Here is a 115,343-nt window from a genome sequence, read left to right as displayed (position 1 = left end):
TGACGACCGCGTCGATGGCGGCCTGTGCCTCGTCCCTGACCCCGGCGAGGCTCAGCCCGGCCTCGGCGGCGGCGCCGGCCACCTTGTGCACGAGGACGGTGCCGGCGATACCCCGGCGACCGACGGCATGGCCGTCATCGAGAGCGACGTCGTCAGCGACGACCACCACCTCCACCGCGATGCCCGCCGCGCGTGCGAGCTCCGCGGCGAGGCCGAAGTTGAGCCGGTCGCCGGTGTAATTCTTGACGATGAGCAGGACGCCGGCGGGACCGGCTACGGCGTGAATCGCCGCAAGGACGGCATCCACGCTGGGCGAGGTGAACACCTCGCCGACCACTGCGGCGGTGAGCATGCCGGCGCCGACGTAACCGGCATGCGCGGGCTCGTGACCCGCACCACCGCCGGAGATGAGCGCGACCTTTCCGGCAGCGGCGTGCGCGGCGTGGTCGGCGCGCAGGACCACATTCTCGCCCTCGATGCGGGCCAGTCGCTCGTCGCCGAGGACGAGTCCTTCGATCATCTCGTCGACGACCTTCAACGGATCATTGATCAGCTTCTTCACGCAGCGCTCCTCGTGGATTCGATGGTGGGCGAATGCAGGCATAGTCTCACCATACGTCCGGTTACAAAAATGCGTGTAGGCTTGTCGGCTACTTTGCCCGCGAAGCTATCTCATGGCTCTCAAATCCACGGTCTTCAAGGCTGACCTGCAGGTCAGCGACATGGACCGGCATTATTACCAGGGCCATGCCCTGACCATCGCCCAGCATCCGTCGGAAACCGACGAGCGCATGATGGTCCGCGTCCTGGCCTTCGCGCTCAATGCGGACGATGCTCTCGTTTTCGGGAAGGGCATCAGCTCGGAAGACGAGCCGGATCTCTGGCGCAAGGAGCTGACCGGCGAGGTCGATCTGTGGATCGAGATCGGCCAGCCGGACGAGCAGCGCATCCGCCGTGCCGCCGGCCGGGCCAATCGCGTCGTCATCTATAGCTACAGCGGACGCAGCGCCGAAGTGTGGTGGAAGAAGACCGCCGCCGCCGTGGCGCGCACCCGGAACGTTTCCGTCATCGACGTGGCCCCCGCCACGGTGGAGGCGCTCGCCGCGCTGACCCAGCGCACGATGCAGATCCAGTTCATGGTGCAGGACGGTCAGGCCCAGGTGATCAGCGGCGAGTCGGTCGTGCCGGTCGAGCTGACGACGCTGGCCTGAGCCTCCGCGCGAGATCAGGGCACGCACTTGTCCGTGCTATTCAGCTTGGTCGATGCGATGCCGCCAAACGGGCTGATGCCGATACGCGATCCGGGCAGGCGTGTGGTGTTCACGCCAAGCCCCGTCGTCGTGGCGACACCGGCACACAGAACGAAGGCCATCGGCTGGCTTGGACTGGTGCGCGTCGACACGGGCGCGAGCTGACCCTGCTGTCCGAAGGTCACGACCGATCCGTCCACGGCGCGTGCCGAGACGTCATTCAAGGCGCCACCGACGCGAAGGATCTGCATCCCCGCCGATACACTTGCCGAGTAGACATCGCTCGCCTTCGTCGTCGCCACGGGATGCACGTACACGAGCCATCCCGTTTCATAGGTGCTCGCGCCGGAGCAGGTCGCGCCGTCGGTACTCGCGCATATCGACACATAGGTCGCGCGCAGCACGGCTTCCGTCCGCGCGTATTGGACCGCCGCCTGCAGGTTGTCGACCGAGGTCCGGAGCCGGTGGCGCTGCAAGGTCGTGCGGAATGACGGCACGGCGACGGCCGCGAGGATGCCGGCCACGATGATGGCGATCATCAGCTCCAGCAGGCTGAACCCACGAGCGCCGCCCGCGGACGGACGCGCACGCATTACCAGCAGGTTCCGTTGCTGGTCGGGCCGGTCGGGGACTTCACGCCCGTGTCGGTCACGGACAGCGTCGTGCAGACGTCGCGCGCCTGAGCCGCACCGGGTACCGGCGTCGCGGTCGCGTTATACGCTTGCGCATCGAGCGAGTTCACCGCGCTTACGGTGACGACCGCCGTGTAGTACCCGCTCTCCGACGTCGCCGTCGTCGTGGCCGCGTAGCCGATGGTGGCGAGGTCGGCATAGACGTTGTGCAGGGCGTAATACCGTTCCTCGGCATTGGCGATGGCCATGAGTAACTTCTGCCCGTCGGCGCGACGCGCCCGGAAGCCGTACTTGGTGTACGCCGGAAAAGCGATGGCGGCCAGTATCGCCATCACGACCAGCACGATCATCAGTTCGACAAGGGTGAAGCCGCGGCGTCGGTCGGGTGCGTGCATATCAGTTCTCACTGTTCAGGACGCGCCACGAGCGACGCCGCGCGGTCGGAATGCTGTTGGCGGCCGTCGCGCCCGAGGCGAGGACCTGGCCAGGCAGGTAGGACATGCCGCCGCTCAGGCTGGCCGCGGAGTAAAGCGCGCCCGAGCTGGCGGCGCCGCTGACACGTGCACCGGCCAGTGAGTAGCCCGCACTGAAGGTCGTCGCGGCGCCGATGGAAACGCCGAAGGCGGCGCCGCCGGTCGTGCCGTCGAGCGCGATGACCGAGCCGGAGCCGGAGGTCGTGCATGGGTCGCTCGCTGCCGGAATGAGCGTGCTGAAGGACACCGTGTTATTGCTGGAATCGAGGGCCGGCGTGACCACCACGCGCTCCCCGGCGGTCGCATCCAGCGGCAGATACCAGCCGGACCGGGTCGCCGCCACGGCGTTGTTCGTGACGCCGATCGCATTGGCCGAATTGACCGTCATGGATTGCCTGACGAGGTTGCCGCCAGCGACCGTGACCGGCGACGTCACGGCGGTGCCCGGATCGCGTATGCCGTAGAGCGCCTGCGTGGTGGTGTCCGCGGTATCCGCCGTGCTCAGGTAGCGCCCGGTACCGAATATCACCAGAAAGGCGGCGGACGTCGGATCGGCCAGGAGGCGCGGCGATGTCGTGATCGACTGGGCGTTGGCGGTCGCGGGCTTGAACAGCAGGCTCACGCCCTGTGAGGGGGCCGTTGCCGACAGGGTGGTCGCTGACAGGTCGATGCGCCAGACGTTTCCGTCGAGGTCGCCGGCGAACGCGACATCGGCAACCTGGTCGCCGTCGTAGTCACCCACCGCGGGTGTGCTGAGGCCGTGACTCGACGTGGCCCCGGTACCGGAAGGGGTACGGATCTCCTTGAGCAGCGTGCCGGTCTGGGCGTCGAGAACGAACAGCGAACTGTAGGTGTTGCTTGCGGCCGCGGCGGTGCTGCCGTCCGGGAAGTAGCCGCCGGGTACCAGCACGACCCAGCGCCCGACGGTGCTGTTGCTGTCGCCGTTGTTGAAAGCGACGCGTGTGATGACCGGCGTGCCGAAGGTATAGCCGAGGTTCGCAGGGGTTCCGACCGTCGATACGCTGTCGCTGTTGAATTCCCAGAGGATCTTCGACGCTACGGCGGTACTCGTGTTGAGCGTGGCCGCCGACGGATCGGTCACGTCGATGCCATAGACGCCACGTCCACCCAGTCTCAGCGCGCCGACCAGCAGCGTGTGCCATCCCGCGGTGGTCTTGTTCGCGGCGTTGGCGGCGTTGAAGAAGACGTCGCCCGTCACGAGGCTTCCGTCGACGGTGGGAGTGAAGCTGAAGTTGGTCAGACGCGTCTGGGCGGGGAGGTTGGCATAGACGCTGGCCGGGATGTACCCCCAGATCTCGCGACCCGGAATGGCGTTCGCATCGGTGCTGAGCCGGGCATCGAAGGCATGCAGCATGCCGTCATTGGCACCGACATACACGGTTGCCGGGCGCGCCGCCCACTTCGCCAGGAAGGCGGAATAACTGGTGGTCTGGTCCGTCTTGAGCGCCAGCGCCTCCGGCGAATTGGCGGGGAACGCATCGCCGTACGCGCCGTTGGGTGCGCCGACATACGTCGGCTGGGAACCGAACACCGCCCCGAGCAGGGAGGTGCGCGAACGGAAGGTGGTGCCCTGGAGCGTCCGGACACCGGACAGCCAGTCGACACGTTTGGCGCCCAGCCCATCGGTCGTGGCCGCGGACCCCGTCCCGTCGGAGGAGTCGAGGATCGCCTTTTGAGCGGCACTCAACGTCGTGTAGGCGAAGGTGATGCCGGTGCCCGTGCCAGGCCCGGTCGCGGTAGCGATGAAGCGCGGGTCCTTGCTGAGATCGCGGGCGTTGAGAATGTCGCCCGCCGACCAGAGCGCGTCGCCGACACTGCCGTTGGCGTTCAGCAGACTCGCGGTGAGCGATCCGCTCCAGTCGGTCGTGTTGTAGCCGGCGGCGTAGGCGACCGCGCCCGTGGTCAGCACGTTGCTGCTGAGGCTGAGCGTGAGTGAGCTGGAGCTGCTGGCGATCACCGAGGACAGGATGGTGGTCAGGCTGCTGACGAGCGACGTGGGATCCGCGGCGCTGAAATAGCCGCCGCGACTGTTCACCGCGGCATGCCAGGTGTCGTCGATATTGCTCGCTCCGCCGCCCGTCGTTGGTGTCGGCCACTGTTTGCCGCCCGCGCGCAACGCCGCGTAGTCGCCCGGATAGGCCAGCGTGCCGGAGATGCCCATGGTGACCATGTATTGCGACATGTGCTGCCAGCTTGCCGGGTCGTTGGACGGATTGAAGTACACCTCGCTGTTGCTGCCGGGGTTGGTGGAGCTGACGGTCGACGTGGCGCCGGTGACGCCGGTCGTCAGGTCCGAGTAATAGGGCGGCACGATGTTCCTGAGGTCGGTTCGCAGATCCGTCGCCCAGTAATAAAAGGCGATATCCGCGAGGGATGGACTGGTCGTCCCCGCCTCGTTCCAGAAGATCCTGGACGTCTTGTCCGATGTCGAATAAGCGACTTTGTCAGGCAGCGTGGTCGAGACGGCGTCGGACCCGGCCGCCGCCGGGCTGTCGCCGTTCCAGTAGCCGTCGGTGACCAGCATGTTGAAGTTCTTCCGGCAGGCAAGCTCGCCGGGATTGCTCGTGCTGCCGTTCCAGTACGGGTCCAGCGCTCCGGCCGATGTGGCGAGGCTGCGCTTGTAGAAGTCGCCGGCGACCTGCGTCGCGACGCGGGTCGGGGTTCCGCCGCTGGCCGGCACGCCGTAGATCCAGTTCATGAACTGGCTGCGCCAGCACGGGTCGCTGGTACTGGACGTCAGGCAGCTCGAACCGGTCGAGTTGGCCAGTTCGAGAATCTTGCTGGTCGACATCAGCGGCCCGTAAGACTGACCGCTGTACGAGCCGGACGCGTTATAGGTGCTCGAACCCGACTGACTCTGCAGTGTCTGCCATGCGACGCGCACCGAACCATCGGCCATGCTGCCGAACACGCGTCCGATCGCCGCACGGGCGTTGAGGTTGCGCGACCGGTAGTAGCTGTACCAGATGGCGAAATTCTGCTGGATGGTCGCCGACTCGTTCGCCACCAGGTGGTAGACGCAGGTGCTTTCATCCGTGGGCGATGTGCAGACGTAGTAGAAACCGCCCGTATCGGTCGTCGTGGTCGTCGTCGTGGTCGTTGTGGTGGTGGTTACCGTCGTGACGATGGTGCAGGTAGTGATACTGAGCCGGATCCCGCCCACGCCGATGCTGATCACGGTGTTGCAGGTCCACACGCTGACGCTCGTGGGGCTGTTCACCACCGTTTTGACGCCGGTGAAACCGCTGAACGTGCCGCAGTTTCCGAGGATCAAGGTGGTGCAGGTCGTCGTCGTGACGCTGGTCGAGGTATCGCTCGTCGTCGTGCTGGTCGTCGTCTTCCCACGCACAACCTCCGGAATATCCATCTGCTGGCAGGCGTTGACGGGATTTCCGCGCGGGTTGGTGGTGGTGTAGAACCACGTCGTCAGCTCATTGGCGTTGCGCGCGCAGGGGGCGTTGCCGGCCAGGGTATTCGAGAGAAACCCGGCATAGAAATTCTTCGAAAGGTCGACCACGATCGGGTCGAGGTAACCGCTGTTGTTGGGCGACCAGCACTTTTTCGTCAACGTGTTCGCGCAATAGCCGTCGCGCCAGGCCGCCTTGTACGTCGGCGTGCCCAGAGGAACACCATTGGCATCGGGCGGTACCACATAGGTCACCGTCGGATCGAAGTAAATCGGATTGCCCTTGGCCGAGTAGTAGTACTTCTTGTCGTAGTAACCGTCCATCGCATCGGGGATCGACGTGGCGTTCATCGAGCCGGAATCGTCGAAGGTCACGACGATGTTGGGTGCGACCCTCGAGGTGACGCTGGGCGGCGTCTTGCTCACCGTCACCGTACCCGCGATCACGCTCGGCATCCACGCCACCCACACCAGCGCGACCAGCAGGAGAGCGGCCCATGCGGTGGATGGCTTCTCTTTCATCATCGGCTGGGGCCTCACGTCAGGGTGCATGTGACGAGGTTCGGCGTGACAAAGGTGGTCTCGACGACGCGGATCGTATTGGGACTGCTCCCGGTGGCGCGTGCGGTAATCCGGTACAGATAGAACTTCGCCGTCGCCGATCCGCTCGATCCGGCCTCTTTAGCGGCGCTGGTTCCGTTACCCGGGGCGAGGTCCTGACCGAGGAATTCGACGACATACCAGGGGTTGCGCGCCATGACGGCGGTCGACAGCGCGGCGTCACTGCTCTTCTTCGTGTAATCGATGGTCACGCCGGCGCCATTGTATTCGGTGGCGCCGTCGACCATCCAGACCGATGACTGCCGGAATGCCGTGACCTTCGCGCTGATCGTGGAAGGGTTGCTGGAGTTGTAGCAGGCGACGGCGGCGTTACCGCTGAAGAGGTTCCATTCGACGCCGCGCAAGGCGTTCTCGGCGGACCACTCCGCCTGTTGCGCGTTGCGCATCGCTCCGGCCATGCGCTCCTGCAGCAATGAGCGACTGGATGTGCTGATCGCCACGATGGTCAGGATGAGCAGAAAGATCATCGCCAGGACGAGCACGGCACCGCGCTGCCGGTTCATGGGTTGTAGTTCCGGATCGACACCACGGCGGTGAACTCCCGCCGCAGCATGTGATTGTCGAAACCCTGCTGGCTGGGCATCACCGCTCGCTTCGTATCGTCGGGCGACGAGAGTCCGGTAACCGCGCTGTCTCCGTAGTACTGGTACTGGAGGTCGGTCGGGGTCAGCGTATACAGCGGGAGCTGTCCGTCCATCAGAATGTGAACCTCGATACTCTGTACGGACCGCCACATGCAGCCGGGATCGGTCCCGGAAACGGTCACCGTCGATGACGCGCACGCCGTCGAGCTGTCGATCTCCGCCGCGGTGCGATAGCTGGTGTTGCCTGAGCCGTCCATCACGCCGTAGAGGAAATCGAGCCGTTCCACGCCGCGTACCACTTCAGCGCTCACGCCATTGACCCGCTTCATCAGCGCACCGGTCTTGTGCCCGTTGTTGTCGTCGACGACCTGTAGAAAGTACGAAACGGTCTGGAAGTCCCGGTTGAAATCGAACAGCCTCGGTGTGACGCCGGACGGCCGGGCCGGAGCGCTGTAGTTGGTCGATGGCGTAAACGTCGCGGACGAAAGGGTGGCGGCGAAAACCTGGGCCGAATTGCAGTCGGCGAGCATGAGCAGGTCGCCGGTGGCATAGGCCGATAGCGGCGGCTCGCCTGTCTGCGGGACGACGGTGATACCGGCGACCGAGCTTCCGCTCAGCGTCAGCTTGCTCGTGGTGCCATCGAGCGCCCAGCCTCGTGCGCCGTCCAGGTAACGCAAGGTGATGACGCCGGTGCCAGGCACGCGATTACCGACGGTCGTGCCCTGCTGAGGAATACCTTTGCCTGCCGGGTCTGCCGGATCTTGTGGCGTACACGCGGAGACGGTGCAGTCGTACCCTCGCAAGGCGAGGAAGGATGGCATCGCGAATGACGCGACAGGCGCGACGGGATACGTGTTGGTCCCGCTCGTCGAGCCCCACGTCGTCGTGTTGTCGCTGATGGCGGCCTGGAAGACGGCGCCGGACACGAGTACCTGAGGCGCTCGCAGGTAACGGTCCAGTGACACGACTCCGTTCGACAAGGGAGCGGACTGACCGCCGACGTTCGAGCAGTACTGCGCGTTCGTCATGCGCAGGTCGGTCGTCAGCGCGGTCATCGCGAAGCGTCCTTCCTCCTGCAGTTTTGCCAGCTGGGTCTGCGTGACCGTGCTGCCGGTGGTAGTGAGAACGACGCTGACGATGCCGCCCGCCACGACGAGGCCGAGCACCATGGCGACCATGAGTTCGACGAGGGAGAAACCGTAGGGGCGGTTCATGGCTGGAAATTCCAGACATAGACCCTCGGAGCGGCATCCTGATGCTTACTGTCACCGGCACCGCGCTCCGTCCAGCTGATCCGCATGACGCAGTTACCGGCGTACGGCGGGCGTACCTGGAGCTGCGTCGCATTCGCCGTGGTGCCATTGCTGCAGGCGATCGATGCACTGGCGTTGGGCAGGAACGTCCGGAGCTGCGAACTCCAGATGTACTGGTCGCGCAGCGCGAGTTTGGCCGGCGTGCAGGCAAGGTCGGCCGTGCATGCCTGCGATCCGCTCAGCGGATATACCGCGGAGTTGTAACCGCCGGCCCAGACCCCGAGCGGATTGGCGCGCATGCGGTCGGCCATGCTCATCGCGATGAATTCAGCCTGAGTGCGCTGGTACCCGACCTGATTCGAGCGAAACGAGGCGATGAGGAGACTGGAAAGTCCGAGAAGGCCGACCGTGAAAACCAGGACCGCCATCAAGACCTCAATCAGAGACACACCTCTGACATGTCTTGCCGAAGCCATATGAAACCTTGAAAAGCGGAAGTGCGATTCAGGTATAGGCTGTGCACGCGCGTCGCTTTACGTCTATTCGGTAGAAGCTAGGCCTTTACGGCAAAACATCCCACGGCATCGCTTCACCTCGAGTGGTGGCCATGCGCTTTTGCTGTCACGTTCACGAATGTGGACAGCGTGCGAACGCTCCGTTTCAACCTCAGGGCAGACAACTGTCGGTGCTCGCAAGCTTCGTGGAGGCGATGCCGCCGTAAGGACTGACGCCGATGCGCGTGCCCGGCAGGCGGGTCGTATTTTGCCCCAGGCCGCTGCCCGGCTGACCGGAGGGCATCGCGCAGAGGACGAAGGCCACGGGTTGGCCGGCGTTGGTGCGCGACGCGACCGCTTCGAGCTGGCCCTGCTGGCCGAAGGTTACGACGCCGGTATCGACGCCGCGTGCTGACACGAGGGCCAGGGCTGCCGCCGCACGGAGGACCTGCATACCGCTGGCAGGAGTGGCCGAGTAGGCATCTGATGCTTTGCTTGTCGCCACCGGGTGGCTGTAGACGAGCCAGCCCGTGTCCCAGGTGGTCGACGATGCGCAGCTGGTGCCATCCGTGCTCGGACACAGCGAAACATAGGTGGCGCGCAGCACCGCTTCCGTGCGGGCGTATTGCACGGCAGCCTGCAGCTCGTCGGCCGCGGCGAGCAACCGGTGGCGCTGGATGCTCGCCCGGAACGACGGCACGGCGATCGCCGCGAGGATGGCGGCGACGACGATCGCCACCATCAGTTCGAGCAGGCTGAAGCCACTCATGGAACGCGGTCGCGACGGCATGGACATCACCAGCAATTGCCGTTGCCGGTGGTGCCGGTCTGGCTCCTGACGCCGGTATCGGTCAGCGTCAGCGATCCGCAGACATCTCTGGCCTGGTTGCCGACGGGCACGGCTGTCGCCGTATAGCCCTGGCCGGCAAGCGCGTTGACGGTACCGACGGTGACGGACGCCGTGTAGAAACCGCTGTCCGAGGTGGCGGTTGTCGTGGATGCGTAACCGATGGTCGCAAGGTCCGCGTAGATGTTGTGCAGGGCGTAGTAGCGCTCTTCGGCATTGCCGATCGCCATCAGGAGCTTCTGTCCGTCGGGGCGCCGGGCACGGAAGCCGTAACGCGCGTACGAAGTGAACGCGAGGGCTGCAAGGATCGCCATCACGACGAGGACGACCATGAGTTCGAGCAGGGTGAAGCCGGCCGCGCGGCGTGGCGTCTTCATATCAGTTCTCGCTGTTCAGGACGCGCCAGGCACGTCGGCGGGCCGTGGGGATGCTGGTACCGAAGGTGCTGCCCGCCGAGGTCAGCTGGCCGGCCGCGTAGGCGGTGCCGCCGGAAAGGCTGGCCGCCGTATAGAGCGAGCCCGAACTGGCCGCACCCGTGACGTGCGCGCCGGCGAGGGAGTAGCCGGTCCCGAACGACACCGCGCTGCCGATCGAGACACCGATGGCGGCGGCGCCGGTCGTCCCGTCAAGGGCGATGACCGAGCCGGAGCTTGAGGTCGTGCAGGGGTCGTTGGCGGTCGGGATCAACGTGCTGAACGTCACGGTGTTGTTCGACGAGTCGAGCGCGGGCGTCACGACCACGCGTTCACCCGACGGGTTGTTCAGCGGCAGGTACCAGCCCGCACTGGTGGACGCGACGGCTTTGCTGGTGACACCTATCGCCCCGGTCGCGCTGTCCACGGTCATGGTCTGCTGGATCAGCGTGCCCCCGGCGACCGTGGTCGGCGTGGTCACCGCCTTGCCCGGATCGCGGATTCCGTAGAAGGCCTGCGTGGTGGTGTCGGAGGTATCCGCCGTGCTGAGGAAACGACCGGTCCCGAAGATCACCATGAAATACGCGGAGGTGGGATCGGCGAGGAGTCGCGGGGGGGTCGTGATCGATTGCGCATTGGCGGTGTCCGGCTGGAACAGGAGGCTCACACCTTGCGACTGGGTGGTCGAGGCCAGCGAGGCGGCGGACAGGTCGATCCGCCACACGTTGCCATCCAGATCGCCGGCGAAAGCCACGTCGGCCACCTGATCGCCGTCGTAGTCACCGACGGCCGGCGTGGTGAGGCCGTGACTGGCGACCGCGCCGGTGCCGGTCGGCGTACGAATTTCCTTGAGCAGGGTTCCGGTCTGCGCATCGAGCACGAAGAGCGAACTGTAGGTATTGGATGCGGCGCTGATCGTGCTGCCATCGGGGAAGTAACCGCCGGGGACGAGCACCACCCAGCGCCCGACCGAATTGTCGGTGTTGGTGTATGCCACGCGGGCGATGACCGGCGTGCCGAAGGTGTAACCGAGATTGGCCGGCGTGCCCGCTGTGGAGACGCTGCCGCTGTTGAATTCCCAGAGCACCTTTTTCGCGACCGCGGCGCTGGAACTCAGCGTCGCCGCCGACGGATCGGTGATGTCGATACCGAACACGCCGCGTCCACCCATGCGCAGCGAGCCGACCAGCAACGTATGCCATCCGGCGGACGAGTTGTTCTGCGCGTTATCGCCGTTGAAGAAAACGTCACCGGTGACCGGGCTTCCATCGACCGTCGGCGTGAAGGCGAATTTATTCAGTCGTGACTGCGCCGGCAGGTTGGCGTAGACGCTGGCCGGTACGTATCCCCAGATTTCCCGTCCGGGCGATGCACCGCTCACCGACGCGAGGCGGGCGTCGAAGGCGTGCAGCATGCCGTCGTTGGCGCCCACGTAAACGGTGGACGGCCGGTTCGCCCAGGTCGCCAGAAAACGGGAGTAGCTGTTGGCGGAACTGTTCTTCAGCGCCACCGCCTCGGGCGAACCGCTGGGGAACGTATCGCTGTAGCCACCCGTGGGCGCGCCGACGAAGGCCGGCTGCGAACCGAACACCGCACCGAGCAGCGACGTACGGGTGCGCAGGGAGGTGCCTTCCAGCGTGCGCACGCCACTGAGCCAGTCGACGCGCGATGCGCCCAGGCCATCGGTGGTCGCGGTGGAGCCGCTGCCATCGGACGAGTTGATGGCGGCTTGCTCGGTCGCGCTGAGGTTGGCGTAAGCAAAGGCGACGCCGGTCCCTGTGCCCGGTCCGGTACCCGTCGTGAGGATGCGGGGATCGCTGGCGGCGCGCTCGGTCAGCAAGGTGCCGGCCGACCAGAGCGTGGTGCCGATGGAACCATCGGTGCCCACGGCCTTGGCCAGCAGCGATCCGCTCCAGTCCGTGGTGTCGTAACCCGCGTAGTAGGCGACGGCATTGGTCGTCAGTACATTGGTGCTGAGGCTCAGCGTCAGTGCGGTGGAACTGCTCGCGATGACGGAGGACAGGATCGTGCTGAGACTGTTCACCAGCGACGTGGGATCCGCCGCGCTGAAGTAGCCACCCCGGCTGTTGAGCGCCGCATGCCAGGTATCGTCGATGTTGGTCGCGCCACCCGACGTATTGGGTGTCGGCCATTTCTTGCCGTTGCTCCCCGTGCGCAGCGCCGCGTAGTCATCCGGATAGGTGAGGCTGCCCGAGATACCCATCGTCACCATGTACTGCGACATGTGCTGCCACGTGGCGGGATCGTTCGACGGGTTGAAATACACCTCCGGGGTGGCGCCCGGGGACGCGGTATTCACCGTGGCGGCGCTGCCGGTGATGCCTGTCGTCAGGTCGGGGTAGTAAGCCGGAACGTTGTCCTTGAGGTCGCTGCGCAGGTCATTGGCCCAATAGGCAAACGCGATGTCCGCGAGCGAGGGATTGGTCGTGCCGGTCTGATTCCAGAAGATTCTCGACGTACCGTCGCTGATCGAATAGGACGTGCCGTCGGGAAGTGTCACCGCCTTGTTGTCGTTCGGGCTGACCGTCGACGGGTTGTCGCCGTTCCAGTAACCGTCGGTGACCAGCATGTTGAAGTTCTTGCGGCAGGACAGCTCGCCGGGCGTGCTGGTGCTGCCGTTCCAGTAAGGGTCCTGCGACGTCGGCGAGGTCTTCAGTGTACGTTTGAAGAACTCGCCGGCGGCCACCGTCGCGACGCGCGTCGGCGTGCCGCCGCTGGCGGGAGCGCCGTACAGCCAGTTCATGAACTGGCTTCGCCAGCAGCTGTCGCTCGTGCTGGTCGCCGTACATCCCGTGGTGGCATTCGCCAGTTCGAGAATCTTGCTCGTGGACGCCAGTGGGCCGTACGAGGGGCCGCTATAGGAACCCGTGGTGTTGTAGCTGCCGCTGGCCGACTGGCTTTGCAGCGTCTGCCAGGCGACGCGCACCGCGCCGTCGCCGATGCTGCCGAAGACGCGGCCCACGGCGGCACGCGCGTTGAGATTGCGCGTGCGATAGAAGCTGTACCAGTTGGCGAAGTTCTGCTGGGTCGCAGCCGATTCGTTGGCGACCAGATGGTACGTACAGGTGCTGTCGCTGGTCGCCGAGGTGCAGACGTAATAGAAACCACCCTGGTCGTACGTGGTGGACGTCTTCGTCGTCGTGGTGGCGACGTTGCAACTGGTCGTCGTCGTCTTGTTGTTGCCTCTTCCCGAGGTTGTTGCCGTGCACGTATAGGTTGAGCTGCTGCCGTCGCTGCCCGTGTATGTGTGGGTGCCGGTGGTTCCGTTGGCGCTGCCGCAACCGGTGTTCGTGCAGGTCGAATTGGCGGTCGACGTCGTCGTCGTCGTGGTCGCGCCACGTACGGACGTCGGGATATCCATCTGGCTGCACGAGCCATTGTCGTACCAGGTGGTCAGTTCGTTGGCGTCCCTGGCGCAGGGCGAGTTGCCCGCCAGCGTATTGGCCAGGAAGCCGGCGTAGAAGGCCGTGCTCAGATCGACGACGTTCGGCGCGATATATTTGCCACTCGAGGGAGCCCAGCACTTCTTCGTCAGTGTGTTGGCGCAGTAGCCGTCACGCCACGCCGCCGTGAACGCGGGCGTTCCCAGCGGGGCACCCGTCGCGTCCGGCGGTACGACGTAGGTCACCGTGGGATCGAAATAGATCGGGTTGCCCTTTGCCGAGTAGTACACCTTCGTGGCGTAACTCGCGTCCATCGCGTCGGGGATGGCGGTGGAATTCATTGAGCCCGAGTCGTCGAAGGTCACGACGATATTGGGCGCCACCTTCGAGGTGACGCCGGGAGGCGTCGTGCTCAGTGTCACCGTCGTGGCCGCGGCCGGCATGGCGACGAGAAGGCATGCAAGCGCGCTGAGAGCCATGCGCCGGATGAAGGAGGGCAGGGACATGATCGAATCCTTCAGCTCAGCGTGCAGGCGACGAGGTTGGGTGTGACGAAAATACTTTCGACGACACGGATCGTGTTCGGGCTGCCGCCGGTGGCACGCGCCGTGATCCGGTACAGGTAAAACCTGGCGGTCGCGGTTCCGCTGGAGCCCGCTTCCTTCGCCGCACTGGTGGCGTTGTTGGGCGAGAGATCTTGACCGAGGTATTCGACGATGTACCAGGGATTGCGGGCCATGACGGCCGTCGACAACGCCGCGTCGGAGGACGCGGTCGTGTAATCGATGCTGACGCCCGCTCCCTTGTATTCGGTCGCGCCGTCGGTAAGCCAGATCGAGGACTGGCGGAAGTCCGAGACCTTCGGACTGATCGTCGCGGGGTTGCTGGAGTTGTAGCAGGCGATCCCGCCTGCGCCACTGAACAGATTCCATTCGACACCGCGCAGAGCGTTCTCCGCGGACCATTCGGCCTGTTGCGCGTTGCGCAGCGCGCCCGCCATGCGCTCCTGCAGGAGCGAGCGTCCGGACGTGCTGATGGCGACGATCGTCAGCAGCAGGAGGAAGATCATGGCCAGGACCAGTACCGCACCGCGTTGCCGCTTCATGGGTTGTAGTTCCTGACCGCGACGAGCGCCGAGAACTCGCGTCGAAGCATGTGATTGTCGAAACCCTGCTGGCTGGGCATCACGGCGCGGGCGCTGTTGTCCGGCGCCGCGAGTCCGGTGACCGCACTGTCGCCGTAGTACTGGTACTGGAGGTCGGTGGAGGCCAGCCCGTACTGGGCGACCTGGCCGTCCATCAGTATGTGCACCTCGATGTCCTGGACGGAACGCCACAGGCAGCCGGGATCCGTGCCGGTGACCGTGACCGTCGACGACGCGCACGACGTGGCGCTGTCGATCTGGGCGGCCGTCTGATAGCTGGTGTTTCCCGAGGCGTCCATGACGCCATACAGGAAATCGAGACGTTCGACGCCCCGCACGACCTCTGCGCTGACACCGTTCACCCGCTTCATCAGCGCGCCCGTCGTATGCCCGTTGTTGTCGTCGACAACCTGCAGGTAGTAGGTGACCGTGACGAAGTCACGGTTGAAATCGAAGAGCCTGGGCATCACGCCCGAGGGTTGTGTCACGGATGCGTAGTTACTGGCAGCTGGTGTGAAAGTCGCGCCGGAGGACGTTACCGCGAAGATCTGCGACGCGTTGCAATCGGACAGCATCGCCAGATCGCCCGCCGTGTAATCGGTCAGCGGTGGCTCGCCGGTCTGCGGCGCGATGGTGAAACTCGTGACGGTCCTGCCGCTGAGGTTCATCGTGCTGTGGTTGCCGTCGAGCGCCCACCCGCGTGAGCCATCGAGGTAGCGCAGCGTAATCACGCTGCTTCCCAGCACCCGCTTGCCCACCTCCGTGCCCTGAGCGGGGAGAGGCGAGGTGTCGCCCGAGGTCGACGGGTCTCCCGGCGTACATGTGCTCACCGTGCAGTCGTAGCCGCGCAGGGAAAGGAACGGAGGCATCGCGAAGGCGGCGGTCGGCGAGGCGGGGTAGGTGTTGCTGCCGCTGGTCGACGCCCAGGTGGTCGTGTCGTCATGCAGCGCGGATTGCAGGGTGGCGCCGGACACCAGCACCTGAGGTGCCCTGAGGTAGCGGTCGAGGGACATCACGCCGTTCGACAGGGTGGATGACTGCCCGCCCATGTTGTTGCAGTACTGGGCGTTGGTCATGCGCAGGTCCGTCGTCAGGGCGGTCATCGCGAAACGACCTTCTTCCTGCAGTTTCGCGAGCTGGGTCTGGACCAGGCTGCTCTGCGACGTAACGAGGAAGACATTGACGATACCGACCGCGACCAGCAGCCCGAGCGCGAGCGCGACCATCAGTTCGATAAGGGAGAGTCCTCGCGACGTGCGTGCGCGCAGGGGCGAGATCCCGGTCATGGCTGAAAATTCCACACGTAAGTCCGTGTACCGGCGTCCTGATGGGAGCTGTCGCCGGCCGCGCGCTCAGTCCAGTTGATACGCATCACACAGTTGCCCGCATAGGGTGGGCGGACCAGCAGCTGCGTGGCATTCGCCGTCGCGCCGTTCGTACACCCGATGGATGCCGTGGCGTTGGGAAGGAAAGTAGTGAGCTGCGTGCTCCACATCGACTGGTCGCGCAGCGCGATTTTAGCCGGCGGACATGCGCTGGCCTTATTGCATGTCTGTGTGATCGAGAGGGGATAGGACGCGGAGTTGTAGCTGCCGGACCAGACGCCAAGCGGATTCGCACGCATGCGATCGGCCATGCTCATCGCTAGAAATTCGGCCTGAGTGCGCTGGTAACCGACCTGATTAGACCGGAACGATGTGATCAGAAGGCTCGATAGTCCGATGAGTCCGACACTGAAAACCAGCACCGCCATCAGCACCTCGATCAAAGACACGCCCCTGACATGTCCTGGCGAAGCCATACTTCCCCTTGCATTTAAATCGAAATAAATCGGGGAAATGCTAGCTTCGCAATGATGGAGTGGCAACGAGGTGTGACCTTTTGCCGCCAGTACATATGCGTAGTCCGCATTCCGTGATGGTGCGATGCGCGCAATCTAGTGAATGAGGCCATGCATGAGACAGCTAAAAACACGGTGCGAATATGCAAATGCTATAGCGCTTTTTTTTTTCGTCCGCGAGATGATTCGATATTCGCTAGGTTTCGGTCGTCACGTCTGAAATCCGTCGCGCTCTCACGAAAAATCTCATCAGAATCGTGAAATGCCACGACAGGTTGCGATTTCCTGCCGGAAGGGCGGCTTCCTGCGGCAACGACCTGGATTTCACCGCGGCTGCACCGGTGCGGGCAAAAGATCGAGCCCGGACAACACCTCGGCCACGGAGCCGAAGGAGGGGCTCGTGCGTATATTCCTGTGGATGGGCATCGCTGCGGCCGTGCCAGCCGTCGGCTGGGCACAGTCGTCATTCACCGAGGCCCGCGAGCACCGCGCGACGGACGATGTCGCCATCAGCGCCTGCGGGGATGCCGTGAATCGCGAGGTGCGGTCGCGCAACGCCATGGCCAGTCAGGTCGAGGTCGACGAGGCGCACGCATCGCCCGCTACGGAAAGCAGGACCGACATCGCAGGCGGAGGGCATCTTCGCGACGGATCGGGCGGCACGCGTAAGTTTACGTTCCGCTGCTCATACGATATTCGTGCGGGCAATACCTCGAACGTATCGGTGTGGCTCTGACCCGCGGGACATTCAGCGACCTCAGGGCGCCCTGGCCATGTCCGCCGTCGACCAGCCACCACCGAGGGCGCGGATCAGGCTCGCCGTCGCCACAAGGCGCTGCTCGGTGATCTGAAGGCTGCTCTGTTCGGCTGAGAGCGCGGTGGCCTGGGCCGTCACGACCGTGGTGTAGTCGACGGTGCCCGCCTGGTATTCGTTTGTCGCGATCGTTTCGGCCTGCCGTGCGAGGCGCAGTGCCTCATCCTGCGCGACCGACTGCTGCGCGAGCACGCGCAGGTTGGACAACTCGTCCTCGACGTCCTGAAAGGCGGCGAGCACGGTCTGCCGGTAACTGGCGACACTCTGGTCGTAGGCCGCGCGCGCGGCTTCGACCGTGGATCTGCGCTGGCCACCGTCGAAGAGGGTCTCCGTCGCCGTTCCCGCCAGCGACCAGAGCTCATTCGGGGCGGACAGGAGCTTGCCCAGACCCGAGTATCCGGCTTCCGCCGACAGGTCGATGGTCGGGTAATACGCCGCCTGCGCCACACCGATCTGGGCGCTCTGCTGCTGCATCCTGCGCTCCGCTTCCGCGATATCCGGCCGGCGCTCGAGCAGTGCGGAAGGCAGCACACCGGCCACCTCCGGCAACGGCGTGTCCAGCGCGGCCGCCGGAATGGTCAGCTCGGCCGGCGCTTTGCTGACCAGCAGCGCGATCGCATGTTCGTACTGGTCACGCAGGCGCTCCGCGCCGACGAGGGACGCGCGGGCCGTGGCGAGAGTGGTCTGTGCGGTGATCACATCCGAACGTGCCACGGTGCCCGCGTCGTACTGGTTCCGCGCGATGCGCTGGCTGCGCTCATAGGCATTCACCGTGCGCTGGTAGAGCACGATGAGCGAGTCCTGATAGCGCAGTTCGAAATAATCGGTGACCAGCTCCGCCTGCGCGGAGAGGGTGAGGTCGGCCAGTTCAGCCGCGCTTGCCTGCGCGGAGGCCGTGTCGCTCTCGATCTGCCGACGGGCCTTGCCCCACAGATCGGGCTCCCACGTGCCCGACGCGGTCGCCGCGCGGCTGGTGCTGTTGCTGCGCGCACTGTGCTGGCGGCTGGCGGTCGGCGCTAGGTCCACCGTGGGCGACAGTCCGGCGCGCGCTTCGCCCACGACGGCTACGGCCTCGCGATACGCGGCTTCGTAGGCTTTCAGGTTCTGATTGTCGATGGCGACACGGGACACGAGCCGATCGAGCAAGGGATCGCCATAGACGCTCCACCAGGGACCGCGCTGCGCCGCGTCCTTCGGTTGCGCCGCCTGCCATCCGGCCGGCGCCTCCCTGAACGCGGCCGGGGCCGGTGCCGACGGGCGTTCGTAATTCGGCCCGACGGCGCAGGCACCGAGGGCGGTGCTGATCGCTGCAACGAGGAAGATGGGGGTCAGTCGGTTCATGGACGGGTATCCGGCAGGGCCGCGCCGGGGAACGCCCGGTGCCAGAAGCCCAGCGAGCGATGGCGGAAGCGGTCGAGGTAGAGGTAGACGACGGGCGTCGTATACAGCGTGAGCAGCTGGCTGACGACGAGACCGCCGATGATGGAGATGCCGAGCGGACGGCGCAGCTCCGCGCCCATACCGTGATCGAGCACCAGAGGTAAGGCACCGAGCAGGGCGGCGCAGGTCGTCATCAGGATGGGGCGGAAGCGCAGCAGACAGGCACGCTCGATCGCCTGGAGCGGTTCGAGCCCTTCGTTGCGTTCGGCTTCAAGCGCGAAGTCGACCATCATGATCGCGTTCTTCTTGACGATGCCGATGAGCAGGAACACACCGATCAGCGCGATGACACTGAATTCGGTACCGGTCAGCAAGAGGGCCAGTACGGCACCGGCACCGGCGGACGGCAACGTCGACAGGATCGTCAGCGGATGGACGTAGCTCTCGTAGAGGATGCCCAGAACCGCATAGACGGCAAGCAGCGCGGCACCGATCAGCAGCGGCATCGTGGCGATGATCGACTGCGACTTGCCTGCCGTGCCGCCGAACGACCCACGCACGGACACCGGCATGCGAATGGCCTGCGTGGCTTGCTCGATGGCCCTGGTCGCATCCGCCAGTCCATAACCCGGCGCCAGGTTGAACGACAGCGTGGTCGCGACGGCCTGGCCCTGGTGGCTCACCTGCACGGGCGTATTGCCGGTGGCCAGCGTGGCGAACGAGGAGAGCGGAATCATGGTGCCGGCCGTCGTGCTGACCGCGGAGCCGCTGGAGGCGCGTCCGCCGCTGGTCGCGATCGAGTTGGTCGCGGCGTTCGTCGCTGCGGAGGACGTGGACGTTGCGGATGTACTCGCCGCACTGGTGGTGTTCGACGTGGCATTGGTCGACGACGTGCCGGTGGCGGCTTCGCCCGACGTGCCGACGTAGATGCCCTTGATCGTCTCGGGATCCTGCAGGTACCGCGGCGCGAGTTCCATGACGACGTGGTACTGGTTCTGAGCCTTGTAGATCGTCGACACCGTACGCTCGCCGTAAGCGTCGTAAAGCGTCGCGTCGATGATGTCGGGTGTCAGGCCGAGCCGCGCGATGGTCGGGCGGTCCAGCACGACCCGGGTCTCGAGGCCGCCGGTCTGCTGGTCGGAGTTCACATCGGCGAGCATCTTGTTGGACTTCAGTGCGTCGAGCAGCTTGTTCGACCAGACACTCAGCAGCGCACTGTCATCGGACTGCAGCGTGTACTGGAACTGCGCGAAGCTCTGTCGGCCACCGGCGGACAGGTCCTGCATCGGGAACATCATCAGCCGGGCACCGGGAATGTTCGCCAGCTTCGGGCGCAGCCGGGCGATGACCTGTGCCGCCGATGCCGTCCGCTCCTCGAGCGGCTTCAGCGCGACAATGACGTTGGCCGTGCTGGTACCGCGGCCGCCGGTGAACCCGACCACCGTCTGCACGGCCGGATCCGCCTGCACGATGGCCTGCGCTTCGGTGAGCTTGGTGCGCATCGACTGGAACGACGTACTTTCGTCGGCGTTGATGCCGCCCATCATCAGTCCGGTGTCCTGCTGAGGGAACAGGGTTTTCGGAATGATCGTGAAAAGCACGACGGTGACGCCGATGGTCAGAAAGAAGGTAAGTATCACCGCCAGCGGGTGCCTCAGCGCAATGCCGAGCGTTCGCGCATACAGGTCGTGAACCGCCTGAATGCGTCGTTCGATGAAGCGACTGACGCGGCCTGGCCGCTTCGGCTTTGCTTCGTCCTTCAGCAACAGCGCGCACATCATGGGAGTGGTCGACAAGGCCAGCACGAGCGATATACCGATGGCGACGGACAGCACCAGCGCGAACTCACGGAACAGACGTCCCACGATATCGCCCAGCAGCACGATAGGCAGGAATACCGCGATCAGCGATACGCTCATCGACAGCACGGTAAAGCCGACCTCTCTGGCACCGGTCAGGGCCGCCTCGACGCGAGGCATACCCGCCTCGCGGTGACGCGTGATGTTTTCCAGGACGACGATGGCATCGTCGACCACGAAACCCGTGGCGATCGTCAGGGCCATCAGCGACAGATTGTCCAGCGTGAATCCGCAGAGACGCATGATCGCGAACGTACCGAGGATCGACACGGGCACGGCCACGGCGGGAATCAACGTGGCTCGCCACTCGCGCAGGAAGACCAGCACGACCAGGACCACCAGGACCACGGCGACGATAAGCGTTTCTTCGGTATGCGACAGCGAGGCGCGGATGGTGCTGCTGCGATCCGCGGCGATCGTCATATGCGTGCCGGCGGGGAGGGCGGCCTCCAGCTGCGGCAGCACCTTGCGGATGCCGTCCACCGTGTTGACGATATTGCCGCCGGGCTGCTTGAAGATAAACAGCATGATGCCCTGCTTGCCATTGACCATGCCGACGTTGCGCAGGCTTTCCACCGAATCGTCGATCTCGGCGATGTCCTTGAGGTAGACAGGTCGCTGGTTGCGCCAGGCGACGATCAGATCGCGATAGTCGCTGGCCTCGGAGACCTGGTCGTTGGCGTAGAGCTGGTAACGAAGGTTGCCCTCGTTGACCACGCCCTTGGCGCTGTCGGCATTGGCGGCGGACAACGCGGCACGCACGTCTTCCAGACCGATGCCGTACTTGAACACCTTGCCGGGATTGATCTCGACGCGTACGGCGGGCAACGAACCGCCGTTGAGGTCGACATTGCCGACGCCCTGCACCTGAAGCAGACGCTGCTCGAGAATGTTCGACGCCTGATCGTAGAGCTGGCCGGTGGTCAGCTTGTCCGAGGTCATCGACAGAATCATGATCGGCGCATCCGCCGGATTGAACTTCCGGTAGGTCGGGTTGGCCTTGAGACTGGCGGGCAGATCCGCGCGGGCCCCGTTGATCGCCGCCTCCACGTCGCGTGCCGCGCCTTCGATATCGCGGTCCAGACCGAACTGCAGCGTGATGTTCGACGAGCCCAGGCTGCTCTGCGACGTCATCTCCGTCACGTCCGCGATCTGGCCCAGCCGGCGCTCCAACGGTGCCGCCACCGTCGACGCCATGGTGTCCGAACTGGCTCCGGCCATCTGCGCCTGCACGCGGATGGTCGGGAAGTCGACGTTGGGCAGCGGTGCCACCGGCAGCAGACGGAAAGCCAGGACACCGGCCACGGCGATGGCCGCGGTCAGCAGGATGGTCGCGACCGGGCGCCGGATGAAGATCGCGCTGAGGTTCACGATTGGCTTGCCTCGTGACCGGGCAGGCCGGCGCGATGGTGACGGAACCGCTGCGCGGCAAGGTCCAGCACCAGATACACCGCCGGTGTGGTGAACAGCGTCAGCAGCTGGCTGACCAGCAGGCCCCCGATCATCGCCACGCCGAGCGGATGGCGCAGCTCGGAACCGCTGCCATGGCCCAGAGCGAGCGGCACGGCCGAGATGAGCGCGGCCATCGTCGTCATCAGGATCGGGCGCAGGCGCAGCAGGCAGGCTTTGTGGATGGCCTCGCGAGGGCTGAGGCCTTCCTCGCGTTCGGCGGCCAGCGCGAAGTCGATCATCATGATCGCGTTCTTCTTCACGATACCGATCAGCAGGACGATACCGATGATGCCGATGATATCGAGCCCGGACCCACTGATCTCCATGGCTAGCAGCGCTCCGATACCCGCCGACGGCAGCGTCGACAGAATGGTGAGCGGATGGATGAAGCTCTCGTACAACACGCCCAGCACCACGTACATGACCAGGACCGCGGCCAGCACCAGATACAGTTCGTTGGACAGCGACGACTGAAACGCATCGGTCGCGCCCTGGAAGTTCACACCGAAGCTTTCGGGCAGGCCGACGGTCTTACGCGCCTGATTCACGGCGTCGACCGCCGCGCCCAGCGACGCGCCGGGCGCCAGGTTGAACGATACGGTGGTGGCAGGGAACTGTGCGAGGTGGCCGATCTGGTTCGGCTTATGTGTCACCACGACTTTTGCGATCGAGCTCAGCGGGACCTGGCCCGTCGTGGCGGTGGCCGAAGGCAGATAGATGGAATCGAGCGTCTTCAGGCCGCGCCCGAGCGTCGGATCCATTTCGAGGATCACCCGCATCTGACTCGACTGGGTGAACACGGTGCTGACGATGCGCTGGCCGAAGTTGTCGTAGAGGGCGTTGTCGATGGTCGCCAGCGTGATGCCGAAACGCGCGGCGGTGGCGCGGTCGACCACGACCGTGGCCGCGAGGGCGTTGTCCTGCAAGTCGCTCGTCACGTCCGCCAGTTCGGAGGACTTGCGCAGCTCGGCGAGCAGCTTCGGCGTCCAGGTGGACAGTTCATCCAGCGACGGGTTGTCCAGGATGAACTGGTACTGGGTGGCGCTGACCTCGGTATCGACGGTCAGATCCTGTACCGGCTGCATGTAGAGCGTGATGCCGGCGATTTTTGCGGCGTCCTTCTGGATGCGGCGGATGATTTCGTCGATGGAATCGTCGCGCTGATCCTTGGGCAGGACGTTGATCTGGAAACGGCCCGAACTCAGTGTCGTGTTGGTACCGTCCACGCCGATGAACGAGGACAGGCTGACGACGTCGCGATCCTTCAGCAGCACCTCGGCCAGCGCCAGCTGACGCTTGCGCATGTCGTCATAGGAGATCGACTGGGATGCCTGCGTAATGCCCTGGATCACCGAGGTGTCCTGGCTCGGGAAGAAGCCCTTGGGGACCACGATGTAGAGCAGGACCGTCAGCACGATCGAGCCTGCGGCGACGCCGAGCGTGATCCACTTGTGGTCGAGCGCCACGGTGAGAATGCGGTCGTAGCCGCCGATCACGCGATCGAACCATCCCGGCCGCTTTCCGGCGTCGGGCTGTTTCGGCTCCGCCGGATGCTGACGAAGCAGTCGTGCGCACATCATGGGCACGAGCGTCAGCGACACCACGGCGGACAGGACGATCGTCACCGCCAGGGTCACGGCGAACTCATAGAACAGTCGGCCGATGACATCGCTCATGAAGAACAGCGGAATCAGCACCGCCAGCAGCGACACGGTCAGCGAGATGATCGTGAAGCCGATCTCTTCCGAACCCTTCAGCGCGGCATCCAGCGGACGCATGCCTTGTTCGATATAGCGGCTGATGTTCTCGATCACCACGATCGCGTCATCCACGACGAATCCGGTGGCGATGGTCAGCGCCATCAGCGAAAGGTTATCGAGGCTGAAGCCCCACAGGTACATGGCACCGAACGTGCCGACCAGCGACAGCGGCACGGACAGGCTCGGGATGATGGTGGCGCGGACATTGCGCAGGAACAGGAAGATGACCATGACGACGAGCGCCACCGCCAGCACCAGCTCGAACTCCACGTCCTGGACCGACGCGCGAATGGTGGTCGTGCGGTCCGTCAGGACGGCCACATGGACGGACGAGGGCAGTCCGGCGGTCCACCGGGTCAGCGACGACTTGATGTTGTCGACCACCTGGATCACGTTCGCGCCGGACTGACGCTGCACGTTGAGGATGATGGCGGGCGTCGTATTCATCCACGCCCCGAGTTCCGCATTTTCCGAGCCGGCCACGACCGTGGCGACGTCCTTCAGCTTGACCGGGCGGCCGTTCTTGTACGCGATGATCGTCTCGAGGTAGTCAGCCGGATCCTGGATCTGGTCGTTGGCATCGATCGTGTACGCGCGTCTGGGGCCGTCGATGCTGCCTTTGGGCGTGTTGACATTGATGTTGTCCAGCGTGGTGCGCAGATCGTCGATATTGAGACCGTAAGCGGACATGGCGCGGATGTTCGCCTGCACGCGGATCGCCGGCTTGTTGCCGCCACTCAGCGTTACCAGGCCCACGCCGGGAAGCTGGGAGATTTTCTGGGCGATACGCGTATCCGCCAGCGTCTGCACCTGGGTCAGGGGCAGGGTGGGTGAGGTGATCGCCAGCGTCATGATCGGCGCGTCGGCGGGATTCACCTTCGCATACACCGGCGGTGCGGGCAGGTCGCTGGGCAGCAGACTGTTGGCCGCGTTGATCGACGCCTGCACTTCCTGCTCGGCGACGTCCAGGGTCACGGCCATGTCGAACTGCAGCGTGATCACCGACGCACCCGCCGACGAGCGCGACGACATCTGCTTCAGGCCCGACATCGTGCCCAGTTGCTGCTCGAGCGGCGCGGTGACCGCCGAGGTCATGACGTCTGGACTGGCACCGGGATAGAACGTCTGTACCTGGATCGTCGCGTATTCGACGGCCGGCAGGGCCGAGAGCGGCAACGAGCGCCATGCGACGAGGCCGACGATGAGCAGGGCGGCCATCAGCAGCGTGGTCGCCACCGGCCGCAGGATGAAGATGCGCGACGGATTCATGGGGCGGCCGTGGCGGCTGCCTTACCGGAGACCGACGCCTTCTTCTCGTCCGGCACGACGACCCTAGCACCGTCACTGAGGTGATCCGCACCGTCCACGACCACGACGTCGCCCACGTTCAGTCCGGAGGTCACGGCGACGTTGCCGTCGGCGGAAGGACCGGTCGTGATCTTGCGCAGCGATACCGTGCGGTCGCTCTTGAGCACGTAGACATAGGTGCCCGGTGTACCGGTCTGCACGGCCGTCGTCGGCACCGTCACGGCATCGCGCAGAGTGTCGACCAGCAGCGACGCGTTGACGAATTCGTTGGGGAACAGACGCCCGTCGGGATTGGCGAACAAGGCGCGCAGCTTGACCGTGCCGGTGCTCGTATCGACCGCGTTGTCGATCGTATCCAGGGTGCCATCGGCCAGCTTCGTGCTGAACGTACGGTCCCAGACCGATACCGGCCGCGGCTTACCGTCGGCCGCCGGCTTCAGCACCGCGGCCAGCGAATCTTCCGGCAGCGTGAACACGACCGAGATCGGATCCATCTGGGTCACCACCACGACGCCATCGGTGTCCGACGAGGTCACGTAGTTGCCGACGTCCACCTGGCGAAAGCCGGTCCTGCCGTCGATCGGCGAGGTGATGCGCGCATAGGTCAGGTTGAGCTTCTGCGTGTCGACCTGGGCCTGATCCGTCCGCACCGTGCCTTCGTACTCGTGCACCGAAGCGATGGCCGTGTCCACCGTCTGCTTCGATGTCGAGTCCTGTTTCATCAGCTGCTGGTAGCGCCGCAGATCGAGGCGCGCGTTTTCCAGCGTGGCCTGATCCTTCTGCAGCTGGCCCTGATACTGCGCCAGGGCGATCTGGTAAGGACGCGGGTCCACCTGCGCGAGTACGTCGCCCGCCTTCACCGTCTGGCCTTCGCGAAAGGCGATGGAGGTGAGGTAGCCGCTGATCTGCGCCTTCACGGTGGCGGTAGCCAGCGATGTGACCGTGGCGATCGATTCCAGCGTGACCGGGACGTCGGCCCTGGTGGCCGTCGCCACGCCGACCGAGGTCGCCGTCTGCTGTGCACCCGGACCTCCCTGATGGCCGCTACCGCCCGTACCCGACACCACCCGCCACGCGATGAACGCGGCGATCAGGAGTACGACCGCGACGACGGATACCCAAAGGCCGACGCGACGGCGTGACGGGGTGGAGGACGATTGCGGTTCGGTGCGCGGGTGCATGGCGGGCCATCAGGGAGATTCGGATGGTCGACACGGTGACACCGGACCCTTGTCGAGACAATGCATCTTGTTGATATCAAAACACATTTACACAGTGTGTCAGTATTTAAACAAACACCGCATTCGCTGGTTATCCGCCTCGGTGATGCCGCAGAATATCGACGAACCGCAAAAAGGCAGGGCGCGTTGGCCACTCCGCACATTCTCCTGGTCGAGGACGACCCCGGTATTCGCCAGCCGCTGGCGGACTTCCTGCGAGGGAAGGGGTTCGTCGTCTCCGAAGCCGACAGCGCGGAAGCGGCGGAGCCCCTGCTGGCACGCGGCGATGTCGAGGTGATGCTGCTCGACGTGATGCTGCCCGGGGAGGACGGGCTGTCGTTCTGCCGCCGCATGCAGGCCAGGGGTTCGCCGCGGATCATCATGCTTACCGCGCTGGGTGAGTCCACCGACAAAGTGGTCGGGCTCGAGCTGGGCGCGGACGATTACATGACCAAGCCGGTGGATCTGCGTGAACTGGTGGCGCGAATCCGTGCCGTGCTGCGTCGACCCATGACGGCCGATGCTCCCACGGTCGCCGCAAGCGGCGCGGATGGCCTGGTGCTGCGCTTCCAGGGCTTTACCTTTTTTCCGGCAAAACGCTTTCTGCGCAGTGACGCGGGCGTGCGCATTCCCTTGACAGGTACGGAGACGGATCTGTTGCTCGCGCTGTGTCAGCATCCGCGCGAGGTGCTCTCGCGTGACGAGCTCATCGGCCTGACCCGTGGCCAGGGCTTTCCGATCTCCGCGCGCTCGGTGGATCTGCTCATCAGTCGGCTGCGTCGCAAGCTGGCCGGAACCGATCCGCTCGACGATCCCATTCGCACCATGCGGTCGGATGGTTATGCATTTCAGCGCGATGTGACCGCCGGATGATCGGCCGCTTCTTCCGCAGTACCGTCGGCCAGATTCTGATGATCACGGCCAGTTCGTCGACGGTCACCTTCCTGTTTTCCCTCGCGCTGTTTTCGTGGCTTTACCCCAACGCGCCACCGCGTCCACCGTGGCCGTGGTCGGTCGCCTTTCGTATCGAAAGTCTGGTGGACGGTTTGCGTGGCGTCCCGGAGCGCGATCGCGCCGCGTTGCTGGCCGGCGTGCGCTGGCCGCTTACCGAGGCCAGACTGGCGACGGCGGCATCGGTGTGCGACGTGCTATCCAAAGACACGCGTGAGCTCGAAGCGGTGCTCCAGGACGACCTTGCCACGACGAGCGGCAAGGTCACCGTGCGCGAATGCAGCGATGCGCCGCTCGAGACCCGTGTGCAGATCCTTGTCGGCCTGGGCGAGCAGACGCTTGCGGTGCGTACGCATGCCGTCAACGGCACCCGTCGACGGCTGACCTTCCCGTTGGTCGGGGCACTTGTCTTTCTGGGTGTCGCGGTCGTTCTCATGTCCGCATGGGCGGTATGGCTGGTCATACGTCCGCTGCGGCGGCTGTCCGACCAGGTCACGACGTTCGGTGAACAGATGTCGTTCGTGCCACTGGCGGAAGAAGGTCCGCTCGAGATCCGGCGTGCCGCGCACGCGTTCAACCTGATGCAGGAGCGCGTAACGCGCTCGATCCAGGACCGCACCCGCATGTTGGCCGCGATAAGTCACGACATGCGATCGCCGTTGACCCGCATGCGTCTCCAGCTGGACACGGCGGAACCGACACAGATGGTGCAGAAGCTGTCGCGCGAGACCATCCTGATGCAGGACATGGTGACCTCCGCACTCGGCTATCTAGGCAACCGGAGTTCGTCGGAAGCCTTCGAGCCGCTCGATCTTGCGGCACTGTTGCAGACGATTTGCGACGAGTACGCGGATGCCGGTGTCGAGATCCACTACACCGGGCCGGATGCCCTGACGGTCGTGTGCAAACCGAATGCGATCCAGCGGGCGGTCGGCAACCTGCTCGAGAACGCGATCGCGTTCGGCTCGCGCATCGATGTGATCGCCACATCCGCCGGCGACCGGGTGGCGGTGACGATTGGGGACGACGGCCCCGGCATCCCGGCTCATCAGCTGGCCGAAGCGATCGAGCCCTTCGTCCGGCTGGACCCGTCCCGTAACGCGCGACCGGGCAGTCTGGGCCTTGGCCTGTCGATCGTCAGCGACATCGTGCAGGAGCACGGCGGCCGCCTGACGCTGTCGAATCGCGTGGAAGGGGGGCTGCTCGCGCTGATCGAACTGCCCCTCGTCGCATCCGCCCAGTGATCAGTCCAGGCCGATCCAGCGGTGCGTCTCGGCCATGTTGAGGGCGAGCCTGGGGCTACGGCGGGCGACGCGCTCACGCTTCTCGCGGTCGGCGCGGACCGTCGGCCACGCGGCGAGATACGCTTCGAGTACCGCCGGATCGCCTTCGTATTTCGCGATCGTCGCCGGTGTCGCGGAGCGCAGGGCCACCGCGCCGTTGTAGCCGCCGAAACCCTGCGTGGCGCAGATGGCGCCACCGTCCGCGTTGCCGTCGGACGGGTCGGCCTGCAGATGGAAGTGCGCCGCGACATCGGCCAGGTCGGGGTCCAGCCGGCGCAGTGTCGGGACGCCGGGCGCCTTGCGGCCGAGTACGAACTGCAATGCCTGAGACAGCGCCTTCAGGCCGGTCTCGCCCATCGTGTGACCGTCGCCGACGGCCTTCGGCGTGCCCACGAAGAGCTTGGGCAGATCACCCTCGACACCCTGCCGCTGCGCCGCGCCGCGTAAGCCAGCCAGTGCGGTGCCGAGGTCGGTCTTGGAGTTGGTACGCGTGCCCGTCGCGTGCGCCGCGAGGTACTGGAAGTCGTGCACGCCGTAACCATGGCCGGCATGGGCCATGTCGAGCGCCTGTACCAGCGCGTTCTCACCGCCGAAGCCGACACCGGCGAAATGCGCCTTGCCACCGGCTTCCGCACTCTGGCCCCAGCCGACGATGATGGACGTAATATCCAGCTGGTTGGTGAGGGCGAACTCCAGGGTCGTCACCAGCAGGCCCGAGCCCCCGTGGCCGACCACGGTGCCGTCGGCATCGATGTCGAAAGGCGCGAGCGAATCGTGCACGCTGCGTACATTGCCGTCGTCGTGCGCGGCGTTCTTGGCGGCCAGCTTGTCGCCGGTCATCAGCGCACCGCCACCGAACGCTTCGAGGATGCCGAAGCGTGGCTGCAGCGCGGCGTCGGCCGCGGTAAGGAGCACCATCTGCGGCTTCTGAAAACCGGGGTAGTCGAACAGCAGCTGCGGCGCGATGTCCGCCAGCGCGACCAGACTCGACGCGCAGGCGCCCACGGCGGTCATCGGCGCCTGCGGGACGCGCATGAAGCCGACATCGTCGGAGCGCAGCGACTCGCGCAGTTCCGGGTTCTTCAGAACGCGGCTGATGCTGTACGACGGCGACAGCATGGTCGAGACGAGGGCAGGGCCGTGCGAACCCAGCGAGTGCGCCAGCCGGACCGCGAAGGTGTCCTTCGGAAAGCCGCCTTCGGGCAGCGGCGCATCCGGCCGCAGCCATTGGCCCAGCGCTTCGTTACCGCCGAATGCCGTCGCTGACGCCACACGGAAGCCGAACGGGTTGGGGACCAGTTCGGACAGCGGGCGCGGCAGCCCGGCCAGCGCGCCGAGCGCGCCATAGGCGAACAGCTGGGCCTGCAACGACGGGCTGAGCAACGGATCATCCTGGAAAAGACCGTGCATGTCCTTGAGCTTCGACGCGCGGATATCCTCATATCGCAGACCGGCGAGGCGACGCAGTCCGACGGTCTCCAGGTCGTGCGGCAACGGTGCGGCGATGTCGGTTACCACGCGCGGCGCCAGTTCGCGCACGTTGGGCACATGGCGTATGCCGCTGTTGGCGCGGAGACTGTCGCCGTGCAGGCGCTTCAGTTCGTCCAGCGTGACAGGCTCACCTGCGTGTTCGCCCCCGGCCCAGCGCATGCCGTCCGCTGCGCTGGCGGATTCCGGATCGATCTCCACCAGACCCGCGTCGAACGCGGCCAGCGGAAGGAATTCTTCCGACCGGGCGACGAGGGCCTGATAGGTTTCCGTCGAACCGACGGCCGACAAGGTGCAGGCCGTGCCGACGGTGACGAGGACTTGATTCGTTTTCAGGATAGCCATGCCCGGACGGGTACCGATACAGATGAATTCCCCATTATAGATCCGAAGACGCCACCCGTATCGACACATCCCTGTGATAGGGAGCCGCAATGACGGCGGGCTCCCACCACAGCCTGGTTCAGAAGAGACCCGGGTCTTCCGTCCGTGACGTATCCGGCGATCCATCCGGGTGTGTGAACCACAGCACCTGGTTACGCCCCTTCGCGCAATCGCCGCCATCCGTCGCCGCGGTCAGTACGCCTGTCGCGGTCGCGATATCCCTTCCGTAGCAACTGCCAAGGTTGTCCTTGAAGCGGAACACCTGCGTGCTGCGCTGGCCGGTGTGGCTGGTCACCGCACCGTCCGTGAAGACCAGCGTGTCCGCGGTATCGATGCTGTTGTCCACGTCGCTGCGATAGAGAACGAGGCTGCCCAGCTTCTTCGTGAACTGCCTCGAATAGCCCTGCGTGACAGCGCTCGGCGCCGTCGCGACGTTGCCGGCCGCGTCGAACGTGTAACGGAAACTGGCGACCAGTGGATAATCGAAATGCGCCTCGCTGGTGACGGTAACGCCGAACGGACCCTGCCGTGTCTTCGTCGTGCTGTCGACCGTGGACAGCTGATCGATGCGCTGGTCATACCGCGATGGGTCGATGGCGAAGGTCTGGGTGTTGCGGAAGGCCACCGTCTGCGTCACGTCGGTGGTGACCCTGCCGTGAGACGTATCGACATAGCCCGCGGTGCGGAAGCGACGCGACGCCTGGGTGGCCACCGAGCCCCCGACGACTCCGGCGTTGTCGGTCAGCCGGTTGTCGACCGCGGCGACGGCTGCCTGACCCTGCAACGTATTGGCCGTGACGCTGCCCGTGAGAACCTTGCGGCCGCGATCGAGATAGACGAAGAGGTTGCCGGTGACCGCGAAATAGCCATTGGCTCCCGTAACGCCGATCGCCACCGCATGCGCCTTGCCGTCATTGAGCAACGCGGCGAACGGCGTGAGGTCCACGCGATAGGGCAGGAAATTCAGCGTCTGCACGCCCGGCGTGGGCCGCCACATGTACGGATCGATGCCACCGGTGAAGATCCACGGATACACCGGCGCGACGCCTGCCGCGGTTCCGTCGATCGATACCTGCACCTCGCGGTACGAACCGCCGCCGCAGCTCTGAGCCTCCTCAGCCAGCGCATCGGGCACACAGGAGTACCAGAACTCGTCACCACCCTGGCCCTGGGCGAAGACATCCAGGTAGGCGCGCTCGACGTTCGTCGGCAAGGTCAGCGTGCGTGAGAGGACGTCCGCGCCGGTGTTCAGGGTGACCGGACCGCCCGCCGTGCCGTCCGATAGCGGGAATACCGCATCCGGGGCATCGACCTTCGGTGCCAGTACGTTCGCGGGATAGAAGACCAGCCGAGCCGAGCCACTGATCACACCGGTATAGGTTCCGTCGACGACGTTGCCCAGGATGGCCTGACCCGTCTGCGCATTGCCGAGCAGACTCGCGAAGTCGCTGACATCGCGTTCGATGTGCCAGCTCGGCGAGACGGCGGCTGAAGGTTCCTGCGTGGTACCGAAATAGATGTTCGCACCGCCGAGCCACAAGGACGCGGTGCGGTCGAACTGCCTTCCGGCGGTGACGGAGAAATCCGCTTCCAGCACGACCTTCGACCACGACTTGCCGCAGCCCACCGGTGGCGCATACGTATATGGGTGGTTGGAGAAGTCGGTAAAGCTGAAACCCTCGAACAGCTCGACCGTGCACGCCTTGCCCGGCGGCCTCGGTACCGCTGGGTCGGCTACCGCGACGTTAGCGGAACCGACATTGAAACCCGGCGCCGCCGCTGCGAATGCAGCGGGCGCCGTGTTTACCATCATGCAACCGAACAACCCCACCCACAGGCCTTTGCGGCCCGCCCCGACGATGACAGCCATGCGCCCGTTCTCCCGCGACAAACTGCCCCCTGCGCGGGAAACGTAGCATAGGTTTTACCACTGGTTATCGTCGAAGCTCCCGCTGTCGCCCGAATCGCCCTGATCCCACGAGCTGTCGTTGTTGCCCATGTCGATCGGATCGTCGCGCAGGTCGTCATACGCCTGACCGGACGGAGAGGCGTCCTGCTGCGGCGGTGGATTGGCGAAGCCCGCCTCGCGCGAGGTCTCACCCGAGCCGTGGCTACGAAACGCCTCGTGGAGCAGGGCGCCCGCGGCCAGACCACCCAGACCCGCGGCCACCGCGGCACCGGCGCCCGACGAGGGAGCCTGCGGCGGGTAACCGTAGTTCGGCCCATAACCCGGGCCCGGGCCACCGTTCATGGGCGAACCATAAGGCGCGCCGGCGAAAGGCGGCGCAACATCACGGCGGCGGCGAGACCACAGGAAGGCGATGAGCGCGATAACTCCTGCGCCGATCAGAAGTCCAGACCATGGAAAGGACGCCTCCTTCGGAGGTGCCACCGCCGGGGCACCGCCGTAAGCCGCCTGGCGGGCAGCCGGGCGACTGGCCGACGGCGGCGCCATGGCCTGGTTGAGTTTGCTCTGGAACTGCTGGAACCGGGCGGGATCGGTGAAACGGGTCGCCGGATCCAGCGTGGCGGCCTTGTTGGCTTCCGCCCGGGCCTCACCGATGTTGCCTTCGTGCGCCAGGACTTCCGCCAGCACGTAGTGCGCCTTGGCGCTCTGCGGGTGTTCCGAAACGGCCTCACGCAACGCCGTCTCGGCGGCGGGGAAGTCGCCACGGCCGATCATCGCCTGGACGTCCTTCGGCGAATCGCCTGCGCTGGCGGCCGCGGCGACAAACATCAGGCTAAGGGCAAGCAACGTCTTTTTCATGTGTGTGTCCGAAGCGCGGGATGGCGGTTTGAGTCGCCGCACGACGGAAAGTTCGTGCGAGGCGTCCTGTTCCGGATGTGCGGACGCCACGCCTGAAGATCAATCGCGGCGACGTGCGGCGAAGTGTAGCCACGCCCCGAAGCAACTTCTTGCGAACGACATCCCTCCGTTCATGTCGACGATCGCTCCCGGTCCGCCCCGGCCCGACGGACACTCAGTGCATCGCGCCCATGCCGCCCGGCGCTGTGGGCATCGGCATCATGTTGACGTCCAGGTGATACATCACCCAGATCGAACCGACGATCGTCAGAACGACGATGATGGCCGTGAAGAGGGTCGCCATCAGCGTCCATCCGCCCTCGCTCTTCGTGTCCACATGCAGGAAGTAAACGACATGGACGACGATCTGGACCATGGCGAAGGCGAAGATCGTCAGGGCCGTGGCGCTGCCGCTGTGCAGTCCGCCGCTCATCACCAGCCAGAAAGGAATCGCGGTGAGCAGAACGGCAAGGGCGGAGCCGGTGATGAAACGTTGCTTGTTGCCGTGGCTGTGGCCGTGGTCGGCGGGATGGGAGGCGGCGGAAGTGGTCACCGGATGACTCCATACAGATAGACGAAGGTGAAGACGCCGATCCAGACGATGTCGAGGAAGTGCCAGAACATCGAAAGGCAGACGATGCGGCGGCGGTTCTCGACGTGGAGGCCTCGCTGACCGATCTGGATCAGCATGGTCACCAGCCAGATCAGACCGAATGCGACATGGGCGCCGTGGGTCCCGACCAGCGTGAAGAAAATCGAGAGGAAGGCACTGCGCTGGGGTGTGGCGCCCTGGGCGACGAGTTCGGCGAACTCGTGCATCTCGACGCACAGGAAGCCGAGGCCCAGCAAGCCGGTGATGACGAGCCAGAACATCGTCCGCTTCACGCGATCCGACTCCATCGCCATCATCGCGATGCCGAAGGTGATGGACGACGCCAGCAGCAAGCCGGTATTGAGGGCGACCAGCGACAGGTCGAACAGCTGCTTCGGGCCGGGGCCGCCGGCATAGTTGCGGCCGAGCACGCCGAACACCGCGAACAGCGAGGCGAAGATGAGCGCATCGCTCATCAGATAGATCCAGAACCCGATCAGGGTGGCTCCGCCACCGTGTGCGTGATCTTCCGTGGCGACGAACCAGGTGCGGGTGGCTACGGAACCGTCGTGGCGGCTCGGCATGGCTACGTTGCTGCTCATATCAGGCTCCCGTGGCCAGTGAACGCGTGCGCGCGTCTTCCGTCACGGCGATCTCGTGCCCGGGAATGAAGTAGTCGCGGCGATAGTTGAAAGTGTGCAGGATCGAGACCAGCGCGATGCCGACGAAGCTGATCGCGGCAAGCCACCAGATGTACCAGACCATGCCGAAGCCGAGGGTCAGGCTCAATGCGGCCACATAGATGCCGACACCCGTGTTGCGCGGCATATGCACCGGATTGAAGCCTGTGGTCGGGCGGACATAACCGTTTTCCTTCATGTCGTGCCAGGCGTCGAGGTCGTGCACGACCGGCTGGAAGGCGAAGTTATAGGCCGGCGGCGGCGACGAGGTCGACCACTCGAGCGTGCGGGCGTTCCATGGATCGCCGGTAACGTCGGCCAGTGCCTTGCGCTTCACGATACCCATGACGATGCTCATGACGAAGCCGAGGATGCCGATCAGGATGATGACCGCACCGATGGCCGCGACGACGAAGTAGGGGCGCAGCGAGGCATCGTCCAGGTGGTGCACGCGACGCGGCACACCCATCAGGCCGACGATGTAGATCGGCGTCCAGGCCACCCAGTAACCGACCACCCAGCCCCAGAAGGCGACCTTGCCCCAGAACTCGTCCATCCGGAAACCGAAGGCCTTGGGGAACCAGTAGGTCATGCCAGCGAAGAGGCCGAACACCACACCGCCGATGATCGTGTTGTGGAAGTGGGCGACGAGGAACAGCGAGTTGTGCAGCACGAAGTCCGCCGGCGGCACCGCCAGCAGCACGCCGGTCATGCCACCGACCACGAAGGTCAGCATGAACGCGACCACCCACATCATCGGCAGCTCGAAGCGGATCTCGCCGCGATACATGGTGAACAGCCAGTTGAATACCTTGGCGCCGGTCGGGATGGCGATGATCATCGTCGCGATACCGAAGAACGAGTTCACCGACGCGCCGGAGCCCATGGTGAAGAAGTGATGCAGCCAGACAAGGTACGAAAGCAGCGTGATGACCACGGTGGCGTAGACCATCGAGGAGTAGCCGAACAGCCGCTTGCCGGTGAACGTGGAGGTGATCTCGGAGTAGATGCCGAAAGCGGGCAGGATCAGGACGTACACCTCCGGGTGACCCCAGATCCAGACCATGTTCCAGTACATCATCGGGCTGCCGCCCAGCTCGTTCGTGAAGAACTGCGTGCCGGCATAGCGATCCAGGATCAGCAGGAAGAACGCCGCGGTGAGTGCCGGGAAGATCGCGATCGCCAGGATGTTGCTGCACAGCGCGGTCCAGGTGAACACCGGCATCTTCATCAGGGTCATGCCGGGGGCACGCATCTTGATGATGGTCGCCACCATGTTGATCGCGGACAGCGTCGTACCGACACCCGCTATCTCCAGTGACCACAGGTAGTAGTCGACACCGGAGTCGGGGCTGTACTGCAGCTCGGCCAGCGGGGCATACGACAACCAGCCGGTGCGCGCGAACTCGCCCACGAAGAGCGAGATCATCGTCAGCACCGCTCCGGAAGCAGTCAGCCAGAAGCTGAGGTTGTTGAGATACGGAAAAGCCACATCGCGCGCGCCGATCTGCAGAGGCATCACGAAGTTGATGATGCCTACCACCAGCGGGATCGCCACGAAGAAGATCATGATCGTGCCGTGCGCGGTGAAGATCTGGTCGTAGTGACTGGCGGGCAGGTAGCCCTGGTTGGCGCCAAAGGCGACCGCCTGCTGGGCGCGCATCATCAGCGCGTCGGAAAACCCGCGCAACAGCATGATGATGCCGAGGATGACGTACATGATGCCGATCTTCTTGTGATCGACGCTGGTGAGCCACTCACGCCAGAGCCAGCCCCATCGGCCGAGCCAGGTGAGCGCGGCGACGACGACGAGGCCCAGCACCGCGACGCCGATGAAGGTACCGATCAGGATGGGCTCGTGGAGTGGAAGGGAATCGAGCGATAACCGCCCGAGTGGTGCCTTGAGAAAGCCTTGGTCTAGCATGGTCGGCCCGGGGTTCAGGCCCGCGGCCCACACGAGGCGGCCGGGGCGGAGAGGAAGAAGAGGGTGTCGGCGCGAGGGTTCGCTCAGGGGCTGCCGTGTGGCATGGCGTCGTGGGACATGTCGTCATGCATCGACGCATCGCTGGCGGCGGCCCTGGGTGCCTGGTAGCGACCCTGATCGGCGGCGCGGTCCAGCGCCATGACATCGGCGATGCAGGGCGTGCCCGGCTTGACGCAGCGGTTGACCGCCCGGTTGAAGATGTCGGCCTCGACGGCGGCGAAGTGCATCACCGGCACCTTTTCGCTGGGCTCGTCGAGCGTTAGGTAACGTTCGGTCGACAGAGACTCGCCGGAGGACCTGACCTTGCTCACCCAGGCGTCGAAGCCCGCCTGATCCACCCCGTGCAGCATGAAACGCATGTCCGAGTAGCCTGCGCCGGTGTAATTGCCGGAGTAGCCCCAGGTGTCGCCCGGTTCATTGAGCACCGCGTGCAGCATCGACTTCATGCCCGGCATGGCGTAGATCATGCCGGCCATCGTGGGCGCGTAGAACGTGTTCATCTGGCTGGTCGCGGTGATCGAGAAGCGCACCGGCACATCCACGGGCAGCTCGAGTTCGTTCACCGTGGCGATGCCCTGCTCGGGGTAGATGAACAGCCACTTCCAGTCCATGGCCACGACCTGGATATCCAGCGGCTTCATGTCTTTGGGAAGCGGCTTGGTCGCCGAGATCCGGTCCAGCGGACGGAAGGGATCGAGCAGGTGCGTGCTCGTCCAGGTGATGACGCCAAGGCAGGCGATGATGAGGAGAGGGATGGTCCAGACGACCAGTTCGATCCGGGTGGAGTGCGTGAAATGGGGGTCGTATGCCTTGGGATTGCGACCTTTGCGGTAGCGCAGCGCGAAGATGACCGTGAGTGCCATGACCGGCAGGATCACCAGAAGCATCATGCCCGTGGCGACAAGGATGAGGTTGCGTTCCTGTATGGCTATGTCGCCGGTGGGATCCATCACCACCATTTTGCAGCCGCTCAGAAGGATGAGCGGCACCGCGACTAGTGCACTACGGGCCCAGTGGGCTAAGGGGGTTCTCGGGGTCATGGCGGAACGATAGGGCGGCAATTGCCGATCGATCCTGACCTGGGTCAATTTTGGCTGCGATGCCCGGTTGCGTGTCGACAGCGACCGCGTTGTCTACGGACAGCGAGCACGACGCCGTGCTGCGTCGCTGGCCCGATGGCCATTTCGATACCGTTGGCCGGGACCCGAGGCTGGTCTGGGCGGACGGCATTTTCGCAACGGAACATTCGGTCTACGTCAAGCATCGTTCGTCAGGGCTAGTTCGGTGTAAGCACCGTGCAGCACCACGACGATCGACCGATGTGTCGCGTCAGTGCCATATGCGGTGTATTCCGCGATCAGATCGCTGAGACCACGCAGGCCGGGGTTCAGACCGAGCGTCGCGTCTTGCGGCGTATTCATGTCGAACACGAGCTTATAGACCGTCCCTGGAACCGGGCGGCCGGGGGCATCGTGAGCTTCGCGGATAGCGCCATCGATCACAGGTGTCGCCGCCATTGTCGAAGTCACGATCAGGGTCAGCACAGCAAGCAAAGCACGCATCGTCAGAGTGAGACGTTGCCGACGCCCGACACCTTCGTAAGTAAGTTCCTGAGACATCCGATGTTCCCGCAGAGATTCGTGGCCGCATTATGCGCCGCCACGAAGCGACGAAACGTCCGAAAGCGACTGATCCGCCAGTCGTGAAAGCAGGCCCGCGAATCCATGTCCGGCACGCACCGCCAGTCATCGCTACGCGTCAGTGGCGCGGCGGCTCGCTGGACGCCTTCAACGCTGCCACCGTGTCCTCAACCTGACGGCTTGTCGCGCACGGGGTCGGACGAGCTTCGGGTTTGTTCGACTTCGGCCATCCATTGGCTGATCAAGTCCCGCCGCCCACGTCGAACAGAGCACGTATCGAAAGCCGACGGATGTCACGCGCTGGACCAGCCCGCCACCGATGACGACGCTGAGCACGGTCAGCATGATCCTGCGAGTCGCCGCGCCGGTATCATGGCTCAGGAGCGCGAACCAGGTGATCGCAGTGGACCAGCAGAGCATGACGACGAAGACGCCAATGAACCAGGCAAGCGGCATCTCGCGACGCGGGCGGGACGGCGACTCGCTCGCGGGCTTCGGCGTCTGTACCCATGCGGGTGGCGAATACACCGGCGTCGCGTGTGCGCCTCCCTTAGTGAGTGAAGCTGGGTCGACCCCGCGCTCGACCAGTTCGTCATACAGGGCACGCTCAGCCCAGTCGACGCGCTGGTCGCGGACCCATGCGCGCGCGAGTTCCGCTGTGTCCAGTCGGGACAGCCGCTCCCGGGCCCCGAGATATGCCTTTCCGTCGTCCATGAGGTGTGCTCCCCCGAGTCACGTCATCGGCCCCTGTGCCGTGGGGCGATTATGCCTCGCGGAAACCCGGGAGCGAAACTCGTGACAGACACACTCTTGAGCCTCTCTGCTCTCGGCCCGCGCATCTGCATCCTCGGCCCGTCGAACAGCGGTAAGTCGACGCTGGCTGACGCGATCGGGCGTAAGGCCGGCCTGCAGGTGGTGCATCTCGATCAGCTTCACCACATGCCGGGCACACACTGGATGCCAAGGCCGACAGAGGAGTTTCATGCGCTGCATGACGGGGCAATCATGCAGGATCACTGGGTGATCGAGGGTAACTACTCCTCGTGCATGCCGTCGCGCTTTGCCCGTGCCTCCGGGGTGATTCTTCTCGATGTGTCGACGGTCAGGAGTCTCGGGCGTTACCTCCGTCGTACGTGGTTCGAACGGGGTCGTATCGGTGGCCTGGAGAATGCGGGCGAACGGGTCACCTGGGAGATGATTCGGTATATCGCGTTTTCGAGTTCCGGAAAGCGGAGAAACTATGCCGCTCTTGTTGAGAGACTGATGCTCCCATGTGTCTTCGCCTCGTCGAGTGCTGCCATCCATAGGCTCTACACTGCATGGTCTTTGGAACGCCGCTAGTGTCGTGCGTCCACGTCCAAAGGAAGCCTGTACATGCCGCCCGCATTCACCGTCTCCGTTCCGCGCCTGCAAACCGACCGCCTGATGCTCCGGGAATATCGCCCCGGTGATTTCGACGCGTTCGCGGCCCACCTTGCCGACCCCGAAAGCATGAGCCACCTGACCGTGCGGGACCGTGCGTCGTCGTGGCGGATATTCGGCTCGCATGCAGGCCTGTGGCTGCTGGCAGGAGCCGGCTGGTGGGCTATCGAGTCACGAGAGACCGGCGAACTGGTCGGAAACGTCGGCGCCTTCTTCCGCGACGGATCGAAGGTCATGGAGGTTGGTTGGAACACGTACCGTGAGGCATGGGGCAAGGGCTTCGCTAGCGAAGCCGCCGCGTGTGCACTGGCTTATGCGTTCGACGTTCGTCGTGAGCCCAAAGTACACGCCATTATTTCGCCGTCCAACGTCTCTTCCATCAAGGTCGCCCAACGTATCGGTCTAGTCGATGAGGGAGAGGTCGCGTTCGAGGGCAAGCTGGAAAGGAGCTACGCGCGCTACCGCGAGTCGGCATGACGCGCAGGGCGGAGCAGGGGTTCTTCACGGCAGAAATCCCACATCCGGCCTGGAAACCGTCAAAATAGGCGGCCCGTCGCCTGCGATGCCATCTTCCGGCACGCCCCTCTGCGCGGATTTATTCGTTACGGAACAAGATCTTGACCACTATGACACCCCCGGCCGGTGAGGCCGACAGCGCGCTGCTGGAGCGTTTGCGCGCCGCCGCGCAACTGCTTGAGTCGATTGCCGCCGACCGTCTGCTGCTGGAAGGACTCCCCGCCGACGATCGTCAGCGCCTGTTGCAGGCTGTGGCGCAGGTCTATCATCCCGACCCCGCCGAGCGCCGGGTCCGGCTGAAGGCGGCCCAGAAAGCCCGGCACGCGTCGAAGATCCAGGCCGAGGATGCGGTGCTCAACAATACGGGCATCCGCGCGCTGCGCCGGAAGCCGGTGTTCACGACGCCGAACGTCTTCGCGCCCGAGGGCTTCGAGGCCAATGACATCCCACCCGATGTCGATGCCGCGCAGCCGCGCGAGTCGATCGAGCCGAAACATTGCTACGTCTGCAAGAAGAAGTACTCGTCGATCCATTTCTTCTACGATCAGCTTTGCCCGGATTGCGCCGCCTTCAATTACACCAAGCGCACCGAGCTGGTCGACCTGCGCGGTCGCGTCGCGTTGCTGACCGGTGGCCGTGTGAAAATCGGCTATCAGGCGGGCCTCAAGCTGCTGCGCGCCGGTGCGGAGCTGATCGTGACTACGCGTTTCCCACGCGATTCGGCGGCTCGCTATGCCGAAGAGCCGGACTTTGCCGAGTGGGGTCATCGCCTGCAGGTATATGGCCTCGACCTGCGCCACACGCCCAGCGTGGAAGCTTTCTGCCAGGAACTCGTCGCGACGCGCCCACGGCTCGACTTCATCATCAATAACGCGTGCCAGACCGTGCGTCGCCCGCCGGACTTCTATGCGCACATGATGGACGGCGAGCGCGCCGCCCTGCACGACACGCCCGAGCACGTACGCAAGCTGGTCGGTCATTACGAAGGCCTGCGCGGCACCCACATCCTGCCTGAGGCCGGTGTGGCGGCGAATGCGCTGGCGGATCGGAACGGCGGCCTCTCCGGGCTGACCCGCGCCGCCGAGCTATCCCAGCTTCCGCTGCTGCCCGAAGAGCTGCTGGCCCAGAGCCATCTGTTCCCGGAAGGCAGACTCGACCAGGACCTCCAGCAGATCGATCTGCGTGAGCGCAATTCGTGGCGGTTGCTGATGGCGGAAGTGTCGTCGGTGGAGTTGCTGGAGGTGCAGCTGGTCAACGCCATCGCGCCCTTCATCATCAACGCTCGCCTCAAGCCGCTGATGATGCGCACGCCGGAACGCGATAAGCACATCGTCAACGTGTCGGCGATGGAGGGGCAGTTCTACCGGAACTTCAAGACCACCCGCCATCCGCATACGAATATGGCGAAGGCCGCGCTCAACATGATGACGCGCACCTCGGCGACCGATTACCACAACGACGGTATTCACATGAATAGCGTGGATACCGGCTGGGTGACGGATGAGGATCCGGCGGGTCTCGCGGCGAAGAAGGTACTGGAAGAGCGGTTCCATCCGCCGCTGGATATCGTCGATGGTGCCGCGCGGATCGTCGATCCGATCATCAGCGGGATCAACACGGGCGAGCATGTGTGGGGGCAGTTCCTGAAGGACTACCGCCCGACCGACTGGTGACCTGCGGCCAGCCGGGTTCAATTCAGCTCAAAAACGAATCGTAATTCATTGATAATAAGCACGATTCAACCCTGCGATTCAGACTCCAGAAGCTTGCTACGTCTGGGGTTATCGTCTAGACTTAACATGTGCAAGGTCCTGTACAAGTCTTTGTTGGGGCCGAGGACACATAGAAAGGTTTAGAAGGACAGGAGAACCCAATGCGCGTGGTCAGTTTTTCGGATGCCCGTAACAACCTCAAGGACGTATTGGACACCGTAGCAAGCGACTGCTCTATTACGGTCATTCATCGTCGTGACCATGAGGACGCCGTAGTCATGTCTCTCGCTGACTACAACTCGATGGCAGACACCATTCACTTGCTTAGTAACAAAGCAAACCGCGATCACCTTGCCAAATCAATCGCCCAGTTCAAGGCGGGCAGGTCGAAAAAACGAGAGCTGATTGAAGAGGATCACCAGGAGACCGCCTGATGGCGCGAAGTGTCAAGTTCACGGATGAAGCCTGGAAGGATTACCAGGACTGGGCTGAAGACAAGAAGACTCTGAAAAAGATTAATTCGCTTATCAAGGATGCGCAGAGAACGCCCAATGAAGGACTGGGTAACCCACATGAGTTGAGCGGCGACCTTGCAGGCTTCTGGTCCAGGTCAATCAACAAGAAGGATCGTCTCGTATACGCCTTCGACGACCTTTGCATCGATGTCGTCAGCTGTAAGTTCCATTACGGCGACCACTGACTCGGCGAATCAGATCGCGTCGTCTAACGACGGCGTCTCCACGGTGCCCTTAACCGGCAAGGGCACCAGTGCCCACGGCAACATTGCCTGCGTCAGCGGACCGATGCACAGCGCGAACAGCACGGTCCCGATTCCGAACAGGCCGACGCCGCCCAGCAGCAGGCCGGCGAACAGTACGGTGACCTCGAGTCCGGTACGGACCAGTCGAAGCGACAGCCCGGTCACACGATGCAGACCCGTCATCAGGCCATCGCGCGGGCCACGCCCCAGCTGGGCGCCGATGTACAACGCGGAACCCAGCCCGCACAGGAAAATTCCGCCGACCGTGAGGGCGAAGCGCGCCCACAATGCGTCTGGCGACCTGAGCAGATCCAGCGCGATGCCCGCCACCGTTCCAATCGTCACCGAATTGGCGAGCGTGCCCAGGCCAGGTATTTCGCGTAGCGGGATCCAGAACAGCAACACGACGAATGACACACCCACGACGACCCAGCCGAAGCTCACCGGAAGATGCTGGATAATGCCGATGTGGAGTGCATCCCACGGGGCCTGGCCGAGGTTGCCGCGAATCATCATGGCCGTCGACAGGCCGTACAGCGACAGCCCGACCATCAGCTGCACGAGGCGTCGAACGAGTTTCCCGGCGCGTAGCTGTTCCACGGGGCCTTGCTGGTTGAGCGGGGCGATGGTCTTCATGCGTTCATCGTGCCCGTGATTGGCATCGCTGGAAATAGCCGCTTCCGCGCACCGGCGATGCGGCCGTCGCAGACAATGGGTTATGATCGCGACCTTGACGACCGGAGGATCGCGTGTCGCCGTTCAACTTATTCCAAAGGGTTTCGCGGGCACCGACCAACCCCCGCGCGGAGCAGGCGCCACGGGCGTTCGACGTGGCCGAGTTGTACGAGGGACCGGTGCAACTCACGACGGATACTGCGGAGTCGGCGGTCCGCCTCGATGAAAAGCTGCGCCAGGCATATTTCTGGATCGTCAACAACGCGATCATCAGCCCGCACTACGATATCGAATACCACGACGGCCCCTCGGCATCGTTTCCGGTGGGCGACACCCGGCGCCCCTTGGTCCTTCCATCGGCTCAGAGCTATTCGAGCTATGTACTGCTGCCGCTGCTGACGTTCGCCACCCGGCGAAAATGCCTCTTCATCGGAGGGCCGGGACGCGGAAAGACCGCCAGCGCCATCCTCATGGGCGTTCTGGCGGGCTACCCGGTGCGCGAGGTCCGCCGGGCCATGCAGCACGGGCATCCGCAGATGACCATCGCCGACCTGCTGGGCAATCCGCTGCCGGCCGACCTGGTTGCCGCGCAGGACATGGGCGACATCCGCATCGCATGGCGAAAGTGGCTCTCGATGCGCGTGAAGATCATCGATGAGTACAACCGCATTCCCACCCGCACCCAGAGTGCCCTGCTCACGGTCATGGGGGACAACTACGCGGAGGTGCTCAACCACGTCTACGAGTGCCCGGACTCGGCCTGGTACCTCACGGCCAATGACGATCGCGGCGGCGGTACGTACCAGGTCATCGAGGCGCTGCGCGATCGTATCGACGTGGTCGTCCAGGCACTGGCGTTCAATCCGCGCTTTCTCGACGAGATGCTCTTGCGCATCGAGGAGAACATCCACCCCGAGGAAGTGATGCCGCGCGACATCATCTTCACCGAGGCGGAAGCGGACCGCATGGTGGAAGAGATTCGCGGGATCGACGTTCCGCACGACGTGCGTCGGCGCATCGAATTCTTCTGCAGCCAGTTCGAGCTGATGGAAGGCGCGGGCGCGCAGTTCGAGTACCTGACCAAGGACACGGTTCGCCTGGCCGGCATCGACTGGGCCCAGGTGGTGGCCGCGGACAGTGGACGCGACCGGCTGAAGGATCTCGGCTGCCAGACGCTCAACGGTCTGTCCGTGCGGAACCTCATGACGATCCTGGTGTTCGCCAAGGCACTGGCCTATTTCAGGGGGCAGACGGTTGTGGCCCTGGACGACGTGCGACAGGTGCTGCCGTTCGTGCTCAACGACAAACTGCAGCCCGATCCGGATGCGCCATTCTTCGCGCTGCCCGAGAACGCGGCCTACCGGACCGACCGTGTGAGCTGGCTGCGCTGGCTGCTGGACGCCTCCAACGCCGAGTACGATCGCCTCGATCTCGATCGCAACGATCCGGTGGGGGATCTGTCCGCGGAGTTTGCCAGGGGACTCGACGGCCTGAGCGAGCGCGATACGCGCTCACGCATCGTGCGTATCGAACGGCTCGTGGAAGAGCGCGTCAAGGGGCGCAAACTCTACGGCCACCTCTATGACGACTTGTTGAAGCTGAAGTACCTGCATCAGCGATACACCAATTACCTGCACTGGCAGCAGGCGCGCTAAGGTGGTCTCGGCTCTTCTGGCCAACGTGCTGGCCGCGCGCCGCCCGTTGCTCAATCAACGGGTCGCCGAGGCCCGGCACCGGACGCCGGGGATGGACCTTCCGGCCTTCCGCGCGTTCGTTTCGGACACGCTCGATCCCATGTGCGTCGACCTGGGCAGCGTCGATGAGCAGGCGACGGTAGCGATCATCGAGGCTGCCTTCGGCATCGGCCTGGATCTGGTGGCACAGGGTCTGGCCGGACCCGGCGCAAGGCAGCCGTGGATCGACCGCGCCTGGCGGGAGCTCGCCTTGCCGATGCGACACCTGCTGACGACGGCACCGGCGGACACACTCGGTACGGTGAGCAATGCGGTGGTGCGACTCGGCGGCGTGCCGGGTATCGACGTCGGCCGATGGATTTCGGACCTGGCCACGCTCGCGCCGCGCTGCGCGACGCTGGAGGCACTGCGCACGGTCGGTGCCCTTTGCGCCTGGCGAGCCGGCATGGCACACCTGCGGGTTGCGGCGCTGGATCAGGCCGGCCGCATCGATCCGTCGCTCGCGGCGGCAGCCGTGGGCGCGCCCGATCAGGCCTGGACCGACCTCGAACCGCGTTTGCGCGCCGATCGATGGTGGCACCCGGAACACGGCGTGGCCTCTCAGGGACGAACGGTGGGCGGGTTTACGGGTTTTGGCGGACCGTTCGCCGAGCCGCCGGTCGCACGCGCCACCGCTGACGGCTTCGTCGTGCAAAGTGATGAGCGCTGGTTTCTCGTGGTATGCGACGCCTTCGGTGCTGTGGTCCTTCCGGCGACCGCGGCGGAATTCACACAGGCGGACGTTGGGTCCGTGAAAACGCTTCCGATCACGCCACGCGGGGTCAACGTCACGGGGCGCGACGTAGCGGTGCGGATACCTGGCGACAGCGCCTCGGCGGCGCTGGGCCGGCACAGCGCCGCCTTGTTCTCGCCGTTGACGCATTATCTCCACGTGCTGCCGGTGTCCGCGTGAGCGCCCCCTTGCCGGCCGACGATCCGCTGGCCGTCTGGCGAGCGGCGTGGCCCCGGGCGCTGGCTGTCTGGAGTCGCTTCACCCGGCTGCAGGACCCACGTCTCTGTGGCACGCGTGCCGAGGCGTCGAAGGAAGGCCTGCAAGGCAGCTTCGCCATGATCCGGCTGGTCGATCAGCGCGTGGTGATCGATCTGGAAGAAGTCTCCCGGCTGAGCCTTCACGACTACGCTCTCGAAATTCTCGCCCATGAAATTGGGCACCATGTGTTGTCTCCGGCCACGGCGACCGACCACGCGCGCCTCCTGGCCCGCATCCGGCGCGCACTGCCGACGCTCGAAGCGCAGGCGCCGATGGTGGCCAATCTCTATGCCGACCTGCTCATCAACGACCGCTTGCAGCGGCAGGAAGGGCTGCGCATGGCGGATATCTACCGACGCCTCGCGGCGAGCGACACGGGAGGAGGGCGGTCGTCCGTATGGATGCTGTACATGGGCATCTATGAACAGCTCTGGCAGCTGAGCGCGGGCTCGCTCGGCGGTCGGGTCGACGACGATGCCATGAAAGGCGACGCGTGGCTCGGCGCGCGCGTGGTACGTAACTACGCCGGTGACTGGCTCGACGGGTCCACGCGATTCGCCGCCCTGCTGCTGCCGTACCTCGTCGAATCCACGAGCGATACACGGATCGAAGCACTGATGGACACACGGCATGCCGGCCTCGGCAGCCACCCGTCCGGCCTGGATCGCCTGGACAGCGACGAACTCGCGCCCGTCATGCATCCGGCACTGGATCCGCGCGTGACGGGAGACGCGCCTCCGGCACTGGGGCCTCCGCACGAAGGCCAGGCCGCTACGGTGTCGACCGCGGCCGAACATGCCGGTGACGGTGCGCAAGCACGCGAGCCGTTCGAGTATGGTGAGATATTGCGTGCGGCGGGCCTCCAGCTCACCGACCACGACATCGCGGTGCGATATTACCGGGAACGTGCGTTGCCTCACCTGATCTGCTTCCCGGTGCGGCCACAGCCCGAGTCGATGGAGCCGCAGCCCGAGGGTCTCGAGCCCTGGGATCTCGGCGATCCGTTCGACACGATCGACTGGATGCAGACCGTGATGCAATCGCCCCGGGTCATTCCGGGACTCACCACGGTACAGCGGACCTACGGACTCGCACCAGGACGCGAACAGGGCAGTGAGCCTGTCGACCTGGACCTGTACGTCGACAGTTCCGGTTCCATGCCCAATCCTCAGACGCATACCTCATACCTTGCGCTCGCCGGTGCCGTCATCGCGCTATCCGCGCTGCGAGCGGGGTCGCGCGTGCAGGTTACCCTGTGGAGCGGCACGCAACAGGAGATGCATACCGAGGGATTCGTCCGCTCGGAGGACGCGATCCTTCGCGTGCTCACCGGTTTTTTCGGCGGCGCCACCGCCTTTCCGATCCACCGGCTTCGTGGCACCTACGAAACGCGTACCCCACGCGATCGCGCCGTGCACATACTTCATTTGTCCGACGATGGCATCACCACGATGTTCGCCAACGACGAGCGGGGCAACAGCGGTTGGCACATCGCGGCCCACGCGCTCAGCGCAGCCCGCGCTGGGGGAACCATGGCACTGAATCTCTACAGTCCGCTACCCGACCATGTCGCCGACAAGGCCGCCACGGGCTGGACGGCCGACCTGCTGCGGGCGCGATCGGAAGGCTGGAGGATTCACGTGGTACGCGACATGGCGCAGTTGCTGACCTTCGCGCGCGACTTCAGCCAGCGCCACTACGGACGGATGGGCGCATGATCGTGCTCTGGCGGGTGACCACCCTTTGCAACCTTGCCTGCGGCTTCTGCGCCTACGACAGGCGCGTTTCCGTCCCCCGGATCCACGTCGATGCCGCCGAGGTGGAACGTCTGGCTTCGCTTCTTGGCCAGTGGGGAGCGATCAGCGGGGAGGATGTCTTGCTGAGCTGGCTCGGCGGTGAGCCCTTACTCTGGCCGGGTGTCCTGGATCTATCGCGACGCCTGCGCGAAGCACACGGCATTCGTGTGAGCGTCACCACCAACGGTACGACACTGGGGCGCGAGGACGCTGCGCGGGCGCTGGCGGCGGCATTCGACGAAATCACGGTCAGCGTGGACGCCCTCGAGGGTGATCACGAACGCTTACGTGGATGGCCCGGCGGCTGGCTGAAGCTGGCGGACGGTATTCGCCGCTTGCGGGACGCGAACGGCTCACCGCGGCTCCGCGCGAACGTCGTGTTGATGCGTGACAACCTGGCTTCGTTCCCGACGCTCTGTGAGCGACTGGCGGACTGGGGTATCGATGAAATCACCTTCAATCAGCTTGGCGGACGCGACCGGCCGGACTTCTTTCCTCAGCATTCGCTCGGCGTCGACGATGTCACGACCCTGCGGCATCGGCTGCCGGAGCTGGTTCAGCGCATGAGCGAGCGTGGTGTGCGGCTGTGCGCGAGCGACGCTTACCTCGATCGCTTCGCGGCGACGGCGTCGGGGCGCGCGGTGCCGGTGACGGATTGCGAGTCACTTCGCCCCACGTTGTTCATCGACGAGCACGGCCGCATCGCTCCCTGCAGTTTCACGCTCGACACGTACGGTATTCCCACACGCGATGTGCTCACCGTGGACGACGTGAGCCACCTCCGCGAGCGCCTCGCCGCGGGACGGCGGGCTCGCGCCGCCTCGGTCTGCGCGGATTGTCCGTCCACCCAGGTGTTCGCCAAGTTCGGTACATGAGTATGAGCAACGGTCTCCCCCTCGAATGGCTTCTGCGGCGCCTGATCGACGTGCCGTCTGACTTTCTCGATCCGCCGCGGCGAGGCAGGGAAGGGCGCGTGCATGTGGCTGCCGTCGTCAATGACATGCTGACGCGCCACGGTGAGACGACGCCACCCGCCTTGCTTGCGACCCTCTCGGGGGATCTGGTGGGGGTGAGTGCGGCGCAGCTCACGCTTTCCGCGGTACTGGCCTGGCTTCTGGCCGACGAGCGCTGGCTGGCGGCCGGCGCCGTGCCTTCTGCCATGCCGGCCCTGTTCACCGACGCCATTCCCGCGTTGGCGGCCGAGGCGGACGCGGCGCGCTACGTCTTCGAGGCCGACCGTCGCGAAGAGCTTGTGCGCACCGTATTGGCACGGCTGGCATTGCTGCCCGAGGGCGAGACGGCCCATCAGGCGGCGGACCGGCTCGCCAGCGTCAGTGGCGTCGAACGCCGCCGCCTGCTGGAGGCAAGCCGTGCCGCCGAAGAGCGGGCACGAGCCATCCGTGAGGCACTGGCCGCGAAAGCGGCCGCCGAATCCGCGGACAAGTGGACACGCGAGTGAGTCGTGAGCCCACCGATGCGGACCGGTATCCGACATTGTCCGACGCGGGGCGCGCCGTGCTGATGTATATGACCGAGCATCCGCATGCACCGGTGTTCCGCAACCGGAGTGGCAATCGCCTCTTGCACGAAGAAGTCGAGGGGCTGCGCGACTATGAGCGCAATGAAGGTCAGGCGCCGTTCGCGTGGTCGCCGGGTGTGACGCCACCCTGGCTGGGCGCTTTCGTCGCCCATGTCCACGCCGAGGTACCGTATTACCGCAGCCGGGGCCTGCCGCCTTCGTTCGACCGCATCGCCACCGTGGACCGCGGCGATCTCGCTGCCGACGTCGCCCGTTTCGTGCCCGATTCCGTTTCGCTGGACCGACTCATCAACTTTCGAACGACGGGGACGACGGGACACCCCCTGGTCCTGCCATCGCATCCGGTGGTGGCCGGGCGCTACCTGGCCTATCACAAGCGAGCGCTGCGACGGGCCGGAATCACCCTGCGGCAAGGTCGCGGCGACGTCGGGGTGATGCTGCTCGGCATGCAACGCACGTGCTTCACCTATGTGTCCGTCACACCGTCGATGGACGAGTCCGGGCTGGCCAAGATCAATCTTCACCCGGATGACTGGCGTGACGCGGGCGATCGTGCGCGGTACATCGACGCCATGCGGCCCGAAGTCATCGCCGGCGATCCCATTTCTTTCGCCGAGCTGCTTCGACTGCCTGTGCGGCACCGGCCGACAGCGTTGCTGTCGGTCTCGATGGCCTTGTCGCCGTCGCTGGCTGCCGCACTTCAGGAGCGTTTTGCGTGCCCCGTGCTGGATATCTACTCGATGAACGAGGCCGGGCCACTCGCGGTCTACGACGAGGCGCTTGGCGGGCATCTTCTTCTGCAGCCCGGGATGTTCGTCGAGGTCGTCGACGCGTCCGGTCGACCTGTGGCGCCCGGTGAGACCGGTGAAATCACGCTTACCGGCGGCTTCAATTTCTGCCTCCCGCTCCTGCGTTACCGCACCGGCGATCACGGCGCACTCGTGGCGAGCGACGAGGGTCCGGTGATCGCCCGGCTGCACGGACGTCAGCCCGTGCGTTACCAGACCGCCAGCGGGTCATGGGTGAACAACATCGACCTGACCCATGCGCTGCTGGCGTATCCGCTGTCGCGTTATACGGTGCATCAGTACGCCGATCGACGCGTTCTGCTGCGACTGGCACCCGGTGACGTCGTGCATGCAGATGAAGCTTCCGCGAGCCTCGCCAGCGCATTGCACGGTGCCGAGGTGACGGTCGTCCCGCTCGCCGGCGACGACAAAGTGCTGCAATACACCACCGATGTGCCGGAAGGACTGACGCGATGACGTTACTGGAAGGGGCGGCCAACACACTGGCTACCTTGTCGATTCTTCTTGCCGGCAGGAACAGCGTACATACGTGGTGGACCGGCATGGCGGGCTGTTCGTTGTTCGCCGTGTTGTTCTGGCAGACGAGGCTTTACGCCGACGTCCTGCTGCAGGTGTTTTTCGTCGTCGCCAGCATCGTGGGGTGGTGGCACTGGAGCCGGCGGGGTGCCGAGGGTGACGGTAACGTGCATCGGACCGGAGCGATCGCTCTGGCGTGGATGACGCTTGCGGCGGCGATCGCTACGGTGGGTTACGGCACGTTGCTGCATCGGTTCACCGACGCATACGCGCCGTTTGCCGACTCCTTCGTGCTGGCTGCGTCGGTGCTCGCCCAGCTGCTGCTCATGCGCCGGCGTATCGAGACCTGGCCGGTCTGGCTACTGGTGAACACCGTCGCGGTGCCGCTTTACGCCTCGCGTGGTCTGACCGTCACCGCGGTGCTTTACGCCGCGTACTGGGTCAATGCCCTGGTCGCGTGGCGACACTGGGTGCGCCTTTCCCGGACGGAGGCCTCGCCCGCGTGACCCGGTATGCGCGGGGACTGATCGTGGGCAAGTTCTGCCCACTGCATCGCGGCCATCAATATCTGATCGAGCGGGCGCGCTCCCTGTGCGAGCAGCTGGTGATTCTGAGCTACACCCGGCCCGAATTTCCAGGCTGCGAGCCCGCCCGGCGTGAGCGCTGGCTGGCCGACCTGTACCCGGATGCGATCCGCTGTGTGCTGGACGACGTCCGGCTTGCGGTAGCGTGCCGCCAGCGCGGGCTACCTGCGGTCTCGCTTCCCGACAACGATGCGGCGGATGCCGTGCAGCGCCGGTTCGTTGCCTGGGTCCTGCGGCACCTGATGGACACGGTGGTCGATGCCGTTTTCACCAGCGAGGACTATGGCGATGGGTTCGCCTCGGCGCTTTCGGCGGAGCAGCGTACGCACGGCGGACCTGCCGTCGCTCATGTCATGGTCGACCCGCAGCGCGTGGCTGTGCCCGTGTCCGGTACGATGATCCGTGACGATGTGCATGCGGCACGCCACTATCTGTCCCCCGTGGTCTACAGGGACTTCGTGCGTCGCGTGGCGATCATCGGCGGCGAGTCCACCGGAAAGTCGACGCTCGCGGCACAGCTGGCGGCAGCCATGGGCACCGTCCACGCCGCGGAATACGGGCGAGAGTTATGGGAAGCGAAGCAGGGTGCGCTGGTGCACGACGACATGCTGCACATCGCGCGCACCCAGATCGCCCGTGAGGAAACGCTGGTGGCCCAGGCAAACCGCTATCTGATCTGCGATACGACGCCGCTGACGACGGCGCTATACGCGGAGGTCATGTTCGACGCGGTAGCTGACGAACTCGACGCGTTGTCGCGACGCGCGTATGACCTCGTCTTCCTTTGCTCGCCGGATGTGCCGTTCGTACAGGACGGCACGCGGCGGGATGAAGCTTTCCGACAATGGCAGCACGAGTGGTACGTGCGCGAACTCGAGGCTCGTAACATGGCTTACCGGCTTCTGACCGGATCGTGGGAAGCGCGCCTGTCCATGGCGCGAGCCCTGCTCTAACGGGCGTCATCCGGGGTTCCGTGCGCCTCGGCACCGCCCACACGCGTCAGCAGGGCCTCGCACGCGTCATTCATCCGCGTGACCCGCAGTTGCTTGCCCTGCTGCGCATACCGGCGCCGTAGCGCTTCGATGGCCTCGACGGCCGAGTGATCGTCCAGATGCGCCCCGGAGCAATCCAGCTCGACATATGCCGGATCGTTTTCCACGTCGAACATGGTCTGCAGTCGTGCCGTGGCCGCAAAATACAACGTGCCATGAAGCCGGTAACGACGACCTCCATGGGGCAAGGCCTCGCGCGTCACGCTGAGATGGTCCGCGTGTTTCCAAGCGAAGGCGATCGCGGCGATCAGCACGCCGCAGAGAACGGCCGTGGCGAGGTTTGCCAGCACCGTGATGACGGTCACCGCGACGATCGTCAGCGCATCGGCCACCGGCAGCCGGCGCAGCAGGGGCAGGCTGCCCCAGGCGAAGGTCTTCTGCGCCACCACCAGCATGACACCCAGCAGAGCGGCCAGCGGAATGCGCTCGATCAGCGGCGACAGAAACAGGACGAAGCACATCACCAGCACGCCCGCGGTGATGCCGGACAAGCGGGTGCGCCCGCCCGAGGTCAGGTTGATCATGGTCTGGCCGATCATGGCGCAGCCGCCCATGCCACCGAACAGGCCGGAGACGACGTTTGCGGCGCCGAGCGCGATGCATTCGCGATTGGGCTGGCCTTCGGTCGCCGTGATCTCATCGACCAGATTCAGCGTCAGCAGCGTTTCGAGCAGGCCGACCATGGCCATCACGAGCGCATAGGGAAAGACGATTCTGAGGGTGTCCAGCGTCAGCGGTACCTGCGGCCAGTGAAGGACAGGCAGCCCACCCTTGATGGAGGCGATGTCGCCCACGTCGCGCGTGTGCAGACCGAACACCTGCACGAGCAGGCTGACGATCACGATCGATGCCAGCGCCGAGGGCAGGACCCGCGTGAGCTTCGGCAGGACATAAACGACAAGCATGGCGACCACCGCCAGTCCCAGCATCAGATAGAGCGCGCTGCCGCTGAGCCAGCCGCCGCCGGGCGCATGCAGGTGCTCCAGCTGCGAGCTGGCGATCACGATGGCCAGTCCGTTAACGAAGCCCAGCATGACCGGATGCGGGATCATGCGTACCAGCTTGCCCAGGCGGAGCAGGCCGAACAGAAGCTGGATCAGGCCACCGAGAAGCACCGTGAGCAGGAAGTACTCACTGCCGTGCTGAACGACGAGGGCGATGATCACGACCGCCATCGAGCCGGCCGCGCCGGAGATCATGCCGGGACGGCCACCGAAGGCCGCCGTCAGCGCCGCGATGATCGCCGCGCCGTACAGACCCATGAGGGGATTGAGGTGTGCCACCAGCGCGAACGCCATGGCTTCGGGCACGAGCGCGAACGCGGTGGTGAGTCCGGCCAGAACGTTCTGGCGGACGGAAGGCAAAGAGCGGGTCATGCGGTTTTCCTGTGTGGCACACGCCTGAGGCGGCGCGAATCATCCCGGCCATGCCTGCGGCACGGCACATCGCTGAAGCGTGGGCGTCAGGTCAGGGTGGCGTAAGCGACACGAGGGAATACACGGCTGGCGGACTCGAAAAGACGGCTCAACCCGCAACCTTGCCATGTTGCGTTGCATCAATCAAGGCGCGATTCCTGCCGATACCGCGTAGTCGTGACCGGTGGCGACTACGAATGGCTGTGCTAGCTTCGTTCGGGCCGCATCAGGCGGCCCCTCAACTTCGGAGCGTTATCATGGATAAGCGCGACCAGCCGACGCAAAACGTCAATCCCTTCGGTGTCCAGATGGATGCCCCAATGCCTGCCGGCATCACGTCTAAGAAGTGGGCACCGAAGATCGACGATGTCGGCGATATCGGCCGGATCGGCTCCACGCACAGCGGTGGCGATTGGGGCTGAGTGTCCGGGCGTTATTTCGATCCGCCGTATATAACCGAAGCCGTCTCGTCACCGAGGCGGCTTTTTTCGTGAAGGAGCTTGCCAGTGATCAAGGCTGAGATGGCGCTGGCCGACCTGTCGTTCGCCCCTGTCATGCATGAGGCACGCCTTACTCTGGGCTCGAGCTACCTCGTTCCTCATAGCCATCCCATGCTGGAGACACGCCTGGTGCGGATGCCGGGTCGATGGTTTCTGGTTGTCAGAGAGCGCATGGCCATATCCAGCGGCGACTCGGACGCCCGCGCTACCGTCGTCGACGCAAAGGATGACGCGACGTATGACGCCCTGCATCGGGACTGTCTGCTCTGGCCGCTCGACTACGTGCTGATCGAGGCGGCACAGGCGGGACACCGTCTGCGTATTCGTGCGGGCGTGCTCGGCACGGCCCCCGTGTATTGCAGGGTGACCGACGACCGTGTCAGCGTCTCGTGGGACTCGGCGGATTTCGCCCGCGGGCCCGCGGTGATCGATACGGAGGTGGCGGTTCATCAGCTGGTCCTTCGTACGACCTATGCGGCACGGCAGCTGTACACGGGCGTGGTTCTGCTGACCGAGCGCGCGTCGCTGTTTGTCGAGCCGGGCGGCGCGCGGTATCGCTATCCGGAGGCTGTAGAGGATACGGTGCCCGTCGATGACGACGGGAAGGACACGCTGCCGACATTCGCCGCCGCCCTGGAGCGAGCCGTCTCACTGCGTCCGTGGCTCGAAGGGAGCGTGTCCCTCGAGCTCAGTGGCGGAATGGACTCGGCGACGGTCGCGGCAGCACTCGCGAGCCTGCACCGGAACATCGACAGCAAGGGCATCCTGCTCGACGGCGAGGTACGTGCTCCGCAGGTAAGGCGACGCCGGCAGATCGCGGATCGCCTCGGTCTGGCCGATCACACCGTCGACATCAGCGCTTATCCGCCCAGTCTCGATCTGGACACGCCGCGGGAGACTTACGGCTTCTGCCGTGAGTTCTATCTGGAAGCGTGTTCGGCGCTCTGGTCCTCGGCCCGCGACAAAGGACGCCACACCCTGTTTACCGGTGTCGGCGGCGACGAGCTGTTTCCCGCCTACCTCGACGAGATCTCCGCCGAAGCGGCGAAGGGCCCCCTCTGGGGGCGCGACGCCCGCAGCTATGCGGAAGGACTGCTGACGACGCGTGCGCAGGCGGTCGCACGTAGCCGGCCGCTCTTCGACGCGCCCGCCAGTCCGGTACCCGTGACATCGCTGCTGGCCAATGCGTGCCGCTCTCCGGATCTGTTGAAGCACGGGCAGTGGCCGGTTCATCCGCTGAGCGATCCTCAGCTTGCCTATCTGTGTCACCGGCTGCCACGGAGCAGCCGCGAGGGGAGGGAAGTCATGCGGCGCTACCTCGAGAGCCGGCTGGGGGGCGATGTCTTTCCGAAGGGTTATCTCAAGGAAACCTTCGCCCATGTGTTGCCGGCCCTCGTCGCGCGGCATGCCGACCGCCTTCTTGCGCAGCTGCGGGAGTGCGCACTGGCGGACCTCGGGCTGGTCGACCGGGACGCTGTCGCGCGCCTGGTCCGGCATGTCGCTGCGACGCTGTCTCACCCGGCAACGTCCGCGCTCGCCTCGTTCCTCTGGCTGGAACGATGCGCGCGAGCGCTGCCGGTTTCCATAGCGGGGCGGGTCCGGGAGCCGCTACCTACGGTACATAACGGTCGGCCGCGTGGCGCGATCGGATTTGTCAGTGCCCGTTGGCCTGCCTAAGCTCGGTCCATGGCTCCTCCCGACACATTCCCTGTCTCGCCGCGTGCACTTGCGGCCGCTGGCATTTCGCTCGATCGACTATGCGAGCGCGCAGGTGTCGCGCCCGCGACGCACTGGGTCACGGCTGACTTCTTCAAACTCTGGGCGGCGGCGGATCGCGACATCGACGATCGCGCCGCCGGGCTGCGCTTCGGCGTCGACGGCGTCACCAGGGGGTACAGCGTGGCCGCCGTCGTGGGACTTCATGCGCCCGACTTTCGCCATGCGCTTTCTGCGATCGCGCGGTACAAACGCCTGACGTGCCCCGAACTCGTGGAGATCGACGTGCGGTCCGACGAGGTCGCCGTGTGCTACCGGTGGCTTCAGGCGACGGGCGAGGTGCCGCGGTTGCTGGTCGACATGACCATGGCATCGCTGCGCGAGCTGGCCCGACGCGGAACGGCGGGGCAGGTAGCGCCCATCCGACTCGAGCTGACGCGACGTCCCGCGGACCGCGAGCTCCTCCGCGCGCACTTTGGATGCGACGTCCGCTTCGGTGCGCCGTGCGACGCGATGGTGTTCCGGCGATCCGCGCTGGATGTGCCGCTCACCACAGCCAATGGCGAAGCCTTTTCTCGTCTTGTGGATGGACTCGAAAAGCAGATGGCCCAGAGTGATGACGCCCCGGCTCTCGTCGGAGAGCTGCGCATTGCGATCGCTCGCCAGCTCAGTGAGGGCCGTCGCGTGAGCGTCGCCGAGATATCGCGCCGGCTCGGCCTTACCAGCCGTACGCTGCAGCGTCGACTGGCTGAGCAAGCCACCCGTTTCCAGTACGAGCTTTCCGCGGTGAGACGAACGACCGCATCGCGGCTTCTGGCCAACACCGACCTCGATGCGGTGGCGATCTCCATGCTGATCGGCTTCGCCGAACCCAATTCGTTTTCCCGCGCATTTCATGCGTGGGAAAAAACCACGCCCGCCCACTGGCGCGAGCGCTACCTCAAGGATCAATCCATGATCGACGCAGCGGTTTCTTCATGACCGGTAAACGTGTGCTCGTCACCGGTGGATCCGGTTTCATTGCCGGGCACTGCATACTCCAGCTCCTCGCCCAGGGCTACGCCGTGCGAACGACCGTGCGTTCCCTCGCGAAGGAAGCGTCAGCGCGCAAGACTCTCGAAGATGCGGGAATGATCCACGGCGAGCATCTGAGTTTCGCCGCTGCCGACCTGCTCGAAGATACCGGCTGGGCGGACGCCGTCGCCGGGATGGATTTCATCCTGCATGTGGCCTCACCCGTGATGCCGGGACACGTCGACAACGAGAACGACGTGATCGTGCCAGCGCGTGAGGGGACCTTGCGGGTGCTGCGTGCGGCACGCGATGCGGGTATTCGTCGCGTCGTGCTTACGTCGGCTTTTCATGCTGTGAGCTGGGGCCATCCTCATGAGGACCACGTGTTCACCGAAAAAGACTGGACGGTGCCAGACGGACCGGGCGTCGATGCCTACGGAAAGAGCAAAACGCTGGCGGAGCGAGCCGCCTGGGACTTCGTGTCCTCTCACGGCGGTGCGCCGGAGCTGACGACCATGCTGCCGGTCGCCGTCATGGGGCCTGTGATGGGGCGAGAAGTCACCGGTGCCAACCACGTGGTGCAACGACTGCTGACGGGGACGCTGCGCGCCTTCCCGGACCTGTACATTCCGATCGTCGATGTGCGCGACGTGGCGGCGGCGCACATCCTCGCGATGACGCATCCTGAAGCCGCAGGCGAGCGCTTTCTGTTGTCGAACGGTCCGGCCGTCGCGATGAAGGACATCGGGGCCATCATCAAGGCGGAACTGGGTGAGGCCGCCCGTCGTGTGCCGACTCGTTCCATGCCAAGCGTGGTGGTACGCGTCGTGGCACGCTTCCGGAAGGAGCTGCGCCCCTTCGTGCGCGATCTCGGCTACGCGAAACAGACCAGTAACGAAAAGGCGCGGCGGATGCTTGGATGGAATCCGAAGGCGCCACGCGTGGCTATCGTGGATGCTGCCAGGAGCATGCTCAGGAGTGGCCTTTTGGGCTAGCCCCGCCGCCGCGCTCGCGAAGCGCTCTCGCGAAGCGCAGAATGCGTACGATATCCAGCCCGTCGGTTTATTCTGACCGTGCGCGGCGAGCCGGATGGGCCGGCGATCCTATGCCGCAGCGCACATGGCGCCCCGTCGATTCTTGTTGCAAGATATTGCGCAACAAGGGGGATACATGGAAGCATCGCAAGGGGTGAGCGCCCACGGCAACCTGCCGTCCGGCGTGGGGATGAAGCTGGGCGCCATGGCGCTGGCTGTGGCATTGGCACTGGGGCTTTCAGCGTGCGGCGGCGGCGGCGGCGGTGGGGGCGGCGGCAACGTCCGACCCACACAGCCCACACAGCCCACACAGCCCACGCAGCCGGTCCAGCCCACGTCGCCGCCCTCGAGCGGAAGCGGCACGACGCCCTCGGGCGAAATCGACGTCGCTGCGAACGACGTCGTCGTGCGAGCTGACAACCTGACCGGGTCGACCGATCTGGTAAAAGGCGGCGCGGGCACGCTCACGCTCACCGGCACCAATAGCTACACCGGGACGACGCTCGTGCAGGCGGGCAGTCTCTATGTCGATGGCGATCAGTCGGCCGCCACAGGCGCAGCGACCGTGGCCAGCGGCGCGACGCTCGGTGGCAAGGGCATCATCGGCGGAAGTGTCACGGTATCCGATGGCGCCACCCTGGCGCCGGGCAGCAGCGGCGCGATCGGTACGCTCACCGTCAACGGCAACCTCAGTCTGTCGTCGGGTTCCCGGCTGGACTACGGTCTGGGCGATTTTGTCGACGTCAAAGGCAACCTGACGCTGGATGGCACGCTCGGTGGAAGCCCGGCGTCCGGTTCCGCGACGGGGCCCGGCGTCTACCGGCTCATGAGTTACGGCGGCAGCCTGGTGAACAACGGGCTGGACGCACCGGCCGGCTGGCTCGTGCAGACCGGCGTGGCGCACCAGGTGAATCTGGTGAATGCCCAGGCTACGCGTCTCAGCTTCTGGGATGGCGATGCCGGCCCGGCGAGTGACAACGTGGTCAATGGCGGCAATGGCACGTGGCAAACCGGCAACGCCGCGTCCAGAGCGAACTGGACGGACGCCAACGGCGTGACCAACACCGGGTTCGCCGATGGATCGTTCGCCGTGTTCCAGAGCACACCCGGCACGGTCACTGTCGACGCCAGCCAGGGCGACGTCAGCGTTGCCGGTATGCAGTTTGCGAGCAACGGCTATATCGTTAGGGGTGATGCGATTCATCTGACCGGTAGCGCGACCGATCCGGGGCAGTCGATCATCCGCGTGGGCGACGGCAGCACAGCTGGATCGGGCTATATGGCAACGATCGACAGCGTCCTGACCGGAGCGTCGGGCCTGGTCAAGACGGATGCGGGCACCCTGGTGCTCAGCGGCAGCAATACCTACACAGGCGGTACGACGATCAGTGGCGGCGTGCTTCAGCTGGGCAACGGTGGCACCACCGGCAGCCTTGCGGGCGACGTGACCGACAACGCCGTGCTCGCCTTCAACCGTAGCGACACCAGCAGCTTCAACGGCATCGTCAGCGGCGCCGGCTCCCTGCGGCAGATCGGCAGCGGCACGCTCGTGCTCACTGGCAACAACACCTATGCCGGCGGCACCACGGTCGACAATGGCATCCTGCAGATCGGCAACGGGGGTGCCACCGGCTGGCTGGTCGGTGACATCGTCAATAACAAGTACGTCAGGTTCAACCGAAGCGACGATGTCGTCTTCGGCGGAAACATAAGCGGTACCGGTTCGCTGTTGAAGGATGGTGCCGGCAAGTTGATCGTCACGGGTTCCATCACCGAGGACAGCGCCACCACCTCGACACGCCCGACCGTGATCACCGCCGGCACGCTGCAAATTGGCAACGGCGGAACCACCGGCTCGATCGCCGGTGACATCACGAACAACAGCGCGCTGGTCTTCGACCGGAGCGACACGGTGACCGTTGGCGGCATCGTCAGCGGCACGGGCTCACTGACCCAGGCGGGCACGGGCACGTTGATCCTGGCCAACACCGCCATCTTCAGCGATATCACCATCAGCAGAGGTACCCTGCAGATCGGTAACGGCGGCGGCAATTCGTGGCGCACCGGAAGCATCGCGAACAACGGCACCCTGATCTTCAACTTCGGTTATCCGAGTGGCGTCGGTGGCGGCACCGATGCGGTGATAAGTGGCAGCGGGAACCTGATCAAGCAGGGATCCGACCTGTTCGTCTTCAGCAACGACAACACCTACACCGGCGGCACGCTGATCAGCGGCGGTACGCTGCGACTTGGTTCGGGCGGCACCACCGGGTCGGTGACCGGCGCCATTACCAATAATGGCGTCCTGGGGTTCGACCGGTCGGACAATGTGACCTTTGCCAATCGGGTCACGGGTACCGGCGCGCTGCGGAAGGACGGCTTCAACACGCTCACCCTGACCGGCGATGTGGCAAGCACGGGCGGAACGAACGTCGCGCTCGGCACGCTCCAGATCGGCAATGGTGGAACGTCGGGCACGCTGGCGGGCGATGTCTTTGTCAGCGGCACGCTGGCGTTCAACCGCAGTGACGACCAGACCTTCAGCGGGAACATCAGCGGGGATGGCCAGGTAGTGAAGCTCGGCGGTAACACGCTCACGCTCACCCGCGGCAACGCGTCCAGCGGTGGTGGCGGTCCATGGTTCGGCACCGATGTGGTCGATGGCACCCTCAGGATCGCGAGCGGAGCGGCGCTGAAGTACTCGACCACCGTGGGCGGCAACCTCGCCCATGCGGTCCTGCAAGTGGACCACGGCGCGACCATCGCGTACACGACGCTTGCCGACGGCGCCACGTTGGACAACGCCGGCCTCGTGCATACGAACGATGCGTTCACGGCGGTGGGTGGTACCCGTGCCGCCTCCGTGCTCAACCACGACGGTGGCGTGATCGAGACGGTACCCCAGGTGGGTTACGTCGGTGGCGCCGTCAATCTCGGCGCGAACAGCACGTTGATCAATGCCTCGGGCGCCATCATTCGCGGAGCCATCGGTGTGGAATCGTCGGGCGTGGTCACCAACGACGGCGGGACCATCACCGGTATGACCGATGACGGCATCAATGGCCATATGACCGCGGTCACGAATACGAATGGCGGTCAGATCACCTCGGGGAGCGACTCGCGGATGCCAACCGCTCCCATCAGCGCCGGCATATTCTCGTACGGCCACGACGCAACGATCAGCAACCTGAGCGCCAGTTCGATCGTTGGCAAGCGCGTTGGCGTCGCCCTGAACGATGGCGGCACGGTATTCAATGACGGTGGCAGCCTCATCTCGGGCAGTACCGGTGTATCCACCTACAACCAGGACCTGACGATCGCCACCGTCAACAATACGAACGGCGCCCGGATCACCGGTACGCAGACGGGCATCAGGCTCGAGTTCGGCGGTGTCGTGAACAATGGTGCGGGCTCGACGATCGAGACGACCGCACCGGCATCGGGCGATTGCTCGGGGACGCCGGCCTGTGCCATCTACGTGCCGGTCTACGGTGGCGTCGGCAACTACGGTTCCGTGGGCACACTGACCCTGTCCAACGCGGGTTTCATCCTGGGCGACGTGCAGATGGACCCGGGTCGGGTCAACGACATCACGCTGATCGCCGGCGGCTACATTCACGGCGCACTGAAGATCGGCAGCAATACGGCATCCAACCTGACCCTCGATGGTGGTGCCGGCAGCAGCCAGCTGTATTCGACAGCGGTGACTGGCGGTACGACATTTGGCGGAAGCCTGATCAAGAACGGCGCCGGTATCTGGACGCTCGATAACAATGAGCTGCAAGGCGTGACGAACACATCGATCAACGCGGGCTCGCTGCGTGCGTCGCAGTCGCTCGCGGGTAATGTGACCGTCAATGCAGGAGGCATGATCGACGGCGTTCCCGGGGTCAATGGCAACCTCATCAACGCGGGCAAGGTCGCCTTGCATGGCGGCGATACGTCGGTCGGCGGCAATTTCAGCCAGGCGTCCGGCGGCAGGCTTGCCGTGAGTCTCGGCAGCAAACTCGCCGTTACCGGTTCGGCCGCGCTCGACGGTACGCTCGAGGTCACCGGTGCCGACAACGGGTATGTCAGCAATACGCACACGGATGTGCTTACCGCAACGGGCGGTGTCACCGGGACGTTCGGTGCGCTGGTCAAGGATTCCGGTGTCGTCTTCACCTCCAGCACGATCAACTACGGCCCGAACAGCGTGTGGCTCGACACGACGGGCCTCAACATCACGGCCGCCATGCAGAGCAGGGGAGCGGTGCTGACCCGCGCCTCGCTGGCCAGCGCCCAGCGCGTGCAGAGCGCATTTACGCAGCTGGACACGCGCATCGCCAGTGGGACCGTCTCGGCGGTTCCCTCGAACTTCGTCGAGGCGGCAGGGCAGTTCCAGCAAGCGCCCACGGTGCAGGCGGCACAGTTCTCGCTGGAAAGTCTGTCAGGCGAGCTGCATGCGGCCAGCGCCGCCATGACGTTCGAGGCGATCGATGCGTCGGGCCGTGCCATGTCCGATCACTTCGACGACCTGCTCGACAAGAAGGCAGGTTATGGGATGTGGACGCACAACCTCAGCACCAGCGGCGACATGGGGCGGTCCGGCTTCGACGGCGTTGGGTACCAGTTGAATGGCTGGATGGTCGGTAGCGATCAGCAGATCGGAAGCTCGGGGGTCGCGGGCTTCGCGTTCGGGCAGAGCCAGGCGCGTCAACAGCTCGACCGGAGTTCCGACCGCAATCGCAGCCGGAACACCGAAGGCATGTTCTACGCAGGAGCGTTAAACGGCAACTGGTACACGCAGGGGCGTATCGGGTTTGGCCACTTCCAGCAGGACGTGAATCGTCAGCTCCTGCTTGGGACGAGCGCCCAGGGCGTCGGGACACGGTACGGCGGCGATTACAACGTCGCCTACGGCGAAAGCGGTCTGAACCTGGACTGGGCGGGCACGCGGGTCTTGCCGTTCGTCAATGTCGAGTACGCGAACATCCGACGCGACGGGTTCGCGGAGCAGGGTGCCGGTGGATTCGGTCTGCAGGCGAATGCACAGACGGTGGACCGGTGGCAGGCCGGTGTCGGCTTGCGCGCCAGTCGACGCTGGGATTTTGGCGGTGGACGCTCACTGGATTTCCGGATGAGTGCGCAGTTTCAGCGAACCGTCGCCTCGCGAGGGGACGTGTTCGAGGCAGCCTTCGTCGGCCTTCAGCAATATCAGCCTTTGGTGGGCATCGGCCTGTCGCGCTACAGCGGCTTGTTCAATGTCGGCTTGAAGGCGGCGTTGTCGGAGCTTACGTCGCTGGACTTTGGCTATGATTATCAGCGAGGGCAGCGAGATCAGGCGCAGATGGTGTCGGCGCGATTGATCAAGGCGTTCTGACCGCCACGCGTTGCGAAGCATACGGACTGGAAGGCGGGATCGTTCCTACAGGCGGCTCTTCACTGAACCCGCCCTTCCGGCTCCGGAACATGGAGCGTGCACAACGCCGCCATCACCAGACTGATCCCGCCGATGCCCAGTGCCCAGATCGGCTGGTTGTGAAAGCACAGCCGCAGCAACATCCCCAGGATGCTTGCCGCCAGCACCTGCGGGATCACGATAAAGAAATTGAAGATGCCCATGTACACGCCCATCTTCGCGGTCGGCAAATGGTCGGACAGCAGCGCATAAGGCAGCGACAGAATCGATGCCCATGCGAAGCCGACACCGACCATCGACGCGAGCAGCCAGCGGGGATCGCGGATATAGAGGAATGACAGCAGTCCCGCACCGCCAAGGCACAGGTTCACCACGTGACTCATGCGTAGTCCCCACCGGCGCACCATCAGCGGGATGATGACCGCCGCAAGGGCGCCGAAACCGTTATACGCGGCGAACAGCACACCCACCCAGTTCGCGCCTTCGTTGTACGCGGCCGAGCTGGTGTCGCCCGTGCCGTACATCGTCTGCGTCACGCCCGCCGTGGCGTAGATCCACATCGCGAACAGCGCGAACCACGAAAACAACTGCACACCCGCCAGTCGCCGCATGGACTCCGGCATGCCGTAGAGATCGCCGGTGATTTCGCGCAGCATGCCCCGGCTACCCGTCCGGCTGAGCCAGCTGAGCAGAAGTCCGAAGACGATCAGTCCGCCCGCAAGGAGGTAGACCTCCTTCTCCAGCGAGAAGTGCCTGATCGCAACCAGGACAACGCCACCTGCCAGCAGCAAGAGCGCACCGGGTCTGCCGGCGCCCGACACGTCGACCGGCGGCCGCTCAGGCACGGCATCGGCGAACGAGCGCAGCTGCGCGGGTGAGTACTCGCGAGTGGTCAGCATCGTCCAGAGCACGGCGCCGAGCAGCACGGCGCCGCCGACGTAAAAGGCGTACTTCACCGTGTCGGGAATGCCTCCCTGCGGCGCCACATTGGCGACGCCGAAGCGCGCGAGTACCCAGGGCAACAGCGAAGCGACCACCGCCCCCGCACCGATGAAGAAGCTCTGCATGGCGAAGCCCGCGGGACCCTGCCTCGTCGGCAGCTGGTCCCCAACCAGGGCACGGAACGGCTCCATCGAGACGTTGATCGACGCATCCAGAATCCATAGCAGCCCGGCGGCTATCCACAAGGCCGGGGCGTTAGGCATCCAGAGCAGGCCCAGCGAAGCGAATACCGCGCCCGCCAGGAAGTATGGCCGACGCCGGCCCAGCCGGTTCCAGGTGCGATCGGAGTAGTGACCTACGATGGGTTGGACGATCAGACCCGTCAGCGGCGCGGCGATCCATAGCGCGGGGATGTCGTTGACGTCCGCGCCCAGCGTCTGGAATATCCGGCTGACATTCGCGTTCTGCAATGCGAGGCCGAACTGGAGACCGAGGAAGCCGAAGCACATGTTCCAGATCTGCCAGAACGAAAGCGCGGAGCGTTTCGTCATCCGTACGTAGCCGGCACATCCGTCAGGGATATGCTCAGCGCGCACGTAGCGGGTCTGCATGGTCGTTCCGGGTCATGGGTCTCTCTCTCCAGTCACCGTTATGTCATGGACCGGGCCAGGCCGCATGTTGCGGGCGCAGCATCGCCACGGGATGTTGCGCTTGTAAACAGGAGGGATCTGACGGCATAGTCGTTGGACAGTGTGACGACAGCGGAGAATCCATGCGGGTACGCCTCGAAGATGTGGCGCGCAAAGCCGGCGTATCGCCCAAGACGGTGTCGCGTGTGCTCAACGACGAGGCCAACGTGACTGACGCCACGCGTGAGCGCGTGCGTGCCGCCATGGAGGAAATGGATTATCGCCCCCATCCGTCGGCGCGCAGTCTGGCAGGTAACCGCTCGTTCCTGGTCGCGATGCTGTACGACAACAACGACAATCCGGCATCGACGTATCTGGCCGAGATCCAGGACGGCGTGCTCGAGGCCTGCGATGCGCATCGCTACAGCATGATGGTGCGACCGCTGCGCATGCGCGACAGCGACTTCATCCGCCGCCTCGATACACTCATCTCCGACCATCACCCCGATGGGGTGGTGCTGACGCCGCCCATTACCGAATACGCGCCGCTGTTGAAACGCCTGCGCGAGGCGGACGTTCCTTTTTCCGCGGTGTCGCCGGTGAAGCGAAGCAAGACCCTCGGCGTGATGATGGACGAGCAGAGCGCCGCGCGTGCGATGGTCGGCCATCTGCTTGAACTCGGGCACACGCGGATCGCCCATGTGATCGGCATCGCGAATCATGGCGCCAGTCGATGGCGCCTGGCAGGCTACCGTGATGCCATGGCGGCGGCCGGATTACCCGAAGATCCGGCGCTGGTGGTGCAGGGTGCCTTTACCTTCGCCTCGGGCGTGGAGGCGGCGCGCCACCTGTTCTCGCTCGCCGACCGACCGACCGCGGTGTTCGCGGCCAACGACGATATGGCGACCGGTGTGATGTGGGCGGCGGGCGAGTTCGGCCTCAAGGTGCCTGACGACGTCTCGGTCTGCGGCTTCGACGATACGCCGCTGTCGCGTCAGCTGTGGCCGGCCCTTACCACCGTGCTGCAACCGAGCCGCGAGATGGGCAGGATCGCGGCCGAGCAGTTGCTGGCCGAGTTGCGCGGCCGAGGCACGGGTAAGCTGGTCCAGATGCCGTTTTCCCTGCAGATCCGAGGCTCCACCGCCCTCGCTCCCTGAGTGGACCCGTGGCGCCGGTCGGCGCCGGTGCCATGCTGCATCGCAAATTGACAGCGCTGTCATTCCTGCCACGATGCGCCTCGGAAGCGTACCGCCGGTGCGCGTGGATGGAGCCTTCTCGTGCCATTGCTGCAGTCGTTGGGTCTGTTATCGCGACGCTTGCCCGTAGCGCTTTCCCTTGCCGGGGCCTTGTTGTCTGCCATTCCCGCCATGGCGGGCGACGCCGCCGCCGTCCATCCCGAACAGTGGCCGAAGGGTGCTTCGCCGCTCCCGCCCGATCCCGCGCTCGAAGCCCGTATCCATGCGCTGCTGCGGACAATGACGGTGGAAGAAAAGGTCGGCCAGATGATCCAGGCCGACATCAAGTACGTCACGCCGGACGATGTACGCGAGTATCGACTGGGCTCGGTCCTGGCAGGCGGTAATTCCAAGCCACCGGGGCAGCCGTTTCCCGTGGCCACGCAATGGCAGGCGCTGGCCGATGCGTTCTACCGTGCGTCGATGGACACGTCGCGGGGAGGCAAGGCCATCCCGGTGCTGTTCGGCATCGACGCCGTGCACGGGCACAACAATCTCGTCGGCAGCACGCTGTTTCCGCAGAATTCCGGGCTCGGCGCCACCCGCGATCCGCAACTGATTCACGACATCGGTGAGGTCACGGCGCAGGAGCTGCGTGCCAGCGGCATCGGCTGGACGTTCGCGCCCACACTCACCGTGCCGCAGGATGTGCGCTGGGGGCGCTCGTACGAAGGCTATTCGCAGAACCCCGAGATAGTCGCGGCATACGCCGCGGCGGTCGTTGAAGGGCTGGAAGGCAAGCCAGGTACGCCGTCATTCCTGGATGCCGGGCATGTCATCGCCACCGCCAAGCACTTCCTCGGTGACGGCGGTACGCACGATGGCAGAGATCAGGGCGACGCACGGATCAGCGAGGCGACGCTGCGTGACATCCACGGTGCCGGCTATCCGCCTGCGATCAAGGCGGGCGTTCAGGTGGTGATGGTTTCGTTCTCGAGCTGGAACGGCGTCAAGATGGCCGGCAACAAGGCACTGATCACCGGCGTGCTGAAGGAGCGCATGGGCTTCGATGGGATCGTTCTCGGCGACTGGAACGCGCACGGCCAGGTACCCGGCTGCACCAACGAGGATTGCGCCGCCGCGTATAACGCCGGGCTGGATATGCTCGAGGCGCCTGACTCGTGGAAAGGTATCTATAAAAACACGCTGGCTGAGGCCAGGGCGGGCGTGATTCCGATGAGCCGCATCGACGACGCGGTGACTCGCATCCTGCGGGTGAAGATGCGCCTCGGCATGTTCGAGGCTGGACTGCCGTCCACCAACGCCTTGGCGGCAAAGTCGGCCGAGGTGGTTGGAAGCCCGGCGCACCGCGCCGTGGCACGCCGTGCCGTGCGCGAGGCGCTGGTGTTGCTGAAGAACGATGGCGTGCTGCCCATCGACCCGCGCAAGCGGGTCCTGGTCGCTGGCGAAGGCGCCGACGACATCTCCCGGCAAAACGGTGGCTGGACACTCACCTGGCAGGGAACGGGTCTGACGAATGCCAATTTCCCGGGCGCCACATCCGTATGGGCCGGCCTTCGCGCACAGGTGGAAGCGGCCGGCGGTAGCGCCGAACTGTCCGTCGACGGTAACTACGCGCAGAAGCCGGACGTCGCCATCGTGGTATTCGGCGAGGATCCTTATGCCGAGTTCCAGGGCGACCTGCCGAACCTCGCGTACCGTCCCGGCAACGATCGCGACCTGGATCTGCTTCGCAAACTGCGCGGACAAGGCGTGCCCGTGGTTGCCGTGTTCCTCACCGGCCGCCCGCTCTGGATGAACCGCGAAATCAATGCCGCCGACGCGTTCGTGGTCGCGTGGCTACCGGGCAGCGAAGGCGAGGGTATCGCCGATGTGCTGCTGCGTACCCGCGAAGGATCTGTCGCCCATGACTTTCACGGCAAGCTTGCCTATGCCTGGCCGCGTAATGCGCTGCAGATTCCCGGCGCGATCGCAAAGGGTGACCGTCCGCAGTTCCCTTACGGCTTCGGGCTGACGTATGCCGCTGGTGGCACGACCGGCAAGCTGCCCGAGAACCCGGGGCTGGCCCTCAGCTCGGCCCAAGCCGGCGTCTACTTCACTCGAGGAAAGCCGGCCCAGGATTTCGTGGTGCGTCTGACCGGCGCGGATGGAGCGACCTCCGATGTCAAAGCCACACCCGCCGCCACGGCGGACGACAGCCTGCATGTCGCTGCGCTCGACTTCAAGGCACAGGAAGATGCGCGAAGCTTCAGCTGGTCCGGTAAGGGTTCACGTGACGCGAGCGTCGCTTTGGTGGCGCCGACGCCACTCGATGTGGATCGTGAAACCAATGGCGACGTGCTGCTGGTGACGATGCTCAAGATCGATGCCGTCTCAGCGGATGATACGTCGAGCGTCGCCATCGGCTGCGGAACCGGATGCGTCGGCTCGGTGCCCGTCGGGAGCCAGCTGGCCGCGCTGCCCAAGGGGGAGTGGCTTCGCGTCGGCATTCCGTTGAAATGCTTCCGCGATGCCGGCGCGAACATGAGCAAGGTGGACCGTCCCTTTGAATGGTCCAGCCACAGCGCGGGGCGGATCGCTATCGCCGAGGTGTCGCTGGGCACGGTAGCGGACCGTACGTTGACGTGTCCGGGTCATGGCGCCGCGCCGTGACCCTGCAAGACGTTCTTAAGTGCCTTGTCGGCTTGCTGCCACGCAGCAAGCATTCATTGCGAGAGAGTTCTACTATCCAGCAATGACAGCGCTGTCATCTTAAATGACGGCGCGCAAGGGGAGTGGGGAAATCGTGTCATGGCCGTCGTCCGAGACGGACCACACAGATCCGAATCATCGAGGGAGAGTCAGATGAACCTGCGTCACAAGTTGATGTATGTCGCCATGTCACTCGCGTTCGCGCCGGGTACGCTGCTAGCGGCGGATCAGGACGCCACGGCACAGAACCCACCGCCCAGAAATCCCGAGGCCGCGGACAAGAAGATCCAGAACCTGGATGCCGTCTCGGTATCCGCAACCAAGCGCGATACGCCGTTGCAGAAAACGCCGGTGGCCGTGACCGCGATCGCCGTCGACACACTCGATCGCGAGCGGGTCATGACGGTCCAGGACCTGACCAAGCTCGTGCCCGGCCTGCAAGGCACCTCGCAGGGTGACCATGGTGTCGTGACACTCACCTTGCGCGGCATCGGCAACGACAGCGCCAAGACCGAGTATGCCGACCCCGAAGTCGCCACCTTCGTCGACGGCGTATACGCGCCGCGTGCCGAAGCCGCCTCGGGCCTGCTGCTGGATATGGATGGCGTGGAAGTGCTGCGCGGTCCCCAGGGCACCCTGTGGGGTCGCAATTCCACCGCCGGTGCCATCAGCTTCCAGACGGCCAAACCGGAGATCGGTGCGGGCTTCTATGGCAATGCCCAGGTGGGCGGGGGCAACTTCCACCAGTTCGGCTCGCGTGCCGCCTTCAATCTGCCGATCAGCGACACCTTCGCGATGCGTGTCGCCGTGGTGCACGAGCAGCACGACGGCTACGTCGATTACCAGAAGCCGTCAGGTCAGCTGCCCAGCGTCGCGGACCAGCAACAGGCGTATCTGGCTTCGTCCGCCTCGGGCGGCACGCTGGCCGGGTTCAAGCCGATCGATCCGGGCCAGTATGTCCAGGGTGGCGACAAGTACAACGCACAGGATCAGTCCGCGGCACGCGTCAGCGCGCTGTGGCAACCCAGCGAGGCGTTCAAGTGGAACCTGTCGTACGAGTACTTCGTCGACCGCGGCACGCCCAGCATGAGCCTGATGCAGACACCACGTCAGGGTCAGGACTTCTGGTCGGCGCTGATCGATACCGCACCGTATCTGCATCGCACGTCCAACACCGTGCGCAGCCGCATGGACTGGAACATCAGCGACGGCATGCAGCTCAGCTACATCGCCGGCTACAACCATTACTCCGGCAAGAGCGACTTCGATCAGGACGTCGGTGTCAGCGTGCCCACCAGCTTCACCACCAACGGCGTCTACCAGGACGACCGCACCAACAGCTCGGGCTACAAGAACTGGAGTCAGGAAATCAACCTGAAGTCCACCGGTCCACAGACCGTGGACTGGATTCTCGGTGCGTACTACGGCTACGAAGACAACGACATCCGCTTCGACATCCCCATCATGAATGGCACGCGCTACGGCACGGTGAGCTGGCAGGGGTCCTTCATCCAGCCGAAGGAAACCGTGGAGTCGTATGCGCTGTTCGGTCAGGCTACCTGGCATCTCAGCGACCACTGGCGCCTCACCGGCGGCGCGCGCTGGTCGCATGACGACAAGGAGAACAAGGGCGGCGTCAACTGGGGCTGGGCATACGATCCGACCGTGCCGCAGGTGCCGATCTCGCCGGACGTGTATCCGGATCCGTCGAACGGTTTCAGCGTCTCGCAGCGGAACACGGCCAAGTACAGCAAGGGCAAGCCGACGTGGCTGGTTCGCCTGGATACCGACGTGAGCGAGAACGGCCTGGCTTACGCCAGCGTGTCCACCGGCTATAAATCCGGCGGCACGCAGGACGCGGGCACGCTGTACAAACCCGAGACGCTGACCAACTACGAAGTCGGTGCCAAGTTCGTCTTCCTCGACGGCCACATGACCTGGAATTCGGCGGTCTATTACGAAGACTTCAAGAACTTCCAGCTGTCCGCGCCCATCGTCTATCCGGACGGCAACCACGGCCTGGGCTTCTCAAACGTGGGCGGCAGCACCAAGGTCATCGGCTTCGAGTCGGAGCTGGCGTACCAGCAGAAGGGCGATCGCTTCAATCTGATCTTCTCGTCCATTACCAAGAAAGAGCTCGGCAAGCTGATCTACGCCGGTTCCAACGACTATCAGGGTCTGCCGGCGTGCCCGCCCGAGTCGAACCTCGCGAACTGCGCGGACGTCACCGGTAACGATCTGCCTCACGCGCCGAAGGTGTCGCTCACCGCCATCTACGAGCACGACTTTCAGCTCGGCAATGGCGGGCGCCTCACGCCACGCCTGAGCGCGCAGTACCAGAGCGCACAGTGGTTGAGCTACTTCAACCTGGGCGCGGGCGACAAGCAAAAGGCGTATACGCGCGGCGACGTGTCCCTGCGTTACAGCGAGCCGGGTGACAAATGGTGGGTCAACGCATACGTGCAGAACGTGTCCGATGGGCGTATCCGGACCAGCGCAGGCCGCTTCACCATGGCCGACGGTTCGTTGCAGTACGTGTCGCAGTACCTCGCGCCGCGCACGTACGGCCTGCAGCTTGGCGTCTGGCTCTGACGGGCTGAAAGGCAGGGAGACAGCATGGCGCGTCTGAAGAAGGTGCTGGTCGTCGGGGGTGGCACCGCGGGTTGGCTGACCGCGTGCTACCTGGCCAGGGCGGTCAACGCGGTCGATCCGCGAAGTGTGCAGGTGCACCTCGTGGAATCGCCGGACATTGGCCTGCTTGGGGTAGGGGAGGCCACGTTCCCGTCCATACGCGGAACGCTGGCCGCCATCGGCCTCGACGAGCGACGTTTTCTGGTCGGCGCCACCGCGACGTACAAGCAAGGCATCCACTACCGGCACTGGGTACGGCCGCCGGGTGCGCCGGGTGCGGATCATTTCTTTCATCCGTTCAATGCGCCCAGTCAGCGGCCGGGCGGTCCCGAGTTGTTGCCGTACTGGCTGCTCGGCGCCGCGCCGGCGGGGATGCCGTTCGCCGATGCGGTGTCGATGCAAACCGCGCTGGTCGATCACTCGCGTGCCCCCAAGCGCGTTAAGGATGCGGACTATCAAGGACCGATGAACCACGCCTTCCACTTCGATGCGGCGTGCTTTGCACGCGTGCTGGCCGAGCACGGTCAGGAGACGCTTGGTGTGGTTCGGCATACGGCGACGGTGGAGCGTACGGAGCTCGACGAGCACGGTGCCATCGCGCGCGTGGTGACGAAGGAAGAAGGCGAGCTCACCGCGGACCTGTATGTGGACTGCACCGGGTTGCGTGGGATGCTGATTGGCGGGGCGATGCAGTCGCCGTTCCGTAGTCGGGCGGATGTGTTGTTCGCCGACCGTGCGGTGGCGATGCAGGTGCCTTACGACGCGCCCGATACGCCGATTCCTTCTTACACCATCTCGACCGCCCAGGAAGCGGGGTGGATCTGGGATATCGGGTTACAGAAGCGGCGTGGCGTAGGGTATGTGTATTCGTCGCGGCATACCGATGACGAGCGAGCCGAAGCGGTCTTCCGGAAGTACCTGGGTGAAGCAGGGAAGGGCGGAAGGGCCATGCAGCTCAAGTTCGAGACGGGGTATCGGCCTGAGCACTGGCGGAAGAACTGCGTCGCGGTGGGCCTGGCCGGGGGCTTCGTTGAGCCGCTGGAGTCGACCGGCATTGCCCTGATCGAGCTGGCGACGTATTTGCTCACGCATTTGTTGCCCGGCGACACCGACGACATGGAGAGCGCGGCACGGCACTACAACGAGATGATGGTGGCGCGATATGACCGGATCATCGACTTCATCAAGATGCATTACTGCCTGAGCCAGAGGCGCGACTCGGCCTTCTGGCTTGAGAATGCCGACCCTTCGAGCATCCCGCAGACGCTGCGGGAGAAGCTGGAGAAGTGGAAGACGAGGCCGCCGCATCGGCTGGATTTCGTCAGCGACCTGGAGATGTTCATGACCTCCAGCTGGCAGTACATCTTGTACGGGATGGAGTTCAGAACCGATCTGGAGCCGATGCGAAGCGCCTATCCGGATGTGGAGGCGGCGCGGCGGGAATTCGGGATGATTCAGCAGGCGGCGGTGAGGGCGCTGGATGACTTGCCGGATCATCGCGCACTGGTCGAGCAGCTTTGCGCTGAGCATCGACCACCCAGCCCGGCCCCACATGCCGGTCACCGTGACCGCATCGCGGAGCGTAGCCGTGTATGACGAGGTCAGGGATAAGTAGAGCGACCGATCTCAAGCCAGCGGCTCGGCGTCAATGCGGTACCAGCAGCCGGAACGCCAGGGCGATCAGGGCCACCGCCAGGACACCTGCGACGTAAAGCGCGACGAACCAGCCCGCACGTCCCAGCCACCCTTGCCTGCGCGCGTCCATCAGTGATATCCGGGGTCGTCGTGGCGCACCTTGCCGCGGAAAACCCAGTACGACATGGCCGAGTAGACGATGATGATCGGCACGATGATGGCCGCGCCGACCAGCGTGAATTTCTGGCTCGACGGCGGAGACGACGCGGCCCAGATGTCCAGCGAAGGCGGGATGATGTTCGGGAAGATGCTGATGATCAGCCCGGTGTAGCCGAGGAAGAGAATCGCCGCCGTGAGCACGAACGGTTGTCGATCACGCTTCTGCCGGATGGCGCGCTGGATACCAAAGACGCAAGCCAGTACCAGAACCGGAACAGGCAGGAAGAAGAACAGGTCGGGCATTGCGAACCAGCGCCGGGCCACGGCATCCTGACCGAGGACGGTCCATGCGCTGACCACGGCGATGATCGCGAGCAGGGCCCATACCAGGGGCTTCATCGCGACGTAGATGCGCCGCTGGAGGTCGCCGTCGGTCTTCATGATCAGCCAGCCGCATGCGAGAGTCGCGTAGGTGACGAGCAGACCCAGCCCGGCGAGAAGTCCGAACGGTGAGAGCCAGTCGAACGGACCGCCGGCGAACTGTCGGTTCACGACGGGGATGCCCTGAAGCAGCGTCCCGAGAACGAGGCCCTGACAGAAGATCGCCGTGGCCGAGCCGAGCATGAAGGCGAGATCCCAGAGGCGCTGCGAACGTCTCGCTTTGGCGCGGATCTCGAAGGCGACGCCACGAAAAATCAGCCCGCAGACCATGCCGATGATCGGCAGGTAGGTCGCCGGTAGCAGGACGGAATAGGCGACAGGGAAGGCCGCATACAGGCTGGCACCGCCAAGGACCATCCAGGTTTCGTTGCCGTCCCATACCGGGGCGACGGTGTTCAACATCACCTGGCGGTCGTGCTCGCGATCGAAGAAGGGAAACAGCAGCCCGATGCCGAGGTCGAAGCCATCGAGCAGCACGTACAGGAAAACACCGAAGGCGATAATGGCCGCCCAGACCATCGGTAGATCGAAGGACATGGCAACCTCACTCGTCGATCGGGTCGGTCGGTCGCGAAAGCGGCCGGTGGTCGAAACGCGGCTGCCCCTTGCCGGTGTCGGAAGCATCTTCTTCCGCGGCGTCACGTGGCAGGTCCGGACCATTGCGCATGAGCTTCAGCATGTAATAGATACCCGTGCCGAACACCGCGAAGTACACCAGGACCAGGATCATCAGTGAGGTGCCGACCTGCTGAGCGGAGATCGCCGAAACCGCGTCGCGGGTGCGCAATACGCCGTAGACGACCCAGGGCTGCCGTCCGGATTCGGTAGTGATCCACCCGGCCAGCAAGGCGATCAGCCCGGACGGCGCCATGAGCAGGACGAAGCGCTGAAAAGCCCGCTGCTCGTAAAGCCGTCCACCGCGGCGTAGCACGAGGCCTGCGAGCGCCATGAGCAGGAGAAGCATCCCCATGCCGACCATCACCCGGAAGGACCAGAACACGATGGTGGAGTTGGGCCGGTCCTCTTTGGGGAAGCTCTTCAGCCCCCGAATCTCACCGTCCCACGAATGAGTCAGGATCACACTGCCCAGGTGCGGGACTTTCACCGCGAAGCGCGTCTCTTCCTTGTCCATGTCCGGCCAGCCGACAAGATTCAACGACGTGCCGCCCGTCTCCGTCTCCCAGAGACCCTCGATCGCGGCGATTTTGGCGGGCTGATACTCGCGCGTGTTGATGCCGTGCGCATCGCCGACGACGATCTGGATGGGAACCACGACCAGCAGGAGCCACAACGCCATGGAGAAGGCCTTGCGGATGGCGGCATCCTTCCGCCCACGGAGCAGGTGCCAGGCCGAGCAGGCGGCGACCAGCGTCGCGGCCACGATGAATGCCGCGAGCGCCATGTGCATCAGGCGGTAAGGGAACGACGGATTGAAAACGATCCTGAGCCAGTCGACCGGAACGATGCGGCCGTCCTGCCAGGCGTATCCCTGTGGGGTGTGCATCCAGCTGTTGGAGGCGAGGATCCAGAACGTCGAGATCAACGTGCCTGTGGCCACCATCAGCGTGGCGAAGAAGTGAGCTCGTGGCCCTACCTTATGCCAGCCGAACAGCATGATCCCCAGGAACCCCGCCTCGAGGAAGAACGCGGTGAGCACCTCGTAGGTCAGCAGGGGGCCCGTCACCGAGCCGGCAATGGAGGAGAACCCGGACCAGTTCGTACCGAATTCGTAACTCATCACCACGCCTGAGACGACACCCATCGCAAAGCCGACGGCGAATACTTTCGACCAGAAAAAGAACAGGTCACGGTAGACCGTATTCTTCGTCCTCAACCACAGACCTTCGAGCACCGCCAGGTAGCTGGCGAGGCCGATGCTGATGGCGGGGAAGATGATGTGGAAAGAGACGGTGAAGGCGAATTGCCATCGCGCGAGAAGGAGTGCCTGGTCGGTAGGTATCGACACGCGTCAAGCTCCAGCGAAAGATAGGGTAAGCGTATGCCTGTTTCGCGACGGCGGTATTGGTCAAAATGTCGCTGCGGTCATTAGCTGCCCGGTACTGGCTCACATCGCCAGACCGAGTCTGCGGCTCACGGCGAAGGTGGCGTAGAGCAGTCCCACGAGCAATATCACGAAGACCCCGACGGCTAACCCCACTTTGCCGGCCACGCGTAGTACCGCACGCCGCTCGATCGGGCGGTCCTTTTTCCCTTGCTCGTAATGCCACTTGATGGCCAGGAACATGCCTGTGCCGAAAACGACGACCTTGAAGATGATAAAGGCGATAGGGACCCAATCCATGCTTTCTTCGTTCCGAGCTGTGACTTGCCACTGTCTGTCATGAGGAAATCGCCCTCAAAACGCCGATGATGCCGTCCTCCAGCGCATGCTACCTACGAACAAGCTCCATACATTCGGGACAAATTGTCTCAGCATGCCTATCATGCGGAATCAAAAGGGGGGTGCCATGAAAACCATGTCCGTTCTTTTCTGCGCCGCGAGCGCCGTGGCGATGGTCGCCGGCGTATCGGCCGAGACACCGGCGGTTCCGACCGCCAAAGCCATCGAGCAGACGCTCGACACCAGCGCAGCCGCCTGGTCGGCGGGCGATCTGAAGACCTTTATGGGGTGCTACGAGCGCTCACCGGGCACCCGCTTCGTCAGCGCGAGTGGCACTGTCGTCGGTTACGACGCGATCGAGGCCATGTACGCATCGACCTATAAGAAGCCTGGCGCCGGTCTGGGCAAGCTGAAGCTGGACGTGATCGACGTCAAGGAACTCGGGTCCCAGTATGCCTTTGCGGTCGTCCGCTACCATCTCAAACCCGACACGGGCGCCGAGGCGTCAGGGCTTTCGACGCTGCTGATGCACAAGGTGGACGGTCTCTGGCTGATCAATAGCGACCATAGTTCCTGAGCTCCCTTCACGCCACCTTACTGCGAGCATGACGGCATTGAGAGCACTGTGGTGCCTCATCACCCGGAGAATTAGTCATGTCAGAAAGTGACAAAAGCAGTAAGTCACCCACGCCGAGAGAGTTCGATGAATCAGCGGCGGAGCGTGTCGAGAAGAAGCCGAAAGACAAAGAATCTCCGCAGCAGACGCACGACGACGAAACCCACGGCTGAAACGGGAGAGACCCATGGCCGATCAGAACCACAAACCGCAGTCCGGCGATCGCAATCTTAATTACGTAGCCAATCAGGACAAACCTGAGCAAGACAAGCGCGATAAGAAGATCAAGGAAGGCGAGGAAAAAATGGACGATGCTTCCAAGCGCGATGAAGGCGTTCGCTGATAGCGAACGCGGTTTCGTCGGTTGGCCCATTGCGGCACGCACGCGGCAGTTCGCCGCGTGCCACCGGCTTAGTGGGCTCTGGTGCGTCCTGCGAGAGCGGGCCCGAGTGACGTCGTCATGACGCTCCGTCCCGGGCTAAATCGTGATCCGAAGATCCTCGACCCATGAACATTTGCATGGCAGCCAAGCCATCGCGGACTGGTGGCTTGCAAAGTGCGCGCTGAGATAACGCAGCGTATTTCCCTCGACGTGGATCGGATTTCGTTGTCGCCCATACGTCGTGCATGTCGTGAGGCGTGGAAGTGACGGGCGGCTCACGAAGGCGGCGACGCGAACGGTGCGCAGGCCCCGGCACGAAGGAAACCGTGTGAAGTTAAATAGTTTCGATCAACCCCTCACGCCACCGTCCCCGGCAGCACGGCCATAGTAGTGACCCGAAGAGGAATCACTGACATGGATAAGAACGCCTTTCTCGCCGAGTCCCTTGAGGACGTTTACTCCGCAGGCCCGGAGGCGCAAGACGAGTCGGCCTGGGAAGAGCATTTCCCCATCATCGTCCATTGTCACCTGCGCTGGGATTTCGTCTGGCAGCGACCGCAGCAGATTTTCTCCCGGCTGGCCGACCATCATCGGATCGCATACATCGAAGAGCCTGTGGTGGTACTCGTCGGCGACAGCGCGGGCCCGCGTCTGCAAATTACCGAACCGCAGCGAAATATCGTGAGGATCGTACCCGTGCTCCCTCCCACCATGGTCAGCGTCGACGATCAGTGCGCGGCCGTGCTGGTTTTGATGCAAGCCGCCCTTCGGACTCATCCATTGTTGCGGAACCAGTTTCAGGATCCCGTGCAATGGTTCTATTCGCCCATGACCGCGCCCAGCCTGCTCGGGCAGTTCGGCGCACGGGGCGCCGTTTACGATTGTATGGACGAACTGGCTAACTTTCGTTTCGCGCCACGCGATATCGTCGAGCGCGAACGTTTTCTGTTATCGCGTGCGGATGTGGTCTTCACCGGTGGGCATCAACTGTTCGAGTCCAAAAGTCGTCACCATGACAACGTGCATTTCTACGGCTGCGGCGTCGATGTGGCGCATTTCGGACGCGCCCGGCTCGATCACACGACGGTACCGTCCTCCGTGGCGGCGCTGCCGCATCCGGTACTCGGCTACTTCGGCGTGATCGATGAACGGCTCGATTATCCACTGATCGAACGCCTTGCTAAGGCGTACCCGGAAGCGTCGATCGTCATGGCGGGCCCCGTGGTCAAGGTCGACCCCGAGCAGCTGCCCGATCTGCCCAACATCCACTGGCTGGGCCAGCAGTCGTACGACGTACTGCCGAACCTGGTAAAGGGTTTCGACGTCTGCCTCATGCCGTTCGCCCTGAACGATGCGACGCGCTACATCAATCCGACCAAGACGCTGGAGTATATGGCGGCGGGCAAGCCGATCGTGTCGACCGCGGTGGCAGATGTGGTGCGCAACTTTACGCCGGTGGTGGACGTGGCCCGGTCGCACGAGCACTTCCTGGCAGCCGTCCATCGCGCGTGGGAGACTCCGGACAGCGCCTTGCTGGACGAGGGCTGGAACCGTGCAGGTAAGGCGTCATGGTCCGCGACGGTCGCGGCGATGCGCGCCGATGTTCAATCGGCGTTGCAAGTTCCGGCGTACGCGACGGGGCGCCTCGCGATCGAGGTGACCGACGCACCATGAAGACCGATGTGCTCGTGGTGGGTGCGGGCTTTTCCGGCGCGGTAGTGGCCGAGCAACTCGCCGGTCGGGGTCTGAACGTGCTTGTGGTCGACCGGCGCGACCACATCGGCGGCAATGCACATGACCGGCACGATGCTCATGGCGTGCTGATACATCCTTATGGGCCGCACATCTTTCACACCAACAGCCAGCGAATCTTCGATTACCTGTCTCAGTTCACCTCATGGCGTCCCTACGAACACCGCGTGCTGGCCAGGGCGGGGGAGTTGCTGCTGCCAATACCGATCAACATCGATACCGTCAATCGCCTCTACGGTCTCGATCTGGACGAGCGGACGATTCAGGCGTTTTTTGACGGGGTACGCGAACCTCGCCATCCGATTCGTACCAGCGAAGACGTGGTGCTCAACGCGGTGGGTCGCGACCTCTACGAGCGATTCTTTCGCGGTTACACGCGCAAGCAATGGGGCCTGGATCCGTCCGAGCTAGCCGCCTCGGTCGCCGCGCGCGTGCCCACCCGTGTCAATCGAGACGATCGATACTTCACGGACACCTTCCAGGCCATGCCCCTCGAGGGATACACGGCGCTCTTTTCCAGGCTTCTGGATCAACCAGGCATCCGTCTTGAGCTGGGTGTGGATTTTTTCAGGATGCGCCAACGCATAAAGGCATCGCACATCGTTTTTACCGGCCCCGTCGACGCGTATTACGCGCAATGCTATGGCGCCTTGCCCTATCGATCGATCCGCTTCGAACACGAGCACCTGCATGATACCGCGCAGTACCAGAGCGTGGGCACGATCAACTATCCGACCGATTTCGACTACACCCGGATCACCGAATTCAAGCATGTCACCGGGCAGGTCCACTCCGGGACGTCGATCGTCCGGGAGTTTCCGCAGGCGGAGGGGGAGCCTTACTATCCCGTACCGCGCCCCGAGAACGAGGCGCTGTTCAAGCGCTACGAAGCCCTGGCCCTGAAAGAACGCGACGTGACTTTCGTGGGGCGTCTGGCCCAATACCGCTACTACAACATGGATCAGTGCGTGGGTGCCGCGCTGAAGGCAGCGGAATACGTGCTGCAGAAGCTGGGGCGACGGGTGGCTCCGGACTCACCGGGCGCGCAGCCGGTCCCGGGAGCTGACGCTCCCGTGATCCTGAGGCCCTGAGTGGGGGCGCTATGGACGCACGGGCAGAGGTCGGTGGGCTAGAACTGTGGGGCGGCATCGAGTGTACCGTCAACCGTGTCGGTGACCGTTATTTCAGTCAGCTAGACCAGCGCCCCTATGTCGGTGGAGAAGGGGATCTGCATCGCTTTGCCGAGTTGGGTATTCGTGCGCTGCGTTATCCCGTCCTTTGGGAGCGTGTGATGACTGACGGCGGGAGCGGGGCGGACTGGGCGTGGTCCGACGCGCATCTCGCAGCACTTCGCCAGTTGCCGATGCGGCCGATCGTCGGGCTGGTGCATCACGGCAGCGGCCCTCGCGACACCAGCCTCGTCGATCCGCAGTTTCCGGAGAAGCTTGCGCGCTACGCAAGCATGGTCGCACGGCGCTATCCCTGGATCGAAGACTACACGCCGGTCAACGAGCCGTTGACCACGGCCCGCTTCAGCGGACTTTACGGGCTCTGGTATCCGCACGGGCGCGACGTGGTGACGTTCCGGAAGGCCTTGTTCAATCAGTGTCGCGGCATCGTGCTCGCCATGCGTGCGATCGAGCGCGTCAACCCTGCCGCGCGCCTCATACAAACCGATGACTTAGGGACGACGTATGCCACGCCTGCGCTGCAGTATCAGGCGGACTTCAACAATCGGCTCCGCTGGCTGGGCTGGGACCTGGTTTGCGGAAGGGTGGGGCAGGATCACCCGCTGTGGCCGTGGTTGCGGAACGCCTGCCAAGCGAGTGAGGCGGACATCGCCTGGTTCGCTGAGCATCCGCGTCCGCCGGACGTCATCGGCGTCAACCACTACGTCACGAGCGATCGCTTTCTGGATGGAAATCTGGAGAAATATCCCGCCTCCTGCCACGGTGGCAACGGTCGTGAACGCTACGCGGATGTCGAGGCCGCGCGGGCGGTCGCCGGGCCGGTGGGTGACATCGCACCGCTTCTGATGGAGGCGTGGCGGCGCTATGGCTTACCTGTCGCAGTGACGGAAGCGCATATCGACGCCCGGCGGGAAGGTCAGATGCGCTGGCTCGCGGGGCTATGGACCGGAGCGGACGAAGCCAGGCGCGCGGGCGCCGATATACAGGCGGTTACCGCGTGGAGTCTGCTGGGTTCATACGACTGGAACTGTCTGCTTACCGAGCGCCAGGGGTATTACGAAACAGGGGCTTTCGATGTACGCAGCGGGCAGCCACGAGGGACAGCGCTCACCGGCCTGATGCGCGCTCTGGCCTCTCGCGAGACGGCGACGCATCCCGCACTTTCCGGCACTGGCTGGTGGCAAAGGCCGCAACGATTCGGCGGCGAAGCAGCGGCGTCACCCGCTATCGGGCTGCCGCCCCTGCGTGTGAGCCCTTTGCCGCGCTTACGCGCCGACAACGAACGCCCATCGATCGTGATCATCGGTGCCAACGGCATGTTAGGCCGGACGTTTGCACGCGCCTGTGCCGAACGAGACCTTCACCATCGCCTGTTGAACCGGAGCGAGCTCGACATCGCGGATGCGGATTCCGTACGCGCTGCTCTGGTCCGTTTCCGCCCATGGGCCGTCATAAACGCGGCTGGGTATGCGCGTGTCGACGAGGCCGAGCGCGATCCGACGCGATGCTTCCGGGAAAACGCGTTAGGGCCGGAGATCCTGGCGCGCGCCTGTGCAAGAGAGGGCATCGAACTGCTGACGTTCTCGAGCCACCTCGTCTTCGACGGAGAGCGCCGTTCTCCCTATCTGGAAAGCGACGCGGTATCGCCGTTGAATGTCTACGGGTTAAGCAAAGCGCGCTCAGAGACTCTCGTGCTCGACCGATATCCCGGTGCGCTCGTGGTACGAACCAGCGCACTGTTCGGCCCGTCCCACGAGAACAGCTTCGTCGCATCCGCACTTCGCGCTTTGCGGGCAGGCCAATCCTTTCAGGCGGCCCACGACGTCACGATCTCGCCCACCTACGTTCCGGACCTGGTCGACACGTGTCTGGATCTGTTGATCGACCGGGAAGCGGGCATCTGGCACATCACCAACGGAGACGCCGTCACGTGGTCGCAACTCGCCGTACGTGCGGCTGCGCGGGCGGGCGTCGACAGCAAGAGACTGCATGACCGCGCTGCCCGGCGGAGCGGCTTCGCCGCCGTCCTGCCGCGATACAGCGCCCTGGGCAGTCAACGCGGATTTTCGATGCCAAGCCTGGACGATGCGTTGGATCGCTATTTAGGTACTTAGTCACAGGCTTTCGCGGGGCGCGAGGACCTCACCGCATCGATGCCGAGAATCCTCCCGGGACGAAGCCAGGGAGGATTCCGATCGCAAACGTCACTCAGGCAACGGTAGCTTTAGCGGCCGTAAACGCCAGTCGTCCCAGCCGCGTTGTGAACGACCACATAGCGTCGGCCGGCGAGGGCGCCACCGAGCGCCGCAGCCATGGCACCCAGGATCAGGGCGACGGCGCTACCCAGAGCGGCTTTGGCTGCGGCCTTCGCGGCGGCATCCGCAGCTTCGCGGGCTTTCGCTTCGGCTTCAGCGGTCGCCTGCGCGATCTTGGCCCTGGTCTGCTGATACTGCGTAACCCACGCGTCGACTCGCTGCTCGGCGTCCTGCTGGCTGGCACCGGTGCGTGCCATGACCACATTCACCAGGGCCTGGCGGTCTGCCTGCTGAACCGTGTCGCTTCCCGACGTAATGATGCGCTGCGCTACCGCCTGCACATCTTCCCCCGTGCCATTCTGGCTTGCGTTATTCAGCTGATTGACCGCACCCTCGGTCTGCTGTTTGACGGCCTCCGGCTGCAACGCCGGCTTGCCGGTCTGGGCCATCAGCTCCTGAGCCTGAGCCTTCAGCGAATCCATGGTGATGCCGTTGGCCGCCAGCTGTTTCTTCGCTTCGTCCGCCGCCGGACCCGCCGCTGCCGCGAGGCCGCTTCCCGCTGCCGCCGCGGTCGCACCGACCGCCGTGGCGCCGCCCTTTACGACGGATGCGAACGTCGAGGCCACCAGGTAAGCGCCGATCAGGCTGGCCAGCCCCCAGGTCACCAGCCCGTGCAGCATCGCATCCGTCCGGCCAGGCGCGGCCGCAAGATGCCCTGCCACCCAGCCGCCGGCCATGAGAGCAAGCACGCTGCTGATGCCCCACCATGCTGCCGCGCCAAAGCCATAGGCGGACGCATCCGGCGAATCGTGATGCACCGGATCGGCAACACTAAGGCCAACGCCAGCACCGATGAGGCTCAGCACGAGCTGGATGACGACAGCGATGATGACGCCGGCGAAGATGGATCCCCAGGAAATGCGCCGGAGCAATGGAGCATAGGCATCGCTGCCTGGTGAGGAGTAACCCGATTCGGTGTGAATGGTGTTCATAGAAAAACCCTGTAGCCGCTGACCGGCAAGAAACGCCCGATGAAACCGGTACGCTCGCGCATACCGATGAAGAAGCGCGGACAGTGTCTGGTGCGACGTGATCGAAGCGTGCGCGGGGCGTGTCGTCAACTATTCCGACTGATTCGACCTTACCGTTGCCCGGTGGCTCACCGGCTACAGGGATGTGACGTCCGGAGCGGGGGCGTCGTCAGTCCAGCGGACGTACCCAGATATTGCGGAAGCTGATCGGCTGTGAATGGTCGCCATGGGCCTGCAGCTTGATCGCCGCCGTCGTGTACGGCTTGTATTTCGGCTTGCCGATGTAGAAGGTCTCGCCAGTCAGTTCGGTGTGGTTTTGCACCAGCACGCCGTTGTGGAACAGCGTGAGGTAGGCCGGTGACTTCACCGAGCCGTCCGCGGCGAACACCGGCGCGGTCCACACGATGTCGTAGGTCTGCCAGTCGCCAGGATGGCGCGCTGCGTTGACCAACGGGGCCGCCTGCTTGTAGATGCTCGCGGCCTGCCCGTTGACGTAGGTCGCGTTTTCGAACGAATCCATGATCTGGACTTCGTAACCCTCGTCGCCGGGGCCGGTGGAGGCAAGGAACACGCCGCTGTTGCCGCGGCCCTGGCCCTCGCCGGTGATGTCCCTGGGAATCTGCCATTCCAGGTGCAGCTGATAGCTGTGGAAGCGCTGCCGGGTCTGGATATTGCCCGTGGTCTTGTCGACGGTGACGATGCCGTCGTGCACCTTCCAGGCCGCCGGCGACCGGTCTTTCGATGCCTCCCAGCCACTGAGGTCATGGCCGTCGAACAGCACGACCGCATCGGACGGCGGCGCGTTCTCCTTTGCACCTGGAGTCACCACCTTCGGTACCGGCTCCCATCGTTCCGTGGCCTTCGGATCGTCTTGTGCGAGGGCGCAGGACGAGCCCAGGCTCGCGACGGTAAAGAGGGTGAACGTGGCGGCGCCGATGCGCTTCATGGGCGTTCCTCGGGAAGATGTCATACGGTGCAGATCCTGTAAGCCTCGGCGAACGAATCGAAGGGATTCGGGCGCGATGGCGAAAATTCGTGAGCGATGAAGCCCTGGTAGTTCAGATCGGCGATGGCCCTGGCGACGGCGCGATAGTTAAGCTCCTGCGTGCCGTCGATATCGTGGCGGCCAGGTACGCCGCCCGTATGGAAGTGACCGATCCACTGGATGTTGTCGCGGATGGTGCGAATCACGTCACCCTCCATGATCTGCATGTGGTAGATGTCGTAAAGCAGCTTCACGTTGGGCGAACCGAGGCCTTTGGTCACGGCCACGCCGAACGCGGTGCGGTCGCCCTGGTACCCGTGATGGTCCACCTTGCTGTTCAGCAGCTCGAGGCACAACGTGATGCCGTTTTCCGCGGCGTACGGCGCGATCTTTCCCAGTCCGTCGATGCAGTTGTCGATGGCCCGCTGGTCGTCGATACCGTCCTTGCGGTTGCCGAACATGGTGATGATGTTGGTGACGCCGGCGCGTTTGGCAAGCGGGATCGTGGTCTCGATCTCCCGGATCAGAACGGCATGGTTCGCCGGATCGTTGAAGCCCATCTCGATGAAGTTGTCCCGCCTGGCGGGGTAGCCCATCGATACGGCCAGGCCGTGATCCGTCACCACCGACCACTCATCGGCGTAGAGCAGATCGACGCCTGCGAAGCCGAGGGCCTTCAGCCGCGTGCACAGCTCGGGAAGCGGGGCCCTGGAGGTCCAGCGGCTCAGCGATTGCCTGAGCCGGCCACCGCCGATAGCCGGGGCTCCCACCCTGGGGCCGGTTGTCGCGGCGGAGGCGAGCAGGGGCGCTGCGCCCGCCATCGCCGCGGCCGTGGCGATACGGCCCAGCGCGTTACGGCGCCCGATATCGGTGGTGTCGTCACGCATGCTCATTCGAGCCCCAGTATCTGGCGATTGAACGTACGCTCGCTACCCGACGAAGCGAAATCGTCGAAGGCGCGTTCGGTGACCTTGATGATGTGGTCGCGGATGAAGGGAGCACCTTCCTGCGCGCCCTGCTGCGCGTCCTTGATGCAGCATTCCCATTCGAGCACCGCCCAGCCGGGGTAGTCGTATTGCGCGAGCTTGCTGAAGATCGCACCGAAATCGATCTGGCCATCGCCCAGGGAACGGAAACGTCCCGGCCGGTCGATCCAGTTCTGGTAGCCACCGTAGACGCCTGAGCGTCCGTCAGGCCGGAACTCGGCGTCCTTCACGTGAAACGCGCGGATACGCTCGTGGTAGTGGTCGATGAACCGCAGGTAGTCCATCTGCTGCAACACCATGTGGCTCGGGTCGAACAGGATGTTCGCCCGCGGATGGTGGTCCACGGCGTCGAGAAAGCGCTCGAAGGTGGCGCCGTCGTGCAGGTCTTCACCCGGGTGCAGTTCGTAACAGACATCGACGCCCGCCTCGTCGAAGGCATCTAGGATCGGCTTCCAGCGCCGGGCCAGCTCCGCAAAGGCTTCGTCGACAAGTCCGGCAGGGCGCTGGGGCCACGGATAGAACAGCTGCCAGGCCAGGGCACCGGAGAACGTCGCGTGCGCCTTGAGGCCGAGGTTCTTGCTGGCGGTTGCCGCGAGCTTGAGTTGCTGCACGGCCCATGCCTGGCGTTCCTGCGGCTTGCCACGCAGCTCCGCGGGAGCGAAGCCGTCGAACAGGCGATCGTAGGCAGGGTGCGACGCCACCAGCTGCCCTTGCAGGTGAGTGGAAAGTTCCGTGACCTGAAGGCCGTGCCCGGCCAGCATACCGATGATGTCGTCGCAGTAAGCCGTGCTAGCGGCGGCCTGCTGGAGATCGAACAGGCGTCGATCGTTGGAAGGGATCTGCACGCCGAGAAAGCCAAGCGACGAGGCCCAGCGCGCGATCTCGGGCAGCGAGTTGAAGGGCGCCTCGTCCGATGCGAACTGGGCGAGGAAGATGCCGGGACCCTTGAGTGTCTTCATATCAGATCTTCAGTGAGGCTTCGACCGCCCAGGCATGTCCGTTGCCGGCCTGCGATAGCGGGATATCGGGCTGCCAGCGGGCGGGTACCGGGTCGTACTGAAGCACTTGCGTGCAACCGGGCTGGGAAAGAAAGAAGCCCAGCATCGTGAGCTTCTTGGTCATGAGCACGAAGTCGCTGGCTGGGGTCAGCTTGCCACCCTTCGGGGTGGCGAGCGCCTCGGCGTGAAGCTTGTTTACCAGCGCTTTGCGCTGCGCGTCGCTCAGCTGGAGAAAGGGCTTGCCACCGGCGTTGTCGAAAGCGGCCGCGGCGTCGAGGTAGCGCACCTGCTCGTCCCTTGCATAGACCGCCTTGAACAGCTGGTCCATGAACAAAGGAACGCCCGCGTCGACCGCGCCCGGCGTATCGGTGCGCGGGATGATGATGTCCGACACGGCGCCAACGAGGCTGTACTGCGCCGGGTCGAAGAATTCGGGCCTGGCGGCCGGCGCTTGCGACGCGGCGTGCGCGTCGAACACCGCCAGGAGGGACGGTCCCGCGATGGCGCCGATGGCCAGCGCGGACATGCTTTTCAACCATTCGCGACGATTCATGGGCGGTCCTCAGAGATTGCCGCGCTTGAGTTCTTCCACGGCGTGGTTGGCCGCGCGTGCGGTCAGCGCCATGTAAGTGAGGGACGGGTTCTGGCAGCCGGATGAGGTCATGGCCGAGCCATCGGTCACGTAGACGTTCTTGCAGGCGTGCATCTGGTTCCATCCGTTGAGCACCGAGGTCTTCGGATCGCGGCCCATGCGTGCGGTACCCATTTCATGGATGCCGGCGCCGACGTTCGCCTTCATCGTGAAGTGGCTCACGTCGCGGTAACCCGCACCGGTGAGCATCTCCACCGCGTCGTCGATGATCGCCTTGCCCATCGCGATCTCGTTTTCCTGGTGGGCCGCGTCGAAGTTGAGGACCGGCATGCCGTACTTGTCCTTGTGGCTGCGATCCAGCGTCACGAAGTTCTTGTGCGAGGGCAGCATCTCGCCGAAGCCCATCATCGAGACGTACCACGGGCCGGGCTCCTGGGCGGCGCGCTTCAGGTCTTCACCCAGCGCAGCCTGGTCGACAAGGCGGGTCCAGTCCTGGCGGCCCGCGCCTCCCTGGAAGCCGAACCCGCGCAGGTACTTCTGCCGGTCGCTGCCGATGTTGCGATAGCGCGGGATGTAGAAGCCCGTGGGCCGGCGGCCGGCGTAGTAGCGGTCTTCATGACCCTCCACCATGGCGCGCGCACCGGTCCCGAAAAGGTGATCCATGATGTTGTGGCCGAGCTCGCCGCTGTCGTTGCCGAAGCCGTTCGGGAAGCGGGTGGAGGTGGAGTTCATCAGGATGTGTGCGGTGCCGAACGTGGAGGCGCACATGAAGATCACTTTGGCGAAGTATTCGGTCTGGTGCCCGGTGTTGGCATCGAGCACGCGCACGCCGGTGGCCTTGCCCTTGTCGTTGTCGTAGATCAGCTCGTACACGATGGCGTCGGTCACCATCGTCATGTTGCCCGTGCGCTCGGCGGAGGGCAGGGTGGACGAGTTGCTGCTGAAGTAACCGCCGAAGGGACAACCGCGCATGCACATGTTGCGGTACTGGCAGGTGCCACGCTGCGGGCTCTGGTCATGCTTGAGCGGGGCGGAGAGGTTCGCCGTACGGCCGATGATCAGCTTGCGCCTGAACTTGCTGTCCAGCTTGGCCTGAAAATCCTTCTCGACGCAGTTGAGGTCCATGGGCGGCAGGTAATTGCCGTCCGGCAACTGCGCCAGATGATCGTTGTTGCCACTGACGCCGATGAAATGCTCGACGTGGTCGTACCACGGGGCGATATCGTCGTATCGGATGGGCCAGTCCACGCCCACGCCTTCCTTGCCGTTGGCCTCGAAGTCCATCGGGCTGAGGCGGTAGCTCTGCCGGCCCCACATCAGCGAGCGTCCGCCGACGTGGTAGCCGCGGAACCAGTCGAACGGCTTGGTTTCTTCGTACGGGTTGTCGATGTCGTCGGCAAACCAGTGCTTGGTCGACTGTGTGATGCCGTAAAACGACGGTCGCGTGTGCTTGGGCCAGCGGGCGAGGTCCTCCTGCGTCGGCTCGTCACCGTATGGCAATTCCCACGGCGCCTTCATGGCGGTGGGGTAATCCAGGTGCTTCACCATCGGGCCGCGGTCGAGCACGAGCGTCTTCAGCCCTTTCTCGGTGAGTTCCTTCGCCGCCCAGCCACCGCTGACACCGGTGCCGACAACGATCGCGTCGTATGTGTTCTTTTCCATGCTCAAGCCTTCAGCGCAGCGGATGCAGGTAGTTGAAATCGACGCGTGCGGCGTCAAGCGAGCTCATGCGGGTGTATGGGCCTTCCTGCTCGACGAAGCAGTGCTTCAGTCCGTTGGCATCGGCCGCCGCCATGATGGGTTTGTAATCCAGCGTGCCGCGTCCAAGCTCGGCGCCCGGGTAGTCACCTGCATGGCCGGGGAGGAAATCCTTGGCGTGCATCAGTGCGATGCGGCCTGGGTTGGCCCTGAAATACGCGGCCGGATCCTTGCCACCCGCATGCGCCCAGCCGCAGTCCAGCTCGAAGTGCACGAACGTGGGGTCGGTCTCCGCGAGCAGGATGTCGTAAAACGTCTTCCCGTCGCCCACGTCGGTGAACTCCGCGTGGTGGTTGTGGTACGCGTAGCGCAGGCCGGCTTCGTGGGCTCTCTTGCCCAGCGTATTCGCACGTGCGGCGATGCGCCTTGCGTCATCCAGGGTGTAGGCCGGCTCGCCCGGCTTCCCGCTTTCTTTTTCCAGGATCGATGGCAGCGAGCTGCTGACGATGTACTGCGCGCCGAGCGTATGCGCGGCCTTTATGCCCGGCTCGAAGCCGAGGCTGTCGAAGTGCAGGCTCGGGCAGCCCAGACCGGCGAGCTTCAACTGGTCGCGAAGCGTCTCGGCCGTGCTGGTCACGATGGCTTCGATCTCCGTATACCCGATCGCCTTGAGCGTCCTCAGCGTGCCGGCGGGATCGGCCTGATAGGCGTCGAGCACCATGTACAGCTGGATGCCGAGGCCCTTGCCCGTCGATGCGGCGGCAAGGAGTTTGCCTGGCGCAGCGAGGCCGAGGCCCAGCGCGGTGCCGAACACCGCGGAGCGCGCGAGGAATTGCCTGCGATTCATCATGTCGTACGAGTTCCGGGTGAGTGGGCGCCGACGACGCCACTGGCGATGGCCGCCTTGCGATCCTTGAACAGCAGGACGAACAGGGCGAAGACGGCGGCGGCGAAGGCGCCGGCGATGATCCAGATGCCATGCCAGTCATGGCTGCCATCGGCGCGGGTATAGGTCTCGACCACGATGCCCGACAGCCACGAGCCCACGAACATGCCCAGGCCGTACGTGAGGAAGGTGATCAGGCCCTGCGTGGCCGCGCGCAGCGCTGGCGGTGCTTCGCGGTCAATGTAGATCTGGCCGACGACGAAGAAGAAATCGAAGCAGACGCCGTGCAGTACGATGCCCAGCCAGAGCATCCACATCAGCTCGCCGCTGCCGCCGAAGGCGAACATGCCGTAGCGCACCACCCAGGCGAGCATGCCGACCGCGAGCATCCACTTCACTCCGAGGCGGCGGAAGAACCAGGGGATGAGCAGCATGAAGAACAGCTCGGACATCTGCCCGCCGGTCATCTTGCCGGCGGCGTTCACCACACCGACCTCGTTGAGGAACAGATTGGTGAAGGCGTAGTAGAACTGCAGGGGGATACAGATCAGGAACGAGGCGAGGGCGAACACGAACATGGAACGCTCGCGCAGCAGGTGCAGCGATTCCAGCGGCAGGGCATGGCGCAGTTCGAAACGGGTATGGCGAGCCAGCGGCGGTGTCGGCGGGAGGGTGAAGCAGTAACCTGCCATCACTACCGAGAGGCCGGCAGCCAGGAGCAGGGGAGATGCCGTGGCTTCCACGCCCCATGCGCCGACCACCAGGCCGACCACGATCCAGCCGATACTGCCGAACACGCGAATGGCGCCGAATTCCTCCTGCGGACTCGCGATGTGGCGCATGGCCAGCGACGCCGTGAGGGCCAGCGTCGGCATGTAGCACAGGCTGTAGGCAAGCAGCGGCGCGTAGACCATCGCGAACGTCGTCTGCTGCGCGGCAACCACCAACAGGACGGCACCGAGCAGATGCAGCAGTGTCAGCACCCGCCGCGTATCGAACAGGCGATCGGCGAGCAGACCGACGAACAGCGGTGAAATGATCGCGCCGACGGCGGTGGTCCCGGCGACAGCACCGATTTCCGTGCCGGTGAAATGCAACGTCTTACCGAGCCAGGTGCCGACGGTGACGTACCACGCACCCCAGATTCCGAACTCGAAAAGCATCATCACTCTAAGGCGCCATTTCATCCGCGTTTCCTCGTGGGTCGTGTGGGGGCGAGTGGATCTTCAACGGGCTGCCACGCGCCGCCGGCGGCATGGCTTCTGAGCATGGCGTCCACGATGAGGCTGTTTCGGTAGCCGTCGGCGAACGTCGGCAGCGCAAGGGGTTTCGCCTTGGCCGTGGCGCCGGCGCGGATCCATGCGTAGGCATCCGCGATCACATTGCGGAACGCATCCGCCCAGGCTTCGGGATGGCCCGCCGGCAAGTGGGCGTACGCACGCGCGCCGGGCTCCATCAAGGCGGGATCGCGCGTGAGCACCTGGTTGGCCTTGTCGTGATGACCCAGCCACAGTTCGTTGGGCTGTTCCTGCCGCCACGCCAGCGAGCCTTCGCGCCCGTTCACCTCGAGACGCAGATCGTTCTTGTGACCCGGCAGCACCTGGCCCACGGTGACGCAGCCGCGTGCGCCGTTATCGAAGCGCAGCAGCACACTGGCGAGGTCTTCGCTGGTGATCTTGCGTCGCTTGCCGGAGCGCGTCGCCGATCCGGAAAAGGCTTTTGCCGAAGCATCCGGCGCCTCACGTACCGGCACGACCGTGTGCAGGTCGGCCAGCACGGCGGTGATCCGCGCGCCGGTCACATGTTCGGCCAGGTCGCACCAGTGCGACCCGATATCGCCCAGAGCGGAGCTGGCCCCGCCGAGCCTGGGGTCCAGCCGCCAGCTATACGCACGTTCGTCGGTGAGCCAGTCCTGCAGGTAGCACCCATGCACGAAGACAGGCTTGCCGATCGCCTTATCGGCGACCATGGCACGCGCCTGCTGCACGAGGGGATAGCCGCGATAGTTGAAGGTGACGACGTGGGCGAGGTTCGCCTCGCGCGCGGCTTCGTAAAGCTCCCGTGCCTCCTGCATCGTCGCGGCCAGCGGCTTGTCGGAAATGACGTGCTTGCCAGCGCGCAAGGCCGCCAGAGAAACCTCGCGGTGCAGGTGGTTCGGCGTCGTGTTGTGCACGACCTGAACGGCAGGGTCGGCAAGCAATTCGCGATAATCCGCGTACGCCTTGCCGGCATTCAACTCACGTGCCCGTTTCGTCGTGGATTCGAGACGGGAGCCGGCAATGCCGACGATGTCGACATCCCCCAGCCGACGCACGGCGTCCAGGTGATGGGCTGCGATGAAGCCTGGGCCGACGAGCCCCATGCCGAGACTCATCGATCGGTCGTCCTGGCGCTTGTCGATAGCGACTGGCTTGCCATGTTTCCCCCCGACGGTCTTATGCCGCCGAAATGTATTCGATTACATTCGATGCCATGCGGTACGAAATGAGTGCGACCTGCATGGATTTCCCATATTCACCGCGTCGGGTGGTGGCACCGCGCCCTGAACATGCCAAGATATGTATCAGACGTACGAAGCGACCTGCAACGATTTTATGTAATCCATTACATTGCGGCGCAGCATATTTGCAGTGCGGTCAGCGCTTGCTGGCCAGTTCGAAAAGGCTGTGCAGAAGGATGATCAGCGCGTGAGTGCCGACGAAACAAAGCGGAAAGGGAAACGGGCCGCTCCGGCCAAGGAGGCGCTCGCCGATGTTGCGCCGCGTCCTGCACGCGTGCGTACGGTGAAGGAGATCGCGGCCATTGCGGAAGTTTCCGTTGCAACTGTCTCTCGCGCGCTACAGCGTCCCGAGTTGGTCAGCGAAGAGACGAGGCTGCGCATCCACGAGGTGGTCAGGCGGCTCGGCTATACACCGAACGCTCTTGCGCGCAATCTGCGCACGGCCCGGACACGCCTGATCATCGCGTTGCTCCCGGACATCGCCAACCCGTTCTTCTCGGAAGTGATCCGAGGCATCGAGCAGGTGGCGTACGAAAAGGGTTACTCCGTCCTCCTGGGCGAGACGCAGAGCAGCCTGGTGCGGGAACAGGCGTATGCCGACATGGTCGCGGCGCGCCAGGCGGACGGCATCATCACCATGTTCCATCGCGTGCCGGCCATTCCGATGGACGGCCGCCTGCCGCTCGTCAATGCTTGCGAGTACGTCAAGGACAGCGCTATTTCGAGCGTCTATGTGGACAACGCCGGCGCGGCCGCCGCGGCCGTCGAGTACCTCGTGACACTGGGCCATCGCGATATCGCGTTCATCGCCGGCCCCGGCTCCAGCCCCATCTGCGTCGACCGCGAAGAGGGCTACCATCTCGCCCTTAAGCGGGCGAAGATCGTTGCGGATCCGGCGCTGACGGCCGTCGGCGACTTCTCCATCGAAGCGGGGGAGCGCGCCGTCGAGATGTTCCTGTCGCAGGGCCGGTCCTTCAGCGCCGTGTTCTGCTCGAATGACGAAATGGCCATCGGCGCGATGCGCGCCCTGACCGCCGCGGGCCTGCGCATTCCGGAAGACGTCTCGGTCGTCGGTTTCGACGACATACGTTTCTCCCGCTACACGTCACCTCCGCTGACCACCGTGTCCCAGCCGAAGAACGCGCTGGGCCGCGAAGCCATGACCATGCTCATCGAAATCCTCAACGATCCCCAGGTGCCTCCGCGCAAGCGCGTGCTGTCAGCCGATCTGGTTGTCCGTGGCTCCACGGGTCCTCGTCGGGACCGGTAATCGTTGCACTGCAAGAGGCGATCATTCTCCATGACTGACGAACCAAAGATCGAGAAAGCGCAGCCCACCCGCACCTCCGAGACGAGCGCGGGCCATGCGGGCAACGTCAACACGTCGCGCCGCAGCTTCATCGCCGGCACGGCCATGGCGGCGACCGGGCTGCTGATCCTGCCCCGCCATGTCCTCGGCGGTCCTCGCCATACCGCACCCAGCGACCGGCTGAATATCGCTGGCATCGGCGTCGGTGGGATGGGCGCCGCCAACATGCGCGCCCTGGCCGGCGAAAACATCGTCGCCCTGTGCGACGTCGACTGGGGCTATACGGATACATCCTTCCGCAAGATGTTCGCCGGGGTGGGCGAACTCCAGGCCCGGCTTGCCAGGGCGCCGACCGCTGCCAAGCGCAAGGAACTGGAGGACCGGATCGCGCAGACGAAGCTGCTGTCCGGCAAGTTCGATTCCATCAAGCGCTACACCGATTACCGCAAGATGCTCGAGCAGCAGAAGGATATCGATGCGGTGGTCATCGCCACACCCGATCACCTGCACGCGGTGATCGCCAGCGCGGCCATGAGCCTGGGCAAACACGTCTACGTACAGAAGCCGCTCACCTGGTCCATCTTCGAAGCCCGCGAAATGGCGCGCAAAGCACGGGAAAACCCGAAGATCGTCACGCAGATGGGCAACCAGGGCCATTCCACCGACGACACCCGCCTGATCCACGAATACATCGACGCCGGCGCGATCGGCGAGGTGCGCGAGGTGCACGCATGGACGAACCGGCCGCTCGGCTACTGGCCTCAGGGCGTGCCACGTCCGCGCGCCGTACCGAAGCCCGACGACGCAAGCTGGGACATGGATGCGGTGAACAGCCGCCTTGCCAATGCCATGGCCGGCAACTATCCCATGCCGAAAGGTCTGGAGTGGGACCTGTTTCTGGGCCCGGGCCCTGTCATCGAGTACCACCCGCTCTATCACCCATTCAACTGGCGCGGCTGGACGGACTGGGGCGTGGGTGCGATCGGCGACATGGGCGCGCACCTGATCGATTCGCCGTTCTGGTCGCTCGACCTCGGCTTCCCGACCTCGGTGGAAACGGTCTCGACTCCTTTCAACCACGAGTCGTACCCCACCGCGACGATGACGTACTACGACTTCCCGGCTCGCGGCGACAAGCCGCCCGTCCGGCTCACGTGGTACGACGGTGCGCTCCTGCCGCCGGGACTGGAGGCGCTGGGGGCAGGGCAGATGCACGATGGTGGCGTGCTGTACGTGGGTGACAAGGGCAAGCTGGTGCACGAAACCTACGGCGACAATCCGCGCCTGCTACCGCACTCGCTGCAGGAGTCGGTGGGTACCCCGCCGCGGAAATTCGCCCGCATCGAAACCTCGCACGAAATGAACTGGGTGGACGCCTGCAAGGGCAAGGGGGAGACGACGTCGCCTTTCGAATACGCCGCGCGGCTGACGGAAGTGATGTTGCTGGGCGTCGTGTCGCTGCGAGCGGGTGGGCGCATCGAATACGATGCGCAGAATATGCGGGTCGCCAATATAGCGGACGCGAATCAGTTCCTGCGGCGGGATTACCGGGCAGGGTGGTCGTTGTGACGGCGCTCGTCCTTCTGATCTGCCGGGCTGGTGATGCCGGAGCCGCGGTCCGGCATCAGTTGTGCCCCTGGGTCTGCGCGCGAGGCAGTGTGACCGCGCGAACAAAGGCCGACAGATCGCGATTGAAGCGCTCGGGCTCCTCAAGGAACGGTGCGTGGCCGGATGCGGCGTAGAGCTTGCTCTGAATCCGCGGGTTGATGGCTTTCGCCCTCGCGATGCTCGGCCCCGGCATGACCAGGGCATCGTGTTCGCCATAGATGAGCAGCAGCGGGATCTTTGCCTTCCTCAGTCCTTCGGCCGCATCGACCGTCATCGATGGCACGGCCCGCTGCATCTCCCAGGAAGCGAGCGCCGCATTCGCCAACAGGCGCGAGAACGTGGTCGCGTCCGGTTCTTCGTGGAAGCACAACCTGAGGAATGCGCGTTCCCCGTCCAGGCGGGTCTTCAGGTCGGTGGAGGTCATGTCGCGATAAACCTCCGGGTGGGCCGTGATCTGGTCGGGCTTCAACTCGATCACGCCGTCGACATAGACCGCGCCGGCGACGTCGCCGTCGCCATGGGTCGCCAGATAATTCGAGATGACCGCACCGCCTAACGACCATCCTACGAGCACGGGCTTATGTGCTCCTGTCGTTTCGATGACCGCAGCCAGATCATCGGCCCAGCGCCGTCCATCGCGGTAGGCGTCGGGATCCGTGGGCTTGCCGGACAGGCCATGCCCACGCAGGTCATACGTGATCAGCCGGTAATGGCGCATGCGAGGATCCTGCAACTGCTTTTCCCAGTTGAGCCGGCTTCCGAGCAGGCCATGGATCAGGACGACCGGAGGACCGGCAGGATCGCCGGTTTCCTGCACGGCGAGCACGACGCCATCGGAGGCGGCGACGGTGTACGCCTTGTTTTCCGCATGCGCCGCCGGCGACCCCGCCAGCATCGCAAAGACGATCAGCAGCGCACCGAACGCGCGATAGAACCTCGACAGACACATAAATGATGACTCCTGGGTCGGTTGGACAAGCTCAGTCTGAACCCTCACACTGATGTGACTGTCAAGCGAAAAACGGTGTCGCCTTCCATGTCTAAGCCACCGGCAGAAATGACCATCGGCGCGCTCGCGAAGGAAAGCGGCGCAAGCTTGCGTTCGATCCGACATTACGATGACAACGGGCTCCTGACCTCCGCTCGTGCGCTGAATGGCTACCGCCTGTTTTCCCGGGCTGCCGTGACCCAGGTCCGGCAGATCCAGCGCCTGATCGCCGCGGGATTCAGTCTGGCCGAGATTCGCGGATTTCCGGACTGCATGCGCATGATCGAAGGTGCCGCGGCCTGTCCGGAAACCAGTGACGTGCAACGCCGGCGGCTCGCTTCCATCGAGCGCCAGATCGCAGAACTGGAGCGGCGACGGGCCGAACTGCGCGGGATGCTGTCCGAAGGTGTCTAGCGCGCCGGAGGCCTCACGAAGATTACCGGTCGACGCGCGTCCAGAGCCGATCGGAATTCTCGTCACGGTCCACGAAGCCGGTGACCTTACCTCCTGCATCACGTTGCACGACCTTTCGGACGTAGAGGTTGTCTGGCTGGAACAGCACGTCGCGGGCTTCGGCCTCGAGGATCTCGGGTTGCTTGCCGGAGCGTTGCCCTGAGATTTTCAGGCCATGCCGTTCAATCCGGTATGTCGCGTCGCCGTTCCGATACGTCCCGACCCATGGATCGATATCCTGCGGGTTAAGCGCGATTGCCGGAGGATTCCGGCGTATCCGATCGGTATGCACGAGGCGCAGCCGCCATTCTCCGTCGACGCGTTGCCAGGTCTCGGTCATCAACAGATGCGAGTCCTTCGTCGACTGCTTGCCCGCCCTCTGTGGAACATCGTCGCGATGGAAGACCTGCACCGTATCGCCGATCTGCTGGGCTTCGTAATCCACGATGATCAGCGCCTTGTAGCCATCTTCGGCGAGCTCACTCAGGAACTCGGCGCGACGCAAGACGTGACCCTCTTCGACGTACATGAAGTCGGACGTCGTCAACCGGCGCCATGTCTCCCGATCGCCACGGTGGATAGCTTCGAGAAGCAGCTCGTCGTTGTGACGCAATGTCCTGACAATCTGGGGATCCGGCGGAAGCGACTGGGCGTGAGCGGCGCTGGTGAGCGCGATGCAGAGAGCAAGGGATATCCTGGAGCCACGATTCATCGCTTTCCACACGTGATGTTGGGGTCGTGGCGGGAGATTAAGTGCGGCGTGTGCCGGTGACAACGTGGAGTAGGGTCGAGCGTTGCTGAAGATGAGCGACTTCGTTTTTGACCGCACTGATGAGGGACACGTCATCCATTGCCTGGCCGCGCTACCTCGCCTGCGTCAACCCCAGATAGCCGTAGACAGCGCGCGCAACGCGCAGACGCACTTCGTCGGTTTCGCCGCGTTCGCCCGCGGCATCGACGATACGCGACCAGCTGGCCGCTAATGGTTTCGATGCCGAAACCGAGATCTTCAACAATGATCGCGGATCGCGCTTCTTCCTGCGCGCGCCGGGCGGGGTGATGGTCAAATTCAACACCCGCTCGGATGCCGCCGACGAGTTCCGGGGCACTTTTAACTGAGCAGGCCGGGGCGATCCGATCCCTTGGCGATGCGAGCATTGCCCTGATGGAGGCAGCATGAGCCCTCCGTAACCATGGAATGGCATCTATTCGGATGCCTACCGTGGCCGTACCGGTGACGGCGCGGTGACTACGAAGCGCACGCGTTGATTTGCACTGCTCGAGCCACCTGGAGAGCGGAATGAGTATGGTAGTCGGTCAATTTCTCCGGCAAGGTCCGGGGACTGTGTCGCTGTATCGGGTACGCCGCGAAGACACTCCGCCGTGGCGAGACAGCCCATGGGAAGCGGCGCGCCAAGACGGTACTCCATCGTGGCGTCAGGGAGCGGTGTGGATCACTGCCCCTCTGACCTTGCCTGATTTTCCGGAGTAACTGGCCCCGAGCGGCATTTCGTGGGTGATGCAGGAGACTGATCCCGGGACGCTGCAGCGAGGTGTCACTTGGTCGCCGTCCATCGGCTTGGACGCCTGCGCAAAGAGCTCGAACGCGACGGCATGGCGTGGCTTAAGTGACGCGGGTAACCTGTAAAAACTTGGGACAATTGAATCCTGAGCGATGGAACCCTTAGGCCAGCACCAAACTCGCGTCACTAAATACTGATTGCTGCAGTTCGATTAGGGCTGGTTATCGGGGGGTATGAACAGATCACCTGCCAAAGTCAGGATAGGTCCGTCTTCGACCCTTAGCGGACCAAAAAGGGGAGGAGATGGAACGGATTAAACTCGGGATCCAAGATGGCGCTCGAGGCGGCAAGGCTATCCTCGATAAGACTCGGACGATGATATTTGCCTCGTGCAGCTCGACTACGAGGGTGTATGCCTGATTGGGGATCGACCGTGCAGTCCGTCAGACCTTAGCGGAAGAGAGGATACTGCCAACTGCTATGGGGCGGGCCTCAATGTGTTCCCATCAGGCATGGCCAGGGATATGGGAGGTGGGGCGGAGGCTCATAAGCTCACCCTCGGCCAGCGAGGCAGAATGCAGGACCTAGTGCGTATCTTTGATACAGGGCCCAACGTTCAGCCGACAACCGTTGCAGCGCAGCGTGAGTATTTCGATGGTTAGCTGAAGAGCTTCTGAGTGAGGTCCGCTTCCAACCCAAAGCCGTCATTAAAAAGTGCACTCTGACCAAGTTTCGGGCCAAGCAACACGCAAATGCGATCGACCAAGTAACCCGCCGCGTGCGCTTCTGCGGCATGGTTAGTAAACGACCTCTACCGCGTTAAACGCGCGTTTAGTACCATTCAAGCGCTCTACAACGAGATTAAAACAGGGATAGGGGAGGTCTCTCATGGCCGCATTTGACATCAGTGTGCGGGACACGCTCAAGCTGCTTGATGGCTCGTTCGAGCCCTTCGCTGCCGGCGTGTCAAACGGGCTTTACGCATTCTGGTTGGGTTCCGGCATATCATTCGGACGCGCGCCCAGTCTGCTCGTCCTCGTCGGCAAAGTCGTCGAGTTCGTACGCTCGCGTATTGATCATGCAGATCCCAACTGCAAGTTCACCATTACGTTGCGAGAGATTCTCACCCTTGCCAGCGCCTCAGCGGACGAGCTGACGCGCTCAAAGTTCGATGAGCCCTTTGCCGCTTGGCCGGATCGGGACGCCATCGCTAAGCGCCTGGTCAATAACTATTCCAAGCTGCTCGGGCTCACCGTCGATGGTGAGGACATGGACTATCTCTTGTGGAACGTCATAGACGTCGGCGCCACATTCGCAGACCCTGCGATGATCCCTGACGTGGAGCATCTCTGCCTCGCGGCCTTAAGTTTGGAGGGCGCAGCGCCTGAGATGCTTTCAGCCAACTGGGACCCGCTGATCGAGAGAGCCGTGTCTACCCTGACAGACGGCAATGTAGCGCTGAGTCCGACGGTTGTCGCACGTCCCGCCGACCTTCAACTGCCCCGCAATAAGACCCGCCTGATCAAGTTCCATGGCTGTGCTGTCAAAGCTCAAGGTGACCCGGGCCAGTACCGCCAATGGTTGGTGGCGTCACACGATCAGGTCGCCGCGTTTTGCACCCAGGCGGACAACCAGGGGCTCGTGACAGCATTGACGCATATCGTCGGCAGCAAGCGCACACTGATGCTGGGCCTCTCGGCCCAGGACGCCAATATTCAAGGGATCTTTAATAAGGCGGCCAACGAGTTGACGTGGCAGCTTGGTGAACCTCCTCCGAGCTACGTGTTCTCGGAGCAAGAGCTGGGCATGGACCAGCGATCGCTCCTGAAGAACGTCTACCGCGAACAAATCACCCCAGCAAACCTGAAGGCGGTCTTTGAGGCGGCGCGCATCCAAGCGTACGCAAAGCGGTTACTTGTCGCGCTGCTGCTGGATGTGTGGTCTAGAAAGCTGCAGGCGTTGGCCCTTCTCGCGCCCGGCCTGCTTCCGCCGGCAGAACGTCAACACCTTTGCGACGGCATTGCGGTGCTTCGCAACCACCTGGCAGATGCAGCGTTGCCGGACCTCGATTTCATCGATGCTCTCCTTGACCGGTTCGGCCGTGCCTGCAAGTTGCTGCGCGACGGCCAAATCGAACGCCCCAATGTCAGGTTTGAGCCGATCACGAATGACGTTGTGGCGGCCCTCTCAGGCAATCCCGCCCTGGGGGCCCTCGGGTTGCGCGAGGCAGCCGTTGCGCTTGGCCTGGTGGGGATGGGCTTGAACCGCTATGACTGGACAGTGGAACCGGAGACTCTGGACAGGGAATCTGGTGTGCTGGCAGTCACCGGAAAAGGTGTAGCGACGGCTCGCACCAAGGTGTACCTTACGGCCAGCGCGGCAGGCGCCGCGCTGCTCCGGAGCGAGGGCCACCTGATCGAGGCAGATAGCCCCCTGTTGATCCAGTCTCAGAAGCTGGTAATACCAATGACACGATCCCCGAGGGGAGCATCGGGGCGAACTGGGCTGCCGAAAGCGCGCGAAGTCAGCATATCTGCCTTGCTGCAAACCTACGCCACCGCTGACGAGCTCTATGAAGCATTCCGACAGGAGCTCGCGCTATGACTGATTCAACCCCTATTGGCCGGGTCACGGTGGCGCTTGAGAATGCTGGGTACCAGCGGATCGCCAACGGACTCCAGGTTGGCGAGCTGAAGTTTCAGTTTCCGGCCGCGTTCGTGAAAGCGAAGAACTCAGCCGAACTCATCCTCGTCGCCGACATCGCCAGCGAGAGCGAGACGCAGCTGATCCGCAAGGTCGACGGCGTGGCGCGCGCGCTGGACATCGCGTCCTCCACACGGTCGCTCACCTTGGTGGTGACAGGCCCACGCCCCAGTGGTGCTGCGCTAGAATCTCTAGGACGGGTCTGCCGGGTCCTTCCCACCGGCAACATCAGCGGTGACGACGGCGACGAACTCCTCAAGAACTGGCTGGCTGTGCTGCTGCCTCTGTCGTTGCCACAGCCTGAGTCCGCGGTGGGCAACTCCCTAGCCCGCATCCACGCCGCCGCGCAAAACCTGGACGAAACCACCAGGAAATTGATCGATATTGCATCGCTGGGGGAGGGCGCCGTCAGTAAGGAGCTGTACTCGATCATCGACGCCGCTGCCGTCCAAGCCAAAGAGAAGACAATATGACGCCGCGCATCACGTCAATCACGGCTACCGACTTCCGCAGTATTCGTGGGAGCGTCACGATCCCGATGGATAGCCCTGTTGTGCTGATCCATGGCCGTAATGGCGCTGGTAAGACCAGCTTATTGACGGCAATGGAACTTGGCCTGACTGGCAATCTGGCGTCGCTATCTCGGCTGGATCCGCGGCTTCGTGAGCATCTGGTCCACAAGGAGGCGGCGTCCATGAAGGCATCGGTGTCGATCGGCGTCCACGGGCTTGGTGTCGACTTTCCGGCAGGTCATTTCGACATCCATGGCCACGAGCTCGGTGGCAAGCCGGCGCTGGGTCCCCTGCTGACCAAGCACTTCTCGGAGCGCTGCTACCTGGCGCAATCTACGCTGACGAGACTACTGGAGTTCTACGAGGACAAGGCGGTAAATGGTTCGGCGCTGACGCGATTCGTCAAGGAGTTGCTGGGGCTGGATGCGCTAGAAGCGCTCATTGACGGCCTGCACAATGCCGGTGACGTTCGCCGGCTCCGCGGCCATGCCGTAAGTTTCTGGGACATGCGCGAGCAGCTCCCGAGTTTGGATGACGAATTGAGCCGCCTGGCTGAAGAACTCACTGCCGCCGAGGGCCAGGCGGCGCAGCTCACGCAGACGGCGGGTCAACGACTTGCACCACACTGGCCAGAAGTTGCCGGCCTCTCGGCACAGGCGATACTTGACCTGTTGAAGGACCAGTCGCAGGAACCTGAGCTACAACGCCTGACGCAGCTCAGGCGGGAGCTCAATGACACGATCTCGCAGAGCCAGAGGGTGGTATCCGTCATTTCTGCCGACAAGCGCGAGGCCGTCGAAACGGCCGCCAGTGCCGCCGACGCGGCACTGCGTGGCTGGATGGACACCAGTGGCAAGCGCATGACGGAGCTGTTCGATAGGCTCGGTGGCTACTTCTCTGATCTGCCATCGCCCATTCAAAATCGCCCCGAATACGCCCTCGCCTATGCCCATCGAGCCATTGCCGCTGAGGTGACGAGATGCCAGCAGGTTCAGGACACGGATCAAGCTGCACAAAAGCAGGTTTCAACCCTTCGGACGGACCGGCAAGGCCTCACTAGGCGGCTGGAAGAGATCGACAAGCAGATCGTGCAGCATTCGCGCGAGGCAGGCCAGCTTGCGCAGGCGCTGTCTGCCTTGGTTCCCCATGTGCACACGGAAGAATGCCCTGTCTGTAGTCGGGACTTCGGTGAGGTTTCATCGTCGCCGTTGCTGGGTCATCTCACCGCACGGATTGCGTCCCTGACCCAGTCGGCGGGCCTTCTCTCGGCGTTGTCGCAGGACCGCGCGAACACGGTGAACGCCGTCGCGGACAGAGATAGAGATATCGGTAGCGCTCAAGCACAAGTACTCACAGCCGAAGCGAGAGCGGAATACGGCCAAAGGCTTGCAACCCTTAAGCAGGCCTTGCAGGCTTTGTCTGCCCTGGAAGTGGAAGCCAAGGCTGGCGAAACCCTGTTTGGGCAAGCTGCCAACGCCGCGCAAGCCCTGGTATCGGCTCGCGCCGGCGATCAGCAATCGGCAGCAATTCGTGACTCTGCTGGCCGGTTTGCCACTGTGCTCTGCATGGATTCCATTGGGGCCAGCGAGTCTCTGCAAGCGGCGCTGCAGCGGTTCTTGGCTGAAGTCACTGCTCGGCTGGCGCGGTTGACGGCAAAAGAGTCGGCTCGCCGCGATGGCGAGGCGGCGCTGAGGGAACTGCTTTTGAAGCAGAAAAATATTGAAGCCATCAAGCTACAGCAGCAGAAGCGCAGAACTGCTCATCGAGGCCTGAATGCGGCGAAGGAAGCGGGGGAGCGCGCGATGGAACAAGCCCGCGAGCTTCTCAAGCTCGCTCAGGTCGAGCGTTCCCGTGTTGTTGGACAAGTGTTCAACGATTCCTTGAATGCGGCATGGCGAGACCTCTTCGTTCGCCTGGCACCGGACGAGCCTTTCATCCCCGCCTTCGCTTTGCCCAAGGCGACGAAGGGCGACGTCGAAGCGAAGCTGGAAACCCACTACCGAGACGGTAGTAGGGGCGGGAATCCAAGGGCCATGCTCAGCGCCGGGAATCTCAACACGGCCGCACTAACGCTGTTCCTTGCGCTACACCTGTCTGTGAAGCCGCAGCTGCCGTGGTTAATCATCGACGACCCGGTGCAAAGCATGGACGAGGTTCACATCTCGCAGTTCGCTGCGCTGTTGCGGACACTGTCCAAGCAGCATGGACGCCAGGTGATCATTGCTGTGCACGAAAAACCCCTATTTGACTACCTCTGCCTTGAGCTCAGCCCAGCGTTCGAAGGGGACCGATTGATCACTGTAGAGCTAGGGCGTACGGCCAATGGAGACTCGGTAGCGAACACTTCGGTTAGAGACTGGAAACAAGACCGGGCGATTGCAGCGTAGCTATCTGCGCTCGCACTAGACTTCCCGAACTCTGAAACGGGCGCGTGGTTGAGAGGTTTGTTGGCTTACGATTAAACCGCCTCGTTTCGGTGATCAAACGACCGGTCTCAGTGAGTTTAACGAACGGCTGCTTTTGGCCGAACGCTGACGCAGGGGAGGGCGGTTAGCTCGTGTTATCTGGGCTACCTCTTCGCAGATCCATCTCAAGCACAACGCACTCGAGGGGTGCTTAATTTACTCGACAGGAGGTGGCACGGCCCGTCCTTGAACGTCCTGAGGCTCATAGCGTTGGCATGGAAGGATCTGACGGTAGTCGCCAACAAGTACGATGGCATCGACTTGCTAGGCAAAGCATGTGAGCTACTAGCCACCGATGGGCTGCCTGAGGTCTATGGCCTCGGGGACCGCATGCAAATGCTCGAAATTTATGGCACAAAGCGGCAGCTCGTTAAACAAATCCAGTGCGTTGAACGAGCTATGGGGCGCGGCGGCCGATCTAGCGACGATCATTGTGTAGTCTTACTGCTTGGGCCGGAGCTGACCCCAAGGCTCCACCAGCCAAGTGCCGATGGACTTTTTTCGGCGGCCACAAGCGCGCAGATTGCCTTGGGACGATCGTGGCTACGCAGGTGAGTGGCAAGCTTTCACAACGCAGGCTAGGAACGACGAGCGTACGCCCGGTGGTCGATTGCGTCCGTCAGCTGGCGATAATTTAGCGCAGCCCAACACCAGTGTTTCCCGGCTCGTCAATGCGAAAAACATGCTTACCTCCTCTAGTTCGGCAAAAGCCATAGCTGGGTTGGAAGCTCAATGAGGTCTTCACTCGCAATGCTATGGGCGCCACGACGCGTGGCGCCAGACTGTGTGGTGACAATCAACTGACGCTCGCGCGAAAGAGCAAACACCGCCTCCTGGAGTTGATCGAGTCGCGCAGGAGTCTCGTTTGCGGTCATTTGAACCAAGTCACCAAAGCGTACTGGGCTATGTAGCTGACTCATCCGCTGGGGGATGTCGCTGCGCAAAGCGTCTCGCGTGGCCTGATGGGCATGCTCGTCGAATCGATTATCAAAAGCGAGCTGGCCGTGGTTTCCCAAGTACCCGAGCATATTGAAGCCAGCTCCGCCTGGGTGGTGGAGATTATTGCTTCCCCAGTGGATGCGCTTCATTTCTTCGTTAGCCCGCCAATGACGAGCCAAATGCAGGAGCCAGTAACCACGACGGCTATTGCGAGGAACGATGTAGAAAGGCGTGCTAAACGCTGCACCGGAACTTGCACGAATTTGACCGGTCATCAGCGTCTGGATGGCACGCCGCCAGGCGAGGTCACCGTCATGTCCGGCACCTGTCTGCTTGATCGCCAGCAGCTGTTCCGCCGTAATTGCTTTCCCCAGGCCTGTGCGTTGCAACGCGGGATTGAGTTTGTCGATCATCTGCTCGGACAGGAAATTGATCAGATTATCGATCATCCAGGTGAGGAACACCTCTGCATACGGAAGTTCCGTGAAAATTTGCTTGACGGCGTCGAGATTGACTTGGCTCCAGCCGTATTGGTCGAGGATGAAAACGCTCCGGCCGTTGCGCCGCTGCCGATCCTGGATGTCCTTCAGAATGCCTGGAAGCGCTCGATGAAAATCGTTTCCATGAATCGTGACTCGCGTATCTAATGAGTTCGTCAGTGAGCTGTCCGCTATCAGCTTCCGGAGAAACGCACATGTCGATCGATTTTGTTCGACCAAATGGACATGAGCGTCAATGACGTAGGGCGTACGGATACCGCGCTGCTTCCGGTCCATAGCAACTAGTGCGCGCGCCTCTTGAAGTGCCTCCAGCAGCACTATCGGAGAGCCACTCACTTGTTCGCCCGATTCCGTGCGATACCGGCCGCCGCCAGCAAAGCCGTCAACAAGAGTGACGCGAATCCCCTCACTGCGCGGGTGCTGCGCAAGAATTCGCAGGTAGTTGATCAAATACGCTCGCAGCACGTCGTGCTTGGCGCGACTATGGTCCTCTATAACGGGCAACGCTCCATCGAGCGACCACTCGTAGCCCCCTTTTGCCATGACAGGTCATCCTCCTGATTATCCCCAAGAATGCAGCGTAGCAGGCATTTCATCCCATGTGCGACCGTTCAGAAGACGGCCATTCTTGGACTTTGCACGCCGCATTCCGTCCGCCCCCCAGCCACCCCATTGCTTGAAGAAGAAGGCAACTTTCTGCTTCTTGCACTGGACGCGCACGGATTCGGCCCACTCAGGAGCCATGGGACGTGCCTTAGGCCCTGACTCGCCGCCGACGATGACCCAATGAATGTCCGAGAGATTGAGTGCACCTAAATCCTCTAACAGAGGCTCGATGGACAAAAACCGAATGCGCGCATTGATGCTGCGTAAGTGATCGATTCGAGGCAGTCCATGCTTTCTATTTTCAACCGATACTCCTAGCCAAACGTTGTCAGGCACAGCGCGTGCTTTGAAGAAGCGCGCCATTCGAGCAGCGCGCTTGGTCAGCACTTGAAAAGAGTGATGTGGTGTCCGTGCCATGACATCCACGATGCGCTCGATATAGTCATCTGGGACCTTTTCATGGAATAGGTCGGACATGGAATTGACAAAGTAAATCGTGGGCTTCTTGCGGCGCAGTGGCTCCTCAAGGCGTTGAGGCATCAAGGTCAACGCGAAACCGTTCTCGTAGCCCGGTGTGCCCATGGCCTCCAGACGGCGGGCGAGCGTCTCCGCATAACAATGCTTGCAGCCAGCCGATAACTTGGTGCAACCCGTAATCGGATTCCACGTCTGCTCGGTCCATTCGATCTTTGACGTCGTGGCCACAAAAAGTGTCCCTCCTCGAGAACTATGCCCAATTGGCGTCGCAATGCCTGAGACCACAGAATAAACGTCAGCGCTCGCTCGGCCAACGACCCGTTATCCGTTGTTTGCAGAATCAAGCAAGTACACGGCGGGATTATCTGCGACACCTCGAGTCTGGTAGTACCCCATCACGCTAGACACCGCACGGTGCTCGGTCATCGCCATGATTGCCTGCAATGGCACCCCTTGGCGGCTCGCCTTGATCGCGAACCCCGAGCGCAGACTATGCCGCCAAAGTTGCCTTCCAGTCCCGCCAGCTTGGCGCGCCGCTGCACGATCTCGCCCACCGCGGCCGGTGAGAGGGCGGGGCCGACGGGCTGCTTCCACAATCGCCGAAAAATCGCTCCCTCGGTGATGCCGGCGGTGACCAACCAAACCTCCAGGCCTGGGCGGCGCGATCCAAGACGGGCTTGTCCGGGGGCGACGTCGCGGTTATGCGGCTTGTTGCGTCGTGCTGTGTTCTAGCCGGTAGATGAATCCCTGTGGGCCGATGCGGCGTAGGTCGCGCAGGTCGGCCGCCGCTACCTCGCTGCGTCGCCGGCCGCCACTGGACAAGGCGAAGCAGAGTACGGCGCAGTCGCACAAGCATTCCAGGCTGTCGTCGCAAGTCGCCAGCATCGACTCCAACTCAGCCAAAGTGATCGCCGTCTTCTTGCGCGGTCGCTCGCCGCGCTTGACTTCCGCCCGAGCGGCCCGGCTCAGTACCATGCGAATGGCCGACTGCTCGCACGGGTTGATTAGCTGCTTGAGCCGGTGCGCCGTCGACAGCAGCGCCACCCGATGACCGACGGTGGCAAGTACCCAAGGGCCCAGCTTAGCCTTGAGGCCAGCGGCCACCAAGGACAGGTGACGACAACGGAGCCATGAAGACACCGCGAGAATGAATTCGCAATTTGACATAATATACATTATGCGAATACCTGAAAAAGCTTCGCAGGCAATTGACACGCCCCACGCGCATGCTGTACCGCCGACAGAAAGGAAGACCTGATGCCCTCGGCTACATGGCAACTTGAACCCGGAGAACTGATCACCCCTCAGGGTCGACACATACCACTGCGCGAGATCCTGAACTGGGCCATGGCGCGACACGATGGCCGACAGGACATCCAAACCGACAAATGGAGAGGATGGCGGATCGTACAGCAGTACCTCGTTCCACCGGGACGCACGATGGCGGACGGCGGAATCCACATCAACGCGATAAAGTCGCTATTGTTCCACGACGACCAAGAGCAGGTTTTGCGGGCATTGGATGAGGCATGAAGAAAGACCCGGCCAGCGATGGCCGGGTCTTCTTCGTTGAATGGTCGAGAGCGTATCCGCAGGGGAAACCCCTGCACCCCAGACCTTCGGTTGCCCGGGCGAAGCGACAAATCGATTTGCAGTCTCGCCCGGGCGACCGAAGGACGCTCAGTCACCGACGACGATACAGCCACCGCTTGACGAGTACCCCCGCGACGACGCAAGCGACAGTACAAATCACCCGATAACCCACGTGACTCCAATTCACTTGGACGCACCAGCGCGCAGCGGAAGCGGCGCCGGGATACCGTCCGGAACGACCCCAGCGACCGCCGTAGCGAGCGCCGGAGACGCCTCTGGCGTGGAGGGCTTGACGCCATCGCGCGATGGCGTGTCGTCCTTACGCCGCTCTGGCTTAAACGGGTCATAAGCCGGGCCGTTCTTCGCTACGTTCAGACAGATATCGAGGGCCAGCGTGTAACGCGTGCCCTGCTCCGTGATGCAGTGGCAATCCGAATCGTCGCCTTTCGCCACGCAATAGACCTGGGGATGCGTGGTGACCTGCTGGCCGTCGTACAGCGGCGCGCTCCAAGGCTGGCTAGGGATACGCGGCATCTGCTGCTCGACGTACTCACCAGCTGTCTTCGGGGCCTTTGAAACCTGCGCAGACGGCTTGGACGGGGAGACTGCAGGCACGGGCTTGACATCCTCCTTCTTCGTCCCCGTGCCCGCGAGCACTTCGCCGTGGCGAAACACGTAGATGCCAACCCCAACGACCAGAACGAACATGGCGATCGACACGACAGCGGCGATGCGACCCTTCACCTGCGCCCACGGGCGCTTGGCCCGTTTCGTGTGCATCGTGGCCGACTTGTAGAACGGGTAAAGGTGAGCCGGGTACTTCCATTCCTTGAACTCACCCAACATGCGCAAGGCGCTGTCCTGCACGTCGTCGTGAGCCTCACGCCATTCGTACCTCAACGCGCTCGCTTTCGTGTGCGCGACAAGATGGATATGGACGTTCACCAGCTTTCGGATGTTCGCGTGTAGAAACGTTGGGTGCTGCGTCATCAACACGATATCGATGCCATCGTGACGATGCGTCTCCATCTCGATGATCGCCTGCGACGGATCGCCACCACGAGACGCGCGCCAATAGCGCTGCGCCTCGTCCACCACGACAAGCGAATCCTTCTCGCAGTGCTTGTGCCACTCAAGGACGCCAGCGTCGTCGAGAGGAAGCACGCCCGGATAGCACTGCCCGTCGATGTTCGCCGAGTAGATCAGACGCCCTGCCTTCTCCTTGCCCCACTGCTCGATCAACTCCATCGCGGCGAGGGTCTTGCCGGAACCGGGTGTGCCCGTTAACAGGTAAATCATGACTTGGGTCCTATCCGCTTGAGAATCATTCGACTACCCGCCGCCGAGGCGAACGCCGACAAAATAATCGTGATTGACCGATCAACGTTGAGGTATGCCATCCACGCAACGGTGTCCGCCGACAACCCGCCGAAAGCCGACTGAATCGCCGACAACGCGGGCTCTACGATAAATTTCTGCGACCCGAACTGGATGCCGAGGAACAGCAACGCAGTGAGCAACCACTGCCCTGCCCTCGTGAAGAAAAGTCGCGACAACGCTGCGCCGCACACTTCAATCAACGGGATAAGAAACGCAGGCACCGTCAGCTCCCCTTAACCGATTTGCCGATGATCACAGCGGCAACGATGTATGCCGCGACCAATGCCCACGCGGCCAGCAATGCTGCCGTGTCGCAAATGCCCGGGCCACCCATAAGATCGTGATCGAGAAACATGACGGGCTTTACAGGGCACGAACCGCGCCCACCCAGCCAGCCCGCATCGTTAAGCTGCACGGGAGCATCATCGTCGCCGTTGTCGATCAAACTCGACACATCCGGGTCGCCGCCCTCCTTCCCGCTGTCCTTATTGCCCCCTTGGATCTCTGCCTGAATTCCAAGCGACTGGCACCGCTGACGCTGAGCCTCTACCGCCATCGTGGCAAGCAACGGGTCGCCAGCGGTAGCAGGACTCGCGCCGCACGCAGCTTCCGTATATGCGTCGTCGCACAGCTTGCCCGCCGTGCAATCACCATCACCGTCACCGTCGCCGTCACCGCCACCGGTCCCGTTACCCGGCGTAGTCGTTCCACCACCGGGCGTGGTTGAACCGCCGTTGCCGCCTGTCCCCGTCGTGGTTCCCTGATACGTCCCGGTCGTGATCGTGATGCCACCGCCAACACCGGAGCCGGAAAAGGAGCCGCTACCCGTCTGCTGCTGCTGAGGGTCGGACACAGGAGGGTTAGGCGGCGTAGGCGGCGGCTGGCCGGCGTCGCCTGCGCAGGAAGCCGCAGAACCGTTGACAGCGCAGCCGGACGGCTGCTGAGGGGGTGCACCACCACCCGGATCGGTCGGGCCGCTCACGCACGTTTGCGCGCCCGAACTGCTGACCGAGCAGAACTGATTCGAATTGGGGTCGTAACAGGAACCGCCGCTGCACACCTGAGGCGGAGAAGACGCCGGAGGCGGGGGCGTACTGTCGCTAGAACAGCTATTTCCGGTAGGCGAAAACGTGCCGAGCGAGCGACCGATGCCGCTTCCGGGAACACTGACCGTAATAGTGCCGGGCTGCTGGGTGAAAACGAACTCGCAAGAGTCGGCGCATACCGTCGAACCCTGCGAATAGCCGGAATCCCAGACGCTACCGCTAGGCGACGCGTGCGACGCGCACTGATTGGCGGGCGGAACCACTGGGCAACTAACGCGACCTACCACATACGACGCGTCGACCCAAGCATCGTTGTTGTCTTTCTGCTGATACTTAAGATCCACTTCGACGGACGTCGAGTTAATCCGCCTCGTGACGCACTGCACGTTACGGTAGGCACTGTTACCGTTCATTTCCGCTGCGTTAGACGCGCACGCCGACTGGTAACTCTGCAAACTAGGACACGTCGGCGACCAATCGTCTGCGGATACAGACGCAGAGAACAGCGCTAACAAACACCCCGCAATCGTCAGCGCGTAACCGCTGCGCCGAACATAATCCACGCGGCCAAAATAATGTATCCCGTCATACGGGAGCACCTCGTTTGAGAGGGAGGAAGGGGCGGCGGCGACGGGGTCCAGCAAGCTGGACACCCGCGTGCCGACGCCGCCCCTCCTGACTGAAAGGCGGGCCACCGCGCGCAGGAAGGCAAGAATGGCCCGCATGGATCACGCGCCCCGGCGCGGCAGCTTCGACGACTTGATGCCGATGTAGCCGGACGTGAACGCGACCGAGATGGTGACCGCGACCACAACCGCAGCAGCGATCTTGGCGACATCGGCGGTGGGATCGTACGCGTCGCCGTCGGCGGCATACGCGCTACCCACCGATGCGACCATCAGGAACGCGGTGGCAGCGAGCATGCGAACGCGGGGGTTCTTGGCGAGACGATTCTTCGTGGTCTTGACGAGCTTGAGCATGGTTTTCTCCTGAAATGGGCGCCGGAATGGCGTCCCCTGATCGATCACATTCCGCGCCTGGGCAACTTAGAGACAGCGATGGCAACGAGACCTGAAAAGATCGCGATACCAAGGGTCTGTCCCGCTTCCGACGACATCGGCGGGATTAACGTCGGCGGAGGCATCCACGCGGTCTGCGTGCATGTGGAGGTCGCTGCGTCGAACTGGACGCAGGTCAGGTACATCCCTGCGCCCACGTCCATCACGCAGCCTGCGAACGTGCAACCGGCTTAGCCGGGACGAAATCGGGAAAGATCACGAGGCGACCATCGACGATCTTCGGCTCGCTCGCCTCGATGGTGTAGTCACCCGGCTCGCGAGCGAACGAGGCCTTCGACGGGTCGAAATACACCTCAAACTTCTCGTAACCGCCGTCGGCGTCAACGAGCCGGGCGCTCTGGAAACCGTGATTTTTGCCCTGCTGTTTCTTATTCGGGACGAGCTTGATCTCGGCGGTGAAACGAACGATACGCTTGGACATAACTGACTCTCCTACGACGTTTGGACGTCTACTTGACTTGGCCGGAAGTGGCCGGTTTTCCGGTCCGAGACCGGGCTAAAACGGTGCTGCGAACGGATGCGCGTCGAGCGCGACGGCTCGACCGAATGGGTTTTCGCCGACCCACTTGGGAGTGGCGTCGCGGGTGAGGAACGAGGAAACGAGGTCGCCGAGATCCGTGGTGTCGTCCGCGATGCAGGCGAGGTAGTTCAGCAAGCCGCCGTACTGGCGCTTGCAATGCCGCATCGCGTTTTGAAGGTTCGCCTTGGCGCGGACAACGCTGGACTTGATGCGGCACATCACAGCGCTGACCCACGAGAGCGCCGGGTAGCGGCCGACCAGAAACAGAGCGGGTTCGACCAACACGTCGAGCGGAATTTCATAGCCCTTGCGGTGATAGAAACGACCTTCCCAGCGGACCCACTCAGCGTATTCCTCACCGTCGCGGTAGCCCTGCTCCCTACCCTTCTCGTACACCACCAATTGGCTGCGACCGGTGGGCTTGCCGATGTACATCGTCATGCCACTACCGTCGTTCCAGCCCTGTACATTGGACGCAGGAGGGCGACCGCCCGTCACGAATTCGCCCAGGTCGTACAACTCCTTGGCAAGCTCGAGACCACGCTCACCCTTGTAATCATCGTGAGCGACATCGACCCGCGTGATCTTGGCGGCGATGGTGTCGAGCATTTCACGGACTTGTGACCACGCCACGTCGTGGTCAAAGCCCGCTTCAACGAGGGCGCATGCTGCGCCCGTCATCTCCACGGACACCGTTCCGCGCTGATTTTCGCCACCCCAACAGACGTCGCCGCAAGCACTGCCGTCAGGCGTGAGAAGAACCACGTGATGCGCGTAGCCGCGACGGCCGCCCTTCATGGCGGGCTCAACGTGGATACCGGACTTCGGTGCCAAGGTACGAACGAACCGCTCGGCGGACCAGATCATCGCATCGCCTTCGGTCTCTGACCCGAAGACGTAACCGGCGCCTGCGCTGAAACGAAGGAAGTCGATATTGGCAGCTACCTGCGAACGCTTCGTAGGGAGCGCCTTCTTCGCGTTCAGGTACTTTGATCCCCTGTTAGCCGACGGGATCACCGGCGCTTCGCGCCGGATCACAGGTGGTCCCCGAAAAGCACGAGCAGCACGCCACCGACGACGTACGTGAAAAACACGCAGACCTTGACCACACCGCGAGCGTTCACAGGCCAGCCTCCAGCAACTCACGCTCGCGAGGGACGAGGTGGGCGTAGGGCCCCCTGCCCCACAGCGCTATACGCGCCTCACGAACACGGCGACGGTCGTACGACGAGAGGCCGGGGTACGTCGAGTGAGGATCGACAGGCACGGATGACATGCCACCCGGTAGCAAACCATGCTTCGTGATGGACTCGACCGGCCCGGGAATAACGACCGGTCGAGACGTGTAGTAGTGGTGCCGGTTAGGCTCGAAAGCCTCTGGAAGTCCGCGTAAGCGCATATCAGGCCTCGTCGCCGGTTTCGTACGGCATGCCGCGATGCCCGCAAGCGGGGCACTCCGTGTCACTCCACTCAAACTGCTCGCGCTCGATATCCGCGCCGCAGTCCGTGCATTCGATATGACGGTGCTTCTTCTCCAGCTTGTCGAAGAAGTTTTCAGTGTCCCACTCACGCTGGCGTTCTCGTCCCACGGTTCGTTAGGCTCGACGTCATCGGTCTCACCGGCAGCGCCGACGTAGCCGCATTCGTCGCACTCGACTTCGCCAAACGGCTCGTCCGGCTCGACCTGGGCGCCGCACTTCTGGCAGTACGCCGCCATACCCTTCGAATCGAGATAGTCCGCATAGGTGCCAACGCCTGAGCCGTGGCGCGGGACCTTCGAAGAGATGATCGAGATGAGGCCCGACGTCCACGCAACCGAAACGACGACGGCGGTGACAGCCGCGGCGGCGATCAGCCTGACGCCAGTGGTCGAAAGAGCCTGCAATGCGTCCCCATCGACGATCACAGCCAGCCCTCGGCGACCAGCTGAGCGCGGTGATCGGCGTATGCGCGCCACGCGACGAACGCCCGGGCACATGAGACGGTGAACAGGAAAATCCCGGCCGAAAGGACGAAGGCAAGCATGACGGGCCCTCCCCTCACGACTTGGCGATGCGGAACGCGGCCAGCGCAGTGCGCTCGGCGGCTTCGGCATGGATGGAGGCGCACTCGAAGTCCTGCGCGTCCAGCGAAACCAGCTCCATGCGGAGGGCGGTTTCACAGTCCTCGGCGAGCGAAACGATGCACTCGCGGGCGAAGTTGTCGATCATGGCTGGCCCCTGAACGGGTAACACGTCCCGTTATGGGTCGGCACGTTACACTGCCCGTGTTACCTACGTCAACACAGGGTGTTTTATGTCCGCCACGCACGATCTCATGGACAGGGTTAAGGAGCGCCGGGGCCTTACGTCTGACTCGGCGCTAGCACGCTTGCTCGGTGCAACACAAGCGACGGTGAGCAACTGGCGTCAGGGAACGCGGCATCCCCAGCCGCACTACATCGAAAAGATGTCTAACGCTCTCGGCGAAAGGGCAATCGTATGGGCACTGCGCATCCAAGCAGAACGAGACGCCAAGGTAGACCCCACGAACTCAAAGGTGTGGCTTCGATGGGCTGACGAGATCGGGAAATCGGCAGCGGCCATCCTCCTAGTATTCGGTTTAGCCGTCTATACGCCTAAAGCGTCTGCATTTAGCGGTGAAACACCTGTTTTACAGAACGTTGGCCTATATACATTATGCGAAGTTGTGATAACCATTACAGCGCTACGCTGGGAACTCACGCGCTGATGATTAACCACTCAGCACAACGGCTCCCAGCCATGTCCTCCGCGCCCGGGTGAATCGCGTAAGCGACCACCCCTCTCCATTCCTCAGTCATCAACCGTGCGCGTGACCGCGGATGTGCTGACAGACGAGATGCGCCACTTCCATGGGGGCTTCACGCGCAGGGAAATGACCACCCCAGAAAGCACCTGACGTCGATAGCCGCCACTGAAGTAGGATTCGAGCCCTTCGGACTCTTCGGGCGGGTCGCATTCATCGGCGCCGCCCTGCAAGAACAGCATCGGCACCTCGAGCGTTTCGGTCGCATCGACCATGGCGCGCGCCGCGTCGTAGTCGGGGTCCATTGGACGGAGTTTCCCAGCGCGACTGGTAGCCGTGAAGAGTAATCGCGACCCAGTCCGATTTGAAAAGGCTTGTGCCGCCACCGCGAAGGCGTCTTCGGTGATCCACGCCGTCGGCCCCCACGTGTCCCATTGCCGTCGGGCAAAGCCGATGGGATCGTTGCGCACCGCTTGCGCGCCCGCTTCCGCCGTCATGAACCACTGATACCACCAGCGAGCACATTGTGGGTAAGCCGGAACGGTGAACCGCCCGCGAGGTGAATAGCCGATGGCAATGACGGTGGCGGATAAGAGGCGCGCAGGCGCCATCGCCGCCATATGGTAGGTGGCGCGGCCGCCCCAATCGTGGCCGACAATATGGAAGGCGCCGATACCCAGGGCGTCCATGAGATCGAACGCGTCCTGAGCAATGGCGACCCCGAGCCATCGCGAATGGTTGCGCCGTCGCGAAACTGCGTTTTGCCAAACCCCCGCAGGTCCGGGCAATCCACCTCAAACCTGCCGCTTCCAGATTCGGGACGACCCCGCTCCACGCGCTGGCATCGTCCGGCAGCCGTGAAGAAGCAGCACGGTTTGGCCGTCCCGAGGTCCACCCTCGGCATAGTGAATACGAAGCTTTGCGGTGTCGACCAATGGCATCTGGAGTTCCTCGACGGATGAAAGTGCCATCGCCGCGCGGCGGTGGACTGACGCGCATCCCGATGGGCGGAAGCTGACTATCCGTGGCTCGACCCGAAGGCCGCATGAATTCCCTGCCGTTCCCTCGCGATTCTTGAATCGTTGCTGGTCTGCATGGCTAAACGTTCCACCCGGCCGCGATCGCGAAAAGAAAGTGTAAATTCTTCAACACCGAAAGATTCGGGAAAAAT

The 115,343-nt window shown here is 63.8% G+C and carries 96 protein-coding genes and 1 pseudogene (1 of these 97 running past the window's edge); 39 read left to right on the top strand and 58 right to left on the bottom strand.

The features are described 5' to 3' along the window. A protein-coding gene (locus FA85_RS00470; RefSeq protein ID WP_036113091.1) for a dihydroxyacetone kinase family protein crosses the window boundary here: on the bottom strand, positions 1-562 show its start. 1,148 nt of this gene lie to the left of the window's left edge; only the first 562 of its 1,710 coding nucleotides appear in the window; its start codon is at positions 560-562; the stop codon falls past the left edge of the window. Positions 563-674: 112 nt separating this feature from the next. Here FA85_RS00470 and FA85_RS00465 point away from each other — a divergent pair, with 112 nt between their 5' ends. Then, positions 675-1,211 carry a YaeQ family protein gene (locus tag FA85_RS00465; RefSeq protein WP_036113095.1) on the top strand — a complete coding sequence of 179 codons (537 nt, stop codon included), beginning with the start codon at positions 675-677 and terminating at the stop codon, positions 1,209-1,211. A gap of 14 nt (positions 1,212-1,225) precedes the next feature. Here the strand turns inward: FA85_RS00465 and FA85_RS20665 are convergent, their stop codons facing one another. The 12 genes from FA85_RS20665 to pilV (FA85_RS20650) all read right to left on the bottom strand — a co-directional run bounded on the left by FA85_RS20665 (position 1,226) and on the right by pilV (FA85_RS20650) (position 16,316). Continuing rightward, positions 1,226-1,843 (bottom strand): GspH/FimT family pseudopilin, encoded by a 618-nt coding sequence (locus tag FA85_RS20665; protein ID WP_051943634.1) that lies wholly within the window; start codon positions 1,841-1,843, stop codon positions 1,226-1,228. After that, on the bottom strand, positions 1,843-2,277 hold the full coding sequence (locus FA85_RS00455) for a type IV pilin protein (RefSeq protein ID WP_036113097.1): 435 nt from the start codon (positions 2,275-2,277) through the stop codon (positions 1,843-1,845). The genes FA85_RS20665 and FA85_RS00455 overlap by 1 nt, the downstream gene beginning before the upstream one ends. 1 nt (position 2,278) lies before the next feature. Then, complete coding sequence (locus FA85_RS00450) at positions 2,279-6,307, bottom strand: pilus assembly protein (protein WP_036113100.1); 4,029 nt, start codon at positions 6,305-6,307, stop codon at positions 2,279-2,281. 11 nt (positions 6,308-6,318) lie between these two features. Continuing rightward, positions 6,319-6,906 carry a pilus assembly PilX family protein gene (locus FA85_RS00445; RefSeq protein ID WP_036113103.1) on the bottom strand — a complete coding sequence of 196 codons (588 nt, stop codon included), beginning with the start codon at positions 6,904-6,906 and terminating at the stop codon, positions 6,319-6,321. Further along, the gene (locus FA85_RS00440; protein ID WP_036113106.1) at positions 6,903-8,201 is read right to left on the bottom strand and encodes a PilW family protein; all 1,299 of its coding nucleotides are present in this window, start codon (positions 8,199-8,201) and stop codon (positions 6,903-6,905) included. Before FA85_RS00440 ends, FA85_RS00445 begins: the two co-directional genes overlap by 4 nt. After that, positions 8,198-8,716 carry a type IV pilus modification protein PilV gene (gene pilV / locus FA85_RS20660; RefSeq protein ID WP_081907473.1) on the bottom strand — a complete coding sequence of 173 codons (519 nt, stop codon included), beginning with the start codon at positions 8,714-8,716 and terminating at the stop codon, positions 8,198-8,200. Before pilV (FA85_RS20660) ends, FA85_RS00440 begins: the two co-directional genes overlap by 4 nt. 190 nt (positions 8,717-8,906) lie before the next feature. After that, positions 8,907-9,524 (bottom strand): GspH/FimT family pseudopilin, encoded by a 618-nt coding sequence (locus FA85_RS20655; protein WP_197056457.1) that lies wholly within the window; start codon positions 9,522-9,524, stop codon positions 8,907-8,909. Between the two features lie 5 nt (positions 9,525-9,529). Beyond that, positions 9,530-9,958, bottom strand: a complete 429-nt coding sequence (locus FA85_RS00425; protein WP_036113109.1) for a type IV pilin protein — start codon at positions 9,956-9,958, stop codon at positions 9,530-9,532. 1 nt (position 9,959) lies between these two features. Next, the gene (locus FA85_RS00420; protein ID WP_036113110.1) at positions 9,960-13,904 is read right to left on the bottom strand and encodes a pilus assembly protein; all 3,945 of its coding nucleotides are present in this window, start codon (positions 13,902-13,904) and stop codon (positions 9,960-9,962) included. Positions 13,905-13,915: 11 nt separating this feature from the next. Further along, positions 13,916-14,503 (bottom strand): pilus assembly PilX family protein, encoded by a 588-nt coding sequence (locus FA85_RS00415; protein ID WP_036113113.1) that lies wholly within the window; start codon positions 14,501-14,503, stop codon positions 13,916-13,918. After that, positions 14,500-15,828: a PilW family protein gene (locus tag FA85_RS00410; RefSeq protein WP_036113116.1), complete on the bottom strand. Its 1,329-nt coding sequence runs from the start codon at positions 15,826-15,828 to the stop codon at positions 14,500-14,502. Before FA85_RS00410 ends, FA85_RS00415 begins: the two co-directional genes overlap by 4 nt. After that, positions 15,825-16,316, bottom strand: a complete 492-nt coding sequence (pilV, locus tag FA85_RS20650; RefSeq protein ID WP_197056456.1) for a type IV pilus modification protein PilV — start codon at positions 16,314-16,316, stop codon at positions 15,825-15,827. Before pilV (FA85_RS20650) ends, FA85_RS00410 begins: the two co-directional genes overlap by 4 nt. Positions 16,317-16,782: 466 nt before the next feature. On the opposite strand from pilV (FA85_RS20650), the gene FA85_RS00400 reads away from it, so the two are divergent. Next, positions 16,783-17,118: a hypothetical protein gene (locus tag FA85_RS00400; protein ID WP_156108727.1), complete on the top strand. Its 336-nt coding sequence runs from the start codon at positions 16,783-16,785 to the stop codon at positions 17,116-17,118. Positions 17,119-17,139: 21 nt separating this feature from the next. Here FA85_RS00400 and FA85_RS00395 read toward each other — a convergent pair whose 3' ends face one another. The 4 genes from FA85_RS00395 to FA85_RS00380 are packed head-to-tail and all read right to left on the bottom strand — an operon-like array spanning position 17,140 to position 26,136. Beyond that, positions 17,140-18,537 (bottom strand): efflux transporter outer membrane subunit, encoded by a 1,398-nt coding sequence (locus tag FA85_RS00395; protein ID WP_036113122.1) that lies wholly within the window; start codon positions 18,535-18,537, stop codon positions 17,140-17,142. After that, positions 18,534-21,806 (bottom strand): efflux RND transporter permease subunit, encoded by a 3,273-nt coding sequence (locus FA85_RS00390; protein ID WP_036113125.1) that lies wholly within the window; start codon positions 21,804-21,806, stop codon positions 18,534-18,536. Before FA85_RS00390 ends, FA85_RS00395 begins: the two co-directional genes overlap by 4 nt. Further along, positions 21,803-24,916 carry an efflux RND transporter permease subunit gene (locus tag FA85_RS00385; RefSeq protein ID WP_036113128.1) on the bottom strand — a complete coding sequence of 1,038 codons (3,114 nt, stop codon included), beginning with the start codon at positions 24,914-24,916 and terminating at the stop codon, positions 21,803-21,805. The genes FA85_RS00390 and FA85_RS00385 overlap by 4 nt, the downstream gene beginning before the upstream one ends. Continuing rightward, positions 24,913-26,136 (bottom strand): MdtA/MuxA family multidrug efflux RND transporter periplasmic adaptor subunit, encoded by a 1,224-nt coding sequence (locus FA85_RS00380; protein WP_051943643.1) that lies wholly within the window; start codon positions 26,134-26,136, stop codon positions 24,913-24,915. Before FA85_RS00380 ends, FA85_RS00385 begins: the two co-directional genes overlap by 4 nt. A gap of 60 nt (positions 26,137-26,196) precedes the next feature. Here FA85_RS00380 and FA85_RS00375 point away from each other — a divergent pair, with 60 nt between their 5' ends. Together FA85_RS00375 and FA85_RS00370 are read left to right on the top strand one after the other, a co-directional pair. Further along, a complete protein-coding gene (locus FA85_RS00375) occupies positions 26,197-27,048 on the top strand; it encodes a response regulator transcription factor (protein WP_081907475.1) in 852 nt (283 codons plus the stop codon). Then, entirely contained in the window at positions 27,045-28,370 is a 1,326-nt protein-coding gene (locus tag FA85_RS00370; RefSeq protein WP_036113136.1) for an ATP-binding protein, read from the top strand. Before FA85_RS00375 ends, FA85_RS00370 begins: the two co-directional genes overlap by 4 nt. Here the strand turns inward: FA85_RS00370 and FA85_RS00365 are convergent, their stop codons facing one another. The 9 genes from FA85_RS00365 to FA85_RS00325 form a co-directional block, all read right to left on the bottom strand. After that, the gene (locus FA85_RS00365) at positions 28,371-30,242 is read right to left on the bottom strand and encodes a beta-ketoacyl-[acyl-carrier-protein] synthase family protein (protein ID WP_036113140.1); all 1,872 of its coding nucleotides are present in this window, start codon (positions 30,240-30,242) and stop codon (positions 28,371-28,373) included. Positions 30,243-30,360: 118 nt separating this feature from the next. Beyond that, entirely contained in the window at positions 30,361-32,151 is a 1,791-nt protein-coding gene (locus FA85_RS00360; RefSeq protein ID WP_051943645.1) for a peptide-N4-asparagine amidase, read from the bottom strand. Between the two features lie 54 nt (positions 32,152-32,205). After that, on the bottom strand, positions 32,206-33,048 hold the full coding sequence (locus tag FA85_RS00355) for a tetratricopeptide repeat protein (RefSeq protein WP_081908588.1): 843 nt from the start codon (positions 33,046-33,048) through the stop codon (positions 32,206-32,208). Between the two features lie 214 nt (positions 33,049-33,262). Further along, positions 33,263-33,640: a cytochrome o ubiquinol oxidase subunit IV gene (cyoD, locus tag FA85_RS00350; RefSeq protein ID WP_036113146.1), complete on the bottom strand. Its 378-nt coding sequence runs from the start codon at positions 33,638-33,640 to the stop codon at positions 33,263-33,265. Continuing rightward, entirely contained in the window at positions 33,637-34,263 is a 627-nt protein-coding gene (gene cyoC, locus FA85_RS00345) for a cytochrome o ubiquinol oxidase subunit III (RefSeq protein ID WP_051944243.1), read from the bottom strand. Before cyoC ends, cyoD begins: the two co-directional genes overlap by 4 nt. A 19-nt stretch (positions 34,264-34,282) precedes the next feature. Then, positions 34,283-36,283 carry a cytochrome o ubiquinol oxidase subunit I gene (gene cyoB, locus FA85_RS00340; RefSeq protein WP_036113152.1) on the bottom strand — a complete coding sequence of 667 codons (2,001 nt, stop codon included), beginning with the start codon at positions 36,281-36,283 and terminating at the stop codon, positions 34,283-34,285. Between the two features lie 83 nt (positions 36,284-36,366). Continuing rightward, a complete protein-coding gene (cyoA, locus tag FA85_RS00335) occupies positions 36,367-37,383 on the bottom strand; it encodes a ubiquinol oxidase subunit II (RefSeq protein WP_081907477.1) in 1,017 nt (338 codons plus the stop codon). A gap of 216 nt (positions 37,384-37,599) precedes the next feature. Further along, positions 37,600-37,962 carry a hypothetical protein gene (locus FA85_RS21740; protein ID WP_156108728.1) on the bottom strand — a complete coding sequence of 121 codons (363 nt, stop codon included), beginning with the start codon at positions 37,960-37,962 and terminating at the stop codon, positions 37,600-37,602. A 168-nt stretch (positions 37,963-38,130) separates the two neighbouring features. Next, complete coding sequence (locus tag FA85_RS00325; RefSeq protein ID WP_036113158.1) at positions 38,131-38,697, bottom strand: hypothetical protein; 567 nt, start codon at positions 38,695-38,697, stop codon at positions 38,131-38,133. Between the two features lie 81 nt (positions 38,698-38,778). On the opposite strand from FA85_RS00325, the gene FA85_RS22275 reads away from it, so the two are divergent. The 5 genes from FA85_RS22275 (at position 38,779) to FA85_RS00300 (ending at position 42,333) form a co-directional block, all read left to right on the top strand. Beyond that, positions 38,779-39,324 (top strand): P-loop NTPase family protein, encoded by a 546-nt coding sequence (locus FA85_RS22275; RefSeq protein ID WP_239739791.1) that lies wholly within the window; start codon positions 38,779-38,781, stop codon positions 39,322-39,324. Positions 39,325-39,357: 33 nt separating this feature from the next. Further along, on the top strand, positions 39,358-39,882 hold the full coding sequence (locus FA85_RS00315) for a GNAT family N-acetyltransferase (protein ID WP_051943647.1): 525 nt from the start codon (positions 39,358-39,360) through the stop codon (positions 39,880-39,882). A 149-nt stretch (positions 39,883-40,031) separates the two neighbouring features. Further along, a complete protein-coding gene (locus FA85_RS00310) occupies positions 40,032-41,594 on the top strand; it encodes an SDR family NAD(P)-dependent oxidoreductase (RefSeq protein ID WP_036113161.1) in 1,563 nt (520 codons plus the stop codon). A gap of 200 nt (positions 41,595-41,794) precedes the next feature. Next, positions 41,795-42,067, top strand: coding sequence for a type II toxin-antitoxin system Phd/YefM family antitoxin (locus FA85_RS00305; protein WP_036113164.1), 273 nt, complete (start codon positions 41,795-41,797; stop codon positions 42,065-42,067). Then, positions 42,067-42,333: a Txe/YoeB family addiction module toxin gene (locus FA85_RS00300; protein ID WP_036113167.1), complete on the top strand. Its 267-nt coding sequence runs from the start codon at positions 42,067-42,069 to the stop codon at positions 42,331-42,333. Before FA85_RS00305 ends, FA85_RS00300 begins: the two co-directional genes overlap by 1 nt. Positions 42,334-42,342: 9 nt before the next feature. Here FA85_RS00300 and yczE read toward each other — a convergent pair whose 3' ends face one another. Beyond that, the gene (yczE, locus tag FA85_RS00295) at positions 42,343-43,029 is read right to left on the bottom strand and encodes a membrane protein YczE (protein ID WP_051943649.1); all 687 of its coding nucleotides are present in this window, start codon (positions 43,027-43,029) and stop codon (positions 42,343-42,345) included. 113 nt (positions 43,030-43,142) lie between these two features. On the opposite strand from yczE, the gene FA85_RS00290 reads away from it, so the two are divergent. Genes FA85_RS00290 through FA85_RS00255 form a run of 8 tightly spaced genes read left to right on the top strand, consistent with a single transcriptional unit; the run spans position 43,143 to position 51,990 of the window. Continuing rightward, positions 43,143-44,723, top strand: coding sequence for a MoxR family ATPase (locus FA85_RS00290; protein WP_036113170.1), 1,581 nt, complete (start codon positions 43,143-43,145; stop codon positions 44,721-44,723). 1 nt (position 44,724) lies between these two features. Beyond that, a complete protein-coding gene (locus FA85_RS00285; protein WP_036113173.1) occupies positions 44,725-45,714 on the top strand; it encodes a hypothetical protein in 990 nt (329 codons plus the stop codon). Beyond that, the gene (locus FA85_RS00280; protein ID WP_036113177.1) at positions 45,711-47,510 is read left to right on the top strand and encodes a VWA domain-containing protein; all 1,800 of its coding nucleotides are present in this window, start codon (positions 45,711-45,713) and stop codon (positions 47,508-47,510) included. Before FA85_RS00285 ends, FA85_RS00280 begins: the two co-directional genes overlap by 4 nt. Further along, positions 47,507-48,463, top strand: coding sequence for a radical SAM protein (locus tag FA85_RS00275; protein ID WP_036113180.1), 957 nt, complete (start codon positions 47,507-47,509; stop codon positions 48,461-48,463). Before FA85_RS00280 ends, FA85_RS00275 begins: the two co-directional genes overlap by 4 nt. Positions 48,464-48,465: 2 nt before the next feature. Then, the gene (locus FA85_RS00270; RefSeq protein ID WP_197056454.1) at positions 48,466-49,047 is read left to right on the top strand and encodes a hypothetical protein; all 582 of its coding nucleotides are present in this window, start codon (positions 48,466-48,468) and stop codon (positions 49,045-49,047) included. After that, complete coding sequence (locus FA85_RS00265) at positions 49,044-50,393, top strand: AMP-binding protein (RefSeq protein ID WP_036113186.1); 1,350 nt, start codon at positions 49,044-49,046, stop codon at positions 50,391-50,393. Before FA85_RS00270 ends, FA85_RS00265 begins: the two co-directional genes overlap by 4 nt. Then, positions 50,390-50,959 carry a nicotinamide riboside transporter PnuC gene (gene pnuC, locus FA85_RS00260; RefSeq protein ID WP_036113189.1) on the top strand — a complete coding sequence of 190 codons (570 nt, stop codon included), beginning with the start codon at positions 50,390-50,392 and terminating at the stop codon, positions 50,957-50,959. Before FA85_RS00265 ends, pnuC begins: the two co-directional genes overlap by 4 nt. After that, on the top strand, positions 50,956-51,990 hold the full coding sequence (locus FA85_RS00255; protein ID WP_036113193.1) for an AAA family ATPase: 1,035 nt from the start codon (positions 50,956-50,958) through the stop codon (positions 51,988-51,990). Before pnuC ends, FA85_RS00255 begins: the two co-directional genes overlap by 4 nt. Here the strand turns inward: FA85_RS00255 and FA85_RS00250 are convergent. Beyond that, positions 51,987-53,465: a SulP family inorganic anion transporter gene (locus FA85_RS00250; RefSeq protein WP_036113196.1), complete on the bottom strand. Its 1,479-nt coding sequence runs from the start codon at positions 53,463-53,465 to the stop codon at positions 51,987-51,989. The genes FA85_RS00255 and FA85_RS00250 overlap by 4 nt on opposite strands. Positions 53,466-53,761: 296 nt before the next feature. Between FA85_RS00250 and FA85_RS21735 the strand changes: the two genes are divergently transcribed. The 5 genes from FA85_RS21735 to FA85_RS00230 all read left to right on the top strand — a co-directional run bounded on the left by FA85_RS21735 (position 53,762) and on the right by FA85_RS00230 (position 63,130). Next, complete coding sequence (locus FA85_RS21735) at positions 53,762-53,926, top strand: hypothetical protein (protein WP_156108729.1); 165 nt, start codon at positions 53,762-53,764, stop codon at positions 53,924-53,926. An 84-nt stretch (positions 53,927-54,010) separates the two neighbouring features. Next, entirely contained in the window at positions 54,011-55,681 is a 1,671-nt protein-coding gene (locus tag FA85_RS00245; protein WP_051943651.1) for an asparagine synthase-related protein, read from the top strand. 9 nt (positions 55,682-55,690) lie between these two features. Further along, the gene (locus tag FA85_RS00240) at positions 55,691-56,701 is read left to right on the top strand and encodes an AraC family transcriptional regulator (RefSeq protein WP_036113199.1); all 1,011 of its coding nucleotides are present in this window, start codon (positions 55,691-55,693) and stop codon (positions 56,699-56,701) included. Further along, positions 56,698-57,729, top strand: coding sequence for an SDR family oxidoreductase (locus FA85_RS00235; protein ID WP_036113203.1), 1,032 nt, complete (start codon positions 56,698-56,700; stop codon positions 57,727-57,729). Before FA85_RS00240 ends, FA85_RS00235 begins: the two co-directional genes overlap by 4 nt. A gap of 175 nt (positions 57,730-57,904) precedes the next feature. Then, positions 57,905-63,130: a beta strand repeat-containing protein gene (locus FA85_RS00230; RefSeq protein WP_036113207.1), complete on the top strand. Its 5,226-nt coding sequence runs from the start codon at positions 57,905-57,907 to the stop codon at positions 63,128-63,130. Positions 63,131-63,189: 59 nt separating this feature from the next. Here the strand turns inward: FA85_RS00230 and FA85_RS00225 are convergent, their stop codons facing one another. Then, positions 63,190-64,662, bottom strand: a complete 1,473-nt coding sequence (locus FA85_RS00225) for an MFS transporter (protein ID WP_036117594.1) — start codon at positions 64,660-64,662, stop codon at positions 63,190-63,192. A 221-nt stretch (positions 64,663-64,883) separates the two neighbouring features. Here FA85_RS00225 and FA85_RS00220 point away from each other — a divergent pair, with 221 nt between their 5' ends. From FA85_RS00220 to FA85_RS00205, 4 genes are all read left to right on the top strand, one after another. Further along, positions 64,884-65,897: a LacI family DNA-binding transcriptional regulator gene (locus FA85_RS00220; RefSeq protein ID WP_036113210.1), complete on the top strand. Its 1,014-nt coding sequence runs from the start codon at positions 64,884-64,886 to the stop codon at positions 65,895-65,897. 210 nt (positions 65,898-66,107) lie between these two features. Further along, positions 66,108-68,588, top strand: coding sequence for a glycoside hydrolase family 3 protein (locus FA85_RS00215; RefSeq protein WP_081907480.1), 2,481 nt, complete (start codon positions 66,108-66,110; stop codon positions 68,586-68,588). Positions 68,589-68,780: 192 nt separating this feature from the next. Next, positions 68,781-71,219: a TonB-dependent receptor gene (locus FA85_RS00210; RefSeq protein WP_036113213.1), complete on the top strand. Its 2,439-nt coding sequence runs from the start codon at positions 68,781-68,783 to the stop codon at positions 71,217-71,219. 24 nt (positions 71,220-71,243) lie between these two features. Continuing rightward, a complete protein-coding gene (locus FA85_RS00205; protein WP_036113216.1) occupies positions 71,244-72,854 on the top strand; it encodes a tryptophan halogenase family protein in 1,611 nt (536 codons plus the stop codon). Between the two features lie 49 nt (positions 72,855-72,903). Here the strand turns inward: FA85_RS00205 and FA85_RS21730 are convergent, their stop codons facing one another. The 4 genes from FA85_RS21730 to FA85_RS00190 form a co-directional block, all read right to left on the bottom strand. Next, a complete protein-coding gene (locus FA85_RS21730; protein ID WP_156108730.1) occupies positions 72,904-73,023 on the bottom strand; it encodes a DUF2474 family protein in 120 nt (39 codons plus the stop codon). After that, positions 73,023-74,030 carry a cytochrome d ubiquinol oxidase subunit II gene (cydB, locus tag FA85_RS00200; RefSeq protein WP_036113219.1) on the bottom strand — a complete coding sequence of 336 codons (1,008 nt, stop codon included), beginning with the start codon at positions 74,028-74,030 and terminating at the stop codon, positions 73,023-73,025. The genes FA85_RS21730 and cydB overlap by 1 nt, the downstream gene beginning before the upstream one ends. A gap of 7 nt (positions 74,031-74,037) precedes the next feature. After that, on the bottom strand, positions 74,038-75,453 hold the full coding sequence (locus tag FA85_RS00195) for a cytochrome ubiquinol oxidase subunit I (protein ID WP_036117600.1): 1,416 nt from the start codon (positions 75,451-75,453) through the stop codon (positions 74,038-74,040). A 105-nt stretch (positions 75,454-75,558) separates the two neighbouring features. Further along, on the bottom strand, positions 75,559-75,795 hold the full coding sequence (locus FA85_RS00190; RefSeq protein ID WP_036113222.1) for a hypothetical protein: 237 nt from the start codon (positions 75,793-75,795) through the stop codon (positions 75,559-75,561). Positions 75,796-75,961: 166 nt separating this feature from the next. Here FA85_RS00190 and FA85_RS00185 point away from each other — a divergent pair, with 166 nt between their 5' ends. From FA85_RS00185 to FA85_RS00170, 6 genes are all read left to right on the top strand, one after another. Continuing rightward, entirely contained in the window at positions 75,962-76,411 is a 450-nt protein-coding gene (locus tag FA85_RS00185; RefSeq protein ID WP_051943657.1) for a YybH family protein, read from the top strand. Between the two features lie 77 nt (positions 76,412-76,488). Next, on the top strand, positions 76,489-76,623 hold the full coding sequence (locus FA85_RS22520; RefSeq protein WP_255349719.1) for a hypothetical protein: 135 nt from the start codon (positions 76,489-76,491) through the stop codon (positions 76,621-76,623). Between the two features lie 14 nt (positions 76,624-76,637). Next, positions 76,638-76,793, top strand: a complete 156-nt coding sequence (locus FA85_RS21725; protein ID WP_156108731.1) for a hypothetical protein — start codon at positions 76,638-76,640, stop codon at positions 76,791-76,793. A 453-nt stretch (positions 76,794-77,246) separates the two neighbouring features. Further along, complete coding sequence (locus tag FA85_RS00180) at positions 77,247-78,506, top strand: glycosyltransferase (RefSeq protein ID WP_051943659.1); 1,260 nt, start codon at positions 77,247-77,249, stop codon at positions 78,504-78,506. Then, complete coding sequence (glf, locus tag FA85_RS00175) at positions 78,503-79,675, top strand: UDP-galactopyranose mutase (RefSeq protein WP_081907482.1); 1,173 nt, start codon at positions 78,503-78,505, stop codon at positions 79,673-79,675. The genes FA85_RS00180 and glf overlap by 4 nt, the downstream gene beginning before the upstream one ends. Before the next feature lie 11 nt (positions 79,676-79,686). Then, a complete protein-coding gene (locus FA85_RS00170) occupies positions 79,687-81,888 on the top strand; it encodes a sugar nucleotide-binding protein (protein WP_036113225.1) in 2,202 nt (733 codons plus the stop codon). A 110-nt stretch (positions 81,889-81,998) separates the two neighbouring features. On the opposite strand, the gene FA85_RS00165 is transcribed toward FA85_RS00170, so the two are convergent. The 9 genes from FA85_RS00165 to FA85_RS00125 form a co-directional block, all read right to left on the bottom strand. Next, positions 81,999-83,021, bottom strand: coding sequence for a hypothetical protein (locus FA85_RS00165; RefSeq protein WP_051943660.1), 1,023 nt, complete (start codon positions 83,019-83,021; stop codon positions 81,999-82,001). A gap of 208 nt (positions 83,022-83,229) precedes the next feature. Next, a complete protein-coding gene (locus FA85_RS00160; RefSeq protein WP_036113228.1) occupies positions 83,230-84,006 on the bottom strand; it encodes a 3-keto-disaccharide hydrolase in 777 nt (258 codons plus the stop codon). A 20-nt stretch (positions 84,007-84,026) separates the two neighbouring features. After that, positions 84,027-84,932 carry a hydroxypyruvate isomerase family protein gene (locus FA85_RS00155; protein WP_036113231.1) on the bottom strand — a complete coding sequence of 302 codons (906 nt, stop codon included), beginning with the start codon at positions 84,930-84,932 and terminating at the stop codon, positions 84,027-84,029. Between the two features lie 2 nt (positions 84,933-84,934). Beyond that, positions 84,935-85,990, bottom strand: a complete 1,056-nt coding sequence (locus FA85_RS00150; protein ID WP_036113234.1) for a sugar phosphate isomerase/epimerase family protein — start codon at positions 85,988-85,990, stop codon at positions 84,935-84,937. Between the two features lies 1 nt (position 85,991). Continuing rightward, positions 85,992-86,582: a gluconate 2-dehydrogenase subunit 3 family protein gene (locus FA85_RS00145; RefSeq protein WP_036113237.1), complete on the bottom strand. Its 591-nt coding sequence runs from the start codon at positions 86,580-86,582 to the stop codon at positions 85,992-85,994. Positions 86,583-86,591: 9 nt separating this feature from the next. After that, positions 86,592-88,283 carry a GMC oxidoreductase gene (locus FA85_RS00140; protein WP_036113240.1) on the bottom strand — a complete coding sequence of 564 codons (1,692 nt, stop codon included), beginning with the start codon at positions 88,281-88,283 and terminating at the stop codon, positions 86,592-86,594. Positions 88,284-88,293: 10 nt separating this feature from the next. Beyond that, positions 88,294-89,169 carry a sugar phosphate isomerase/epimerase family protein gene (locus FA85_RS00135; RefSeq protein WP_036113243.1) on the bottom strand — a complete coding sequence of 292 codons (876 nt, stop codon included), beginning with the start codon at positions 89,167-89,169 and terminating at the stop codon, positions 88,294-88,296. Continuing rightward, positions 89,166-90,392: a nucleoside permease gene (locus tag FA85_RS00130; protein ID WP_036113246.1), complete on the bottom strand. Its 1,227-nt coding sequence runs from the start codon at positions 90,390-90,392 to the stop codon at positions 89,166-89,168. The genes FA85_RS00135 and FA85_RS00130 overlap by 4 nt, the downstream gene beginning before the upstream one ends. Then, a complete protein-coding gene (locus tag FA85_RS00125; RefSeq protein ID WP_239739792.1) occupies positions 90,389-91,579 on the bottom strand; it encodes a Gfo/Idh/MocA family protein in 1,191 nt (396 codons plus the stop codon). Before FA85_RS00125 ends, FA85_RS00130 begins: the two co-directional genes overlap by 4 nt. A gap of 313 nt (positions 91,580-91,892) precedes the next feature. Here FA85_RS00125 and FA85_RS00120 point away from each other — a divergent pair, with 313 nt between their 5' ends. Both FA85_RS00120 and FA85_RS00115 read left to right on the top strand, forming a co-directional pair. Next, the gene (locus tag FA85_RS00120) at positions 91,893-92,975 is read left to right on the top strand and encodes a LacI family DNA-binding transcriptional regulator (RefSeq protein ID WP_239739793.1); all 1,083 of its coding nucleotides are present in this window, start codon (positions 91,893-91,895) and stop codon (positions 92,973-92,975) included. A 30-nt stretch (positions 92,976-93,005) separates the two neighbouring features. Continuing rightward, complete coding sequence (locus FA85_RS00115; RefSeq protein ID WP_051943662.1) at positions 93,006-94,583, top strand: Gfo/Idh/MocA family protein; 1,578 nt, start codon at positions 93,006-93,008, stop codon at positions 94,581-94,583. 55 nt (positions 94,584-94,638) lie between these two features. On the opposite strand, the gene FA85_RS00110 is transcribed toward FA85_RS00115, so the two are convergent. Beyond that, a complete protein-coding gene (locus FA85_RS00110) occupies positions 94,639-95,571 on the bottom strand; it encodes an alpha/beta fold hydrolase (protein WP_036113249.1) in 933 nt (310 codons plus the stop codon). Between the two features lie 108 nt (positions 95,572-95,679). Between FA85_RS00110 and FA85_RS00105 the strand changes: the two genes are divergently transcribed. After that, a complete protein-coding gene (locus FA85_RS00105; RefSeq protein ID WP_197056453.1) occupies positions 95,680-96,024 on the top strand; it encodes a MerR family transcriptional regulator in 345 nt (114 codons plus the stop codon). A 22-nt stretch (positions 96,025-96,046) separates the two neighbouring features. Here the strand turns inward: FA85_RS00105 and FA85_RS00100 are convergent, their stop codons facing one another. Continuing rightward, positions 96,047-96,787: a nuclear transport factor 2 family protein gene (locus FA85_RS00100; RefSeq protein WP_197056452.1), complete on the bottom strand. Its 741-nt coding sequence runs from the start codon at positions 96,785-96,787 to the stop codon at positions 96,047-96,049. A 139-nt stretch (positions 96,788-96,926) separates the two neighbouring features. After that, a complete protein-coding gene (locus FA85_RS22075; protein WP_197056451.1) occupies positions 96,927-97,241 on the bottom strand; it encodes a hypothetical protein in 315 nt (104 codons plus the stop codon). Positions 97,242-98,474: 1,233 nt separating this feature from the next. Here FA85_RS22075 and FA85_RS00090 point away from each other — a divergent pair. The 3 genes from FA85_RS00090 to FA85_RS00080 are packed head-to-tail and all read left to right on the top strand — an operon-like array spanning position 98,475 to position 103,188. Continuing rightward, a complete protein-coding gene (locus tag FA85_RS00090; RefSeq protein WP_036113261.1) occupies positions 98,475-100,190 on the top strand; it encodes an SIR2 family protein in 1,716 nt (571 codons plus the stop codon). Next, a complete protein-coding gene (locus tag FA85_RS00085; protein WP_036113264.1) occupies positions 100,187-100,762 on the top strand; it encodes a hypothetical protein in 576 nt (191 codons plus the stop codon). Before FA85_RS00090 ends, FA85_RS00085 begins: the two co-directional genes overlap by 4 nt. Continuing rightward, on the top strand, positions 100,759-103,188 hold the full coding sequence (locus FA85_RS00080) for an AAA family ATPase (RefSeq protein WP_036113267.1): 2,430 nt from the start codon (positions 100,759-100,761) through the stop codon (positions 103,186-103,188). Before FA85_RS00085 ends, FA85_RS00080 begins: the two co-directional genes overlap by 4 nt. 773 nt (positions 103,189-103,961) lie before the next feature. Here the strand turns inward: FA85_RS00080 and FA85_RS00070 are convergent. From FA85_RS00070 to FA85_RS21705, 12 genes and pseudogenes are all read right to left on the bottom strand, one after another. Then, positions 103,962-105,248, bottom strand: coding sequence for a three-Cys-motif partner protein TcmP (locus FA85_RS00070; RefSeq protein WP_036113272.1), 1,287 nt, complete (start codon positions 105,246-105,248; stop codon positions 103,962-103,964). Between the two features lie 18 nt (positions 105,249-105,266). Then, entirely contained in the window at positions 105,267-106,016 is a 750-nt protein-coding gene (locus tag FA85_RS00065; RefSeq protein ID WP_036113276.1) for a DUF5131 family protein, read from the bottom strand. A 93-nt stretch (positions 106,017-106,109) separates the two neighbouring features. Next, positions 106,110-106,898 (bottom strand): annotated as a pseudogene (locus FA85_RS00060) (tyrosine-type recombinase/integrase); the annotation flags it as partial. Positions 106,899-107,564: 666 nt separating this feature from the next. Beyond that, positions 107,565-108,680 (bottom strand): zonular occludens toxin domain-containing protein, encoded by a 1,116-nt coding sequence (locus tag FA85_RS00050; protein WP_036113283.1) that lies wholly within the window; start codon positions 108,678-108,680, stop codon positions 107,565-107,567. Further along, positions 108,677-108,982, bottom strand: a complete 306-nt coding sequence (locus tag FA85_RS00045) for a DUF2523 family protein (protein WP_051943664.1) — start codon at positions 108,980-108,982, stop codon at positions 108,677-108,679. The genes FA85_RS00050 and FA85_RS00045 overlap by 4 nt, the downstream gene beginning before the upstream one ends. A 2-nt stretch (positions 108,983-108,984) precedes the next feature. Continuing rightward, the gene (locus FA85_RS21715; protein ID WP_156108732.1) at positions 108,985-109,614 is read right to left on the bottom strand and encodes a hypothetical protein; all 630 of its coding nucleotides are present in this window, start codon (positions 109,612-109,614) and stop codon (positions 108,985-108,987) included. Between the two features lie 921 nt (positions 109,615-110,535). Continuing rightward, positions 110,536-110,787: a hypothetical protein gene (locus FA85_RS00035; protein WP_036113293.1), complete on the bottom strand. Its 252-nt coding sequence runs from the start codon at positions 110,785-110,787 to the stop codon at positions 110,536-110,538. Positions 110,788-111,028: 241 nt separating this feature from the next. After that, the gene (locus tag FA85_RS00025; RefSeq protein WP_036113297.1) at positions 111,029-111,307 is read right to left on the bottom strand and encodes a hypothetical protein; all 279 of its coding nucleotides are present in this window, start codon (positions 111,305-111,307) and stop codon (positions 111,029-111,031) included. A 75-nt stretch (positions 111,308-111,382) separates the two neighbouring features. After that, the gene (locus FA85_RS20645) at positions 111,383-112,444 is read right to left on the bottom strand and encodes a replication initiation factor domain-containing protein (RefSeq protein ID WP_051943666.1); all 1,062 of its coding nucleotides are present in this window, start codon (positions 112,442-112,444) and stop codon (positions 111,383-111,385) included. Between the two features lie 362 nt (positions 112,445-112,806). After that, positions 112,807-112,995, bottom strand: a complete 189-nt coding sequence (locus FA85_RS21710; protein WP_156110285.1) for a hypothetical protein — start codon at positions 112,993-112,995, stop codon at positions 112,807-112,809. Between the two features lie 313 nt (positions 112,996-113,308). Then, on the bottom strand, positions 113,309-113,431 hold the full coding sequence (locus FA85_RS22515; RefSeq protein WP_255349718.1) for a hypothetical protein: 123 nt from the start codon (positions 113,429-113,431) through the stop codon (positions 113,309-113,311). A gap of 14 nt (positions 113,432-113,445) precedes the next feature. Next, complete coding sequence (locus tag FA85_RS21705) at positions 113,446-113,616, bottom strand: hypothetical protein (RefSeq protein WP_156108733.1); 171 nt, start codon at positions 113,614-113,616, stop codon at positions 113,446-113,448. A gap of 85 nt (positions 113,617-113,701) precedes the next feature. Here FA85_RS21705 and FA85_RS22690 point away from each other — a divergent pair, with 85 nt between their 5' ends. Continuing rightward, positions 113,702-114,136, top strand: a complete 435-nt coding sequence (locus FA85_RS22690) for a helix-turn-helix domain-containing protein (RefSeq protein WP_081907484.1) — start codon at positions 113,702-113,704, stop codon at positions 114,134-114,136. Positions 114,137-114,219: 83 nt separating this feature from the next. Here the strand turns inward: FA85_RS22690 and FA85_RS00005 are convergent, their stop codons facing one another. Then, the gene (locus tag FA85_RS00005; RefSeq protein WP_156110284.1) at positions 114,220-114,960 is read right to left on the bottom strand and encodes an alpha/beta hydrolase; all 741 of its coding nucleotides are present in this window, start codon (positions 114,958-114,960) and stop codon (positions 114,220-114,222) included. Positions 114,961-115,343: the final 383 nt, after the last annotated feature.

The organism is Luteibacter mycovicinus (genome assembly GCF_000745235.1).
Classification (GTDB): domain Bacteria; phylum Pseudomonadota; class Gammaproteobacteria; order Xanthomonadales; family Rhodanobacteraceae; genus Luteibacter; species Luteibacter mycovicinus.
This window is presented reverse-complemented; position numbering and strand designations above follow the sequence as displayed.

What these genes read in the sequence shown, in the direction of transcription:
- FA85_RS21735 (WP_156108729.1), top strand. Translation starts at nt 53,762, where the DNA reads ATGGATAAGCGCGACCAGCCGACGCAAAACGTCAATCCCTTCGGTGTC.
- FA85_RS00115 (WP_051943662.1), top strand. Translation starts at nt 93,006, where the DNA reads ATGACTGACGAACCAAAGATCGAGAAAGCGCAGCCCACCCGCACCTCC.
- FA85_RS00300 (WP_036113167.1), top strand. Translation starts at nt 42,067, where the DNA reads ATGGCGCGAAGTGTCAAGTTCACGGATGAAGCCTGGAAGGATTACCAG.
- FA85_RS00360 (WP_051943645.1), bottom strand. Translation starts at nt 32,151, where the DNA reads ATGGCTGTCATCGTCGGGGCGGGCCGCAAAGGCCTGTGGGTGGGGTTG.
- yczE (WP_051943649.1), bottom strand. Translation starts at nt 43,029, where the DNA reads ATGAAGACCATCGCCCCGCTCAACCAGCAAGGCCCCGTGGAACAGCTA.
- FA85_RS00190 (WP_036113222.1), bottom strand. Translation starts at nt 75,795, where the DNA reads ATGGATTGGGTCCCTATCGCCTTTATCATCTTCAAGGTCGTCGTTTTC.
- FA85_RS00365 (WP_036113140.1), bottom strand. Translation starts at nt 30,242, where the DNA reads ATGGCTATCCTGAAAACGAATCAAGTCCTCGTCACCGTCGGCACGGCC.
- FA85_RS00315 (WP_051943647.1), top strand. Translation starts at nt 39,358, where the DNA reads ATGCCGCCCGCATTCACCGTCTCCGTTCCGCGCCTGCAAACCGACCGC.
- pilV (WP_081907473.1), bottom strand. Translation starts at nt 8,716, where the DNA reads ATGGCTTCGGCAAGACATGTCAGAGGTGTGTCTCTGATTGAGGTCTTG.
- FA85_RS00230 (WP_036113207.1), top strand. Translation starts at nt 57,905, where the DNA reads ATGGAAGCATCGCAAGGGGTGAGCGCCCACGGCAACCTGCCGTCCGGC.
- FA85_RS00355 (WP_081908588.1), bottom strand. Translation starts at nt 33,048, where the DNA reads ATGAAAAAGACGTTGCTTGCCCTTAGCCTGATGTTTGTCGCCGCGGCC.
- FA85_RS00185 (WP_051943657.1), top strand. Translation starts at nt 75,962, where the DNA reads ATGAAAACCATGTCCGTTCTTTTCTGCGCCGCGAGCGCCGTGGCGATG.
- FA85_RS21725 (WP_156108731.1), top strand. Translation starts at nt 76,638, where the DNA reads ATGGCCGATCAGAACCACAAACCGCAGTCCGGCGATCGCAATCTTAAT.
- FA85_RS00410 (WP_036113116.1), bottom strand. Translation starts at nt 15,828, where the DNA reads ATGACCGGGATCTCGCCCCTGCGCGCACGCACGTCGCGAGGACTCTCC.
- FA85_RS00105 (WP_197056453.1), top strand. Translation starts at nt 95,680, where the DNA reads ATGACCATCGGCGCGCTCGCGAAGGAAAGCGGCGCAAGCTTGCGTTCG.
- FA85_RS00415 (WP_036113113.1), bottom strand. Translation starts at nt 14,503, where the DNA reads ATGAAGCGGCAACGCGGTGCGGTACTGGTCCTGGCCATGATCTTCCTC.
- FA85_RS00370 (WP_036113136.1), top strand. Translation starts at nt 27,045, where the DNA reads ATGATCGGCCGCTTCTTCCGCAGTACCGTCGGCCAGATTCTGATGATC.
- FA85_RS00035 (WP_036113293.1), bottom strand. Translation starts at nt 110,787, where the DNA reads ATGCTCAAGCTCGTCAAGACCACGAAGAATCGTCTCGCCAAGAACCCC.
- cydB (WP_036113219.1), bottom strand. Translation starts at nt 74,030, where the DNA reads ATGTCCTTCGATCTACCGATGGTCTGGGCGGCCATTATCGCCTTCGGT.
- FA85_RS00385 (WP_036113128.1), bottom strand. Translation starts at nt 24,916, where the DNA reads ATGAATCCGTCGCGCATCTTCATCCTGCGGCCGGTGGCGACCACGCTG.
- FA85_RS00050 (WP_036113283.1), bottom strand. Translation starts at nt 108,680, where the DNA reads ATGATTTACCTGTTAACGGGCACACCCGGTTCCGGCAAGACCCTCGCC.
- FA85_RS00220 (WP_036113210.1), top strand. Translation starts at nt 64,884, where the DNA reads ATGCGGGTACGCCTCGAAGATGTGGCGCGCAAAGCCGGCGTATCGCCC.
- FA85_RS00025 (WP_036113297.1), bottom strand. Translation starts at nt 111,307, where the DNA reads ATGTCCAAGCGTATCGTTCGTTTCACCGCCGAGATCAAGCTCGTCCCG.
- cyoA (WP_081907477.1), bottom strand. Translation starts at nt 37,383, where the DNA reads ATGACCCCGAGAACCCCCTTAGCCCACTGGGCCCGTAGTGCACTAGTC.
- FA85_RS00250 (WP_036113196.1), bottom strand. Translation starts at nt 53,465, where the DNA reads ATGACCCGCTCTTTGCCTTCCGTCCGCCAGAACGTTCTGGCCGGACTC.
- cyoB (WP_036113152.1), bottom strand. Translation starts at nt 36,283, where the DNA reads ATGCTAGACCAAGGCTTTCTCAAGGCACCACTCGGGCGGTTATCGCTC.
- FA85_RS22520 (WP_255349719.1), top strand. Translation starts at nt 76,489, where the DNA reads ATGTCAGAAAGTGACAAAAGCAGTAAGTCACCCACGCCGAGAGAGTTC.
- FA85_RS00080 (WP_036113267.1), top strand. Translation starts at nt 100,759, where the DNA reads ATGACGCCGCGCATCACGTCAATCACGGCTACCGACTTCCGCAGTATT.
- FA85_RS00170 (WP_036113225.1), top strand. Translation starts at nt 79,687, where the DNA reads ATGGACGCACGGGCAGAGGTCGGTGGGCTAGAACTGTGGGGCGGCATC.
- FA85_RS00165 (WP_051943660.1), bottom strand. Translation starts at nt 83,021, where the DNA reads ATGAACACCATTCACACCGAATCGGGTTACTCCTCACCAGGCAGCGAT.
- FA85_RS00160 (WP_036113228.1), bottom strand. Translation starts at nt 84,006, where the DNA reads ATGAAGCGCATCGGCGCCGCCACGTTCACCCTCTTTACCGTCGCGAGC.
- FA85_RS00445 (WP_036113103.1), bottom strand. Translation starts at nt 6,906, where the DNA reads ATGAACCGGCAGCGCGGTGCCGTGCTCGTCCTGGCGATGATCTTTCTG.
- FA85_RS00395 (WP_036113122.1), bottom strand. Translation starts at nt 18,537, where the DNA reads ATGAACCGACTGACCCCCATCTTCCTCGTTGCAGCGATCAGCACCGCC.
- FA85_RS00225 (WP_036117594.1), bottom strand. Translation starts at nt 64,662, where the DNA reads ATGACGAAACGCTCCGCGCTTTCGTTCTGGCAGATCTGGAACATGTGC.
- FA85_RS00310 (WP_036113161.1), top strand. Translation starts at nt 40,032, where the DNA reads ATGACACCCCCGGCCGGTGAGGCCGACAGCGCGCTGCTGGAGCGTTTG.
- FA85_RS00420 (WP_036113110.1), bottom strand. Translation starts at nt 13,904, where the DNA reads ATGTCCCTGCCCTCCTTCATCCGGCGCATGGCTCTCAGCGCGCTTGCA.
- FA85_RS00380 (WP_051943643.1), bottom strand. Translation starts at nt 26,136, where the DNA reads ATGCACCCGCGCACCGAACCGCAATCGTCCTCCACCCCGTCACGCCGT.
- FA85_RS00450 (WP_036113100.1), bottom strand. Translation starts at nt 6,307, where the DNA reads ATGATGAAAGAGAAGCCATCCACCGCATGGGCCGCTCTCCTGCTGGTC.
- FA85_RS00130 (WP_036113246.1), bottom strand. Translation starts at nt 90,392, where the DNA reads ATGAAATGGCGCCTTAGAGTGATGATGCTTTTCGAGTTCGGAATCTGG.
- FA85_RS21730 (WP_156108730.1), bottom strand. Translation starts at nt 73,023, where the DNA reads ATGGACGCGCGCAGGCAAGGGTGGCTGGGACGTGCGGGCTGGTTCGTC.
- FA85_RS00465 (WP_036113095.1), top strand. Translation starts at nt 675, where the DNA reads ATGGCTCTCAAATCCACGGTCTTCAAGGCTGACCTGCAGGTCAGCGAC.
- FA85_RS00215 (WP_081907480.1), top strand. Translation starts at nt 66,108, where the DNA reads ATGGCGGGCGACGCCGCCGCCGTCCATCCCGAACAGTGGCCGAAGGGT.
- pnuC (WP_036113189.1), top strand. Translation starts at nt 50,390, where the DNA reads ATGACGTTACTGGAAGGGGCGGCCAACACACTGGCTACCTTGTCGATT.
- FA85_RS21705 (WP_156108733.1), bottom strand. Translation starts at nt 113,616, where the DNA reads ATGATCGACAACTTCGCCCGCGAGTGCATCGTTTCGCTCGCCGAGGAC.
- FA85_RS00305 (WP_036113164.1), top strand. Translation starts at nt 41,795, where the DNA reads ATGCGCGTGGTCAGTTTTTCGGATGCCCGTAACAACCTCAAGGACGTA.
- FA85_RS22690 (WP_081907484.1), top strand. Translation starts at nt 113,702, where the DNA reads ATGTCCGCCACGCACGATCTCATGGACAGGGTTAAGGAGCGCCGGGGC.
- FA85_RS00210 (WP_036113213.1), top strand. Translation starts at nt 68,781, where the DNA reads ATGAACCTGCGTCACAAGTTGATGTATGTCGCCATGTCACTCGCGTTC.
- glf (WP_081907482.1), top strand. Translation starts at nt 78,503, where the DNA reads ATGAAGACCGATGTGCTCGTGGTGGGTGCGGGCTTTTCCGGCGCGGTA.
- FA85_RS21740 (WP_156108728.1), bottom strand. Translation starts at nt 37,962, where the DNA reads ATGTCTCAGGAACTTACTTACGAAGGTGTCGGGCGTCGGCAACGTCTC.
- FA85_RS00275 (WP_036113180.1), top strand. Translation starts at nt 47,507, where the DNA reads ATGATCGTGCTCTGGCGGGTGACCACCCTTTGCAACCTTGCCTGCGGC.
- FA85_RS00425 (WP_036113109.1), bottom strand. Translation starts at nt 9,958, where the DNA reads ATGAAGACGCCACGCCGCGCGGCCGGCTTCACCCTGCTCGAACTCATG.
- FA85_RS00455 (WP_036113097.1), bottom strand. Translation starts at nt 2,277, where the DNA reads ATGCACGCACCCGACCGACGCCGCGGCTTCACCCTTGTCGAACTGATG.
- FA85_RS00205 (WP_036113216.1), top strand. Translation starts at nt 71,244, where the DNA reads ATGGCGCGTCTGAAGAAGGTGCTGGTCGTCGGGGGTGGCACCGCGGGT.
- FA85_RS00150 (WP_036113234.1), bottom strand. Translation starts at nt 85,990, where the DNA reads ATGAAGACACTCAAGGGTCCCGGCATCTTCCTCGCCCAGTTCGCATCG.
- FA85_RS00145 (WP_036113237.1), bottom strand. Translation starts at nt 86,582, where the DNA reads ATGAATCGTCGCGAATGGTTGAAAAGCATGTCCGCGCTGGCCATCGGC.
- FA85_RS00155 (WP_036113231.1), bottom strand. Translation starts at nt 84,932, where the DNA reads ATGCGTGACGACACCACCGATATCGGGCGCCGTAACGCGCTGGGCCGT.
- FA85_RS00090 (WP_036113261.1), top strand. Translation starts at nt 98,475, where the DNA reads ATGGCCGCATTTGACATCAGTGTGCGGGACACGCTCAAGCTGCTTGAT.
- FA85_RS00125 (WP_239739792.1), bottom strand. Translation starts at nt 91,579, where the DNA reads ATGAGTCTCGGCATGGGGCTCGTCGGCCCAGGCTTCATCGCAGCCCAT.
- cyoC (WP_051944243.1), bottom strand. Translation starts at nt 34,263, where the DNA reads ATGCCGAGCCGCCACGACGGTTCCGTAGCCACCCGCACCTGGTTCGTC.
- FA85_RS00240 (WP_036113199.1), top strand. Translation starts at nt 55,691, where the DNA reads ATGGCTCCTCCCGACACATTCCCTGTCTCGCCGCGTGCACTTGCGGCC.
- FA85_RS00135 (WP_036113243.1), bottom strand. Translation starts at nt 89,169, where the DNA reads ATGATGAATCGCAGGCAATTCCTCGCGCGCTCCGCGGTGTTCGGCACC.
- FA85_RS00270 (WP_197056454.1), top strand. Translation starts at nt 48,466, where the DNA reads ATGAGCAACGGTCTCCCCCTCGAATGGCTTCTGCGGCGCCTGATCGAC.
- FA85_RS00375 (WP_081907475.1), top strand. Translation starts at nt 26,197, where the DNA reads ATGCATCTTGTTGATATCAAAACACATTTACACAGTGTGTCAGTATTT.
- FA85_RS00440 (WP_036113106.1), bottom strand. Translation starts at nt 8,201, where the DNA reads ATGAACCGCCCCTACGGTTTCTCCCTCGTCGAACTCATGGTCGCCATG.
- FA85_RS20655 (WP_197056457.1), bottom strand. Translation starts at nt 9,524, where the DNA reads ATGCCGTCGCGACCGCGTTCCATGAGTGGCTTCAGCCTGCTCGAACTG.
- FA85_RS00325 (WP_036113158.1), bottom strand. Translation starts at nt 38,697, where the DNA reads ATGGACGACGGAAAGGCATATCTCGGGGCCCGGGAGCGGCTGTCCCGA.
- FA85_RS00180 (WP_051943659.1), top strand. Translation starts at nt 77,247, where the DNA reads ATGGATAAGAACGCCTTTCTCGCCGAGTCCCTTGAGGACGTTTACTCC.
- FA85_RS00140 (WP_036113240.1), bottom strand. Translation starts at nt 88,283, where the DNA reads ATGGAAAAGAACACATACGACGCGATCGTTGTCGGCACCGGTGTCAGC.
- FA85_RS22075 (WP_197056451.1), bottom strand. Translation starts at nt 97,241, where the DNA reads ATGCTGCCTCCATCAGGGCAATGCTCGCATCGCCAAGGGATCGGATCG.
- FA85_RS00235 (WP_036113203.1), top strand. Translation starts at nt 56,698, where the DNA reads ATGACCGGTAAACGTGTGCTCGTCACCGGTGGATCCGGTTTCATTGCC.
- FA85_RS20665 (WP_051943634.1), bottom strand. Translation starts at nt 1,843, where the DNA reads ATGCGTGCGCGTCCGTCCGCGGGCGGCGCTCGTGGGTTCAGCCTGCTG.
- FA85_RS00110 (WP_036113249.1), bottom strand. Translation starts at nt 95,571, where the DNA reads ATGTGTCTGTCGAGGTTCTATCGCGCGTTCGGTGCGCTGCTGATCGTC.
- FA85_RS22515 (WP_255349718.1), bottom strand. Translation starts at nt 113,431, where the DNA reads ATGCTTGCCTTCGTCCTTTCGGCCGGGATTTTCCTGTTCACCGTCTCA.
- FA85_RS00085 (WP_036113264.1), top strand. Translation starts at nt 100,187, where the DNA reads ATGACTGATTCAACCCCTATTGGCCGGGTCACGGTGGCGCTTGAGAAT.
- FA85_RS00070 (WP_036113272.1), bottom strand. Translation starts at nt 105,248, where the DNA reads ATGGCAAAAGGGGGCTACGAGTGGTCGCTCGATGGAGCGTTGCCCGTT.